General features: G+C 38.6%; 96 protein-coding genes and 1 pseudogene (2 of these 97 only partly in view). 59 read left to right on the top strand and 38 right to left on the bottom strand.

The features are described from left to right. From I6F50_RS01175 to I6F50_RS01210, 8 genes are all read left to right on the top strand, one after another. Positions 1-2,031: the 3' portion of an RND family transporter gene (locus I6F50_RS01175; RefSeq protein WP_197140577.1), read on the top strand. 291 nt of this gene lie to the left of the window's left edge; the window shows 2,031 of its 2,322 coding nt (coding positions 292-2,322); its start codon lies off the left edge, out of view; its stop codon occupies positions 2,029-2,031. Between the two features lie 208 nt (positions 2,032-2,239). Next, positions 2,240-7,081 carry an NAD-glutamate dehydrogenase gene (locus tag I6F50_RS01180; protein ID WP_033027177.1) on the top strand — a complete coding sequence of 1,614 codons (4,842 nt, stop codon included), beginning with the start codon at positions 2,240-2,242 and terminating at the stop codon, positions 7,079-7,081. Positions 7,082-7,201: 120 nt separating this feature from the next. After that, positions 7,202-8,212 (top strand): quinone-dependent dihydroorotate dehydrogenase, encoded by a 1,011-nt coding sequence (pyrD, locus tag I6F50_RS01185; RefSeq protein ID WP_010552659.1) that lies wholly within the window; start codon positions 7,202-7,204, stop codon positions 8,210-8,212. A gap of 117 nt (positions 8,213-8,329) precedes the next feature. After that, a complete protein-coding gene (locus I6F50_RS01190; protein ID WP_007586900.1) occupies positions 8,330-8,860 on the top strand; it encodes a cell division protein ZapC in 531 nt (176 codons plus the stop codon). Between the two features lie 91 nt (positions 8,861-8,951). Beyond that, positions 8,952-11,069: a bifunctional 23S rRNA (guanine(2069)-N(7))-methyltransferase RlmK/23S rRNA (guanine(2445)-N(2))-methyltransferase RlmL gene (gene rlmKL, locus I6F50_RS01195; protein ID WP_197140587.1), complete on the top strand. Its 2,118-nt coding sequence runs from the start codon at positions 8,952-8,954 to the stop codon at positions 11,067-11,069. Beyond that, on the top strand, positions 11,062-11,301 hold the full coding sequence (locus I6F50_RS01200) for a glutaredoxin family protein (RefSeq protein WP_007586898.1): 240 nt from the start codon (positions 11,062-11,064) through the stop codon (positions 11,299-11,301). Before rlmKL ends, I6F50_RS01200 begins: the two co-directional genes overlap by 8 nt. Positions 11,302-11,316: 15 nt before the next feature. Further along, positions 11,317-13,230, top strand: a complete 1,914-nt coding sequence (locus tag I6F50_RS01205) for an ABC transporter ATP-binding protein (RefSeq protein WP_010552661.1) — start codon at positions 11,317-11,319, stop codon at positions 13,228-13,230. 11 nt (positions 13,231-13,241) lie between these two features. Then, complete coding sequence (locus I6F50_RS01210) at positions 13,242-14,987, top strand: DUF3466 family protein (protein WP_024589193.1); 1,746 nt, start codon at positions 13,242-13,244, stop codon at positions 14,985-14,987. 121 nt (positions 14,988-15,108) lie between these two features. Here I6F50_RS01210 and I6F50_RS01215 read toward each other — a convergent pair whose 3' ends face one another. Continuing rightward, complete coding sequence (locus I6F50_RS01215; RefSeq protein ID WP_007586895.1) at positions 15,109-15,615, bottom strand: DUF2062 domain-containing protein; 507 nt, start codon at positions 15,613-15,615, stop codon at positions 15,109-15,111. On the opposite strand from I6F50_RS01215, the gene I6F50_RS01220 reads away from it, so the two are divergent. The 7 genes from I6F50_RS01220 to tcdA are packed head-to-tail and all read left to right on the top strand — an operon-like array spanning position 15,595 to position 23,056. Further along, the gene (locus I6F50_RS01220) at positions 15,595-17,862 is read left to right on the top strand and encodes a DNA internalization-related competence protein ComEC/Rec2 (protein ID WP_197140589.1); all 2,268 of its coding nucleotides are present in this window, start codon (positions 15,595-15,597) and stop codon (positions 17,860-17,862) included. The two genes, I6F50_RS01215 and I6F50_RS01220, sit on opposite strands and share 21 nt — an antisense overlap. Before the next feature lie 60 nt (positions 17,863-17,922). After that, positions 17,923-19,668, top strand: coding sequence for a lipid A export permease/ATP-binding protein MsbA (gene msbA / locus I6F50_RS01225; protein WP_165740983.1), 1,746 nt, complete (start codon positions 17,923-17,925; stop codon positions 19,666-19,668). Next, positions 19,665-20,645 carry a tetraacyldisaccharide 4'-kinase gene (gene lpxK / locus I6F50_RS01230; protein WP_165740984.1) on the top strand — a complete coding sequence of 327 codons (981 nt, stop codon included), beginning with the start codon at positions 19,665-19,667 and terminating at the stop codon, positions 20,643-20,645. Before msbA ends, lpxK begins: the two co-directional genes overlap by 4 nt. Then, positions 20,635-20,832 carry a Trm112 family protein gene (locus tag I6F50_RS01235; protein WP_002961789.1) on the top strand — a complete coding sequence of 66 codons (198 nt, stop codon included), beginning with the start codon at positions 20,635-20,637 and terminating at the stop codon, positions 20,830-20,832. Before lpxK ends, I6F50_RS01235 begins: the two co-directional genes overlap by 11 nt. Continuing rightward, positions 20,820-21,581, top strand: coding sequence for a 3-deoxy-manno-octulosonate cytidylyltransferase (kdsB, locus tag I6F50_RS01240; RefSeq protein ID WP_010552668.1), 762 nt, complete (start codon positions 20,820-20,822; stop codon positions 21,579-21,581). The genes I6F50_RS01235 and kdsB overlap by 13 nt, the downstream gene beginning before the upstream one ends. Then, entirely contained in the window at positions 21,578-22,258 is a 681-nt protein-coding gene (locus tag I6F50_RS01245) for a TIGR01621 family pseudouridine synthase (protein WP_197175128.1), read from the top strand. The genes kdsB and I6F50_RS01245 overlap by 4 nt, the downstream gene beginning before the upstream one ends. Next, positions 22,259-23,056: a tRNA cyclic N6-threonylcarbamoyladenosine(37) synthase TcdA gene (tcdA, locus tag I6F50_RS01250; protein ID WP_024603405.1), complete on the top strand. Its 798-nt coding sequence runs from the start codon at positions 22,259-22,261 to the stop codon at positions 23,054-23,056. It abuts the gene before it with no gap. Between the two features lie 6 nt (positions 23,057-23,062). Here the strand turns inward: tcdA and I6F50_RS01255 are convergent, their stop codons facing one another. The 3 genes from I6F50_RS01255 to I6F50_RS01265 all read right to left on the bottom strand — a co-directional run bounded on the left by I6F50_RS01255 (position 23,063) and on the right by I6F50_RS01265 (position 26,141). Continuing rightward, positions 23,063-23,479 carry a SufE family protein gene (locus tag I6F50_RS01255; protein WP_007586879.1) on the bottom strand — a complete coding sequence of 139 codons (417 nt, stop codon included), beginning with the start codon at positions 23,477-23,479 and terminating at the stop codon, positions 23,063-23,065. 33 nt (positions 23,480-23,512) lie between these two features. Further along, positions 23,513-24,739 (bottom strand): SufS family cysteine desulfurase, encoded by a 1,227-nt coding sequence (locus I6F50_RS01260; protein WP_165727882.1) that lies wholly within the window; start codon positions 24,737-24,739, stop codon positions 23,513-23,515. 115 nt (positions 24,740-24,854) lie between these two features. Next, entirely contained in the window at positions 24,855-26,141 is a 1,287-nt protein-coding gene (locus I6F50_RS01265) for a citrate synthase (RefSeq protein ID WP_007586875.1), read from the bottom strand. A 420-nt stretch (positions 26,142-26,561) separates the two neighbouring features. Here I6F50_RS01265 and sdhC point away from each other — a divergent pair, with 420 nt between their 5' ends. From sdhC to sucD, 8 genes are all read left to right on the top strand, one after another. Further along, positions 26,562-26,939, top strand: a complete 378-nt coding sequence (gene sdhC / locus I6F50_RS01270) for a succinate dehydrogenase, cytochrome b556 subunit (RefSeq protein WP_076914908.1) — start codon at positions 26,562-26,564, stop codon at positions 26,937-26,939. Next, positions 26,930-27,277, top strand: coding sequence for a succinate dehydrogenase, hydrophobic membrane anchor protein (sdhD, locus tag I6F50_RS01275; RefSeq protein WP_007586873.1), 348 nt, complete (start codon positions 26,930-26,932; stop codon positions 27,275-27,277). Before sdhC ends, sdhD begins: the two co-directional genes overlap by 10 nt. Further along, a complete protein-coding gene (sdhA, locus tag I6F50_RS01280) occupies positions 27,278-29,050 on the top strand; it encodes a succinate dehydrogenase flavoprotein subunit (protein WP_197175130.1) in 1,773 nt (590 codons plus the stop codon). It abuts the gene before it with no gap. Positions 29,051-29,060: 10 nt separating this feature from the next. After that, positions 29,061-29,777, top strand: coding sequence for a succinate dehydrogenase iron-sulfur subunit (locus I6F50_RS01285; RefSeq protein ID WP_007375751.1), 717 nt, complete (start codon positions 29,061-29,063; stop codon positions 29,775-29,777). 94 nt (positions 29,778-29,871) lie between these two features. Continuing rightward, a complete protein-coding gene (gene sucA, locus I6F50_RS01290) occupies positions 29,872-32,691 on the top strand; it encodes a 2-oxoglutarate dehydrogenase E1 component (protein WP_165727883.1) in 2,820 nt (939 codons plus the stop codon). 3 nt (positions 32,692-32,694) lie between these two features. After that, entirely contained in the window at positions 32,695-34,203 is a 1,509-nt protein-coding gene (odhB, locus tag I6F50_RS01295; protein ID WP_165741166.1) for a 2-oxoglutarate dehydrogenase complex dihydrolipoyllysine-residue succinyltransferase, read from the top strand. A 177-nt stretch (positions 34,204-34,380) separates the two neighbouring features. Then, positions 34,381-35,547, top strand: a complete 1,167-nt coding sequence (sucC, locus tag I6F50_RS01300; RefSeq protein ID WP_007586870.1) for an ADP-forming succinate--CoA ligase subunit beta — start codon at positions 34,381-34,383, stop codon at positions 35,545-35,547. Beyond that, a complete protein-coding gene (gene sucD / locus I6F50_RS01305) occupies positions 35,547-36,419 on the top strand; it encodes a succinate--CoA ligase subunit alpha (RefSeq protein WP_010552674.1) in 873 nt (290 codons plus the stop codon). Before sucC ends, sucD begins: the two co-directional genes overlap by 1 nt. A 59-nt stretch (positions 36,420-36,478) precedes the next feature. On the opposite strand, the gene I6F50_RS01310 is transcribed toward sucD, so the two are convergent. Beyond that, the gene (locus tag I6F50_RS01310; protein WP_165741149.1) at positions 36,479-37,549 is read right to left on the bottom strand and encodes a DUF3083 family protein; all 1,071 of its coding nucleotides are present in this window, start codon (positions 37,547-37,549) and stop codon (positions 36,479-36,481) included. A gap of 218 nt (positions 37,550-37,767) precedes the next feature. Here I6F50_RS01310 and glnS point away from each other — a divergent pair, with 218 nt between their 5' ends. Beyond that, positions 37,768-39,426, top strand: a complete 1,659-nt coding sequence (gene glnS, locus I6F50_RS01315; protein WP_010552676.1) for a glutamine--tRNA ligase — start codon at positions 37,768-37,770, stop codon at positions 39,424-39,426. 109 nt (positions 39,427-39,535) lie between these two features. Here glnS and fur read toward each other — a convergent pair whose 3' ends face one another. The 5 genes from fur to I6F50_RS01340 form a co-directional block, all read right to left on the bottom strand. Next, complete coding sequence (gene fur / locus I6F50_RS01320; RefSeq protein ID WP_007586857.1) at positions 39,536-39,979, bottom strand: ferric iron uptake transcriptional regulator; 444 nt, start codon at positions 39,977-39,979, stop codon at positions 39,536-39,538. A 186-nt stretch (positions 39,980-40,165) separates the two neighbouring features. Beyond that, positions 40,166-40,693, bottom strand: coding sequence for a flavodoxin FldA (gene fldA, locus I6F50_RS01325; protein ID WP_007586856.1), 528 nt, complete (start codon positions 40,691-40,693; stop codon positions 40,166-40,168). A 14-nt stretch (positions 40,694-40,707) separates the two neighbouring features. Beyond that, positions 40,708-40,986 carry a LexA regulated protein gene (gene ybfE, locus I6F50_RS01330; protein ID WP_002962928.1) on the bottom strand — a complete coding sequence of 93 codons (279 nt, stop codon included), beginning with the start codon at positions 40,984-40,986 and terminating at the stop codon, positions 40,708-40,710. Between the two features lie 2 nt (positions 40,987-40,988). Further along, complete coding sequence (locus I6F50_RS01335) at positions 40,989-41,210, bottom strand: DUF2788 domain-containing protein (RefSeq protein WP_002962930.1); 222 nt, start codon at positions 41,208-41,210, stop codon at positions 40,989-40,991. 95 nt (positions 41,211-41,305) lie between these two features. After that, positions 41,306-42,073, bottom strand: coding sequence for an alpha/beta fold hydrolase (locus I6F50_RS01340; protein WP_197175132.1), 768 nt, complete (start codon positions 42,071-42,073; stop codon positions 41,306-41,308). A 220-nt stretch (positions 42,074-42,293) separates the two neighbouring features. On the opposite strand from I6F50_RS01340, the gene seqA reads away from it, so the two are divergent. The 7 genes from seqA to I6F50_RS01375 all read left to right on the top strand — a co-directional run bounded on the left by seqA (position 42,294) and on the right by I6F50_RS01375 (position 50,275). Then, entirely contained in the window at positions 42,294-42,890 is a 597-nt protein-coding gene (gene seqA / locus I6F50_RS01345) for a replication initiation negative regulator SeqA (RefSeq protein ID WP_024589204.1), read from the top strand. A gap of 9 nt (positions 42,891-42,899) precedes the next feature. Then, positions 42,900-44,537: a phosphoglucomutase (alpha-D-glucose-1,6-bisphosphate-dependent) gene (gene pgm / locus I6F50_RS01350; RefSeq protein WP_165741148.1), complete on the top strand. Its 1,638-nt coding sequence runs from the start codon at positions 42,900-42,902 to the stop codon at positions 44,535-44,537. Between the two features lie 121 nt (positions 44,538-44,658). Continuing rightward, positions 44,659-45,711 (top strand): succinylglutamate desuccinylase, encoded by a 1,053-nt coding sequence (gene astE, locus I6F50_RS01355; protein ID WP_165727887.1) that lies wholly within the window; start codon positions 44,659-44,661, stop codon positions 45,709-45,711. Positions 45,712-45,976: 265 nt separating this feature from the next. Continuing rightward, positions 45,977-47,191: a thiamine pyrophosphate-dependent dehydrogenase E1 component subunit alpha gene (locus tag I6F50_RS01360; RefSeq protein ID WP_024596866.1), complete on the top strand. Its 1,215-nt coding sequence runs from the start codon at positions 45,977-45,979 to the stop codon at positions 47,189-47,191. Beyond that, positions 47,191-48,168 (top strand): alpha-ketoacid dehydrogenase subunit beta, encoded by a 978-nt coding sequence (locus I6F50_RS01365; protein ID WP_008171214.1) that lies wholly within the window; start codon positions 47,191-47,193, stop codon positions 48,166-48,168. The genes I6F50_RS01360 and I6F50_RS01365 overlap by 1 nt, the downstream gene beginning before the upstream one ends. A gap of 8 nt (positions 48,169-48,176) precedes the next feature. After that, positions 48,177-49,760: a dihydrolipoyllysine-residue acetyltransferase gene (locus I6F50_RS01370; protein ID WP_197119331.1), complete on the top strand. Its 1,584-nt coding sequence runs from the start codon at positions 48,177-48,179 to the stop codon at positions 49,758-49,760. Positions 49,761-49,909: 149 nt separating this feature from the next. Beyond that, positions 49,910-50,275, top strand: coding sequence for a DUF805 domain-containing protein (locus I6F50_RS01375; protein WP_197119332.1), 366 nt, complete (start codon positions 49,910-49,912; stop codon positions 50,273-50,275). A 70-nt stretch (positions 50,276-50,345) separates the two neighbouring features. Here I6F50_RS01375 and I6F50_RS01380 read toward each other — a convergent pair whose 3' ends face one another. Together I6F50_RS01380 and I6F50_RS01385 are read right to left on the bottom strand one after the other, a co-directional pair. After that, positions 50,346-51,521: a putative manganese transporter gene (locus I6F50_RS01380; RefSeq protein ID WP_197119333.1), complete on the bottom strand. Its 1,176-nt coding sequence runs from the start codon at positions 51,519-51,521 to the stop codon at positions 50,346-50,348. A 126-nt stretch (positions 51,522-51,647) separates the two neighbouring features. Beyond that, positions 51,648-53,273, bottom strand: coding sequence for a M28 family metallopeptidase (locus I6F50_RS01385; protein ID WP_197119334.1), 1,626 nt, complete (start codon positions 53,271-53,273; stop codon positions 51,648-51,650). A gap of 113 nt (positions 53,274-53,386) precedes the next feature. On the opposite strand from I6F50_RS01385, the gene I6F50_RS01390 reads away from it, so the two are divergent. The 4 genes from I6F50_RS01390 (at position 53,387) to I6F50_RS01405 (ending at position 59,523) form a co-directional block, all read left to right on the top strand. Continuing rightward, complete coding sequence (locus I6F50_RS01390; RefSeq protein WP_165741322.1) at positions 53,387-54,199, top strand: DUF3025 domain-containing protein; 813 nt, start codon at positions 53,387-53,389, stop codon at positions 54,197-54,199. Further along, positions 54,196-54,984, top strand: coding sequence for an ABC transporter ATP-binding protein (locus I6F50_RS01395; protein ID WP_007586825.1), 789 nt, complete (start codon positions 54,196-54,198; stop codon positions 54,982-54,984). The genes I6F50_RS01390 and I6F50_RS01395 overlap by 4 nt, the downstream gene beginning before the upstream one ends. Continuing rightward, positions 54,977-56,185, top strand: a complete 1,209-nt coding sequence (locus I6F50_RS01400; protein WP_008171197.1) for an ABC transporter permease — start codon at positions 54,977-54,979, stop codon at positions 56,183-56,185. The genes I6F50_RS01395 and I6F50_RS01400 overlap by 8 nt, the downstream gene beginning before the upstream one ends. Positions 56,186-56,463: 278 nt before the next feature. Continuing rightward, positions 56,464-59,523 carry an ATP-binding protein gene (locus I6F50_RS01405; RefSeq protein WP_197119335.1) on the top strand — a complete coding sequence of 1,020 codons (3,060 nt, stop codon included), beginning with the start codon at positions 56,464-56,466 and terminating at the stop codon, positions 59,521-59,523. A gap of 25 nt (positions 59,524-59,548) precedes the next feature. On the opposite strand, the gene I6F50_RS01410 is transcribed toward I6F50_RS01405, so the two are convergent. From I6F50_RS01410 to I6F50_RS01435, 6 genes are all read right to left on the bottom strand, one after another. Beyond that, a complete protein-coding gene (locus tag I6F50_RS01410) occupies positions 59,549-60,382 on the bottom strand; it encodes a UDP-2,3-diacylglucosamine diphosphatase (RefSeq protein ID WP_165741799.1) in 834 nt (277 codons plus the stop codon). Between the two features lie 361 nt (positions 60,383-60,743). Next, on the bottom strand, positions 60,744-62,468 hold the full coding sequence (locus I6F50_RS01415; RefSeq protein WP_197175134.1) for a proline--tRNA ligase: 1,725 nt from the start codon (positions 62,466-62,468) through the stop codon (positions 60,744-60,746). Between the two features lie 89 nt (positions 62,469-62,557). Beyond that, a complete protein-coding gene (tsaA, locus tag I6F50_RS01420; protein WP_165741930.1) occupies positions 62,558-63,262 on the bottom strand; it encodes a tRNA (N6-threonylcarbamoyladenosine(37)-N6)-methyltransferase TrmO in 705 nt (234 codons plus the stop codon). Positions 63,263-63,673: 411 nt separating this feature from the next. After that, on the bottom strand, positions 63,674-64,243 hold the full coding sequence (locus I6F50_RS01425) for an outer membrane beta-barrel protein (protein WP_007586810.1): 570 nt from the start codon (positions 64,241-64,243) through the stop codon (positions 63,674-63,676). 259 nt (positions 64,244-64,502) lie between these two features. Continuing rightward, on the bottom strand, positions 64,503-64,967 hold the full coding sequence (locus I6F50_RS01430; protein ID WP_007586808.1) for an acyl-CoA thioesterase: 465 nt from the start codon (positions 64,965-64,967) through the stop codon (positions 64,503-64,505). Between the two features lie 132 nt (positions 64,968-65,099). Then, positions 65,100-66,746, bottom strand: coding sequence for an electron transfer flavoprotein-ubiquinone oxidoreductase (locus I6F50_RS01435; protein ID WP_165741278.1), 1,647 nt, complete (start codon positions 66,744-66,746; stop codon positions 65,100-65,102). Between the two features lie 221 nt (positions 66,747-66,967). Here I6F50_RS01435 and I6F50_RS01440 point away from each other — a divergent pair, with 221 nt between their 5' ends. Both I6F50_RS01440 and I6F50_RS01445 read left to right on the top strand, forming a co-directional pair. After that, positions 66,968-67,717: an electron transfer flavoprotein subunit beta/FixA family protein gene (locus I6F50_RS01440; RefSeq protein ID WP_165728683.1), complete on the top strand. Its 750-nt coding sequence runs from the start codon at positions 66,968-66,970 to the stop codon at positions 67,715-67,717. Beyond that, positions 67,718-68,644 (top strand): electron transfer flavoprotein subunit alpha/FixB family protein, encoded by a 927-nt coding sequence (locus tag I6F50_RS01445; RefSeq protein WP_024589219.1) that lies wholly within the window; start codon positions 67,718-67,720, stop codon positions 68,642-68,644. Between the two features lie 140 nt (positions 68,645-68,784). Here I6F50_RS01445 and asnS read toward each other — a convergent pair whose 3' ends face one another. Continuing rightward, positions 68,785-70,182, bottom strand: coding sequence for an asparagine--tRNA ligase (gene asnS, locus I6F50_RS01450; protein WP_024612616.1), 1,398 nt, complete (start codon positions 70,180-70,182; stop codon positions 68,785-68,787). A 297-nt stretch (positions 70,183-70,479) separates the two neighbouring features. On the opposite strand from asnS, the gene I6F50_RS01455 reads away from it, so the two are divergent. Next, complete coding sequence (locus I6F50_RS01455; protein WP_166419606.1) at positions 70,480-70,914, top strand: AAA family ATPase; 435 nt, start codon at positions 70,480-70,482, stop codon at positions 70,912-70,914. Between the two features lie 219 nt (positions 70,915-71,133). Here the strand turns inward: I6F50_RS01455 and I6F50_RS01460 are convergent, their stop codons facing one another. The 8 genes from I6F50_RS01460 to bioA all read right to left on the bottom strand — a co-directional run bounded on the left by I6F50_RS01460 (position 71,134) and on the right by bioA (position 80,074). After that, on the bottom strand, positions 71,134-72,198 hold the full coding sequence (locus tag I6F50_RS01460) for an HD domain-containing phosphohydrolase (RefSeq protein ID WP_197175135.1): 1,065 nt from the start codon (positions 72,196-72,198) through the stop codon (positions 71,134-71,136). Between the two features lie 40 nt (positions 72,199-72,238). After that, positions 72,239-72,604, bottom strand: a complete 366-nt coding sequence (locus I6F50_RS01465) for a response regulator (RefSeq protein ID WP_010552738.1) — start codon at positions 72,602-72,604, stop codon at positions 72,239-72,241. Beyond that, positions 72,579-73,769: a HAMP domain-containing sensor histidine kinase gene (locus I6F50_RS20470; RefSeq protein ID WP_010552739.1), complete on the bottom strand. Its 1,191-nt coding sequence runs from the start codon at positions 73,767-73,769 to the stop codon at positions 72,579-72,581. The genes I6F50_RS01465 and I6F50_RS20470 overlap by 26 nt, the downstream gene beginning before the upstream one ends. 441 nt (positions 73,770-74,210) lie before the next feature. Beyond that, the gene (locus I6F50_RS01475) at positions 74,211-75,227 is read right to left on the bottom strand and encodes an ABC transporter ATP-binding protein (protein WP_197119336.1); all 1,017 of its coding nucleotides are present in this window, start codon (positions 75,225-75,227) and stop codon (positions 74,211-74,213) included. A gap of 14 nt (positions 75,228-75,241) precedes the next feature. Continuing rightward, positions 75,242-76,741, bottom strand: coding sequence for an iron ABC transporter permease (locus I6F50_RS01480; RefSeq protein WP_024589223.1), 1,500 nt, complete (start codon positions 76,739-76,741; stop codon positions 75,242-75,244). Next, entirely contained in the window at positions 76,741-77,781 is a 1,041-nt protein-coding gene (locus I6F50_RS01485) for an extracellular solute-binding protein (protein ID WP_197175136.1), read from the bottom strand. The genes I6F50_RS01480 and I6F50_RS01485 overlap by 1 nt, the downstream gene beginning before the upstream one ends. Next, positions 77,782-78,594, bottom strand: coding sequence for a hypothetical protein (locus I6F50_RS01490; RefSeq protein ID WP_197175138.1), 813 nt, complete (start codon positions 78,592-78,594; stop codon positions 77,782-77,784). A 178-nt stretch (positions 78,595-78,772) separates the two neighbouring features. Continuing rightward, positions 78,773-80,074 carry an adenosylmethionine--8-amino-7-oxononanoate transaminase gene (bioA, locus tag I6F50_RS01495; protein ID WP_197175141.1) on the bottom strand — a complete coding sequence of 434 codons (1,302 nt, stop codon included), beginning with the start codon at positions 80,072-80,074 and terminating at the stop codon, positions 78,773-78,775. Between the two features lie 94 nt (positions 80,075-80,168). On the opposite strand from bioA, the gene bioB reads away from it, so the two are divergent. The 8 genes from bioB (at position 80,169) to I6F50_RS01535 (ending at position 88,914) form a co-directional block, all read left to right on the top strand. Then, entirely contained in the window at positions 80,169-81,209 is a 1,041-nt protein-coding gene (gene bioB, locus I6F50_RS01500) for a biotin synthase BioB (protein WP_166419596.1), read from the top strand. Between the two features lie 13 nt (positions 81,210-81,222). Further along, on the top strand, positions 81,223-82,380 hold the full coding sequence (locus I6F50_RS01505) for an 8-amino-7-oxononanoate synthase (protein ID WP_197175143.1): 1,158 nt from the start codon (positions 81,223-81,225) through the stop codon (positions 82,378-82,380). Continuing rightward, positions 82,377-83,264 (top strand): methyltransferase domain-containing protein, encoded by an 888-nt coding sequence (locus I6F50_RS01510; protein ID WP_197175144.1) that lies wholly within the window; start codon positions 82,377-82,379, stop codon positions 83,262-83,264. The genes I6F50_RS01505 and I6F50_RS01510 overlap by 4 nt, the downstream gene beginning before the upstream one ends. 294 nt (positions 83,265-83,558) lie before the next feature. Further along, a complete protein-coding gene (gene bioD, locus I6F50_RS01515; RefSeq protein ID WP_197175146.1) occupies positions 83,559-84,242 on the top strand; it encodes a dethiobiotin synthase in 684 nt (227 codons plus the stop codon). 163 nt (positions 84,243-84,405) lie between these two features. After that, entirely contained in the window at positions 84,406-85,959 is a 1,554-nt protein-coding gene (locus I6F50_RS01520) for an FAD-dependent oxidoreductase (RefSeq protein WP_197175148.1), read from the top strand. Between the two features lie 596 nt (positions 85,960-86,555). Continuing rightward, positions 86,556-87,419, top strand: a complete 864-nt coding sequence (htpX, locus tag I6F50_RS01525; RefSeq protein WP_197175151.1) for a protease HtpX — start codon at positions 86,556-86,558, stop codon at positions 87,417-87,419. Between the two features lie 233 nt (positions 87,420-87,652). Continuing rightward, positions 87,653-88,171 (top strand): hypothetical protein, encoded by a 519-nt coding sequence (locus I6F50_RS01530; RefSeq protein WP_197175153.1) that lies wholly within the window; start codon positions 87,653-87,655, stop codon positions 88,169-88,171. 200 nt (positions 88,172-88,371) lie between these two features. Continuing rightward, complete coding sequence (locus I6F50_RS01535; protein ID WP_197175155.1) at positions 88,372-88,914, top strand: hypothetical protein; 543 nt, start codon at positions 88,372-88,374, stop codon at positions 88,912-88,914. Here I6F50_RS01535 and I6F50_RS01540 read toward each other — a convergent pair. From I6F50_RS01540 to gloA, 3 genes are all read right to left on the bottom strand, one after another. After that, positions 88,911-90,509 carry an MASE1 domain-containing protein gene (locus I6F50_RS01540; RefSeq protein ID WP_197175157.1) on the bottom strand — a complete coding sequence of 533 codons (1,599 nt, stop codon included), beginning with the start codon at positions 90,507-90,509 and terminating at the stop codon, positions 88,911-88,913. The genes I6F50_RS01535 and I6F50_RS01540 overlap by 4 nt on opposite strands. Further along, entirely contained in the window at positions 90,496-91,125 is a 630-nt protein-coding gene (locus tag I6F50_RS01545) for a response regulator transcription factor (protein ID WP_197175159.1), read from the bottom strand. The genes I6F50_RS01540 and I6F50_RS01545 overlap by 14 nt, the downstream gene beginning before the upstream one ends. A 167-nt stretch (positions 91,126-91,292) precedes the next feature. Then, on the bottom strand, positions 91,293-91,820 hold the full coding sequence (gloA, locus tag I6F50_RS01550; protein ID WP_197175160.1) for a lactoylglutathione lyase: 528 nt from the start codon (positions 91,818-91,820) through the stop codon (positions 91,293-91,295). 210 nt (positions 91,821-92,030) lie between these two features. Between gloA and I6F50_RS01555 the strand changes: the two genes are divergently transcribed. After that, positions 92,031-92,390, top strand: a complete 360-nt coding sequence (locus I6F50_RS01555) for a hypothetical protein (RefSeq protein ID WP_101216649.1) — start codon at positions 92,031-92,033, stop codon at positions 92,388-92,390. Between the two features lie 26 nt (positions 92,391-92,416). Beyond that, positions 92,417-92,920, top strand: a complete 504-nt coding sequence (locus I6F50_RS01560; protein WP_197175161.1) for a DUF421 domain-containing protein — start codon at positions 92,417-92,419, stop codon at positions 92,918-92,920. Positions 92,921-93,021: 101 nt separating this feature from the next. Here I6F50_RS01560 and I6F50_RS01565 read toward each other — a convergent pair whose 3' ends face one another. Continuing rightward, entirely contained in the window at positions 93,022-93,639 is a 618-nt protein-coding gene (locus I6F50_RS01565) for a trimeric intracellular cation channel family protein (protein WP_165728663.1), read from the bottom strand. 417 nt (positions 93,640-94,056) lie between these two features. On the opposite strand from I6F50_RS01565, the gene I6F50_RS01570 reads away from it, so the two are divergent. From I6F50_RS01570 to I6F50_RS01595, 6 genes and pseudogenes are all read left to right on the top strand, one after another. Then, a complete protein-coding gene (locus tag I6F50_RS01570; RefSeq protein WP_197175162.1) occupies positions 94,057-94,929 on the top strand; it encodes a hypothetical protein in 873 nt (290 codons plus the stop codon). 281 nt (positions 94,930-95,210) lie between these two features. Next, positions 95,211-95,795 carry an excalibur calcium-binding domain-containing protein gene (locus I6F50_RS01575; RefSeq protein WP_197175163.1) on the top strand — a complete coding sequence of 195 codons (585 nt, stop codon included), beginning with the start codon at positions 95,211-95,213 and terminating at the stop codon, positions 95,793-95,795. Positions 95,796-96,472: 677 nt separating this feature from the next. Next, positions 96,473-97,696: a DUF4297 family anti-phage-associated protein gene (locus tag I6F50_RS01580; RefSeq protein ID WP_197175164.1), complete on the top strand. Its 1,224-nt coding sequence runs from the start codon at positions 96,473-96,475 to the stop codon at positions 97,694-97,696. Next, positions 97,693-99,456, top strand: coding sequence for an anti-phage-associated helicase HerA (herA, locus tag I6F50_RS01585; RefSeq protein WP_197175165.1), 1,764 nt, complete (start codon positions 97,693-97,695; stop codon positions 99,454-99,456). The genes I6F50_RS01580 and herA overlap by 4 nt, the downstream gene beginning before the upstream one ends. Before the next feature lie 107 nt (positions 99,457-99,563). Beyond that, positions 99,564-100,289, top strand: a pseudogene (locus I6F50_RS01590) (transposase); the annotation flags it as partial. Between the two features lie 90 nt (positions 100,290-100,379). Then, positions 100,380-101,354, top strand: a complete 975-nt coding sequence (locus tag I6F50_RS01595; protein WP_197175166.1) for a transposase — start codon at positions 100,380-100,382, stop codon at positions 101,352-101,354. 592 nt (positions 101,355-101,946) lie between these two features. Here I6F50_RS01595 and I6F50_RS01600 read toward each other — a convergent pair. Together I6F50_RS01600 and I6F50_RS01605 are read right to left on the bottom strand one after the other, a co-directional pair. Continuing rightward, entirely contained in the window at positions 101,947-102,549 is a 603-nt protein-coding gene (locus I6F50_RS01600) for a thiamine biosynthesis protein ThiC (RefSeq protein ID WP_197159419.1), read from the bottom strand. Positions 102,550-102,895: 346 nt separating this feature from the next. Further along, on the bottom strand, positions 102,896-103,597 hold the full coding sequence (locus I6F50_RS01605; RefSeq protein WP_165728657.1) for a metal-dependent hydrolase: 702 nt from the start codon (positions 103,595-103,597) through the stop codon (positions 102,896-102,898). Positions 103,598-103,823: 226 nt separating this feature from the next. Here I6F50_RS01605 and I6F50_RS01610 point away from each other — a divergent pair, with 226 nt between their 5' ends. Beyond that, positions 103,824-104,246 carry a hypothetical protein gene (locus I6F50_RS01610; RefSeq protein ID WP_165728656.1) on the top strand — a complete coding sequence of 141 codons (423 nt, stop codon included), beginning with the start codon at positions 103,824-103,826 and terminating at the stop codon, positions 104,244-104,246. 31 nt (positions 104,247-104,277) lie between these two features. On the opposite strand, the gene I6F50_RS01615 is transcribed toward I6F50_RS01610, so the two are convergent. The 3 genes from I6F50_RS01615 to I6F50_RS01625 are packed head-to-tail and all read right to left on the bottom strand — an operon-like array spanning position 104,278 to position 107,604. Further along, complete coding sequence (locus I6F50_RS01615) at positions 104,278-105,906, bottom strand: sensor domain-containing diguanylate cyclase (RefSeq protein WP_197140652.1); 1,629 nt, start codon at positions 105,904-105,906, stop codon at positions 104,278-104,280. Beyond that, positions 105,893-106,339 carry a hypothetical protein gene (locus I6F50_RS01620; protein ID WP_165728654.1) on the bottom strand — a complete coding sequence of 149 codons (447 nt, stop codon included), beginning with the start codon at positions 106,337-106,339 and terminating at the stop codon, positions 105,893-105,895. Before I6F50_RS01620 ends, I6F50_RS01615 begins: the two co-directional genes overlap by 14 nt. Before the next feature lie 2 nt (positions 106,340-106,341). After that, positions 106,342-107,604 (bottom strand): hypothetical protein, encoded by a 1,263-nt coding sequence (locus I6F50_RS01625; RefSeq protein WP_197175167.1) that lies wholly within the window; start codon positions 107,602-107,604, stop codon positions 106,342-106,344. Between the two features lie 361 nt (positions 107,605-107,965). On the opposite strand from I6F50_RS01625, the gene I6F50_RS01630 reads away from it, so the two are divergent. Genes I6F50_RS01630 through I6F50_RS01645 form a run of 4 tightly spaced genes read left to right on the top strand, consistent with a single transcriptional unit; the run spans position 107,966 to position 113,672 of the window. Then, complete coding sequence (locus I6F50_RS01630; protein WP_197119837.1) at positions 107,966-108,778, top strand: ABC transporter ATP-binding protein; 813 nt, start codon at positions 107,966-107,968, stop codon at positions 108,776-108,778. After that, positions 108,778-110,226, top strand: coding sequence for a DUF3526 domain-containing protein (locus tag I6F50_RS01635; protein ID WP_197175169.1), 1,449 nt, complete (start codon positions 108,778-108,780; stop codon positions 110,224-110,226). The genes I6F50_RS01630 and I6F50_RS01635 overlap by 1 nt, the downstream gene beginning before the upstream one ends. Next, positions 110,223-111,536, top strand: coding sequence for a DUF3526 domain-containing protein (locus I6F50_RS01640; RefSeq protein ID WP_165728651.1), 1,314 nt, complete (start codon positions 110,223-110,225; stop codon positions 111,534-111,536). The genes I6F50_RS01635 and I6F50_RS01640 overlap by 4 nt, the downstream gene beginning before the upstream one ends. 24 nt (positions 111,537-111,560) lie before the next feature. Then, positions 111,561-113,672 carry a TonB-dependent siderophore receptor gene (locus I6F50_RS01645; protein WP_197175171.1) on the top strand — a complete coding sequence of 704 codons (2,112 nt, stop codon included), beginning with the start codon at positions 111,561-111,563 and terminating at the stop codon, positions 113,670-113,672. Positions 113,673-113,756: 84 nt separating this feature from the next. Here I6F50_RS01645 and I6F50_RS01650 read toward each other — a convergent pair whose 3' ends face one another. Together I6F50_RS01650 and msrA are read right to left on the bottom strand one after the other, a co-directional pair. After that, on the bottom strand, positions 113,757-114,671 hold the full coding sequence (locus I6F50_RS01650; protein WP_197175173.1) for a 2OG-Fe(II) oxygenase family protein: 915 nt from the start codon (positions 114,669-114,671) through the stop codon (positions 113,757-113,759). Positions 114,672-114,897: 226 nt separating this feature from the next. Beyond that, a protein-coding gene (gene msrA, locus I6F50_RS01655) for a peptide-methionine (S)-S-oxide reductase MsrA (protein ID WP_166379321.1) crosses the window boundary here: on the bottom strand, positions 114,898-115,343 show its 3' portion. The gene runs 154 nt beyond the window's last position; 446 of the gene's 600 nt are visible here — the last part of the coding sequence; its start codon lies beyond the right edge, outside the window; it ends in the stop codon at positions 114,898-114,900.

The raw sequence follows: 115,343 nt of genomic DNA on the forward strand, positions 1-115,343 counted from the left end.
TATTTCATTCCTGGCGTAAATCGTCCATTAGTTAACTCAATATTTTCACCCAGTGCTCGTTTTGTTGAAGTAGTGGAGGATGGCTTTGCCGGTGGCCCAATTATTCCTGCTAACTTTAAAGCAGATAAGCGTGGTTTAGGTGTAGTAAAGGAAAACATTGAAAAAGCAAAAGTTGTAGGACGTATGATTGCCAGCGATTATTCGTGTGCAATGGTAACTGCTCAACTTTTAGAAACTGATCCTCAAACACAACAAAAATTAGACACATTAGCTTTTGCACAAAAGCTAGAAAGTGATTTAAGAGAGCCTTTAAGTACGGACAAAGTAAGTATTCATATTATTGGCTTTGCAAAAATGGCTGGTGATATAGCGGAAGGTGCAAAAGGGGTGGTTGTATTTTTTGCCATTGCTATCGCTTTTACCTTTATTATGGTCTGGCTATTTTGTGGCAGTTTAAAGCTGACTATTTTGCCTATCGCATGTTCCATTATTGCTGTTATTTGGCAATTAGGCCTGCTTTCAAGTTTAGGTTTTGGCCTTGATCCTATGTCTATTTTGGTACCGTTTTTAGTATTTGCTATTGGTGTAAGCCATGGTGTGCAGATGATAAATGCGATTGGTAAAAAAGTAGGTGAAGGTAAAACAACACGTATTTGTTGTCAGTCAAGTTTTAGGGCTTTATTAGTGCCAGGCGGTATTGCACTGCTTTCAGACACCGTAGGCTTCTTAACATTACTTACCATCGATATTGGTATTATCCGTGAACTTGCCATTACAGCGAGTTTAGGTGTAGCAGTAATTATATTTACTAATTTAATCTTATTGCCAGTTTGGGCTTCGTACATGAACTTTGAAAACAGTGTACATATTCAATCTGGTGATGCAGCAAAACCAAACATGCTTGATAAAATCCGCGACTTACTTGTTAAAGCGACTGATCCTAAAGTAGCTAAAATGATTATTGGTTTTACCCTTGTTCTATTTGCTTTAGGTTACTGGCAAGCAGATAAAATGCGTATAGGTGACTTACATGCAGGCGCGCCATCACTGCATCAAGATGCTCGTTATAATCAAGACACGTTTTTAATATCAGACAAGTACACTATCTCGTCTGATATCTTAAAGGTAATTGTAGAAGCGTATCCTGCAGCATGTACTGAGCATGATGTGATGGAGCGTATAAGCCGTTTTCAATACAAAGTAGAGAATGTAGCAGGTGTGCAGTCTGCTGTAAGTTTGAGCTCTGTAGCTCAATCGGTTAACGCAGGCTACAACGAAGGCAATTTGAAATGGCAAAGCTTGCCACGAAATTCAGCAAGTTTAGTGCAGTCAACGTCTCGAGTTGAAACTAGTACAGGTTTACTTAACGGTGATTGTTCAGTTATGCCAGTGATTATATTTTTAGATGATCATAAAGCACAAACTATAGATACTGTAATTAAGAGTGTTAAGCAATTTGCGCAAGAAGAGGGCACTGATAAATTAGCATTTAAATTAGCTTCAGGACCTGTTGGTGTAATGGCAGCGACTAATGAGTCAGTTGCAGAAGCGCAAATACCAATGATGCTTTATGTTTATGGTGCCGTTATCATTTTATGTTTAATGAGCTTTAGAAGCGTAAAAGCAACGATTGCTGTGGTATTGCCGCTTTATATCGTATCAACACTTGCACAAGCACTTATGGTGCAATTAGAAATAGGCTTAACCGTTTCTACTTTGCCAGTTATTGCTCTAGGAGTAGGTATTGGGGTCGATTACGGTATTTATATACTGTCGTCGATGATGGGGCAGCTTAAGCAAAATGTACCATTAAGTGTTGCTTATCGAAATGCGCTTGTTGAACGTGGCAGTGCGGTTCTATTTACCGGTATTACACTTGCGATTGGTGTGAGTACGTGGATATTCTCAGATCTTAAATTCCAAGTTGATATGGGTATACTGTTAACCTTCATGTTTTTAGTGAATATGTTAGGTGCAGTGTTGTTATTACCCGCTATTGGTAGCCTTCTCTGGACTGACCAGAAAAAATAATGTGAATAATTTTGCTCCTAAATGGCCTGTAAAGGCCATTTATATCTACAATTTGTGAATAGATGACCAAATAGCTGAAATGCTTAAAATGTTTTCATCGAAAGGGCTGTTTATTAACTGTAAAAGGGTTAGAATTTGATTGACTCCACGCTAATGAATAGCTGTACAAATTCCTGCTCCTGAGCAGTAATAGATTAAGGAACATACAATGACACGAAATGAAGGCCAAGCCTCGGTTATCCTAGATAATGTCTGTAAGCTGATCCAGAAAAAAGTTCGCGCTGATAATGTGTTACTCGTTGAGAAATTCGCCAAAGCCTTGTACAGCAATATGTCTAAAGAGGATTTGGCAAACCGCAACGATAGTGACCTATATGGCGCAGCATTAAGCCTTTGGAACTCGCTAGAAAAAAATACTACCGACGACGCAGTTATCCGCGTTTTCAACCCTGAAGTGGCAAAAGATGGCTGGCAGTCATCACATACAATCGTAGAGATTATTACTAAAGACATGCCGTTTTTAGTTGATTCTGTTCGTATGGCCATGACTCGTGAAAATATCGCCTCTCACTTATTACTTCACTGCCCATTAAAAATTAAGCGCGATGAAAACGCTAAAATTTCTGGATTATCAAATTTAAAAGCAGAGCAAGAATCCTCATCTACTAAAACAGTATTTTTTATTGAAATTGACCGTCAAACAGATTCTTCTGTGATTGAGTCTTTCAAGAAAGAGTTAGAGTCGGTTCTTGTTGATGTATCAGTTGCTGTTGATGATTGGCAGCCAATTCGTAAAAAATTGATTGCAGTAACCAAAGAGTTACCTAAACGTCATCATAATAAAACGACAGAAGAAGTTTCAGAAACAACTGAGTTTTTAGATTGGTTAGCGAAAGATAACTTTACCCTAATGGGTTACCGTGAATATGAGCTAAGCCCAGTTCAAGGTGATTACCAATTAAAAGGTAAAATGGAATCAAGCCTTGGCTTGATGAAAAACTCTACTGAAGAGCACACACGATTATTATCAGAATTACCAGAAGTTGCCCGCCAAGAAGCACGCAGCAGCAACCTACTGATCCTAACAAAAACTAACTCTGTTTCTCGCGTTCACCGTCCAGCTTACATCGATTACGTAGGTATTAAGCGTTTTGACGATGAAGGCAATGTAATTGGTGAAGACCGCTTTATTGGTTTGTTCTCATCAAGCTTTTACAATAACAGTGCTACTGATGTGCCTGTTTTAAAGAGTAAAATTAACCGCATTATGGAAATGTGTGATTTTGCTAAAGGTACACACGCTTACAAAGCTGTTTTAAATATTTTAGAAACCTACCCACGTGACGAGCTAGTTCAAGCGCGCGAAAGTGAGCTACTTGAAGTTGCTATGGGTGTTTTACAAGTACAAGAGCGCGATATGTGTCGCTTGTTTGTACGTAAAGATGCGTATGGTCGCTTTTTATCTTGCATGGTTTATGTTCCTCGCGAACGCTATAACACGGCTCTTCGTCGTGAAACGCAAGATATATTAGCTAATGCATTTAATTCTGACGATAAAGTCGAATTTACTACTTATTTCTCTGAGTCAACACTGGCGCGTACTCATTACACCGTTCGTGTGACCGACAACAAGATCGAATATAACGTGAAAGACATCGAAAACAATTTAGTAGAAGCTGCACGTACGTGGGAAGATAAACTTCAATCTGCACTTTTAGAGTCTGCGGGTGAAGCACGTGGTAACGATTTAAATCGTAAATACTGTAATGCATTTGCACGCTCATACAAAGACGAAGTGCTTCCAAGTGCTGCGGTTGTTGATATTGAAAAGTTAGAACTACTTAGCGATGAAAACAAGCTAGAAATGCTGTTTTACCGTCCTCAAGAAGAAGCAAACAGTAATATTGTACGATTAAGCTTATTCCATAAAGATGAGCCAATTCACTTATCTGATGTTATGCCAATGCTTGAAAACTTTGGTCTGCGCGTTGTTGGTGAAACACCATATTCAGTTAAAACTAGCGATGGTCGTATTAACTGGATCATGGACTTCTCGATGCTTATTGACAGCAAAGGGATGGCAGACTTTGATAAAATTTCAGCACGTTTTCGCGCTGCATTAACAAATGTGTGGGGCAACCGCCTTGAAAATGATGGTTTTAACCGTCTAGTATTAATGGGTGGCCTAACTGGCCGCGAAGCCTCTATTTTACGTGCTTACGCTAAGTACATGCGTCAAATTGGTGTAACGTTCTCACAAAGTTACATTGAAAGCACATTTGCAAATTATCCAAACATTGCAGCGCAAATTGTTAATTTATTTGCTAAAAAGTTCTCAGTTAAGAGCCCAGCAAGTGCTAAAACACTTGAAAAGTTAAGTACGCAAATTTACTTAGAACTTGAAAATGTAGCAAACCTTGATGATGACCGCATTATACGTTTATACGTAGATATGATTGTTGCGACACTACGTACCAACTATTTCCAAAAAGATGATGCAGGTCAGTTTAAATCTTATGTTTCGTTTAAAATACAGCCTAGCTTAATTCCTGATGTACCACTTCCACTTCCTGCGTTTGAGATCTTTGTTTATTCTCCGCGCGTTGAAGGTGTGCATTTACGTTACGGTAAAGTAGCGCGTGGTGGTCTGCGTTGGTCTGACCGTCGTGAAGACTTCCGTACTGAAGTACTTGGCTTAGTTAAAGCGCAACAAGTTAAAAATACAGTAATTGTACCTGTTGGCTCTAAAGGTGGTTTTGTATGTAAACAATTACCTAGTGAGCGCGAAGCGTTTATAAAAGAAGGCCAAGAGTGTTACAAAATCTTTATCCGTGGTCTTCTAGATATTACAGATAACATAGAGCGCGGTGAAGTAGTGCCAGCTCGTGATGTTGTTCGCCACGATGAAGATGATGCATACCTAGTGGTTGCAGCCGACAAAGGTACAGCTACTTTCTCTGATATCGCAAACGGCATAGCTAATGAATACAATTTCTGGCTAGGCGATGCATTCGCATCAGGTGGCTCGGTTGGTTACGATCATAAGAAAATGGGTATTACAGCTAAAGGCGCATGGGAGTCAGTTAAACGACATTTCCGTGAAATGGATATCGATTGTCAAACGACTGACTTTACAGTGGTAGCCATAGGCGATATGGCTGGTGATGTATTTGGTAATGGTATGTTGTTATCTAAGCATATTCGTTTACAAGTTGCCTTTAACCATATGCACATTTTTGTTGATCCGAACCCAGATGCTGCTACTTCTTACCCAGAGCGCGAACGTTTATTTAATATGCCGCGTTCATCGTGGGAAGATTACAATAAAGAGTTAATTTCTGCCGGTGGTGGTGTTTTCTCTCGTGCTGCTAAATCAATTACGCTTAGCCCAGAAATGAAAAAAATGTTGGGCACTAAAAAAGCAAGTATGACCCCAAATGAGTTAATGAAAGCTTCATTGATGATGGAGTTCGATTTACTGTGGAATGGCGGCATTGGTACATACATTAAAAACTCTAAAGAAACTGATGCAGATGTAGGGGATCGTGCAAACGATGCACTACGTATCAATGGTAGAGATTTAGGCGCTAAAATAATTGGTGAGGGTGGTAACTTAGGTGCAACTCAATTAGGTCGTGTTGAATTTGCAGCTAAGGGTGGTCGTGTTAATACTGACTTTATTGATAACGTAGGGGGCGTTGCCTGTTCAGATAACGAAGTTAACATTAAGATTTTACTTAATGGCTTGGTTGCTGAAGGCGACTTAACACGTAAACAACGTGATGAGCTACTTTATTCTATGACAGATGAAGTATCTGAATTAGTATTAAAAGACTGTTACCGTCAAACACATACTATTTCAATTACGCAGTCTAAAGGTACTTCAACGCTTAAAGAAAAGATTCGCTTTATTCATGCACTTGAAAAAGATGGTAAGTTAAACCGTGCTATTGAGTTCATTCCAAGTGATGAAGAATTGGCAGAACGTGCAGCCGCAGGTAAAGACTTAACTCGCCCTGAGCTTTCAGTGCTAGTGTCTTACGCAAAAATGGTATTAAAAGAGTCTTTAGTAAGTGATGAAATTACTGAAAACCCTTACTATCGCCAATTGCTTGTGAAGTCATTCCCACGTCCTCTACGTGAGAAGTTTAACGATGCGATGAACAACCATCCACTTCGTAAAGAAATTATTGCAACTAAACTTGCTAACAGTATCGTTAATGATATGGGTTTAAACTTCATGGTACGTATGCATGAAGAAACCGGTGCCAACGAAGCTGAAATTGCAATGTGTTACTCAATTGCTAGCGAAATATTTGAAATGCGTGATACATGGTCTTCTATCAGCGCACTGGATAATAAAATACCAGCAGCGGTACAAACTGAAATGCTTTACCAACTTCGTCGTACTGTTCGCCGTACTACGCGCTGGTTCTTACGTCATCGTAATAAGTCACAAACGATTGAACAAGGAATTGAATTCTTTGCGCCAACGTTTAAAGATTTAAGCGATAATTTAAATACATACATGATTGAAAAAGAAAATGACCGTATTGTAATTGAAGCTAATAAGTTAATTGATGCCGGCGTTCCTGCAGATATAGCTAAGCGTATTGTTTCGTTATCAAGCTTATTCTCTGTGATGGATTTAGCTGAGGTTGCTAATAATTCAGGTAAGAGTATTTCGATGGTATCGAATACTTACTTTAAACTAGGCGCGAGAATGGGTCTGCATTGGTTCTTAGAGCAAATAACTAAGCAACCAGTAGCAAATCATTGGCAAGCACTTGCTCGTTCATCTTACCGTGAAGAGCTTGATTGGCAGCAACGTACGTTATCTGAAGTGGTGCTAAATAGCTTTGAAGGTGACGAGAGCGATGTTGATAGTCAAATAGATGAGTGGATGGATAGCCAAGATTTATTACTTCAGCGTTGGAAACAAATGTTGGCTGAGTTTAAAACATCACAAAGCCACGACTTTGCTAAGTTCTCAGTTGCACTTCGTGAACTTATGTTATTAAGTCACAACTGTGATACATCAGGAAAATAATTTAGCTTTAATCAGTTATTTGTTTAGTAAATAAATAACTGATTGTTAAAATTGTTATACAATACCTCAGCCTTGTCTGAGGTATTTTTTTGTCTGAAATTTAAAAAGAGGATTATATTGATGTTTTATGATTTAGCTCGCCGTTTTATGTTTACCCGTGATGCGGAGTGGGCGCATGAGTTTGCACTTAATAATCTTCGTCGTTTTGCTAATACGCCTCTAAATATAGCTTGGTCACAAAGTGTTTCAGATAAACCCGTAAACTTTTTAGGTCTTGAATTTAAAAATCCAGTAGGGCTTGCCGCTGGCCTGGATAAAAATGCAGAATGTATAGATGCATTTAGCCAAATGGGATTTGGTTTTATTGAAGTTGGAACGGTTACACCGCGTCCTCAAGTTGGTAATGACAAGCCACGTATTTTTAGACTTCCAGAGTCAAACGCAATTATTAACCGTATGGGTTTTAATAATAAAGGTGTTGATAATTTAGTCGAAAATGTAAAAGCAGCAAAGTACAGTGGCATACTCGGTATCAATATTGGTAAAAATAAAGATACACCTAACGAGCAAGGTAAAGATGACTACATTCATTGTATGCGTAAAGTATTTGAGCATGCCTCATATATTACGGTAAATATTTCATCACCAAATACCCCAGGGCTTCGTGATTTACAATATGGTGCTGCACTTGATGATTTATTGCAAAGTCTTAAAAATGAACAGTTAGATTTAATTGCAAAGCATAATAAGCAAGTTCCTATGCTTGTAAAAATTGCACCGGATCTCGATCAAATACAAATAGAGCAAGTAAGTGAGTCACTTTTAAATAATAAAATTGATGGTGTAATTGCCACAAACACAACGCTTGAGCGAGCCGCAGTCATGGGGCAGCAATATGCACAAGAGGCGGGCGGTTTATCAGGTCACCCTGTTAGAATGCGCTCTACAGAGGTAGTAAGTGAGCTAAAACGCTTAACACAAGGTAAGCTACCAATCATCGGAGTCGGCGGTATTGATGATGCTACATCTGCAAAAGAAAAGTTAGATGCAGGCGCAAATTTAGTTCAGGTTTATACTGGGTTCATCTACAAAGGTCCACAATTGGTAAAGTCGATCGTTAACGGCTTATAAGGATCAGTTATCTAAGCTTTTGATCGTTAGCTAAATGTTCTAAGCAAACATTTTAAAAGTGGTCAAAAGCGGTTATACTCTGAGCAATAATTATTCAACATACCCAAGGAGGAGTAAATGTTACAAGCATCAAAGCAATGGCAGTGGATTACTTGTCCTGATAAAAATCGTTTGTTACTTGATTTAAATGACGACATGCAATTATGCACGCCTTATAAATTAAGACAGCTCACCGATTCTGTTTTTAAAAATCCACGTTTTAGTCTCGAAGATGCTGCATTTTACGAACAAGTTTATAATTATCTGGATGGATTTGAATTGTGGTCTGCGGCTCAAATTTGTCAAATATCATTAAATGCTACTGCTGTTAAGTATCACTTAAAACCCGTTTTAGCAAAAAGTTGGTTTTTTGAAGAATATACCGGGACAGAGCCAAGCGTAGAGGCAATAGTAAAATTAACATCTAAAGCGCAGTCAGGTGATTTTTTAATTGTAGAGCATTGTCCTGATGCATCTATTTGTTTGAATTTAAGTGAAACCTTTAAATTAGACGAAAACTTATCTTTAGCGCAATTTGAAGTAATCCGTATTTTGAATAATCGAGTACACCCCATCCTAAATCAGCAATATCAAAGTCAAACCGCCTAACCAAATTTAAGCCTTAAGCGTGTCTTTATGGCGTGTTTGTCGCCCAACCTATGTTATAATCCTGCGCAATTAGCTATTAAGGGTTATTACTTTGCAATTTATCGCACTTACTTCTATCGGAATCGAAAATTTATTGGTTGATGAACTAACAGAACTTGGCGCAACCGTATCTAAGCAAACTGTTGGTTCTGTTCGTTTTGAGGCTGACTCATTACTTGCGCAAAAGGTTTGTTTATCAACTCGTTTTGCAACGCGTGTGCTTATGCTTATTGAAGAAAAAGAAGGCGTAGATGACAAAAATAGCCTGTATAATTTTGCGCGCTCGCAACCTTGGCAAGAATGGTTTGGACCTACGCAAACATTCGCTGTCGACTTCAACGGTACCAATGACTCATTAAAAAACACGCAATTTTCGGGTCTTGTAATCAAAGATGCGATTGTTGACTATTTTAATGATTTATACGAGCAACGTCCTAACGTTGATAAGCAAGATGCTAACGTGCGCGTAGTTGCACGATTAAATCGTTACGGCGTATCGATGTATATTGACTATTCAGGTCCTCGTTTGTCAGAACGTGGTTACCGCCAAGGCCAAGGTAAAGCGCCAATTAAAGAGCACTTAGCTGCTGCATTAATTAAGCGAAGTGGCTGGCTTGAAAATGTAAAACAGCCTTTATTCGATCCATGTTGTGGTGCGGGTACTATTTTGATAGAAGCTGCCGGTATGGCGCGAAACGAAGCGCCAGGATTATTCCGTGAAGGTTTTGCTTTTGAGCGTTTACCCAGTTTTAGAGCCGCTAAGTTTAAAGAGCTTAAAGAAGAGTTACTCGCTAATATTACTGATCCTAAATTGTGGTTAATTGGCCACGATTACGATGAGCAAGTATTAAGTAAAGCAATTGATAATGCTAAACGAGCCGAGCTTGACGACGTGATTAAGTTTAAGCAAAGTGATGCAACTAAACTTACAGCTGTTGCAAAATTACCGGGTGTTGTAATTTCAAACTTACCTTATGGTGAGCGTATTGGCTCTATGGCTGAGCTTGTTGATTTACACCGTAATTTAGGCGTTGGCTTTAAAAAGCACTTCAATCACTGGAAACTTGCCTTATTGGGTATGGACGAGAGCTTATTTAAACTTTTAAAACTTGTGCGCCTTAAGCGTTATAAATTTAAAAATGGCCCGCTTGATGTAGAACTTAACTTATATCAATTAGATGATAAGCAAGTAAGTTTGACTACAGATGACAAAAAAGCACTCAATTTTGAAGGCTCAACGTCATTTGCAAATAGATTGAAAAAAAATAAGCAAGGCTTAAAAAACTGGCTTAAACAAAATCAAATAGATGCTTATCGCGTCTATGAAGCGGATATCCCTGAATACAATGTTGCTGTAGATATTTATGGTGACTCTGCTGTAATTTTTGAATATGCAGCGCCTAAAGAAATTGATGAAAAAACATCAGAAAAACGCCTGCAAGATGTAATAAGTTTAACGGCTCAACAGCTTGAGATTTCACCTGAAAACATTGCTGTAAAAGTACGTAAAAAGCAGAAGGGCGAAGATCAATACACCGCTATGTCTAAACAAAACCGTACTATGGTTGTTGAAGAGTTTGGTGCTAAGTTCAAAGTTAATTTATTTGACTACTTAGACACAGGCTTGTTTTTAGACCACCGTTTAATGCGCCGTTATATTCAAGAAAATGCTAAAGATAAACGTTTCTTAAACCTTTTTGCATACACAGGTACAGCTTCTGTACATGCTGCTCTTGGTGGTGCTAAAGCCATTACTACAGTCGATTTATCAAAGACCTACTTAAAATGGGGCCAAGATAACTTTGATTTAAATGGTATTAGTAATACACGATACCGCTTTGAACAAGCAGATTGTTTAAAATGGTTAGAGCACGCAACGGCGCAATATGATCTGATATTTTTAGATCCTCCAACGTTTTCAAACTCAAAACGTATGAAAGACGCGTTTGATGTGCAGAGCGATCACATTAAATTATTAACGTGGGTTAAAAAGATTTTGAGCCCATCGGGTACTTTGATTTTCTCTAATAACAAACGTGGCTTTGTAATAGATGAAGTTGGCCTGATTGGTCTAGGTTTAAAAGCCATTAATATTTCAGATAAAACGTTATCACCAGACTTTAAACGTAATAAAAAAATCCATAATAGCTGGTTAATCACACATGGCTAAATGGGTTTTATATCACACTGATGGTTGCCACTTGTGCGAGCAAGCTGAGCAACTTATCACTGAGGTACTTAGTAATACGAGTGAGTTATTACTAATCGATATTATGACTGATGAGCAGCTTATAGCTGAGTATCAAATTACTATTCCTGTATTAAAAAGTGAAAAAGGCGAGCAATTATTTTGGCCTTTTACTTTACACACTGTGCGCGAATTTTTAGCACAAGCAGAATAAGAGCAAATAAGAACTATGGATTTAATTAGAATTTTAAAAGCACAACTTGCTTTTGGTACGCATGCTTTGCTTAACAAAGCAGATGCCGTTATAGAAAGTGGCGAAAGAGTGTGTGTTGTTGGTCGAAATGGCGCGGGTAAGTCAACTCTATTAAAAGTGCTTGATGGCGAAGTTGTATTAGATGATGGTGAAATAAATCAGCTAGGCGGGATTAGAATTTCTCGTTTAGAACAAGATCCACCAAAAGGCGCAAATGGCACAGTATTTGATTATGTTGCGCAAGGTATGCCTGAGATTGCAAACTTACTAATTGATTTTCATCATGTAAGTAATGAGTTGCAAACAGTGTGTACTGATAAGTTATTAAACAAGCTTGAACGTTTATCAAATCAACTAGAAGCGGCTGATGGCTGGCGCTTTGATAGCCGAATTCAATTAGTGCTAACACAATTAGAATTAACGCCAGAAGCTAAACTTGAGTCTCTTTCTGGTGGTTGGTTACGTAAAGTAGCACTTGCACGTGCACTTGTCAGTGAGCCTGATTTATTATTACTTGATGAGCCAACAAACCATTTAGACATGGCAAGCGTCATGTGGCTTGAGCAATTTTTAAAAGAGTTTAAAGGCGGAATCGTATTTATATCGCATGACCGTGCGTTTATTCGCGCTGTTGCTACGCGTATTTTAGATTTAGACCGTGGTAAGCTTATTTCGTACCCTGGTGATTACGCTACGTACTTAGAGCAAAAAGCCCATGATTTAAAAGTTGAAGAAAGCCAAAATGCATTGTTCGATAAGCGTTTAGCCGAAGAAGAAACATGGATCCGCCAAGGTGTTAAAGCGCGTAGAACGCGTAACGAAGGACGTGTTAGAGAGTTAAAACAGCTTCGTACAGAGCGTAAGCAACGTGTTGACCAAGTTGGTAAAACTGATTTCAATATTGAAACAGCAGATCGCTCTGGTAAGTTAGTATTTGAAGCTCAACATCTTTGTCATGCATTTAAAGACAAAGTTATTGCTGATGATTTTTCTACACTGGTAATGCGCGGTGACAGAATCGGTCTAGTAGGCCCAAATGGTATTGGTAAAACAACACTATTAAAGCTAATGTTTGGTGATTTAGAACCAGATAGCGGCATAACTAAGCAAGGTGTTAATTTAGAATTTGCTTACTTTGACCAATATCGTGAAAAGCTTGATGAAGAAGCAACAGTTCAAGATAACGTTGCCGAAGGTAAACAAGAAGTGATGATGGGCGGACGCTCACGTCATGTTTTAGGTTACCTGCAAGACTTTTTATTCCCTCCAGCACGCGCTCGAACCCCTGTTAAAGCACTCTCTGGTGGTGAAAAAAATAGACTACTATTAGCTAAACTGTTTTTAAAACCGTCTAATATCCTTGTTCTCGATGAGCCAACGAATGACTTAGACATTGAAACGTTAGAGTTACTAGAGGACATCATTAATCAATACCAAGGTACAGTGCTGATTGTAAGCCATGACCGTGAATTTATTGATAATACATGTTCAAGTGTATGGGCGTTTGAAGGTAACGGTAAAGTTACAGATATTGTAGGTGGCTATAGCGACTATGAGGCTTACGTTAACTATTTAGCTGAACAAGAAAAAAAAACGCAGCAGCAACCAGTAAAAAAAGTTGAAAAAGTAGTCGCTCCAGTTGCTAAACCTGCAGCTAAAACAAATAAACTCTCTTACAAATTAAAACTTGAATTAGAGCAACTACCGAATAAAATGGAAAAACTAGAAGCTGAAATTGAAGCTCAACAAGCTGTAGTTAGTGACTCAGACTTTTTTAAACAAGAGAGTGATGTAACAACTAAAGCATTGAACCATTTGGCACAACTTGAGTCTGACCTTGAAGCTGCGCTTGAGCGCTGGGAAGAACTTGAAGAATTACAGAATCAGTAGTAAGGACTAAAATGAAATATAAATTACTCGCTGCCAGTATTTTAGCGACATTAAGCACTTCAGCAACAAGTGCTACGTACCAGTTAAGTGAATTAGGAACTCTTGAAGACGCTAAATATTCTTATGTAACAGATGTAAGCGAAAGCGGGCATATTATTGGTTTCGCAAATGGTTTATACAATTTACCTATTGATATCAGCTATATAGATTTTACTGAAAATATTATTGAAAATAGCTACGATAATACAGAGGCTGCATTTGATTTAAGTGATAAAGAGATTACCTTTACACTTGATGACATTGAAAATAATGATGCAGTACTTACTAATTCTGATGCACATACTTTCATGGTTAGTTTTTTATCTTCAATTTCTACAAATTTTGAATATCAAAAATTAAGCTCATTAGTTGGCATAAAGTACAATGACACACAAGTAACAGAGCAACCGTTATTTGATGTTGCATCTGTTGATTATGATGGCTTAACGCGTTCAACTATTAACCTTTTTAATGCTGTAAGTGAAGACGGCGTTACTGTTGGTTGGGGCGGTGCTCCTTACGATAAAGTGTCTTTTACACCTGATGGTGAAGATGATGCAGAAACGTGGTTCACACATGAGTTTATAGAACGTGGGATTGTAATAAGTGCTGATGGCAGTATAAGTGTTGAGTTAGAGCCTGAGTTTAATGAATACGGCGGCACAAGCCGCGCTAACGATATAGTCAAAACAAATAGTGGTTACACTGTTGTAGGTAATATCTCTACAAGTATTCCTGATGACAGACAAGATAATATTGATGATAACTGTGATAATGAAGACGAACCAACGTCAGTGTGTATCAACTTATTAAATTCTAATATTTCACGAGGCTTATTTAATAAGCGTGCTGTTAAATGGGAACTTGATGAATCGTTAAATATTATTTCTGTTGAAGAGCTTGGTATGGCACTTACACCTGATGAAGGTGAAACGGAAGATGACGCATTTACGAGTACTGCTTTAGCAGTGAACAACAACGGTACAATTGTAGGTTCATCAAATACGCGTTATTACAAAAATGATGATACGATTCTTACAATGCCAGTCTATTTTAAAGACGGTGCAGTCACTGACTTTATTAATCAAGAAGACGATTGGCAGGCTGGTAAATCAATCGCTATTAATGATAATGATGTAATTACAGGTTATGCGACAAAGCGTATTGAAGGCACTCTTCGTAATAAATTCTTCTATCATGACATCGAAACAGGTAATACAGTTTTTCCAACTGATTATTTTTCAAGTTCAAGTTCTTATGGCAACGATATAAATAATCAAGGATATATTGTAGGCGAAGGGGAAGTGGGTGTATCTGATAGTTCACGACTCAAAGAAGCCTTTATTTACAAAATTGGTGAAGATAAAATCACTAATTTGAATGATTTACTGCCTTGTTATGACACTGATGGCGAAACTGACTACGCTTACTCAATGGTTGAAGCAACAGCTATCAATGAAAATAATGAAATATTTGGTACTGCGACTAAGACAGTTGAAAAACTTGATTCTTTAGGCGGTGTTGTAACTGATATCAATGGTGAAATTGAATACGAAAGTATTGCAGTTGCAGTTAAGTTAACGCCAATTGCAAATGGTGAAGTAGAAAACTGTGCTCCAGTAGAAGCAGAAGTGTATGAGCGTAACTCTGCTAGCTTTCCTTGGTATACATTATTGCTATTACCATTAGTTGGCTTAAGACGTATATTTCGCTTTTAAAGTTTACTAATATTGATTATAAAAAAAACCAACTTAATAAAGTTGGTTTTTTTTCGTCTATAATATTTTATAAGATTAGGATTGCCATGAATCTTATAATTATTATTTAGCTTTAACGCTACTAATTATTTCGCGATAACCATGCCTTTTTAACAGAACGACGCCAAATAATATCAATACCAAAATAGCCGATAATTGATGCAATAGAAGCACATACTAACGAACCTAGTAAAAATGCAGGACCAATAGTTTCTATGCTCTCTAGAAACCAAGACCAACTAGCTTCAAATACAAAGTGTTGCTCAGGCTGATTAAGTATTAATGTACCCACTAAGTATGAGCCATAAAAAATAGGTGGCATAGTTAGAGGGTTTGTAAGCCATACTAGTGCTACTGAGATAGGTAAATTAACTCTAAATAATATAGCGCCGGCTGCTGCTAAAACCATTTGAAAAGGAACAGGGATGAAAGCAAAAAATAACCCGACTGCAAATGCACCTCGAGCAGAACGTCTATTTAAATGCCAAAGATTTGCATCTTGTAAAAGGCGTCCAAATATTCTTAGTGATTTATGATGTCTAATTTTATTTGGATCAGGTAAAAATCTTTGGATCGTTTTTTTAGCCATTTAAAGCAACCATTTACATCAGTGTGGATAAGTCTTGGGTTTGTAATTGGCTGTATAGCAACCGTATTTTATTATCAAACTCTCGAATTTACAGTATTCACAATTTTCATTGTAATAATGAGCGCTTATTTTAAGCCGTTTTCAAACGTATTGTTAGGCTTTATTTGCGCAATTTGCTTTGTCGGACTGCATTTTTACCTATTTTATAGTTTTGAAATACCAAAACCGGATGAAAAGTATGCACTTGATTCTACATTAATTGTTGAAGAGGTTATTTCTGACAAAAAACCTCAATATATTAAAGTTAAAATAGTGGCATTAGAAGGGAGTAATTTCTCGGATTTTAGAGCACCCAAAGCAATGCTCAGTGTTAATTCTGCACAGTCTTTAATAGTAGGTGATGAATTTTCTGCTTTAATTCATTTAAAACATTTTCGTAGTAATAAAAATTTTAATGTATTTGATAATGAACGTTATGCTTTTATAAGTAGAATATTATTTAAAGGTAAAGTACTTAATAAAAATCTTAATATTATAAATAGCGACAAACAAAGCATAATTTTAGATTATCAACACTTCCTTAAAAACACTTATACGGATACAAAACTACAGTGGCTCTATTATGCATTGCTTAGCGGTGAAAAATCTTTGATGAGCTACGCTGATAAACAATTAATGCAATCTCTTGGGCTAAGTCATTTACTTGCTATATCGGGGTTACATATTGGTTTGATTTTTAGCTTCGGTTATCTATTTACTCGATTCATTTTTGCAAAGATTAATTCTTCGATTGGGCAATCATCCAACCTGACTCTTTATTACAGTTCATGCGGATTTTTAGTAGCCTTGGTTTATGTATACTTAAGTGACTTTTTAGTATCTGCAACGCGAGCGCTTATCATGCTGGGTTGTTATTTATTATTGTATTTTCTTGCTAAGCAGCCGCTGCGTTGGCGGAGCATTTTATTTGCCTTGGTTATTGTTCTTATTGTTAACCCATTTAATTTACTCAATCCAGGTCTCTACTTTTCATTTTTAGCTGTTGCTATCATTTTTACAGTTATTAATAAATTACCAATATTAAACACTCGCATAAAAAATAAAGTTATTTCACTGTTTGTTATTCAAATAGCGTTATTTATTGGTTTATTGCCACTTTCACTCTATTTTTTTAATGGGGTAAGTATTGCGGGTTTGATAATAAACTTAATTGCTATACCGCTGCTTTCAATCATTATCTTACCTTTTTTAATTGTTTTTACATTACTGAGTATTTTCTTAGATATAAGTATTTTAATAAACCTGTTTGATACTGGCTTATATGCGCTATTTAAATTGCTTAATGAAATACCAGAATCGTTAAGGTGGATAACGACTGGCAGAATTGACTCAATATTTGTCGTTTTTACTTATATTATTATGTTGATGGTTTATTTTCTTCCTTATAAATGGCTCGCTTTTATTCCAGCAATAACGCTTTTATTAAATTATTGGCTAACAGAAAAGTCTAAGTGGCAACTACATGTATTTGATGTAGGGCATGGACTGATGGCATTAATTGAAAAAGATAAACAAGTGCTTATTTATGATTTTGGCCCCAGTTATTTCAATCGCTTTAGCCGTACGCGAAGTATTTTATTGCCTTATATTAAAGCAAATAATTTAACAGTGAAAACGGCGATTCTAAGTCATGAAGATAATGATCATGCTGGAGGATTACAACATTTCATAGATGCTGGCTTTGGTGAAACATTACAACAATTTCATCCTAAAAATACACATAATGTATGTGAAGTCATAAACATTGATTTTGCTGGATTAAAAGTACAAAGCTTTAGTACAAAAGGGTTTGGAAATGAAAATGATGATTCATGCATTGTTAGGGTATCAGATAATACTCATAGCGTTTTACTTACTGGTGATATATCAAAAGCGCGTGAAGCATCGTTATTAGCGGATAATACATCATTAAAAAGTACAGTAATGTTAAGCCCGCATCATGGCAGCGATACATCCTCAAGTGTTAATTTTATAAATAACGTTGCTCCCCAAGTAGTCATTCATTCAAGTGCCTATAAAGGGCAATGGGAATTCCCCAAGGCCATTGTCGTTGAACGGTATAACCAAATAAATGCCCAGCAATTTACGACAGGCGTTGAAGGGCAAATTAGTATTAAATTTTATGCAAAGAATTTGGCTATAGAAACAGCAAGAGGGCAGGAAAGTTACTGGTTTATCAAAGATTGACGTTTAGTTTTATCTCATCGGAGGATACAATACAGATTGTTTCTGTATTTAGAGAGTGTTATGGATCAAAGTACTACACAAATTTATAAACGTCTTGTCTCATATGTTGGCACCTACAAAAGCGTCGCATTTGTCGCAATTATTGGGATGATAGGCTATTCAGCAATGGATGCTTTATTTATTCAATTAATGAAGCCGTTTATTGATCAAGGTTTGAACCAGCGTAATACAGAAGTTTTAAAGTACGCTCCTTTTGTCGTTATCGCGTTAGTTCTAGGGCGTGGTGTTTTTAACTTTATGTCTTCTTACTGCTTAAGTTATGTAGGCTCCCAAGTTGTACGCTCTTTACGCCAAGAGTTATTTGAGCACATATTGCACTTACCCGTTTCTTTTCATGACAAAAACTCAACGGGAGATTTAATTTCAAAAATCACATTTGATACAGAACAAGTTCAACAAGCGATTACTAAAGCCTTGCTAATAGTTGTACGTGAAGGGGCATTTGTTGTATTTTTACTTGCGGTAATGTTCTATACCAGTTGGCAACTATCACTGATATTTTTAGTGATCATCCCACTTGTTGCTATTATTGTCGCCGTCGTCTCTAAACGTTTTCGCCACATTTCTAAAAACATTCAATCTGCCATGGGGCAAGTTACCCGTAGCTCAGAACAAATGCTGAGCGGACATAAAGTTATTCATGGTTTTGGTGGTCAAGATCAAGAGATTAATCACTTCTCGAAAATTAATAATCATAATCGTCAGCAACGTATCAAAATGGACGCAACTAAAGCGCTTAGTGTGTCTATAATTCAAATTTTAGCGGCAAGTGCCATGGCAGTTATTTTGTGGGCGGTGTCGTTGCCATCAATGATTGATACGATTACATCTGGTGACTTCATGGCATTAATTGCCTCAATGATGATGTTATTGCGTCCGCTAAAACAACTTGCCAATGTGAATAGTGATATGCAACGTGGTATCTCTGCAGCGCAAAGTATATTTTTAGTTTTAGACGAAGAAATGGAAAAAGATACAGGCACTGTTTCGGTTGATAAAGTTAAAGGTTTAATTGAAGTTAAGAACGTAACCTTTAAGTACCCAACGAAAGATGAAGCCGTATTAAACGATTTGTCGCTAAAGATTGAGGCGGGTGAAAGTATTGCTTTAGTTGGGCGCTCAGGCTCAGGTAAGTCCACAATTTCTAACTTGTTACCACGCTACTATGACTTAGAGTTACCGAGTGAAATATTACTTGATGGTATAGCCCTGCAGGATTATAAATTAACTGATCTGCGTCGCCAATTTGCTTTAGTGTCTCAGCAGGTCGTGTTATTTAACGATACGATTGCTAACAATATTTGTTATGGCATAAAGCACGATGTGTCTGTTGAAGAGTTAGAACAAGTTGCCAAACAAGCGCACGTGTGGGAATTTGTTAAAGACCTGCCAGAGCAATTAAACACCATGGTAGGCGAAAATGGGGTAATGCTCTCAGGTGGTCAACGCCAGCGAATAGCGATAGCGCGTGCAATATTAAAAGATGCACCTATTTTGATTTTAGATGAGGCAACGTCAGCACTTGATACCGAATCTGAAAAGCTTATTCAGCAAGCGTTAGAAACGCTAATGAAAGATAAAACCTCTATTGTTATAGCACATCGCTTATCTACTATTGAAAACAGTGACCGAATTTATGTTATTGATAACGGTCGTGTGATAGAAAGTGGCGATCATAGTAGCTTATTAGCAAATGACGGTACTTATTCAGCACTTTGCAAAATGCAGTTTGGTGATCAGGCGTGAGCAAAATAGAGCAAAGCTGGTATAAACCATTTGGTCTAATTACTTTATTGTTATTACCATTAAGTGCTTTGTTTTGGGTTGTATCGGCATTTCGAAAACTCTTGTACAGCGCTAAAATACTTAAACCTTTTGAGTGCAAAACGCCTGTTATTGTAGTCGGCAATATAAGCGTAGGCGGCAATGGTAAAACACCTTTTGTTTTGTGGTTGTATAGTCATTTAACACAGCAAGGTTTATCAGTGGGTATTATTAGTAGAGGTTATGGTGGGCAATCAGATAATTACCCGCTGTTAGTCACTTCAGTTGTAGATGCTCAGCAGGCTGGAGATGAGCCTGTGCTTTTATACCATCGTTTAAAATGCCCAATAGCAGTTGGCCCTAATAGACAACACAATATCGATTTATTAGAAAAAAATCATACGCTAGATGTCATTATTTCTGATGATGGGATGCAGCATTATAAAATGCCTCGTAGCATTGAGTGTTGTATTGTTGATAGTGAACGCCGCTTTGGTAATGGTTTTGTTATGCCCGCAGGGCCACTACGCGAAACAACTAAACGCTTACAAAGTGTTGATATAGTAATTGAAAATGGCGGTCAGGCTAATAATAGCTACGTGCTGCAAGTAAGTAACCTTCGCTTAGTTAATTCAGGTGATGATGCAAAACATACGGTAACTCACGCACATGCAATAAGTGCAATTGGGAACCCTAAACGGTTTGAAAACTCATTAGAAGCACAAAATATTAAGCTATTGTCGACTCATCACTTTAGAGATCATTATGCTTATACAGCAGATGATTTTATTCAGTTTGGTGATGATTGCATTATAATGACCGAAAAAGACGCGGTTAAATGTAAGTCCTTTGCAAAACCTAATTGGTATTATTTACCTATAGATGCAGAGCCTTCCGATAGCGTAATAAACACATTAAATTCATTATTAAAAGAAAAAGGAATACTCAATGGCCTTTGATACAAAATTACTCGAGATAATTGCCTGCCCAGTTTGTAAGGGTAAACTACGCTTTGATAGAGAAAACAACGAACTAATTAGTACTGCAGCTAAGCTTGCTTACCCCGTTCAAGATGATATTCCAGTATTGCTTGAAAACGAAGCACGTGAGTTATCTTTAGAAGAGGTTGAAAAGTGGAATTCGTAGTTGTAATTCCTGCACGTTTTGCATCAACCCGACTACCGGGTAAGCCGCTTGCTGATATTTGCGGTAAGCCAATGGTTCAACATGTTTACGAAAAAGCATGTTTATCAGGTGCAAGTAAAGTGGTTATAGCAACCGATCATCAAAAAGTGTTTGATGCAGTAAGTTTATTTACTAGTGATGTTGTAATGACTCGCGAAGATCACCAATCGGGTACTGAGCGTTTAGCCGAAGTAGTTGATTTACTTGATCTCGACAGCGATACAATTGTGGTTAATGTACAAGGCGATGAGCCCTTACTTGCGCCAGAAAATGTATCCCAAGTTGCTGCACTATTAAGTGATTCAACAGCACCAATGGCAACGTTAAGTGTTGCTATTGAAGAGCGTGATGAAGTATTTAATCCTAATGCCGTTAAAGTGGTTAGCGATATAAATAAAAATGCGCTGTATTTTTCTCGTGCAAGTATTCCGTTTGATAGAAGCACAATGATGAATGACAGCAGTGCTCTTAATTTAGCGCCATTTCAGCGCCACGTAGGTATTTATGCGTACAGAGCGGGTTTTATTAAACAATATATAGAATTGAGCGTATCGCCACTTGAGCTACTTGAATCGCTTGAGCAGTTACGTGTGTTGTATCATGGTTATAAAATCAAAATAGAGCAAGCTCAAATAGCACCCCATGCTGGAGTTGATACGCCCGATGACTTAGCTAAAGTGATAGCGCATATTAAAAGTAAAAACGTGTGAGTGAGCAAGTAAGTAAAATATTAAAAATCATTTTTACACATAACGATTTTTATATTTTAGAAAAGCCAGCGGGTCTTAATTTTCATTCAGAAGATGGCCCCGGCTTTGTTGTGTTAGCCGAACAACAATTATCGCAAAAGCTTTATGCCGTTCATCGTTTAGATAAAGTGACATCAGGGCTGATTATTTTAGCGCGAAACAAAGCCGCTGCGGCCAGCTTTACTGTTATGTTTACTGAGCATGCGATTGCTAAATTTTATTTAGCGGTTAGTGACGCTAAACCGAAAAAGAAGCAGGGGTGGATCAAAGGCGATATGGTTAAATCTCGCCGTGGCTCGTTTAAGTTACTAACGAGTAAGCTGAATCCTGCAATTACCCGATTTTATTCGCTAAGCTATAAACCTGGGTTTAGAGGGTATATTTTAAAACCTTACTCAGGAAAGACGCATCAATTAAGAGTGGCACTAAAAAGTGTTGGCTCACCTATTTTAGGCGATGCAATGTATTCAGGCACGCCATCAAATCGTACCTATTTACATGCATATGCGTTGAGCTTTTTATGGCAAGGTGAACAAATACAGCTAACTTTATTACCCGGTAATGGTGATGAGTATTTGGCGTTAATTAAACATCAAGATTTTCAAGCATGGCAGTCGCCATGGCAACTGGATTGGTAAATGAGCGAAAAAGTTACAGATATACGTTTTGGTGGTATTAAACGTTTATATGGTCATCAACAGTTTGATTGGCTTCAAGAAGCACATTTTTGTGTAGTAGGGATTGGTGGTGTAGGGAGCTGGACAGCAGAAGCACTTGCACGTACTGGTGTTGGTAAAATAACATTGATTGATTTGGATGATATTTGCGCGACTAACGTCAATAGACAAATTCATGCGTTAACGGGCACTATTGGTCAAGCTAAAGTAGATGCAATGAAAGCGCGCTGCGAGCTTATTAATCCAGAGTGCCAAATTAATGTAATAGATGACTTTATTACGCTTGATAATATTCAAGAGCATATTCAAGGTTTTGATTATGTGATTGATTGTATTGATGCAGTTAAAGAAAAAGCAGCATTAATTGCTCACTGTAAACGTAATAAACTACCTATAATTACAACTGGTGGTGCTGGCGGGCAAACAGATCCTAGCCAAATAACTTTTGGTGATGTAGCTAAAACTACGCAAGACCCATTACTTGCAAAAGTACGTTATATTTTGCGTAAGCAGTATAATTTTAGTAATAATCCTAAACGTAAGTTTAATATTGATTGTGTTTACTCAACAGAGCAATTGGTTTACCCAGGAAGCGATGGCAGCGTATGTCATGCTAAGCAAAGTGCTGATGGCTCGATGAATATGGATTGTAATAATGGTTTTGGATCTGTGACTATGATCACAGGAAGCTTCGGCTTTTTTGTTGCGGCAAAAGCGGTGCGTAAATATCTAGATAAAAAACAACGCTCGCAAGCTTAGTTTTTGCTAACTAAGCTTTTGTTGTGCCATGGTTTGTATTTTATCAACCATGGCTTTAATACCATTACCACGTGATGCGCTTAAGTGGCTTATAAGGCCGAGCTTTTCAAATTCTTCATACGCATTTTTATTCACTACTTGCTCTGGTGTGAGGCCATTGTAAAGCGCTAAAATAATGGCTAATAATCCTTTTACTATACGTGTATCTGAGTCACCAATTACAACAAGTGTATTTTCTGTTAAATCAAATTCAACAAACATCCATACTTTGCTTTCACAGCCCGGTACAAGTGCATCATCAGTCTTCAAAACATCAGCTAAAACAGGTAAAGTTTTTCCTAAAAGCATTATCTCACGATATTTTTGCTGCCAAGCGGGCGCATTTTTTATAGATTCTGTGACTTTGTTAAACGTATTTGTCATGAGTTATCCTAATTAATTCTATTAAAGTGACGTTTAGTCCAGTAAAGCGATACATTTTTTAAGTGAATCAATGAATATATCTACATCTTCATAGGTATTATAAAAACAAAAGCTCGCTCTTAGCGTTCCATTAAGCCCTAAATGTGTCATTAATGGCTGTGTACAATGGTGTCCACTCCTTACTGCAACCCCGTACCCGTCAAGTAAAGTTGCCAAATCATAAGGATGTTCATCATTTAAGTTGAAGCAGAGTGTACCAATATTGTCAGATAGGTTGCTATATATTGTAATACCATCAACCTTTACCAATTTTTGAGCGGCATAACTAAACAATTTTTGCTCATATTGCTGAATTTTTGCGTGATCTAATTCATTTAAATAGTCTAATGCGGCACCAAAGCCTAAAACTCCAGAGATATTTGGTGTTCCAGTTTCAAATTTTGCAGGCGCAGGACGATAAGTACTGTGAGTTAAGTACACTTTATCGATCATTTCCCCACCTGATTGGTAAATATCAAGGGTATTTAATTGCTCATATCGACCATAAAGTACACCTAATCCTGTTGGGCCGAGCATTTTATGGCTTGAGCAGACATAAAAGTCACAGTTTAATTCACGTAAATCGGGTTTTAAATGCAGTGCACCTTGTGCACCATCGACTAAAACAAGAGAATTGACGTCTTTTGCAGCTCTAATTAGTGGTTTTAAATCGGTGATATTACCCAGTGTGTTAGATGCTTGTGTAATAGCTAATAGGGCTGGTTTTGTTTCTTTTATAAATTCACAGCATTCTTTGGTGTTCAGCGTGCCATTTTTATTTAGTGGAAGCGCTATTAATTTAGCACCCGTTTGTTGACTCACTATTTGCCAAGGCACTATGTTTGCATGATGCTCAAGCGGAGATATCATTATGGTATGACTTTCATTTAAGCGCTTTTTTAATCCGTTAGCGACCAAGTTAATGGCTTCTGTAGCACCTTTAGTCCATACAATCTCTTTACTAAATACATTGAAATACTGTGCAGTTTTATCCCGTACTTGTTCATATGAATAAGTTGCTTGCTCGCTAAGTGTATGGCGTCCACGGTGTACATTAGCGTTTTGAAACGTATAGAATTCAGTAATTGTATCTATAACTGATTGAGGCTTTTGTGAGGTTGCTGCTGAGTCTAAATAAACAAGCGGGCAGCCGTTTATTGTTTGATTTAATGTTGGGAAGTCGTTTCTAATTTTATTTATATCAAACTTTAAAGCAAGCATGGCTCATCTACATAGTGTTTTTAAGGCAGGAATTGTAATCGGTTTATGATAATTCTCAAGTGTTGTTAATAAAAAAGGCCGCAAAATGCGGCCTTTTTAAACTAACCAACGTTAATTAACGCTTGTCAGTTGATACGTAGTCACGTTGAGTGTAACCAGTATAAAGTTGACGAGGACGGCTGATCTTATGACCAGGTTGAGATAGCATCTCATCCCAGTGAGTGATCCAACCAACAGTACGTGCCATTGCAAAGATTACAGTGAACATGCTTGTTGGAATACCAATCGCTTTTAAGATAATACCAGAGTAGAAATCTACATTAGGGTATAGTTTTTTCTCTACAAAGTATGGGTCTTCAAGCGCAATTTGCTCAAGCTTCATAGCAATATCAAGAAGTGGATCTTGGATATTCAGCTCAGCTAAAACTTCGTGACACGTTTGACGCATTACTGTAGCGCGTGGGTCAAAGTTTTTGTAAACACGGTGTCCAAAGCCCATAAGGCGGAACGGGTCAGCTTTATCTTTAGCTTTAGCTACGTATTCATCGATACGGTCAACAGAGCCAATCTCTTCTAACATGTTTAAACATGCTTCATTAGCGCCGCCGTGAGCAGGGCCCCACAAAGATGCAATACCAGCTGCAATACATGCATACGGGTTAGCACCAGATGAACCAGCAAGACGAACTGTTGAAGTTGATGCATTTTGTTCATGATCTGCATGAAGCATAAAGATTTTATCCATCGCTTTTGCAGTTACTGGATTAACTTTATATTCTTCAGCAGGTACAGAGAACATCATGTGTAAGAAGTTTTCTGCGTAGCTTAAATCGTTACGTGGGTATACAAACGGTTGGCCGATATTTGTTTTATAAGCCATTGCCGCGATTGTTGGTAACTTAGCAACAAGCTTAACTGCGCTTGTTTTACGTTGTTCAGCATCAGTAATATCAAGGTCTTCATGATAGAAAGATGATAATGCACCTACTACGCCACAAAGCATTGCCATTGGGTGAGCGTCAAAGCGGAAACCTTGGAAAAAGTTAGCAATTTTCTCGTCAAGCATAGTGCTTGTAGTGATTTCATTCTTAAAAACTTCATATTGTTCTTTAGAAGGTAACTCACCATTTAAAAGTAAGTAACAAAGTTCAATGTAGTTTGAGTCTTCAGCTAATTGCTCAATTGGGTAACCACGGTGAAGTAGTACACCTTTACCACCATCAATATAGGTGATTGCAGATTCACAAGAACCAGTCGACATGAAACCTGGGTCATAAGTAAAGTGACCGTGTGAACCTAACGTACGTACGTCGATTACATCTTGGCCAGCAGTGCCTTGATAAATTGGAAGTTCGATTGGATCTAGTCCATCAATTTGGACTGTGGCTTTTTTATCTGCCATCGTTATGTATCTCCTATTAAGATATCTATTCTGATTTTTAGATTTTAAAGTTCTGAAATCTGTTTTAAGCACATCTTCTCATTTTAACGTGAAAGAGGGGGTTAAAGTCAATTTTTATAAACATTATGCATATATGTATAATAAATATTCGGTATTAATTAAATATAATACTATTGGCTAATTCGCAAACATCTCTAAATAAACAAGAATTGTAAAAAGCCCTGTGGGTATATATACTAACGGTGGTTTTAAACCGTATTGTATTTGGGTAAACATATTCTTAACAGCTTAAAATTTACAGGTTTGTGAACTTTAATTGTTTTGGTACGTTTATTTTGATAGTTCCATCAGTAATATTTGGTGGGTTTTTAGAAAAACAAGTAGATGAGCTCCACTGTGAGCAAAGATGGGCAAGTAACTGTGAAAAAGCAAAGACCTGTAAATCTAGATCTAACAACTATATCTATGCCGGCAACGGCTAAAGCTTCAATTTTTCACCGCGTCACCGGTGTTGCATTATTTTTTGCTTTAACGTTTGTCATTTGGGCTTGGTCTGAGTCTCTCTCTTCAGCTGAAAGTTTTGAATTCGTCAAGGGTCTGTTTAACGGATTCATTGCCAAATTTATAGCTTGGGGCACTGTTTCTGTATTAGGTTATCACCTTATTGGTGGTATCCGTCATATGATTATGGATATGGGACATTGGGAAGAACTTGAATCAGGTAACCTCAGCGCTAAAGTTTCAATGGCTCTTGGTGTTGTGTTTGCCGTATTGGCAGGGGTGTGGATATGGTTTTAAATCAAGCAACTCTAAAACGTGATGGTGTACAAGATTTCGTATCTTTACGTACCACGGCATTAATAATCAGCGCTTACGCGATTTTTATTATCGGCTATTTTTTAGCGACGCCAGAAGTCACTTTCGAAGCCTGGACAGGCCTCTTCTCTAACCTAGCAATGAAAGGGTTTACGTTAATTACCCTTGTTTGCATTATGGTTCATACCCGCATTGGCCTTTGGCAAGTTCTTACAGACTATGTTAAGTGCGCAAAGCTTCGTGCAGTTTTAGGTTTTGTATTAAACCTAATGGCCGTTGCTTACGTAGCTATTGGTCTAATCGTATTATGGGGTGTTTAAGTGAAATATTCTGTTCGTGAATTTGACGCCGTAGTAATTGGTGCAGGTGGTGCAGGTATGCGCGCTGCTTTAGCAATTACAGAATCTGGCAAAACGTGTGCATTAATATCTAAAGTATTTCCAACGCGCTCACACACTGTATCTGCTCAAGGCGGTATTACGGTTGCGCTTGGTAATTCACACGAAGATAACTGGGAATGGCATATGTACGATACCGTTAAAGGTTCCGATTTTATCGGTGACCAAGACGCTATTGAATACATGTGTCAAACTGGCCCAGAAGCTATTACCGAATTAGAAAACATGGGTTTACCATTTTCTCGTTTTGAAAATGGCCGTGTTTACCAACGTCCTTTCGGTGGTCAATCGAAAAACTTTGGTGGTGAACAAGCCGCACGTACTGCAGCAGCTGCTGACCGTACTGGTCATGCTTTATTACACCTTCTATATCAACAAAACGTTAAAAACAAAACAAATGTATTCTCTGAATGGTATGCACTTGATTTAGTTAAAAACGATAATGGTGATGTAGTAGGGTGTACTGCAATTGAGATTGAGACAGGTGAAGTTACCTTCTTCAAATCTAAAGCTGTTGTATTAGCTACTGGTGGTGCAGGTCGTATATTTGCATCAACCACTAATGCTCACATTAACACTGGTGACGGTGTTGGTATGGCAACACGTGCTGGTATTTCTATGCAAGACATGGAAATGTGGCAGTTCCATCCAACGGGTATCGCAGGTGCTGGTACGCTAGTAACTGAAGGTTGTCGTGGTGAAGGCGGTTATCTTTTAAATAAAGATGGCGAACGCTTCATGGAACGTTACGCACCAAACGCAAAAGACTTAGCGTCTCGCGACGTTGTTGCACGTTCAATGATGACTGAAATCCGTGAAGGTCGTGGTTGTGATGGTCCTTGGGGTCCACATCTTAAGTTAAAACTTGACCATTTGGGTGAAGAAACACTTAATTTACGTCTTCCAGGCGTATGTGACCTTGCTAAAACATTTGCTCACGTTGACCCTGCAAAAGAGCCAATTCCAGTAATTCCAACTTGTCATTATATGATGGGTGGTGTTCCTACTAATGTAAATGGACAAGCGCTACAAATCGATGCTCAAGGCAACGAAACAGTAGTTCAAGGTTTATTTGCAGTAGGTGAGATTGCATGTGTATCTGTACACGGTGCAAACCGCTTAGGTGGTAACTCATTACTTGATTTAGTTGTGTTTGGTCGTGCTGCGGGTAACTTCTTAGGTAAGTACCTAAATGACGTTGAAATATCTAAAGCTGCTTCAGAATCAGATTTAGAAGCGTCTCTTGCACGTTACAATCGTTGGGAAAGTTCAACGGCTGGCCAAGGTGAAGATCCAGTTCAAATCAAAAAAGACCTACAACAATGTATGCAGCTTAACTTCTCGGTATTCCGTGAAGGTGACTCAATGGCTGCAGGTCTTCAAGAACTTAAAGAAATTCGCGAACGTCTGCAACATGCTCGTCTTGATGATAAATCATCAGACTTCAATACGCAGCGTATCGAATGTCTTGAACTAGATAACTTAATGGAAACAGCTTACTCGACTGCAGTAGCTGCAAACTTCCGTACAGAAAGCCGTGGTGCACATTCTCGCTTTGACTACCCAGATCGTGATGACGAAAACTGGTTATGTCACTCAGTATTCAATCCTGTAACGGATGAAATGAGTAAGCGTGATGTAAACTATGCGCCTAAAACGCGTGAAGCTTTCCCACCTAAAGCACGTGTTTACTAGGAGATAGACGATGGCACAAGTACAATTTTCAGTTTATCGTTATAATCCAGATGTTGACAACGCTCCTCGTATGCAAGAATACACCTTGCAAACAGAGGAAGGTCACGACATGATGGTGTTGGATGCACTTATTCTTCTAAAAGAACAAGATCCTACATTATCTTTCCGTCGTTCATGCCGTGAAGGTGTGTGTGGATCTGATGGTGTTAACATGAATGGTAAAAATGGTTTAGCATGTATTACTCCTTTATCTACGCTACAAAAAAATGGCAAAGGTAAAATCGTAGTACGTCCATTACCAGGTTTACCTGTGGTTCGTGACCTTGTTATTGACATGAGTCAGTTCTACACTCAGTACGAAAAAGTTAAACCTTATTTAATTAATGATCAGCCTGCAGCAGGCGAACGTCTTCAAACTATTGAAGAACGTGATAAATTAGATGGGCTTTATGAGTGTATTTTGTGTGCATGTTGTTCAACATCGTGTCCTTCGTTCTGGTGGAATCCAGACAAGTTCATTGGTCCAGCAGGCCTTCTTCATGCTTACCGTTTCTTGGCTGATAGCCGAGATACAGCAACTGAAGAACGTTTAGCGGATTTAGACGATGCGTTCAGTGTGTTCCGTTGTCACAGTATCATGAACTGTGTTAGCGTTTGTCCTAAGGGTCTTAATCCGACCAAAGCAATTGGACAAATCAAATCTATGTTACTAAACCGAGCGGTTTGATAGCTTAGTAAAGGTAAGATGGCTGATATTAAATTATATTAGCCATCTTGTTATAATAACTATTAATTTCTGCGCTAAAAAAAAGGGCTTATAAATGCACGAAGGTGTGATGAAGGCATGGCTAGAATCTTCACATTTAAACGGCGGCAACGTTGCTTATGTAGAAGAGCTTTATGAAGCGTATTTAGACGATGCGACTTCTGTGCCAGACGAATGGCGAGAAGTGTTTGAACAATTACCTAAAGTTGATGGTGTGGATGTTGAAGTAAAACATTCAGAGGTTCGAGCACAGTTTGCACAGCTTGCAAAAAACAAGCATAGAGAAGTAGTGGTAGCAGAGGGTAGTGGCGGTGACCTTAAACAGGTTAAAGTTCTACAACTTATTAATGCTTTCCGTTTTCGTGGACACCAAAATGCAAACCTAGATCCATTAGGTATTTGGCAACGAGAGCGTGTACGAGATTTAGAGCTAGAGTACCACGACCTATCTTCAAGTGATTTTGACCGCGAGTTTAACGTAGGGTCGTTTGCCGTAGGGCGCGATACTATGCCTTTAGGTGAACTATACCAAGCACTAAAAACTACATATTGTGGTTCAATTGGCGCTGAGTATATGCACATCACATCAACAGAGGAAAAGCGTTGGTTACAACAGCGTTTAGAATCTGTCCAGTCTAGGCCAAAATTCTCAAAAGATGAAAAGCTACGTATCCTAAAAGGTCTTACGGCTGCTGATGGTCTTGAAAAATATTTAGGGGCTAAGTTCCCAGGTGCTAAGCGTTTCTCACTCGAAGGTGGCGATGCGTTAGTTCCAATGCTAAAAGAGCTTATTCACCGCGCTGGTGAAAGCGGCCAACAAGAAGCTGTTATTGGTATGGCTCACCGTGGTCGTTTGAATGTTCTTGTGAATGTACTAGGTAAAAACCCATCAGAATTATTTGATGAGTTTGCCGGTAAACACAAAGAGACATTAAGTTCTGGCGATGTTAAATATCACATGGGTTACTCATCTGACTTTGCTACTAAAGGTGGCAACGTACATATGGCGCTTGCGTTTAACCCATCTCATCTTGAAATTGTAAATCCAGTAGTTATGGGCTCAGTTCGCGCTCGTCTTGATCGCTTAGGTGATAGCTCTGGTATTAAAGCTCTACCAATTACAATTCATGGTGACTCTGCAGTTACTGGTCAAGGTGTTGTACAAGAAACATTTAACTTGTCACAAACTAATGGCTTTAGCTGTGGTGGTAGTATACGCATTGTTGTAAATAACCAAGTAGGTTTTACAACGTCTAAACAAGATGATGTACGCTCAACTGTATATTGTACTGACATAGCTAAAATGGTTCAGTCACCAATATTTCATGTTAATTCTGATGATCCTGAAGCTGTTGCATTTGTTACACAGCTTGCACTTGATTTCAGAAACCAGTTTAAGCGCGACGTAGTTATCGATTTAGTGTGTTACCGTCGCCATGGTCACAATGAAGCTGATGAGCCTAATGCAACTCAGCCTGTCATGTACCAAAAAATTAAAAAACATCCAGTTCCACGTTTAATTTACGCTGATCAACTGATTGCAGAAGGCTCTTTCTCTGAACAAGAAGTTAAAGCTCTAGCAGATGATTACCGTAATGCATTAGATGAAGGCAACTGTGTTGTTTCAGAAATACAGCCAGAGACTTCGCATTCTTCAGATTGGGCTAAATATGTTGGCCACGAGTGGAATGTTGATTACGACGCGAGTGTTTCTGTTGAAAGACTAAAAGAACTGGGTGAAAAAATTGCAACTTACCCAGAGCAATATGTTGCTCAATCTCGTGTTAAAAAGATTTACGATGATCGTAAGTTAATGGCAAGTGGTGAAAAAGCGCTTGATTGGGGTATGGCAGAAACACTTGCTTATGCAACAATTGCGACAGAAGGCACTGACATTCGTTTAACTGGACAAGATTCTGGTCGTGGTACATTCTTCCATCGCCATGCTGTTGTTCATAGTCAAACTGATGGTGCTACGTACACTCCTTTAGAGCACCTAAGTAAAGACCAAGGTACTTTTCAAGTATTTGATTCGGTTTTATCTGAAGAAGCCGTTGTTGCTTTTGAGTATGGTTATGCAACAGCAGAGCCTACATCACTAATACTTTGGGAAGCGCAGTTCGGTGATTTCGCCAATGGTGCACAGGTTGTATTTGACCAATTCTTAAGTTCTGGTGAGCAAAAATGGGGCCGTTTATGTGGTCTTACAATTTTGTTACCGCATGGCTACGAAGGTCAAGGACCAGAGCATAGTTCAGCGCGTTTAGAGCGTTTCTTACAACTATGTGCTGATCACAACATGCAAGTGTGTGTTCCGTCTACTCCGGCACAAGTTTACGCTATGCTTCGTCGTCAATCAGTTCGACCACTTCGTCGTCCACTGATTGTAATGACACCTAAGTCGTTACTTCGTCACCCTCTTGCTACTTCATCACTTGAAGAGCTTTCACACGGTGTTTTCCATAATATGATCGATGAAATTGATGATATTAACCCGGAGAAAGTAGAACGTGTTGTATTTTGTAGTGGTAAAGTTTACTACGAACTATTACAAGAACGTCGTAAGCTTGAGCAAGATAATGTTGCAATTGTACGTGTTGAACAGCTATATCCGTTCCCGCACGATGAAATGAAAACAATTATAGAGCGCTACCAACACGTAACTGATTTTGTATGGTGTCAAGAAGAGCCACAAAACCAAGGTGCATGGTACTGTTCACAACATCACTTTATTGATGCAATCCCACAAGGTGCTAAATTAAAATATGCAGGACGTAAAGCATCTGCATCACCAGCGTGTGGTTACATGTCAGTACATACTAAAGAACAACAAGCGCTCGTTGCCGACGCGCTTACTATAGAAAATAAAGGATAAGCAATGAGCACAGAAATTAAAGTTCCTGTTCTTCCTGAGTCGGTTGCAGATGCTACCGTTGCTACATGGCATGTAAGTGTTGGCGACAAAGTAACTCGCGATCAAAACTTAGTAGACATTGAAACAGATAAAGTGGTTCTAGAAGTTGTTGCACAGCACGACGGTGTAATTACAGAGATATCACAAGAAGAAGGTGCAACCGTACTTGGCGATCAAGTTATGGGTTTACTTGGTGATGCTGATGCAGCGCCAGCAAGTGAAGGTTCAACTAAAGAAGAATCAGCACCAGCTAAATCAGAAGACGCGCCAGCGGCGCAATCAGCATCAGAAGGTAAAGAAGTGGATATTAAAGTACCTGTACTTCCAGAATCAGTTGCAGACGCAACAATTGCTACATGGCATGTACAACCAGGTGACGCTGTAACACGCGACCAAAACTTGGTAGATATTGAAACAGATAAAGTTGTTCTTGAAGTAGTAGCTCAAGAAGATGGCATCATGGGTGATATCATTCACGGAGAAGGTGATACTGTATTAGGCGAGCAAGTAATTGGTTCGGTTAAAGCAGGCGGTGCACCAGCGGCTCCAGCTGCAAAAGCAGACGCAGCGCCAGCAGATTCAAGCGAAAGCTCAGATGTGTTAACTCCATCAGTTCGTCGTTTAATCGCTGAAAAAGGCTTAGACGCTTCTAAAATTAAAGGCACGGGTAAAAATGGTCGTGTAACTAAAGAAGACGTTGATACTTTCTTAAAAGCACCAGCGCCAGCGGCTAAAAAAGCAGAAGCTTCTGCTCCAGCAGCACCGATGGGCGATCGTACACAAAAACGTGTACCTATGACTCGTTTACGTAAAACGATTGCGACACGTCTTCTTGAAGCTAAAAACTCAACTGCAATGTTAACAACATTCAACGAAGTGAACATGGGACCAATCATGAGCCTTCGTAAGCAGTATCAAGAAACGTTTGAAAAGCGTCATGGCATTCGTTTAGGTTTCATGTCTTTCTACGTGAAAGCGGTAACTGAAGCACTTAAACGTTTCCCTGATGTTAACGCATCAATTGATGGTGACGATATTGTTTACCATAACTATTTCGATATCAGCATTGCAGTATCTACTCCACGTGGTCTAGTTACTCCAGTACTTAAAGATTGTGACAAACTATCTGTTGCTGAAATCGAAAAAGGTATTCGTGAACTAGCACTTAAAGGTCGTGATGGTAAGCTAACGCTTGCTGATATGACGGGTGGTAATTTCACTATTACTAATGGTGGCGTATTTGGTTCATTGCTATCTACACCTATCATTAACTTGCCACAATCTTCGATTTTGGGTATGCATAAAATCCAAGATCGTCCTATGGCAGTAAATGGTAAAGTTGAAATACTTCCTATGATGTATTTAGCACTTTCTTATGACCACCGCATCATTGATGGTAAAGAATCTGTTGGTTTCTTAGTGACTATTAAAGAGTTACTTGAAGATCCAACTCGCTTATTGCTAGATGTTTAATCTAGTTGTATGAAATGTAAGCTGTGAATGAACATTCACAGCTTTTTTTTTGCGCCTTTGGTCGTACTGGGGTTTTCATGTTAAGCCTTGGGATCTATACTAGGTGCGCAATTTGGGATAGTTGTTTATTTGAAAAAATATTCAGCTCTTTTAGTATAAAAAATTGGATAAAGCATCATGAATTTGCATGAGTATCAGGCAAAACAACTTTTTGCCGAATATGGTTTACCCGTTTCTACAGGTTACGCTTGCGATACACCTGAAGAAGCTGCTGCAGCTGCTGAAAAAATTGGCGGCGATATGTGGGTTGTTAAAACTCAGGTTCACGCAGGTGGACGTGGTAAAGCTGGCGGTGTAAAGCTAGTTAAAACTATCGAAGAAGTAAAAGCGTTTGCAGCTAATTGGTTAGGTAAAAACCTAGTTACTTACCAAACAGACGAGAAAGGCCAGCCAGTAGCTAAAATTTTAGTAGAAAGCTGTACTGACATTGCTAACGAATTGTACCTAGGTGCAGTAGTTGACCGTGCATCTCGTAAAGTAGTTTTCATGGCGTCTACTGAAGGCGGCGTTGAAATTGAAACTGTTGCTGAAGAAACACCAGAGCTTATCCACAAAGCAGAGATCGACCCGTTAGTAGGTCCTCAAGCTTACCAAGCACGTGAACTAGGTTTCAAATTGGGTCTTAACCCAGTACAAATGAAACAGTTTGTTAAGATCTTTATGGGTCTTGGTAAAATGTTCACTGATTTTGATTTCGCACTACTTGAAATCAACCCGTTAGTAATTACAGATGAAGGCAACCTTCACTGTCTTGACGGCAAAATCGGTATTGATGGTAATGCACTTTACCGTCAACCTAAAATCCGTGAATTCCACGATCCATCTCAAGAAGATGCTCGTGAAGCACACGCAGCAAGCTTCGAGCTTAACTACGTTGCTCTAGACGGTAATGTTGGTTGTATGGTTAACGGTGCAGGCCTAGCAATGGGTACTATGGACATCGTAAACCTACACGGCGGCAAGCCGGCTAACTTCTTGGATGTTGGTGGCGGTGCTACTAAAGAACGTGTTTCTGAAGCATTCAAAATCATTCTTTCTGACGACAATGTTAAAGCTGTTTTAGTAAACATCTTTGGCGGCATCGTTCGTTGTGACATGATTGCTGAAGGCATCATTGGCGCAGTTAAAGAAGTTGGCGTAACCGTACCAGTAGTTGTACGTTTAGAAGGTACTAATGCTGAATTAGGTCGTGAAGTTCTTAAGAACTCTGGTCTAGATATCATTGCTGCTGAATCACTAACAGACGCTGCTGAAAAAGTTGTTGCTGCTGCGGAGGGCAAATAATGTCTGTATTAATCAATAAAGATACAAAAGTTATCTGTCAAGGTTTCACTGGTGGCCAAGGTACTTTCCACTCAGAGCAAGCGCTTGAGTACGGTACACAAATGGTTGGTGGTGTTAGCCCAGGTAAAGGCGGTCAAACGCACCTTGGTCTTCCTGTATTCAACACAGTTCGTGATGCTGTAAAAGAAACTGGCGCAACTGCTTCAGTTATCTACGTACCAGCTCCTTTCTGTAAAGATGCAATCTTAGAAGCTATCGATGCTGGCATCGAGCTAATAGTTTGTATTACTGAAGGTATCCCTACACTTGATATGGTTGATGTTAAAATTAAACTAGATCAAACAGGTACTCGTATGATCGGTCCTAACTGCCCAGGTGTTATTACTCCAGGTCAGACTAAGATTGGTATCATGCCTGGTCATATCCACAAACCTGGTAAAGTAGGTATTGTTTCTCGCTCTGGTACTTTAACGTACGAAGCAGTTAAGCAAACTACTGATGCTGGTTTTGGTCAGTCTACGTGTGTTGGTATTGGTGGTGATCCAATTCCAGGTACTAACTTTATCGACGTTCTAGAAATGTTCGAAAAAGATCCACAAACTGAAGCAATCGTAATGATTGGTGAAATTGGTGGTACTGCAGAAGAAGAAGCTGCAGAGTACATCAAAGCTCACGTAACTAAACCTGTAGTATCTTACATTGCTGGTGTTACTGCACCAGAAGGTAAGCGTATGGGTCACGCTGGCGCAATCATTGCCGGCGGTAAAGGTACTGCTGATGAGAAATTTGCTGCATTAGAAGCTGCGGGCGTAAAAACTGTACGTTCACTTGCTGATATCGGTAAAGCACTTAAAGAGAAAACAGGCTGGTAATCGCTTGTTTCCTTTGAAAAGGCCCGCACATGCGGGCCTTTTTGTTATTAGATGAAAATTTAGAACGGGTAACTAATATGCTGGAAAAAACGTACAGATAAGTCTTGGCGTTGTTTATTTATAGCCAGCTCATTACACAGAGTATAGATTGTTTTTTCTACTTGGTTCATAAATCGACCGTAGCCCATTTCATGTTTATCCTGCTGCGTTGCTACTACTACAAAATGCAGCGTTTCTACTAATTTACTTGCTTCAGAAAAGTGCTTAATTTGATTTTCATTAGATTCAATATCAAAACTTAACTTTTGAAGTTCATCATTGCCTTCACTCTTATCTATTTTACTATTGCGTATAATAGGCGTTGCGCCGTTAGCAACCATAGCGCCATGGTTTAAGTTGTTATTTTGACACGCACGTATAAATGCATATGCAAAGTAGTCATAAAATTTAGCATAGTCGTTTGTGTTCATTAGTGTTTGAAACTGCGTTTTAATTGCGCGCGAAACCGGTATAGTAAAAGTGGCGTAAGTCATCTCTGCATAATCATTGGGTATGCTGCATTGTCTTGATTGGTAGCGAGGGTAGAGACTTCTTAATTTGTAACCATAGCTTTCCTTGTTGCCTTTTTCTTTAGCAAATAGGTCATACGTTAAGTGTTGATGGTCGCGTAGTTTAAACTGGGGCTGATTTATTAAGAGTTGTCCTTGTAAAGTGTCTAACACTTTTTGAACTTTATTATGAAATTCTGCAGAGTTGGCTCGCAAATCATCGCCTGTTGCTAAAAATAGAATGCGTATTTTTTTACTCGGTGTACCTTCAGTGTAATAAATCTTATGCGCTTCGTGATAACGGGGATTATAAAAAAAGAGCATTTGTTTATCTGTTTCTAATTGATAAGACTCATCATTAAATCTTACAACGGGTAGTTTATCATTCGCTAATAAGTGCACATTATAAAGCTCGTACTCATCACAAGAAGCAAACAGCTGGCGTGCAATACGTTCATAGCAGCAATTTATATCACTAAAGCTTTTATAAAAATCCTGATTAGGGGTTATTTCAGCTAAAAGGTAGTGGTTAGCGCGTGCATTAGTTGGAATATATACACGATGTTGATTAAGTGTCGCCATCTTTAAATCCTTATAATGTAGGTTATTTACCTACTATAAACTGTTTAGATGACTTAAATATTGCGTTAAAACAAATTTTATTCATAAACAATGGTTCAGCTGAATTAAAGTTAAGCAATATCAAAAATAAACCTTAATCTAGTGCTGTATGTTAGTGTATGTTTTTGTAATAATGCATTAGTTTTGTTATTACGTAATATTTAGAGGACTACACTCCTATGGCGGAAATTGAGAATCGCCCAAGTAACTTTATTAGAACCCGAATTGATGAAGACTTAGCAAGTAAAAAGCATGCAACAACGCATACACGTTTTCCACCTGAACCAAATGGCTTTTTGCATATTGGTCATGCCAAATCAATTTGTTTAAATTTTGGCATCGCAAAAGATTATAACGGTTTATGTAACTTACGTTTTGACGATACAAACCCAGAAAAAGAAGACATTAACTACGTTAATTCTATAAAAGAAGACGTACAGTGGTTAGGTTTTAACTGGGATGGCGATATAAAGTATTCTTCTAACTATTTTGATACTTTATATGGTTACGCTGTTGAGCTTATAAATAAAGGCTTAGCGTACGTTTGCTTTTTAACAGCGGATGAAGCACGCCAATACCGTGGTACATTGAAAGAGCCAGGTAAAAATAGCCCGTACAGAGATACATCCGTTGAAGAAAACCTAGCGTTATTTGAAAAAATGCGTGCTGGCGAATTCAAAGAAGGCGAATGTGTCCTGCGTGCTAAAATTGATATGGCAAGCTCATTTATGGTGCTTCGCGATCCAATTATTTATCGCGTACGTTTTGCTCATCATCATCAAACAGCAGACAAGTGGTGCATTTACCCAATGTATGACTTCACGCACTGTATTTCTGATGCACTCGAAGGTATTACACATTCATTATGTACACTCGAATTTCAAGATAACCGTCGTTTGTACGACTGGGTACTTGATAACATTAGTTTAGAGTGTCACCCACAGCAAATTGAGTTTTCACGTTTAAATCTTGAATACACAATTATGTCTAAGCGTAAGCTAAGCGATTTAGTGGTAAATAACCATGTAGAAGGGTGGGATGACCCACGTATGCCTACAATTGCAGGCCTGCGTCGCCGTGGTTATACACCAGGTTCAATCCGTGAGTTTTGTTTGCGTATTGGTGTAACAAAACAAGAGAATATGGTTGAAATGGGTATGCTTGAAGCATGTATCCGTGAAGATCTAAACGAAAATGCACCACGTGCAATGGCCGTACTCGATCCTGTTAAAGTTGTTATTGAAAACTACGATGCAGACAAGGTTGAGGTTTTATCTGTGGCTAACCACCCAAATAAAGAAGAAATGGGTCGTCGTGATGTACCGTTTACTCGTGAAATCTATATAGAACGAGAAGACTTTAAAGAAGAAGCGAATAACAAGTTTAAACGTTTAGTGCTTGATAAAGAAGTACGCTTACGTGGTGCTTATGTTATTAAAGCACAGCGTGTTGAAAAAGACGAAAATGGTGAAATCACAACTATCTTCTGTACTTACGATACTGAAACACTTGGTAAAAATCCAAGTGATGGACGTAAAGTAAAAGGTGTTATTCACTGGGTTTCAGCACCAGAGTCTATTACGGCAGAAGTTCGTTTATACGATCGTTTGTTTAGTGTTCCAAACCCAGCAGCCGCTGATGAGTTTGAAACAACATTAAATCCAGAGTCACTGGTTGTTTTATCAAACGCTAAATTAGAGCCATCGCTTGCTAATTCACAAGCAGAGCAGGGCTTTCAGTTTGAGCGTACGGGTTATTTCTCTCGTGATTCTAAATCAGAGAATGTTGTATTTAATCAAACAGTGGGTCTTCGCGATTCATGGTCTAAAACTCAATAAATAATATCTAAATATCTCCAGTATTTACTGGGGATATTCATTACAAGCGTATTTTAGACACAAAAAAACCTGCACTTAGCAGGTTTTTTATTGCTTTTTAAAAGCGGTATTAGCTGTTAGCGTCGCTAAATTCTTTACACGCTGCTTTATCATTACACTCACCGTATAAATATAAAGAATGGTTTGTAAGTGTAATACCATTTTCTTCAGAAATTTCAAGTTGACGACGTTCAATCATCTCATCTTCAAACTCTACAACTTTGCCACACTTCAAACATACTAAATGATCGTGGTGTGTGCTTCCTGAAAGTTCAAATACTGATTTGCCACCTTCAAAGTGATGACGGCTTACAATACCCGCATCATCAAATTGGTTAAGTACGCGGTATACAGTTGCAAGACCAATTTCTTCACCTAGATCCAAAAGAATTTTGTAAACATCTTCAGCACTGATGTGTTGGTTATCTGGAGATTGTAAAATCTCTAATATTTTAATACGCGGTAAAGTTACTTTTAAACCGGCTTTTTTAAGTTCCAAGTTATGATCAGTCATTAAATCTGTCTCAATTTTATTTGGTTATACTAGACATCTTGCAAAGATGTACACGACACATTAGCAACAAACAGGATAACGTGCCTAAGCGTTAAGTGCAAAGAACAATTGATTTATATTGCCACTAAAGCTTAAAACGCTAACTGTTTGATAATTATTTAAACAGCTAGCGATATATGCAGTAAATTAGTCAGCTAATTCACTTAAACACATCTCTTCATATACTTGAGCAGACCATGCTTTAACACGTTGTTCTGTAAGCTCTGGTTGACGGTCTTCGTCGATACCCAAACCTACAAAATGCTTATCATCAGCCATGCCTTTAGATGCTTCAAAGTCATAGCTTTCGCTCGGCCAATGACCAACAACAATAGCGCCACGCTCAGTAACGATATCGTTGATCATGCCCATCGCATCTAAAAAGTACTCAGCGTAATCTTCTTGGTCTCCACAACCAAAAATAGCAACAAGTTTACCTTCAAAGTCTACTTCTTCAAGTTCTGGAAAAAAGTCATCCCAGTCACATTGTGCTTCACCGTAGTACCAAGTAGGGATACCGAATAAGATTAAATCAAATTCAGCAATCTCTTCTTTAGAGCTTTTTGCAATATCATGAACAGCCACTAGCTTCTTACCCAATTCTTTTTGGATCATTTTTGCTACGTGTTCTGTGTTACCTGTGTCACTTCCGAAAAAAATGCCTACACTTGCCATGGATTTAAAACCTTTTATGTATCAATAGCCAATCTTTCTTGTAAAATCGTTTCAATCAGCGCACTGCGGCTAATATTTTGTGCATCTGCCATATCACTCAATGCTTGATATAACTGCGATGAAACTTTAAATTCAACACGCTTTAAGCCACGTGCTTTATCTCTTTTTATTTGATTACGTTTATTTACCTTTAACTGCATATCCCGTGAAAGGGGATTGGTTTTAGGTCTGCCTGGGCGTTTTTCGTATTCAAATAAATCGAGTGTAGTTCTATCTGTTTCTGACTTCGCCATGCTTAACCTACACCTGCGCCTTGCCAAAATACTTGAATAAGACCTTTAGCAATAAAGCCTGAACAACCTAAAAAGAGCACACCCCAGACAATGTATTGTCCGAACTTAGGCACATTGCCACTTTTTAGTACGTCTTTAATTGCCATGCCGATGAATATGAAAATACCGGCTAAGCCAAAATACAACCCTAGGGTATCAAATTCGTTAATTAACTGACTGACCATCAACGTATAACCTTTAAATTAAACGGCGCGTACTATAGCATATAATTATTCATATATTTAGTGCGCAAAATCAAAAACACGCGATTAAAATTGCTTTAAACCGCAGTTAAAAAGTCGTTTATCGCTTTATTTACGGCAAGTGGCTTTTGAGCATGAAGCCAATGGCTTGCGCCATGAATTATTTTAGCCTTGGTATTTTTAAAGCGAGCTTTAATTGCAGTACGATGCTCGGGCAAAATATAGTCAGAATCATTACCTTTAATGAAAAGAGTATCGCATAAACAAGAATTGTTTTCATTAACATTGGATGTAATTGTAGAATATTTTTCGTCAAGCACATTTAAATTAAATCGCCATGCAAAATGACCTTCCTCATTTTTAGCGAGGCTTTTAAGTAGAAACTGTCGAACTCCCAGCTCTTCTATGTAAGGCTGCATTAGAGCATCAGCTTGTTTTCTATCGTCAATTGATTGTGCTGAAACCGCTTTTAATGCCTGTAATATTTTTGTGTGCCGAGCAGGGTAACTAACAGGTGCTATATCAAGTACAACAAGCTTATTTACAAGTTCAGGATGTGTAAGCGCTAATTCCATTGCCACTTTACCACCCATAGAGTGCCCAACTAAATGTGCTTTATCTATGTTCAAATGTGCTAATAACTCAACAATATCTTGTGCCATTGCTGGGTAGTTCATTTCATCACTATGAGGAGAAAGCCCGTGGTTACGTAAATCAACGTTAATAACAGTAAAGTGTTCACTTAATGGTTTTGCTATTACATTTAGGTTTTCTAATGATCCAAAAAGCCCATGTATCAAAATAACATTAGGACCTTGCCCTTGTTGCTTGTAATTTAACTGCATACCCGCCTCCTGAAAATTTCGCCATAGTTTGCCGAGCATTGCTCTAAAAAGCAAAAAATACAGCGACTATTTATTAAATTGGGCTTTTGTTTGTTAAATCAACAACAATGAGGTAAATATTAATATGTTTACGGGAGTGCTTGTTGTAACTCGCATTTCTGATTGGTTTGGGTATAATCACACGGGAGAAAAAAATGTGACCCGTAATGACAGGAAGAACATGAAACAAATCGACATAGACGACGAGTTATATCAATATATTGCTAGCAATACGCAAAGTATTGGTGAAAGTGCATCCACTATTTTACGTCGTTTATTAAATCTGAGCGGCGAAAAAATTCAAACCGCAAACGTAGAACTAACTCAAAATAATCAAACTGCGACTACGTCTACCGCCACATTAAAAAGCTCAGAGCCATCTGCTGCTGAGACTTCAAAAAAACAAACGCCTGTAGCTCACGCACCCGTGAAGCAAAAAAGCGATAATGTTTTTAATGTATTAAATAAAGAAGAGCTGGCAATGCAAAAAGGTGTTGTTGGACGCTTTTTGTTTATTTTAAGTGCATTTTACCGCACACATAAAACTGATTTTTCTGCGGTATTAGACATAAAAGGGCGTGACCGTGTTTACTTTGCTACTAGTAAAGAAGCTTTAGTAAATAGCGGTAGTAGTATGAATCCTAAAAACATAACCGATAGTGAATATTGGGTTATGACTAATTCTAATACAACGCGTAAAAAAATGATGCTTCATGAAGTTGCTCTTTGCCTTGGATATAGTGCAGAGCAAGCTGAAAAAATTCGCGATTACCTGTAAGGAAATATAATGGCTATTCACTCAGGCGCAGGCAAAACTGCTCCACAATCGGCACTGGTTAACGTACCTAAATTAGTATCTGCGTATTACTTAAATGAACCTGATCTTGAACAAAATCCAGAGCATTGTGTTGCCTTTGGTACCTCAGGCCACCGTGGTTGTTCTTACGATGTTAAATTTAACGAGTCACACATTCTAGCGATTACTCAGGCTATTTGTGATTACAGAAAACAAAATGACATATTTGGTCCGTTATTTTTAGGCAAAGACACACACGCATTGAGTGAAGCCGCATTTAACTCTGCAATAGAAGTACTTGTTGCGAATGAAGTGCAAGTGATCACACAAGAAGATGGTGATTTTACGCCAACACCAGTGATTAGCCATGCAATCGTTAGCCACAATAAGCTACACCCAAATGAATTAGCAGACGGGATTGTTGTTACGCCTTCGCATAACCCTCCTGAAGATGGTGGCTTTAAATACAACCCACCTAATGGCGGACCAGCAGATACCGACGTCACTAAATGGATTGAAGACAGAGCTAATCAACTTTTACTAGAAGATTTAGTTGAAGTTGAGTTATTCCCATTCGCTAAGGCATCGCGTTCTGGCTTTATCCGCTACGAAGATTTAATGACTCCTTATATTGATGACTTAGCAAATATCGTTAATTTAAAAGCAATTAGCGATGCAGGTATTAAAATTGGTATCGATCCACTAGGTGGTTCAGGTATTAATTTTTGGCCAGTCATTGCAAAAAAATATAATTTAGATTTAACCGTAGTTAATGATGTTGTTGATCCACGTTTTGCTTTTATGCCACTTGATAAAGACGGCAAAATTCGTATGGATTGTTCATCACCTTATTCAATGGCAAATCTTATTGCACTAAAAGATGATTTTGATGTGTCTATTGGTAACGACCCTGACTACGATCGTCACGGTATTGTAACGCCAGACGGCTTAATGAATCCAAACCACTTTTTAGCAGTGGCAATCGATTACTTACTTAAACACCGTGATTGGAATGAAACCGTAGAAATTGGTAAAACATTGGTTTCTAGCTCTATGATCGACAAAGTAGCTGCTCGTAACAACCGTAAGGTTAAAGAAGTACCAGTAGGCTTTAAATGGTTTGTTGAAGGCTTAAGCAAAGGCAAGCTTGCCTTTGGTGGCGAAGAAAGCGCAGGTGCTGCATTCTTACGTTTTGATGGCTCTGTATGGTGTACAGATAAAGACGGCTTTATTATGGGTCTACTCGCTGCAGAAATATTAGCAGTAACAGGTAAAACGCCATCAGTCCTTTATAAAGAATTAGAACAAGAGTTTGGTTCTCCAATTTATAAACGCCTAGATGCACCAGCCACAAGCGGTCAAAAATCACGTTTACAAGCATTGAGTGCTTCTGATGTAAAAGCAGATACACTTGCTGGCGAGCCTATTTTGCAAAAATTGACTCATGCACCAGGTAACGATGCTGCCATTGGTGGTTTAAAAGTGGTTACTGAAAATGGCTGGTTTGCAGCGCGTCCATCAGGTACTGAAGATATTTATAAAATATACCTTGAATCATTTAAAGGTGAAGAGCATTTAGCGTTACTTGAAAAAGAAGCTAAAAAGCTTGTAGATTCAGTTATAAGCTAACTTAATCTAATAATTTTAAAACGGCTGATTTATTCAGCCGTTTTCGTTTCTATACCTTGTGTATTTATAAAAATATATGCATAAGAGTCTACTCTCACATTATTTTTAAAGGGCTTATTATATGTCAGCCAATCCATCTTACTTAAATGAATTAAAACAAACAGGCGATTTTTTAACGCTTAGTCGTGACAACGAATGGCATTTAGATGCAGGTGAGTTTGTTTTAGATAATGGGACTCGTGTAAATATACACGATACCGGAGTCATTGAGTTTCAACCTGCTGTTATAACGTCAAAAGATGTAGTTTATTCAAGCGCTGTACACGGTAACGAAACTGCGCCAATTGAAATTTGTGATGCACTTATTAAACAAATTATAAAAGGCGAGCTGATACTTAAGCAGCGTGTTTTGTTTATTTACGGTAATCCACAATCAATTAATATTGGCCTGCGTTTTGTAGAAGAAAACTTAAATAGATTATTTAATGGTCACCATACAATTGAAGGTGTACCAATGAATAATGAGCGAAACCGCGCTGCAAAGCTTGAGCAGTACGTAAGCGATTTTTATACACGTGGCGAGCAAGGCAGTACGCGATGTCATTACGACTTACACACTGCAATTAGAGGCTCTAAAAACGAAAAATTTGCTGTGTATCCATTTTTACATGGTAAGCCATGGAAAAAGTCGCAGCTACAATTTTTATTGAGTTGTGGTGTAAATACCGTGCTTATGATGAAATCTCCTGCAACAACATTTAGCTATTATTCGTCATTTATACACGGTGCTGATTCTTTTACGGTAGAGCTGGGTCAAGTTAAGCCATTTGGTCAAAACGATATGGCTCGCTTTGAAAAAACAAAGCAAACCTTAACTGCATTAATTAGTCAAAATGAAGTTAAATATCCTGAATTTAATGCAAACGATTTTGAATTGTTTGCTGTCCATCGCACAATAAATAGAACGCAGAACGATTTTAGCTTTCCTTTTTCTGACGATGCCGAGAACTTTACTGGCTTTGCGAAAGGTGCACTACTTGCAACCGACGGTGATACAGCGATTTACGCTGACGTTGAAGGAGAGGCTATTATTTTTCCAAATGCGAGCGTAGCATTAGGGCAAAGAGCACTCCTTACTGTTATTCCAATGGATATTGATAGCAATTTCGTCTAATTTAACTCATCAGACCACTAGTAACTTAAAGTTAACTATATGATTACTATTAATTAAAGTAACCGTATCGTTAACTTGCCACTTATTTAACCAGTATTTGCTTTTGTTTCGTCCCAGATCTGTTGAATAACACTTTACGTTAACGTAAAGTGTTGGCAGCTTTAATTAAAGATAGTGCAGATGTTGCAAAGTTTAACCAGCAACAATCACCCACAATAATAATTTAAAGGGGCACTGTTTTACCGACAACAAAAGAAGGTAGGTTATGAGTAATCCAAATAACGTATCGCTGAATATTAACCACGAGCTTGAATTTATTGATGGTCAAGCGCTTAATATTCCAACCCTTAGTATTTTAACTGAGGACGGCGACATTCATCCTAGTGCAACCGCACCTGACATTTCAAAACATACCGCTATTAAGTTATATGAAACAATGCGTTTTATACGTTTGTTAGATGAACGTATGCAAGGCGCGCAGCGCCAAGGCCGTGTTAGTTTTTATATGCAATGCCTAGGCGAAGAAGCCGCAGTTACAGCCTCTGCTGCTGCACTGGATCAAGACGATATGATCATGGCTCAATATCGTGAACAGGCAGCCCTGCATTATCGTGGCTTTACTCTTGATCAATTTATGAACCAAATGTTTTCAAATGAATTGGATTTAGGCAAAGGCCGTCAAATGCCAATTCATTATGGGTCTAAAGCGCTAAACTACATGACGATTTCATCGCCATTGGGTACGCAAATACCACAGGCAACGGGTTATGCATATGGCCAAAAAATAAAGCACATCGACGCTAAAACAGGCGAGCTTGCCAGCACAATTGATAATGTGACTATTTGTTACTTTGGTGAAGGTGCTGCATCTGAAGGTGACTTTCATGCCGGTTTAAATATGGCCGCTGTTCACAAAGCGCCGGTTATATTTTTTGCACGTAATAACGGCTATGCCATATCTACCCCTGCTGATGAGCAGTTTAAAGGCGACGGTATTGCGTCGCGTGGTGTGGGTTATGGCATTAAAACAATTCGTGTTGATGGCACAGATGCACTTGCTGTTTATGCGGCAACTAAAAAAGCACGCGAAATAGCCTCAACACAAGGTGAACCTGTACTTATTGAATCGATTGCTTATCGTTTGGGTGCGCACTCTACGTCAGACGATCCAAGTGGTTATCGCTCTAAAGATGAAGAAGCGAATCATCAAACGTGTCCTATTGATAAATTTAGAAAATGGCTGGTCAAGCAAGACTGGTTAAACGAAGAAGACGATATAAAAGCAAAAGAGTCGATTCGTGAAGAAATTTTAGCAGCGCTTAAACGTGCTGAAGTTGTTGCAAAGCCCGCTTTAGAAGAACTGGTATCTGACGTTTACGATACACCAATTCCATTACTGCAACGCCAGTACGAGCAACTAAAAGAACATATAAAACAGCATCCAGATGCTTACCCAGTAACCGCAGGGAGAATTAAGTAATGGCTAAAATGAACATGCTCCACGCAATTAACTCTGCTCTCGATATTACGATGAATGAACACCCTCAAGCCTGTATTTTTGGTGAAGATGTTGGTTACTTCGGTGGTGTATTTAGAGCAACATCGGGCTTGCAAGAGAAGTACGGTAAACATCGTGTTTTTAATACGCCTTTAACCGAGCAAGGTATTTTAGGTTTTGCTAATGGTTTAGCTGCTTTTGGTGCGCCTGCATTGGCAGAAATTCAATTTGCTGATTATATTTTCCCAGCGTTTGATCAAATAGTAAATGAAGCCGCTAAATTTCGTTATCGCAGTGGTAATGAATTTAATGTCGGTAACTTAACTATTCGTACACCTTATGGTGGCGGTATTGCCGGTGGTTTATACCATTCACAATCACCCGAGGCGTATTTTGCGCACACACCTGGTTTGAAAGTAGTTGTACCGCGTAACCCTTATCAAGCTAAAGGTTTATTACGTGCATCAATTAAAGATGATAACCCGGTCATATTTTTTGAGCCTAAGCGTTTATATCGTGCATCAATTGGCGAAGTGCCAGAAGAAGATTATAGTATTGAATTAGGCACGGCTGAAGTAGTACAAGAGGGGGCCGATATTACGCTTTTAGCGTGGGGTGCTCAAATGGAGATTATTGAAGATGCAGCAAAGCAAGCAAGTGAGCAAGGTATAAGCTGTGAAGTTATTGATCTTCGTAGTATTTTACCATGGGATGTTGAAACGATTGCTAAATCGGTTATTAAAACCGGCCGTTTAATCGTGAGTCATGAAGCGCCTATAACCAATGGCTTTGGTGCAGAGATAGCCGCGACAATACAACAAGAGTGTTTCTTGCATTTAGAGTCGCCAATTTTACGTGTATGTGGTCTAGATACGCCATACCCGCTGGCACTTGAAAAAGAATACGTACCGGATGCACTAAAAGTGTTGGCTGCAATTAAACAATCAATGGATTTTTAGGGGTTACCATGGCTAAAGATTTTATATTACCCGATATTGGTGAAGGCATTGTTGAATGCGAAGTAGTTGAATGGCTAATACAAGAAGGCGATACCGTATCTGAAGATCAGCCAATTTGCGATGTTATGACAGACAAAGCATTAGTACAAATTCCGGCAGTGCATGATGGCGTTATTTCAAAGCTATATTATCTAAAAGGTGAGATTGCTAAAGTACATGCCCCTTTATTCGCTATGGATGTAGCAGGTGAAAGCATTAGCAATGAAGTAGTACAAGAGCCAGTACAAGCTGAAAATAAAACTAATGATGCAGCTGATGTGGTTGAGGACTTTATATTACCGGATATTGGTGAAGGTATTGTTGAGTGTGAGATTGTTGATTGGTTAGTTGCTGAAGGCGACGAAATAGAAGAAGACCAAGCGGTTTGTGACGTAATGACCGACAAAGCATTAGTACAAATTCCGGCAAAATATACAGGCACAGTAAAAAAACTATATTACCAGAAAGGTGAAATAGCAAAAGTACATAGCCCGTTGTTTCAAATGACAATTGCAGGCAGTGCAGCAAAACCAAATGTTGATATAAACCAAGCGGTCGTAAAGGCTCAAACTAATGCCGTCGCTGAAAAAGTTGCCCCTGTTAAAACACAGCAAACTGCTAAAGTTATCAATCAAAAAGCGGTTGCATCACCTGCGGTTCGTCGTAAAGCACGTGAGCTAGATGTTGATTTAACCTGTGTACCAGGTAGTGGTAAAAATGGACGTATTTACAAGCAAGATATTGAAGAGTTTGTAAAAGGCGAAGTGCCAAATACTATTGATACTTCACCGCTTAATAGCGATGCTTCTCAAAGTGCAGTACAAAACCAAACACAGAATCAAAGCGGTGGCGTACGAGTAGAGCAAATTAAAGGTATTAAAGCGGCCATGGCCAAGCAAATGGTAGCTTCGGTTTCAACTATTCCGCACTTTACGTTTAGTGATGAAATAGACTTAACACAGCTTATAGCTTTGCGTAGCGCTTTAAAAGAGCAGTATAAAGCACAAGGCGTTAAGCTCACCATGATGCCATTTTTTGTAAAAGCACTCTCGCTAGCAATGAAAGAGTACCCTGTACTTAATTCAAAAGTGAACGATGAATGCTCAGAGCTTACCTATTATAACGATCATAATATCGGTATAGCGGTTGATTCTAAAATTGGCTTGTTAGTGCCTAATATTAAATCGTGCCAGAGTAAAAGCATTGTTGATGTGGCAAATGATTTAACCCGTTTAACTCATTCTGCGCGAGAAGGCCGTGTTGCACCCGATGATTTAAAAGGTGGGACAATTAGCATCTCTAACATTGGTGCTATTGGCGGCACTATCGCGTCCCCTATAATTAATAAACCAGAAGTGGCTATTGTTGCGCTAGGTAAACTGCAGCATCTACCGCGTTTTGATGAAAGTGGGCAGGTTGTGAGTAAAGCTATTATGCAAGTGAGCTGGTCTGGCGATCATCGCGTTATTGATGGCGGCACTATTGCTCGCTTTAATAACCTATGGAAATCGTACTTAGAAAACCCATCGGCAATGATGATGGCTATGAGTTAATAGCTAAATTGTTAATATGTAATAAAAACCAGCTTTTAGCTGGTTTTTTGTTTTAATGTCAGCTGTTTTTAATTAAGATACAAATGTTACTAAAAAGTAATAAAGTTAACCCCGTTAGGGAATATAAAAAATAACACTAAGGAAATTTCATGGAACATTATATGAACGCGTTGCGTAGCTACGCAGATTTTTCAGGCCGTAATCGTCGTAAAGCATTTTGGATGTTTATGCTAATTAATATTATTTTTTCGCTTTTAACAAGTGTTATAGATGGTATTACAAACACAATGTTCGTAAGCTCAATATATAGCTTAGCTTTATTGATCCCTCAATTGAGTGCGGGTGCACGTCGTTTACACGATACAGGCCGTTCAGGATGGTGGCAGCTACTTTGGTTAGTGCCAGTAATCGGCTGGATTGTTTTAATTGTTTTCCTTGCTCAAGATTCACACGAAGGCGAAAATGATTTTGGTCCAAATCCAAAAGAATTAGCAGTAGAACCTGCAACTTTATAAGTAAGAATAACTTAACATGTTAAAAGCTCAGCAATTGCTGAGCTTTTTTGTGTTTTTTAAATCTCATTTTTTAAATTTCAGCAAAAAAATACAACCCATAACCAACTATTAATGCGGGAATAGATGTATAAAGTGTAGCTATAACTGCAGCTTTGGGCGCCATTGCTATTGCTGGAAATAACGCATCACCATCGTTAGAAATTGCGTTTCCTGCTAAAGCACTAAAGGGAATAATGCCTTGAATATAAAGCGTTGTAACAATTATTTGCGGGCCACAGCCGGGTAAAAATCCAATAAGCACTGCAATTAATGGGGCTAAATAGGCGTAATGTACAAACCACGTTTTTAAATCAAGTCCTGCAATATTAACCAAAATCTCAAATAGCATAAAAGAGGCTACAACCCATGCCGTTACAAAATGGGTATCTTGTAATACTTTTATTATTTTAGAAGGGGGGTTACATGCATCGTCTTCTGACGTTACTTCTTGATAGCTTTCACCTCTTGACGAAAGTGCCCAAATACTAACAATAAATAAAGCCATTAATGCACCAAATAGCGTAATTACAGTACTTGTGCTTGAACCAAACTGTGAAAAATCAACATTAAACGCAATCAAAAAGGCAATTATAAGGCTTGGGATAATTGCTGCCATCCAAACCGGTTTGCTGATTTTAATAATGTTAGTTGAGAGTATTTTAATTTGGTGGTTTTGTTCTTGCGCTGTTGGGCGTAAAAAGTCTTTTTTGTGTATTGTATTAACCAGTAAACCACTGAATGTACCCACAACTAACCCTATTCCCATAATTAACAAGCCTTCAGTAGGGCGGGTAGCAAGTAATAAAAATGCTGCATCTCCCATTGTAGCTGTTAGCACAGCAACAATAGCACCAAAGCTTGCTTGGCCTTTTGTAAATTGAGTAACCACAATAATAGCGCCACCACAGCCAGGTAATGCACCTAAAACAGCTGCAAAGCTAATTTCTAAAATAGGGGACTTGGCACTTAAATAACTAAGCTCTAATTGAGGTAAGTGTTCTATAGCGTAGTAATAAATTAAAAGGGTAGCAGCAACAAACACACTCACTTGAAAAAATGCATCACTCAGTGCGGTCATTGTTATTTCGCGTAATTGCGGTATTGCAAGGCAAGTTAAAATAAATAAAGGCAGCAGTAAGCGTTTATTTTGGCTCAAAAATCGTTTTGAGGCAGGAGTAATAAAACCAATGTGAGGGAGTGAAATCATACAATGCGACCTAATAAATTAACTAGGTCACACTGTATATTTTAATTAAATGATAATCAATATCATTTACATCTATTTAAATCGATTACTCACTTTGAATTTTTCGATAAGTAAACTCAAATAAGGCTACTTACGCTGAAATTCAGAGTTTGTATTCCATGTTGGCCACTGTTCTGTTTCAGAAATATCAAAACCTACTTTATAAAATAATTGTAAGTCTTGAACAGCACCCGATAAATCCCATTCATCACGGTAGCGGTCGCACGGTTGATGGTAACAACCGCGAAGTACTAAGCTCATGCGTTTACGATAATTAGCTGTTTCTTCATCAGCAGCCACAGTTCCACCGCCTGCATACATTGCCGGAATACCCATATTTGCAAATGCAAAGTGATCAGAGCGGTAGTAACCACCCGATGATGGTTTAGGATCGCCAGATATTGTTCTGCCTTGCTCTTTAGCTGCATTAGTTAAAAACTCATCCATTTGAGATTTACCAATACCAACCACGTTCATATCTTTTACTTTGCCTAATAAATTTAAGCTATCCATGTTTATGTTAGCGACTGTTTTATTCGCTGCAATCACAGGATTTGCCGCATAGTATTTAGACCCTAATAAGCCTTGCTCTTCAGCAGTTACCGCTAAAAAGGTCATCGAGCGGCTAGGATGCTTAGGTAATTTAGTAAAAGCTTCAGCTACTTCAATAAGACCCGCTGTACCCGTTGCATTATCGTGAGCACCGTTATAAATTTGATCGCCTTTACGTGTTTTATCTGTGCCTAAGTGATCCCAATGAGCTGAGTAAATAACATGCTCATCTGGTTTTTCACTACCAGGTAAAGTGGCGATAAAGTTATATGACACCGATTTTTTAATCGTGTTTTTAATAGTAACAGAAGCAGTTAAATCGCCCATATCAACATGGTAAGCACCTTTGGCAGCATTCGTTTTAACGGTATCAAAATCTAAACCTGCTTTAGTAAAGAGCTCTTTTGCTACGTCAGTTGTAACCCAGCCTTCAACAGCTACACGGTCCATGTTGTTGTTTTCTTTTTGAAAACCAAACTGCTCGCCGCTCCACGAGTTTTCAACAACCGACCACGGATAAGATGCAGGTGCTGTTTCATGAATGATAATTGCACCTGCGGCACCACGGCGACTCGCTTCTTCGTATTTATATGTCCAACGCCCATAATAGGTCATCGCGTCGCCAGTAAATAAAGCAGGGTCTTTTGTTGCAAAACCCGGATCGTTAACCAGCATTACAACCGTTTTGCCCTTAACGTTTAAACCTTCGTAATCATTCCAATTGTATTCAGGTGCATTAACGCCGTAGCCCACAAATACAAGTTCAGAGTTTTCTATGCTTTCTTGAGCACTTATCCGACTGCTACCCATAACCATGTCTTTTTTGTATTGGTAGTCTTTACCGCCAATACTAAGCACCATGTTCGAATCAGCTTCTAAAGAAACTAATGGCACTTCTTGTAAGTAACTGTCGCCATTACCTGGTTTTAAACCTAAAGCTTTAAACTGCGCAGTTAAATAATCAAGCGTTAGCTTTTCGCCTGGTGATGAAGGAGCACGACCACCAAATTCGTCCGATGCAAGTACTTTTACATGTTTAGCCAGTTCATCAGCTTGGATACTGTTATAACCATTTGTTACATCAGTAGGTGTAATACTTGTTGTTGCGCAACCTGCTAAAACAGCGGTAGCGAGGAGTGTGAGAGAGAAATAATGTTTCATGTCAGCTCTTTTTTTGTTTTAAGTTGTGATTAGTATATTAACTTCTATTAAGTAGAACCAGTTTTTGCGGTAAACTTCTCGTAAATTATAGGCATAAATTGTTAAAGGTTTAAATGAAGCGTTTTACTCCCCCCGAGCAGTGGCAAATCAGTAGTTTAGAAACAGGTGCATTTGCGCATTTACGTGAGCTGTTTAAAGTTAACGAACTAACAGATTGGCCGGCGCCGCAGTGGTTTTCTCCATTTTTAACCGCTATTAATGCGAATAATATTCCTATTACTTTTGAAGATGATGCAAAGGTAGATTTTGGCGATCGTTATTACGAACAAGTTATTTTTGAAACGGGTGTTGTACCTACACGCAGTGAGAACTGGCATGACTTATTTGGTGGCTTTATTTGGTGTTTATTTCCTAAAACTAAAGCACTTATAAACCAGCGGCATGTACAAGATATAGCTGAACATGGATTACAACAGCGTACCAAACATCGTAATGCATTAACGCTCTTTGATGAATGTGGTGTTGTATTAGCTATAAGTGAGAGTAAATGGCAGCAGTGGCTTTGCGATCATCAATGGAAAACAGCATTTGTTGAACACAAACATGAGTGGGGTAAAACAATAAAACCTTTTATGTTTGGCCATGCTAATTATGAAATGCTCACCAAACCTTATATAGGTTTAACGGGTAAAGCATTGTTTGTTTGTGTACCGGATGAAATATTTTGTAAAGATTTAGTTACTCAATATCAGTACCTAGACCAAGCCCTTTATGAGATGATTAATACAGATAACTGCTTAGCCGATAACAAACAGCTTTCACCACTGCCTTTATTAGGTGTGCCAGGCTGGCATGACGAAAACAAAGACGACTCTTTTTACAACAATACAGATTATTTTAGAGCGAAACGAAGGATACGAACATGATAGAAGTTGCTGGGCTTAAAAAGAAATTTAAGCTAACTAAAGATCACAAAAAAAATAAAATAGACGACATCGACCCTCGTGAAGATAAAGATTATTTTCACTCAGTACGAGATGTGAGTTTTAGCTGCGCAAAGGGTGAAGTACTTGGATTGCTAGGCCCAAATGGTGCGGGTAAAACAACTACACTTAGAATGATTTCAACCGCGTTAAAGCCCGATGAAGGCTCAATAACAATTGCCGGAAACGACATTGTAAAAAAACCGCTACTGGGGCGTAAGTCTATCGGTTTTTTATCGGGCTCTACCGGTTTGTATGGCCGCTTAACTGTAAAAGAAAACATAGAGTATTTTGCAAAGCTCCACGGTATGAGCAAAAGCGATATTGCATCGCGTTGTGATGAGCTATTTACATTGCTTGATATGCATAAGTTTGTAGATAAACGCGCAGAAAACCTATCAACAGGTATGAAGCAAAAAGCAAATATAGCGCGTGCTGTTGTGCATCGCCCAGCAGTTGTTGTGCTTGATGAGCCAACAACGGGTCTCGATATAATGACCACGCAAACCGTTATTCAATTTATTAAGGGTTTAAAGGCGCAAGGTACTCCTGTTATTTTTTCTACCCATCATTTAGATGAAGTTGCACTTTTATGTGACCGAGTAGCTGTAATTAACGAAGGTATTAGCTGCTTTGACGGAACAGTAGATGAATTTAAACAAGCAGGTAATAGTGATGAGCTTAATCAAGCGTTTATGAACATATTAACGGAGAAACATGATGTTTGAGGTATTTAAAAAGGAATTAAGAGAGTTATTACGCGACAAAAAAACGCTATTATTTGTTGTTGCGCTTCCTGTCGCTATATTTCCGTTATTGTTTGCCGTAATGGCATTTATAAGCTCACAAGCAGCAATGGACGCAGAACAAAAAGTAAATACGTATGCCATTATTAATGGTGAATATGCACAAGAATTTACTGATAAAGTGTTTTATCACAAAAGTTTTGAGCTTTATAAAGGGGCTAAAACCTTTAATAACATTGAAGAGCTTAAAGCTGGTGTTATAGCTGGCGATATTGATATGGGTATTTATTTACCAAGCCATGCTGAGCAAACACTAGATAATGGTGAACAAAGTCAGTGGCAGGTTGTTTTTAACGATTCAAAATCTATTAACTTTTTATTCGAACGCGTCAAAGAGCTAGCAAAAGAATACAGTGACGTACTGCAAACTCAAAAGCTAATCAGTTTTGGTATTGAAGAGTCTGTTCAAAAATCTATTCTTAACCCAATTGAAGTAATTAAGGTGGATACAGCCGATAAACGTGAAAACCTTGGCGAAAAAATTGGCGGTTTTTTACCTTACTTACTTATACCATTAGTACTAATGGGGGCTACTTATCCCGCTATTGATTTAGGCGCTGGCGAAAAAGAACGCGGCACGCTAGAAACACTCCTACTTACACCTATTACGCGTACAGAGCTGGTGCTTGGTAAATTTATAACTTTGTTAACTACATCCATTGCCTCCACAACCATAACGGTCTTAAGTATGGGCTGCTGGATAGCACTGGCGTTAGCATTTGCCGATCTAGATTTTATTAAAGCGGCATTTAGTACATTAGCGGTAACCGATTTACTGATGATATTTGTATTGCTACTGCCTGTGGCTGCTATATTTTCGGCTTTGGCACTGGCTATATCTATTTATGCACGTACGTTTAAAGAAGCACAAAACTATATGGCCCCCTTAAGTATGGGCGTGTTTTTCCCTATTATTATTTCAATAATGCCAAATATGGAGCTTACTGCTAAAACAGCATTCATTCCTGTTACAAACGTGGCTTTAGCAATTAAAGAAATAGTAAAAGGGACTGTTGATTACACATTTGTAGGCTTAATATTTTTAGCAACTGCAATCATTGCAGCCGGACTACTGGCATTTTGCGTTAAATGGTTTAACAGAGAAGATGTGCTGTTTAGATAATAATATAGATTTAGCACTCTAAAAATATATAAAAGGTAGCATTGGCTACCTTTTATATTTTAAAGGAATGATTGCTTGAAAAAACTATTTTATAAGCTGCGTGAGTCGATATGGGTACTCTCATTCATTTATAATTCATATAGAGAGAGTGCTCTAAATAAAACTAATGATTTAGTCTTTTTATTATAAAAATTATAACGATAACCGATTAGTTAGGTGGTCCAATTCTTTCGTTAATGCTCTATACTAATAACAATAAAAATTTATGGTGAAGGTAAATGTTGAAAAAGAATAATTTTTTGAATGTGACAAAAAATAATAGACTAATGCTCGTTGCAACAATAATATTTGTTCTTATAGCTTTACCATCTCTGTATTTGTTTGACCAAAAAGTAAGAAGTGATGTTTATAATTCAGCCCAAATAGAATTAAAACGTGAGCTTGAAACAAAAAGCCTTTCACTAAAAAACCATCTTAAAGATAGTGTTACCGCTATTCGCTTTTTAGACGCAACGCCCCCGATTAAAGGCATTACTCGCGCCACTGAAAACAAGAAAATAGATCCCTTGTTAGGCACGCACATCGACGTTTGGGAAGAGCGCTTAGCGAGTATTTTTAGTGGTTTTATGCGCACAGACGACAGCATACTTCAGGCTCGCTATATTATTCTCGCAGATGGTGGGCAAGAAGTTGTCAGGGTTGATAGAAACCAACTCGGAGAAATTAATCGACTGCAAGGTCTGCAATTACAAAAGAAAGGCCAACGCGATTACATGATAAAAGCGAGTATGCTCGATAATAAAAGTGTTTATATTTCTCCAATTAACTACAACCGTGAAAATGGGCAGATACAAGAACCTTATATAAGTACTTTTCGTGTAGCTAAGCCTGTTTTTGATGAAAAAAATAAAATTTTTGCAATATTAGTCACTAACTACTTTGCTGATAAATTAATAAAAAGTTTAACGGTTGAATCTCCACAAGGAACACAAATTTACCTAATGAATAATGAAGGTGAATTTTTATATCATCCAAACTCTCAATTACGCTTCGGTTTTGAATTTAATAAAGCAAAAACATGGACTGAAGAATTTTCCACTGCAAGCACAATGGCAGAGCAAGGCACTTTACCGCTAAGTAATTACCCAATTGCTTACACGTTAAAAAAACGTATTTCGTTTGATGGTGATATTGCGATGTTACCTTTAGAGCTTGGTGTAAGTGTTGATACTAAAACGTTGTTTGCAAAGGTGAACGAAAGGCGTCAAAACTTTATTGCAATGCTAGTGGTATTCTTTAGCGTATTTTTAGTTATTGCCTTTTTATACCAACGTTTTATAAACCGTAAGTTGTTAATTAATTCTCTAAAAGAGCAAAACAATAAAGTAATAGAAAATTCTTTGGATGCTATTTTTACAATTGAGCAAAACGGCGAAATTGTTCACTTTAATAATACAGCTAAAGAGGTTTTCGGTAATTCAATCTCAGGCACTAGCCCTGACTTTGTTTCTTTATTTAACTTAAATGAAGCCGATAATAACTGTATAGAAGAGACTATTTCAAACGGATCAAAAATGCCGTTTGAAGCTATCTACACAGATGGTTATGGCAACAAACAATACTTTTCAATTACACTCAGTAGTATTTTTGATGTCTACAATAACCGTTATCAGGTAGCGGCTATTTTAAGAAATATTAGCTCATTAAAAAATACTCAATCAGAGCTTGAAGGCTTAAACAGTACTTTAGAGCTAAAAGTATCACAAAGGACTGTTGAGCTAGAGCGAGCAATTGATCAAGCATTAGCAGCGAGCCAAGCAAAAAGTGACTTTGTAGCAAATATATCTCACGAAATACGCACACCGATGAATGGCGTTTTGGGTATGCTTGAAATGCTCAAAGAAGATGGCTTAAGTGAACAACAATACCATTACTTAAAATTAGCTAATAGTAGTGCTAACTCTCTGATGAATTTGATTAACGATATTCTCGATTTTTCTAAAATAGAAGCGGGTAAGCTTGATATTGATAATCATACATTTGATGTTGTTACAGTATGTAGCGATATGATTAGCTCTTTAGCGTTACAGGGCCAGCGCAAAGGTCTTGAAGTGTTTTTAGATACAAAAGATGTAGTAGATAGAATGGTTATTGGCGACAGCCATCGACTTAAACAAATTTTAATTAACTTAGTTAATAATGCATTTAAATTTACTCACCGAGGTGAAGTAAGTTTAACTGTCGGCTCTAAGTACATTACCGACTCAAAGTTATTAATGAGCTTTACAATAAAAGACACGGGAATTGGTATAGCGCCAGAGAACATAGACAAACTATTTGAAGTGTTTACACAAGAAGATTCAAGTACAACCCGCCATTTTGGTGGTACAGGCTTAGGCTTATCTATATGTAAAAAACTTGCTCAGTTAATGGGTGGTAATATTACGGTTATAAGTGAAAAGGGTGCTGGTAGTACCTTTACCGCAACAGTTGAGCTACATGTAGCACAAGAGAAAAAATTAAACACAGGTATTGAGCTTGCTACAAGTATTAACGTAGCGGCATTAATAGCGCGCGATAACGTTTATAAAAACGTGTGCGATTTATTGCTACTAACCTGTAAAGTAAATGCAGAAAACATTGTAAGACTCGACTACTTTAGTGAGCATAAAGAGTTTGAAGCTGACTTATTATTGATTGACGATGAGCATCCTCAAATTGATGCGTTAATTGATTACTGTAAGCAGTTTAATAAAAAGTACGTCTTAATTTTACGCGACATGGTGACCGATAAACCGACTAAAATGATATTACCTGAGGGTAGCCACATTCTAAATAAACCGCTTACCCAAGATCAATTTAGCTATAAGTTAGCCAGCTTATTTGGTGCCAGTAATGATTGTATTATAGCGCCACCAAAAGGCTTAACAGAAGAACAAGTAGAGCCTGATTTGTCTGCTTATCATATATTATTAGTAGACGATAATATGATTAATATTGAAGTTGCTAAGGCGATTTTAAAACGCACTAAAGTAAAAATCACCTGTGCATCAGACGGTGTAGAAGCATTAGAAGCATTGAGAGAAAACACAGAGCAAGCTTTTGATGTTATTTTAATGGATTGCCAAATGCCTAATTTAAATGGCTACGATACAACAAGTGAAATCAGAAATAGTAAGGCCGGGGTAGACTACACTTACATACCTATTATTGCTATGACAGCAAGCGCAATGGAAGGTGATAGAGAACGTTGTTTAACTGCAGGCATGAACGACTATATTACTAAACCAATCAAACCAAGAACGCTGAAAGATAAGTTAATCACCTGGCTAAGTTAATCGTTATTAGATGAGAATCAGCTGCTTATGCAGCTGATTTTTTTGGTTTAGCATCCGTTGATATATTTAACCTTGTTATGTCGGCGCTATCGAGTACGGTTTGTGTGTCTGACCAATGTAGTAATTCAATTTTTCCATCTTGCTGCTCTACCAGCGCCGTACAACTCTCAATCCAGTCTCCATCGTTACAATACATAATTCCGTCATCTACTTTTATTTTGGGATGATGAATGTGTCCACAAATAATACCGTCTACGTTTTGCTTTTTAGCTTCATGAATTGCGGCATCTTCGAAGGCTTTAATTGCTTCACGTGCTTTGTGTACGCGAGCTTTTATCCATGATGCAAGCGAGTAGTAATTACCACCAAATAGCTTTCGAATACGATTGGTCCAGCGGTTTAAAAATAATAAAAAGTCGTACCCTGCATCACCTGCGATACTAATAAGTTTGTTATAGCGTGTCGCGGAATCAAAGTCATCACCGTGTACGAGTAAAAAACGTTTATTAGCTTTAGTGGTGTGAATAAATTGCTGGTGGATTTCAATACCAAATAACGTTTGATTTATATAGTTTCTAAACGTTTCGTCATGATTACCGGGAATATAAATGACGCGTGTACCGCTAGCTGCTTTTTTTTGTATAGAGTTTAATACTTGATAATGCGAAGGGTGCCAATAAAACTGACGTTTCATTGACCATAAATCAATAATATCACCCACTAAATAAAGTGTGTCGGATTCTACCGAGTTTAAAAAATCGAGTAAGTAATCTGCTTTACAGTCTTTGTAACCTAAATGAACATCAGATATCCAAATAGCAGGGTAGTGTTGCTTCTTAGTGTTTGCGCCATTACTCATTTTCATTCCCTAAAGTATCGAGTGTAATAGTTAAATAACCTGAACTCTGGTTAAGAGATTTACTAAGGTATTGAATCATGGTGATATTTAAATTTATTTTCTCTAGCCAGAGATTTTCAGTGAAAACAAGGCGAATTTACGCGTCAATAGCGAGCCTATTGCAAGTAAATTCAACGCAGTTAGCGCTGAAAATAGCTGCTCGAGATAGATTTATTATCCAGAGTTCAGGTTAAATACTTTAGGGAATAAAAATGACAATTATACGACAGTAATACTAAAGCTAAATGACACATGTAAAATTTAGATATAAAAAAACCGCTTTTAAAAAGCGGTTTTAAAATTACTTATAAGTATTTTTAGCTTAACCTTTAACGGCTGCTTTAATTGCATCAATTGCTGTATCGATATCAATCATTAGCTTTTCACCTGTACGGCGGTTTTTAAGCTCAATTTTGTTTTCGTCAAGGTTACGCTCACCAATTACTAGCGTAAATGGCACACCAATGAGTTCCATATCGTTAAACATAACACCAGGGCGCTCTTTACGGTCATCAAATAACACATCAAGACCTGCATCTTTTAAACCTTGGTAAAGGTTATTTGCAATATCAGGAATACGATGCGATTTGTGCATGTTCATTGGAACAATTGCTAAATCGAATGGCGCGATTGATTTTGGCCAAATGATCCCGTATTGATCGTTGTTCTGCTCAATAGCAGCAGCAACAATACGTGAAACACCAATACCGTAACAACCCATAGTCATGGTTTGGTTTTTACCACCTTCGTTTAATACACCCGCTTTCATCGCTTCTGAGTATTTAGTGCCAAGTTGAAAAATATGACCTACTTCAATACCACGTTTAATTTGTAAAACGCCTTGGCCACATGGGCTCACATCGCCTTCAACAATATTACGAATATCAGCAACTTCGTAATCAGTTACGTCACGATCCCAGTTAATACCGCTGTAATGCTCGTCGTCTTTATTTGCACCGGCAACAAAATCAGCAAGTATGTTAGCTGCTCTATCAACAATAATAGGCATTGATAAGCCGACAGGACCTAATGAGCCAGGTTTTGCGCCAATAGCAGCAACAATATCTGCCTCTGTTGCCATTTCAAGCGGAGAGTCTACTAATGGGTGCTTTTCAGCTTTTAGTTCATTTAATTCGTGATCGCCACGCAGTACTAAAGCTACTAAACCGCGTACTTCGTTTTCATCAGGCGTACCATAAACAATTAACGTTTTAACACCGCGATGTGGCTTAACACCGTAGTGTTTTTTAAGCTCGTTAATCGTTTTAGCGTCAGGAGTTGGAAACGCTTTAAGCTCTTTTGATGCTTCAGGGCGAGGCTCGCTTGGTGCCAGTGCTTCTGCTTTTTCAATATTAGCGGCGTAATCACTGCCATCACTAAACGCGATTGCATCTTCGCCCGACTCAGCAAGTACATGAAACTCGTGCGATACGCTACCACCAATAGAGCCTGTATCGGCTATAACAGGGCGGTAATCAAGGCCTAAACGCTCAAAAATATTACAATATGCTTTGTGCATCGCTTGATAAGTCGCATCTAAACACTCTTCACTTAAGTGAAAAGAGTAGGCATCTTTCATTGTAAACTCACGAGCACGCATTACACCAAAGCGAGGACGACGTTCGTCGCGTACTTTAGTTTGTACTTGGTATAAAGTAACTGGTAATTGCTTGTAGCTGCTTATTTCTTTACGTACGAAATCAGTTATTACTTCTTCGTGTGTTGGGCCAAGTGCAAACGTACGGTTATGACGGTCTGTAAAGCGCATAAGCTCAGGACCAAATTCATTCCAACGGCCAGACTCTTCCCACAAATCAGCAGGTTGAATAACAGGCATTAGCATTTCAATTGCACCCGCTTTGTCCATCTCTTCACGTACAATGTTTTCTACTTTACGTAGCACGCGTAAACCAGAGGGTAACCAAGTGTATAAACCCGAAGCGACGCGACGGATCATACCGGCTCTAAGCATTAACTGATGCGATACGATTTCAGCATCTGATGGCGTTTCTTTAAGTGTTGCGAGTATATATTGGCTTGTACGCATGTTTTTTCCGAAATAGAGTAATTATATTCTTTTAATAGAGCTTAAGTTTACCAGCGGATGCTTTTACACTAAAGCGCTAAGTGAGTTATTTAGTTTTTTTCTATGCTTGTTACTAAGTTATGTGCATCATTAACCTGCCAGCGAATATTAAAGTCATAGAGAGTCATCCCGTAGCTTTGCATTTCTTCTTTTTGTTTTTTATAAGCAGGGCGAGGATCTTGTTTTAAAACATTGGCTATAAAATCATGTAAGTCTGGGTATTGTGTTTGGGCATTAACAAACTCAATTGCCTGAGGGCTAAATTCAACCGTCATTTGTGTTTCAGGGCGCGTGTCAGCAAAGCCAGCACTTGCATCAGGCATAGAGTCTGAATACGGCAAATACGGTTTTATGTCAATAATCGGTGTGCCATCAAGTAAATCAATGCCAGCGAGTAATAAGCTAAGTTGTCCGTTTTTATATTCAATACCTTCAAGTTTTACGGCGCTCATTCCAATTGCGTTTGGTCTGAATGTAGCACGGGTCGCAAATACACCTTTTCGCTCATTGCCACCCAAACGAGGCGGGCGCACCATAGCAGAATAACCTTTATCAGCTGTTCCATGAAAACGAAATAACAACCAAATATGAGTAAATTCATCTAAACCACGTACAAACTCTTCGCGATTAAAATCGGGGGCAAATATAAGCTTTGCTTTAGCTTGTGGCACTAAACGTGGTTGCCTAGGTATAGCAAACTTTTGTTTATAAGGAGATTGAATGTGGCCAATAGCCGAAATGGTGTAATCGCTCATAGTACTCGGGTACAAATAAAATAGAGCGCTATTCTACCCGCATTTAGCATTTATGGCATTAATGTAAGCAAGTTTATTGCGTATACCAATTTTATTAAAAATATGATTATTCTACTGCATTAAATAGCGCACTTACTTTGTTAGGAATTATTCATAGTTGACTGCATGGATGCAGGAGGTAGAACAATGCAGGGAGCGATTAGTGATAACAACTATATATTATAATTTTGCCTTGTTATTGCGCTATTTTCTTAGTGCTACAATAGAACAATTATTTAATGCACTTGGCATTATAGACCAAACGGTTTAAAGTTTTTTATTGAACTGATTGGTTTATATTAATATTTAAAAAGAGCCTAAAACAAAAAAGGTAAGCCCTTGGGCTTACCTTTTATACATGCTAAAGACTAATTAAAACATGTATTGAACTGATACAGACGCTACATCCATATCTGGGTCAATGTCGTCATCAAGTTTATAACGCTCATACTCTAAACGAAATTGTACATTTGTTGTAAGCGCGTATTCAATACCAGCGCCGTAAAATGCATCACCACCATCTGTAGACGCTGATACGCCACCTACTGGTAAATCTTGTGTGTAATCTGCATCCCATTCAAGCCAACCGCCTTTTGCATACACAGAAAAGCTTTCTGTTATAGGGTAGCCCAAACGTGCGGCAAGCGATACGCCATCAATTTCAGCTTTGCTGTCTATATCACTTACTTCATCAAAGTTTTGATAAGCAAGCTCTAAGCTTAAGTACTCGTTAAATTGTGCACCAACGTAACCCTTAAGCATTTGTGCATCGTCGTCAAAGTCAGTGTCGTTGTCACTGTCTTCAAATTCAAAAGAATATTGACCGTAACCGATACCAGTATAAATACGTGGAGAATCGAAATCAGAAATGTCAGCGTGTGCTGCAGAGTTAAAACCCAGTGTTGCTAGTGCAATAGCTGAAAGAGAAAGTGTTTTAATCATTGAATAGCTCCTTTACAAAAAATAATCAAATGCTTGATTTCATTAATCAAACTTCAATTATCTACTTGCAGCGAGCGTGCCAATATTAAAATGAATTAAAAACACGCCTTAATTAATTCTTTTGTATTGGTTTTTACGGTATTTAGCGTGTTTTATAATCAAAGTGAACTTTTGTGTAATTGAGTACTCTAAAATAAGTTGTATCTTTTACAAAGTATAATGAGTTTTTTACATAGCCTGACTTTATTTAAACTAGTAATTACACTGTATGAAGCAAGTTTTCTGTTTCAATTGCTATTTCTTTCATTTTTATAGCGTAATTTTCTAATTTAATATCTTCTTCTGTTACAGCTTTAAACGAAGGCACTTCTATTGGGTAGCCCGTTTCATCCATTGCAATAAAGCTGATAACACAATGATTTGTTTCAACCATATTTTGTGTTTTTGGATCGCCACAACGCACTTGTATAAATATTTGCATGCTACTTCTACCCGTATGGGCAATTTTAGCTTCTACTTCGACTATTTGACCTACTAGAATAGGGCGTCTAAATTTAACACCCGCAACCGAAACCGTTACGCAGTAGTGACCACTCCAACCCGCAGCACATGCATAGCCTGCTTGGTCAATCCATTTCATGACGGCCCCACCATGAACTTTACCACCAAAATTAACATCGGTAGGCTCTGCTAAAAAACGAAAAACAACTTTTGACGACGGCATAGATAACACTCTTATTATTAAAACTACTATTAGCATAACGTAAAAAAGGGGCCGAAGCCCCTGCAATTTAGGATATGTTTATAATTTATATGTAAAAAAAGTGATTATATGTGTATATAACGCATAATTTAGTTACATATTAGGGTAGTTTGGCCCACCAGCACCTTCTGGGGTTACCCAAGTAATGTTTTGGCTTGGGTCTTTAATATCGCAGGTTTTACAGTGCACACAGTTTTGGGCGTTAATAACAAACTCTTTATTGCCTCCTATTTCTTGTACTTCGTAAACGCCTGCTGGGCAATAACGTTGTGCGGGTTCATCAAATTTAACTAGGTTTACGTTAATAGGAATTGACGCATCTTTGAGCTTTAAATGACAAGGCTGTGATTCTTCGTGGTTAGTATTTGATAAAAACACACTTGAGAGTTTATCAAAGCTAAGGTGTCCATCTGGCTTTGGGTACGCTATTTTGTCAGCGGCGTTAGCATCAACAAGGGTTGAATGATCGGGCGTATTATCTTTAAACGTAAAGGGTAAACCACCATTAAAAATGTTTTGATCAAGCGTGTTATACGCACCCCCTATAAACTTACCGAGTTTGTGCATTGCAGGGCCAAAGTTACGAGATTGATATAACTCTTTATATGCCCACGATTTCTCAAACGCAGTTTGATAATGAGTTAAATCGGTATTTGCCAACTCATTTTGCAATGCTTCAAAAATAACCTCAGCGGCAATCATTCCCGATTTCATTGCAGTGTGATTACCTTTGATTTTTGCAAAGTTAAGTGTGCCTGCATCACAACCAACAATTAAGCCACCCGCAAAATGCATTTTTGGTAATGAATGCAAGCCACCTTTAGCAATAGCACGTGCGCCGTAAGCAATACGTTCGCCACCTTCTAGTACGTCTTTAAATACTGGATGGTGCTTCATTCGCTGAAACTCATCGAACGGGCTTAAATGTGGGTTCGAGTAATTTAAATCAATAATCAATCCAACAACAACTTGGTTGTTTTCACTGTGATACATAAATGCACCACCATTAGTATCGCCGCTAAGTGGCCAACCTGTACCATGAACAACTTTGCCAAGCTCATGCTTACTTTCATCAATTTGCCAAATTTCTTTAAAGCCTAAACCGTAATGCTGCGGCGATGAATCTGCATCAAGTGCAAACTCATTAATTAGCTGCTTACCTAAATGACCTCGGCAGCCTTCTGCAAATATGGTGTATTTTGCACGAAGCTCCATACCTGGCATGTAACCGTCTTTTTCATTACCGTCTTTGTCGACACCCATATCGCCAGTAATAATCCCTTTTACTGCTTTATCTTCAATTATTAAAGAGTGAGCACTAAATCCTGGAAAAATCTCTACGCCTAAGCTTTCAGCTTGCTCTGCTAGCCATCGACATACATTACCCATAGATACAATGTAGTTACCATCATTATGAAATGTTTTTGGCGTAGCAAAGTGGGGGATTGATGTCGCTTTTTGCTCGTTATTAAACCAATAAATTTCATCGTTGGTTACTTTGGTTGTAACCGGTGCGCCAAGCTCCTGCCAATTTGGTAGCAGTTCATCCAAAGCTTTGGTTTCAAAAACAGCACCAGAGAGTACATGTGCACCCACTTCAGAACCTTTTTCGACTACGCAAATCATGCACTCTTGTTGTTTTTCTTGTGCTAGTTGCGCGAGTTTAATTGCACTTGAAAGCCCCGCAGGGCCAGCGCCAACAATTACTACATCAAATTCCATGGTTTCACGTTCGACCATAATAACCTCTTTATCTATGACGGACTTATTCGAATGTTTACTACGCATTTAAATAAGGTGTACAGCCTATTTTTAACCTTGCAAATTAAACGTTACAGACTGTGAATAGTTAAAGGTTATTTTAGGTTGACGTTTACGTCAACAGGAAGTAGTCTAATTTCATAAAATAAATAAGTTGACGTGCACGTTACCTTGTAGGTTTAAATAATTATGGAGTTCCTATGAAAGTTCTCGTACCAATAAAAAGAGTGATTGATTACAACGTAAAAGCACGCGTTAAAAGTGATAACAGCGACGTTGATTTAACTAACGTAAAAATGGCAATGAATCCGTTTTGTGAAATTGCCATAGAAGAAGCCATTCGCCTTAAAGAAGCTGGTACAGCCAGTGAAGTTATTGCTGTTACTATTGGTCCTAAAGCATCGCAAGAGCAATTACGCACAGCATTAGCACTGGGTGCCGACAAAGCCATTCACATCGAAACCGATGAAAAGCTCGAGTCACTCCATATTGCAAAGCTCTTGGCTAAAATTGTTGAGCAAGAGTCTCCTGAACTTATAATTTTAGGTAAACAGTCAATCGATTCAGATAATAATCAAACAGGTCAAATGCTTGCTGCGCTTACTAATCGTGGGCAGGGTACATTTGCATCCAAGGTTGTTATTGAAAATGGCAAAGTAAACGTGACCCGCGAAGTTGATGGGGGCCTGCAAACGGTAGCACTTAATTTACCGGCGGTTGTTACAACTGATTTGCGCTTAAACGAGCCTCGTTACGCATCACTGCCAAATATTATGAAAGCCAAACGTAAGCCGCTTGAAGTAATAGCAGCTGATTCGCTTGGTGTTGATTTAACACCGCGTATTCAATTAATAAGTGTAGAAGAGCCAGCTAAACGTACCGCAGGAATTATTGTTGAAGACGTTGCACAGCTTGTAGAAAAATTAAAAACAGAGGCAAAGGTGATTTAAATGAAAACACTCGTAATTGCAGAGCACGACAACGGTGCCTTAAAACCAGAAACCTCAAAAACGATTAACGCTGCAGTAAAAATAGGTTTTCCTGTTGATGTGCTTATTGCAGGGAACAGCCTAAGCGCAATGAGCTCACAAGTGGCCAGCATTGATGGCGTAGCTAATGTTTTAGTTGCCGATAATAGCGTTTATGAACATCAGTTAGCTGAGAGCATGACCGATTTAGTTTTATCGCTTAGCGACACCTACAGCCACATTGTTGCAAGTGCAACGACAACAGGCAAAAACTTTATGCCACGTGTTGCTGCGTTATTAGATGTTGCGCAAATTTCTGAAATTATCGCAGTAGTGGACGCCGATACATTTAAACGTCCAATTTATGCAGGTAATGCAATCGCCACGGTTAAATCACTCGACAGTAAAAAAGTAATTACCGTACGTGCCAGTAGCTTTGATTTACAAGGTGAGCAATCAGCTGCTGCTATAACAAGCATTGATACAGTGTCTGATTCGCAATTAAGTAGCTTTGTAAGTGTTGAACAAACAGAGTCTGAACGACCTGAACTTACGGCTGCCACTGTGGTTATATCGGGTGGTCGCGGTATGCAAAACGGTGAAAACTTTGCACTACTTAATGGTATTGCCGACAAATTGGGAGCAGCCATTGGTGCGTCGCGCGCAGCAGTTGACGCAGGCTTTGTACCTAACGATATGCAAGTAGGGCAAACCGGTAAAATTGTAGCGCCTAATTTATACATTGCAGTAGGGATTAGCGGTGCTATTCAGCATTTAGCCGGTATGAAAGACTCAAAAGTAATTGTCGCGATTAATAAAGACCCTGACGCACCTATTTTTCAAGTTGCAGATTACGGGTTAGTGGCTGACTTATTTGAAGTACTGCCACAGCTCGAAAGTGCTTTATAGCGCTTAATTAAGCAAAATTTATTCTGGTTGAAAGCCGTGGTGCTCTTTGAGTGCTGCGGCTTTTTTATTCGGTAAATCAAAGACACAAAAAAACCAGCCAATTGGCTGGTTTTTAGTATTTATAAACGGCTAACTTAGTATTAGTAAGTTGCGCTGCCTTTAGTACGAGGGAAGGCAATAACGTCACGTACGTTGCCCATACCTGTTACATAAGCAACTAAGCGTTCAAAGCCTAAACCAAAGCCTGAGTGCGGCACGCTACCGTATTTACGTAGATCGCGGTACCAGCTGTAATCTTCTTTGTTTAAGCCCATTTCTTCTAAGCGTGCATCAAGTACATCAAGGCGTTCTTCACGTTGTGAACCACCAATGATCTCACCAATACCTGGTGCTACAATGTCCATTGCGGCAACGGTCTTACCGTCTTCGTTTTGGCGCATGTAGAATGCTTTAATATCACGTGGGTAGTTTTTAATAACTACCGGTGCTTTAAAGTGCTCTTCAGCTAAGTAACGCTCGTGCTCAGACTGTAAATCTACACCCCATTCAACAGCGTACTCAAACTTTTTACCACAGTTTTTAAGGATCTCTACTGCTTCAGTGTAATTTACCTGCGCGAAGTCTTTTTCTACAAATTCTTCTAAACGCGTAATTGCGGTTTTTTCTACACGTTGTGCAAAAAATTCCATGTCATCACGGCGCTCTTCAAGTACGGCTTTAAACACATACTTAAGCATATTTTCAGCAAGTTTTGCGATGTCTTCTAAATCAGCAAACGCAACTTCAGGCTCTACCATCCAAAATTCTGCAAGGTGGCGTGATGTATTTGAATTCTCTGCACGGAATGTTGGGCCAAACGTGTAAATTTTTGACATTGCAGACGCGTAAGTTTCGCCATTTAACTGGCCAGATACAGTAAGGAATGCTTCTTTACCGAAGAAATCTTCGCTGTAATCAACTTCGCCTTTGTCTGTAAGCGGTAAGTTTTGCATATCAAGCGTAGATACACGGAACATTTCGCCAGCACCTTCACAGTCACTTGCCGTAATGATTGGCGTGCTGATCCAGTAAAAGCCTTGCTCGTGATAAAAACGGTGAATAGCTTGTGCTAAACAGTTACGTACACGTGTTACCGCGCCAATCATATTTGTACGAGGGCGAAGGTGAGCGTGCTCACGTAAGTACTCAATGCTATGGCGCTTTGCCGACATTGGGTAAGAATCTGGGTTTTCTACCCAACCTAATACAGTCACAGTATTAGCTTGAATTTCGAAAGACTGACCTTGGCCAGCAGATTGCACTAAAACACCAGTAACCGACACAGAACAACCGGCTGTTAAGCTAGTAACTTCATCATAATTATTCAGTGAATTAGGAACTACCGCTTGAATAGGATCAAAACACGAACCGTCATGAACGGCTAAAAATGAAATTCCTGCTTTTGAATCGCGGCGAGTACGGATCCAGCCCTTAATTGTTACTTGGCTGTCTACCGCAACATTGCCTTTTAATAGCTCTGAAATCGCTAAATGGCTCATCTTCACTCCAATGATATAAGTTGCCTAACTATTTTATTTTAACTGTGCGCAGCACTGTGGCATAAATTGCACATAAACGGCGCTGCACTTGAACCCTGTATCTTACCTAGTAAAGTTGAATAAAAAAACTATTGTGGGCAACTCTTTAAAAGTTTTTATGCATGCGGTTTATTTTTAAACAGTTTTTAGCGTTTAATTGCCACTATTGTTATTTGTTACTCTTAAATTTAATGATTTTGTGGCATTATTAACACACAAATTAAATTAATATTTATTCACACTTAAAAAATCGATGCTATGAAACAAGTTTTTATTTTACGAGGACTACCAGGAAGTGGTAAGTCTTATTATGCGCAAAGCCTTGCTGACGAATTAGGTGGAGTTGACGAAAGCCAATACCTAATCTGCTCAACTGATGATTACTTTATTAACGAGCAGGGCGAATATCATTTCGATAAATTTAAATTGTCGCAATTTCATAATTTAAACTTAGCGCGTTTTATAAATGCACTTGCTCAAAATATGCCATTGGTAATTGTAGATAATACCAATATTAAAAAGTGGGAATTTATAGCGTACTCGCAAGCCGCTATTGCTTTAGGCTATCAAGTAAAAGAAGTGATAGTGGGTGAAGTGAAAGACAAGTCAATGCAGCACTTATATGCTAAACGTAACTCGCATAATGTCCCGCTTAAAACAATAAGCAAAATGGCCTACATGTTTGAGTGGTAGTGCTAAATTTTAGACTGCACGTCTAAATTATTTTGAGTTATAGTATTTAAATGAGCAGTGATTTTTTCATTGCTCCAATCCCACCAAGCTATATCTAGCAGCGTATTTATTGTTCTATAGTCAAATATAAAAAGCCTACTTGAGGAAAACCTTCCATTGGTGAAGGATTATTGGGGTTTGGTCCGTTCATTGGGTTTTCTCTAATTAATTATGGACGTGTTACTTTTCAGCATACTTTTGTTTAATTGCTAAAATCTCTTCTTGAACTGCAAAAAAAGCATCTACTACTGCGGGATCAAAGTGATTTCCACTTCCTTCTTTAATAATGGCAAATGTTTTCTCTTGTGAAAATGATTTTTTATAAGGTCGCTTTGACGAAAGAGCATCAAACACATCAGCAATTGCAACCACACGTGCTGCAATAGGGATGTCATTACCTTTTAAACCATCAGGATAACCAGAGCCGTCCCATTTTTCGTGATGTGAGCGGGCAATAATTTCGCCTAGCTTAATAACTTCTGAGTCAGAGCCTGAAAGTATATTAGCGCCTACAACAGTATGCTGCTTCATTATTTCCCATTCTGCTGCATCTAATTGACCAGCTTTTAGCAAAATATGGTCAGGCGTTGAGATTTTACCAAGGTCGTGCATAGATGCCGAAAATAAGATATTTTCAACGGTTGTTTCATCTAACCCAATACTACGCGCGACGGCTTCAGAATATAAGCTCATTCGTTGAATATGCGCACCTGTTTCTTCATCTTTATATTCAGCGGCTTTGGTTAATCTATTTATTGTTTCAAGCGATGCGTTTTTTAGGCTTTGCATTGCTTGTTTTAAAGATTGCGTTCTTTGCTCGACTTCAGCTTCTAATTGTCTCTGATAATTTGTTCTTAAATCGTTATAGTCTTTAATCTTAAGAAGGGACTTAACGCGCGATAATAGCTCGTTTTTATCTACAGGCTTTGTAATAAAATCATCGCAACCAGCATCAATCCCTTTAACTCGCTCTTTTGTCTCTCTTAAAGCAGTAATAAGGACGATAGGTAATAGCTTTAATAGGGCGTCTTCTCTAACACGGCGTGTTACTTCAAAACCGTTCATACCGGGCATCATTATATCAAGTAAAATAAGGTCTACAGGTTGTTGTGCTAAGATATCTAATGCTTGTTGCCCGCCAGTCGCTGTTACTGTTTTATATCCCTTGGGTTCAAGATAAGCTTGCATGAGTTCTATATTTTGAAGGTTGTCATCTACAACCAAAATTAAAGGGCTATCTTTCATTAACTGTTCCTGTGTATCAAGGTTTAAATAATTGTAGTCATTACTTTATATATAAACTTATTTGTTGAGCAAACGTGCGTGTATCTATAGGCTTAGAAATATACGCACTGTTAGGTATACACAGTAATTGGTCTATATCTGCGGGTAAAACAGAAGCGGTAACAAAAACAATAGGAATATCTGCAGTTTCTTTTTCATCACGCAAAATTTTCGCAACCTCTGTTCCAGACATATCTGGGAGTTGGACATCTAATATAATAATTTTTGGAGTCTCACGCTTTATTGTTAAAAGCGCATCTCTTGCATTCATAGCAGTGAATACTTCAAAATTTGCCATGAGTAAAAGATCTTCCTCTAGCAATAGGTTATTCGCATTATCATCAACTATAACTATTTTGGTTTTCATTATGCTTTACCACAGACTTTTGTTTAATTGGCAAAGTTATACGAACCGATGTGCCTTTATTAACACCTTCAGATTCAATAACAAACTCGCCTCCATGCAACTTTACTAGACTTTTTGCGATTGGCAGCCCAAGTCCTGTACCTTCTGTTAATCTAGAATAGGGGGTTTCTATACGGAAAAAACCTTCAAATATTTTTTCCATATTTTCAGCAGCAATACCTATACCCGTATCCCAAATTATTATTTCTATTTCTGTATCAGTATGTCGTGTTTTAACGCCAATTTGACCCTCATCGGGTGTAAACTTCACTGCATTTGAAAGCAAATTATAAAGTATCTGTTTAACCTTAAGGGAGTCAGCTTCAATTGGTGGCAAGTCATCAGCAATATCAAGACACATATTCAATTTTTTCTGGTTAGCTGTATCTGCTGTAAGCCCTGTAATTTCGTGCAATACTTGGCGTATCGGCAAATGAGAGATGGTGAGACTCATTTTGCCTGCTTCAATCTTTGCCATATCCAGTATTTCATTAATAAGTAACAGTAAATGTTTGCCGCTCACCAATACATTTTTAACATACTGTTTTTGTTTGTCATTTAAAGTGCCAAATGTTTCATCGTAGAGCACCTCAGAAAAACCATTTATAGAATTAAGTGGGGTTCTCAGTTCATGCGACATATTTGCTAAAAACTCTGATTTAACTCGAGCAGCACTTTCCAAGTCACTCGTTAGCACTTCTAGCTCTTTATTCGCTTTTACGAGTCCTTCTTGAATCGCGTTACGTTCAGTAATGTCCTCGATAGACAATAAAATAATACGATCTTTTGACTGAGTACGTTTAATTTGCCTTGCGTTGAGCAGCATTGTACGCCAACCAATTGTTTTAAAATTGTGCTCAACTTTATAATCATCAAAACTCGTTTTTTGAGGCAATATGGTTTCTAATAATTCACGAAGCTTAGGAATGTTCCATTGATTATTACCAAGGTTGTATATTAGTTTCCCGACAGTGTCTTTATGGTTAGCGCGAAAAAATTCATAAAATGAGCGGCTTGCTGTAACTACTCTTAAATGTTGGTCTAAAACAATCAGTGGTTCTCGAACCGTGTTTACAATACTTTCGGAGTATTCTAAGAGTTCTTTCTTGGTACTTATTTTATTCACTATCTAGATCCTTTGTACCATTAAGGGCTGAACAATTTTATAAACGTTTAAAGGATAATTAAGGTTCAGCAATACTTGAATATAGCTTTATTTTTATAATTCGTTAGCTAAAAGCAATGCTTAATAATGTGTTTCAATGTTTGTGTGTGGTTTTAACTAATATAAAAGGCGTAACCTGATAAGTGATATCTGAGAGGAACTGTTTAACATTAATCTTTGTTCAGTAAACAGCAACAGCTGATTAATAGCAAGAGGTTCATAATTTAACCTGCATATTATTGTTGTTTATTGACTATAGTGAGTTTTTTAAAGGTAAAAAGTATTAGTTTTAAGCGAGATAGGGTTTTAACGGGGAACGTATTTAAACTGAATTTTGGGTCTAAATAGTAAGTATTGATGTAGGTATTAATGTTTAAATTAATGCCTACATCAATATTTTAATCAGTCTATAGATTTATAAACCGCTAATGGGTGCGAGGTACTTAGTGATACATGCACTTCGTCGCCAGGGTTTACCACAACTTCATGGCTTACTCGGCTAGTTACAACCGTAGAGCACGCAAGTTTTACAGCGCACAAGCGGCTGCCACCTTCAAAACGTACCCAAATTACTTCGCCGTTATTGCCAACACTGCTTTGTACAAGTAACACATCATCTGGTCGAAGTAGTACATCAACGTCGCCACTTTCACAGTCAACGCCATGAGCGGGAGCATTACCAATTGAGGTAGTGGCTTGTCCTTGGCTAAATTGGCCGCTAATAAAGCTGGCTTCACCTAAAAAGCGTGCCACAAAGCGATTATTTGGGGTACTAAAGCAGCGCTCGGGTGTATCGATTTGCTGAATTTTGCCGCCTTTAAGTATACCAACACGATCGCCAACTGAGAGTGCTTCTTCTTGGTCGTGTGTTACCCAAATCGCCGGTACGCCAGCGGCTTTAAGTGCGTTTCTAATGTCCCAACGAAGCATGTCTTTAAGGGCGGCATCTAAGTTTGAAAGCGGCTCATCAAGCAATACAAAATCAGGTTGGTGGGCAAGGGTGCGCGCAAGTGCAACACGTTGCTTTTGTCCGCCAGAAAGCGTTGCTGGTTTTTTATCTCTAAAATCGCTCAGTCCAAGTAGGTTTATCCAATACTCAGCAGGGGCTGTATCTTTTAATCTAAAGCAAATGTTTTGCTGTACGGTTAAGTGCGGAAATAACGCAAAATCTTGAAACACCATACCTACACTGCGTTTTTCAGGAGGTAGTGTTAATTTGGGTGTAGCGCGCCATTTACCCGTGTTTATTTCGCCTTCGCTAATAGGTATAAGGCCAGCAAGGGCTTGTAAAATTGTACTTTTACCACAACCTGTTGGCCCTACAAGCATAAGGATTTCGTTTTCACCCAGCGATAAGTTTAAATCGCTTACTACGCGGTTACTGCCATAATCTATAGACAACTGACTTACAGATAGCATTGTTTCTTAAATCCTTAATGTTCAAACTGGTTGCGTTTTTCGCCAGACATCATAATAGCTAACCCGCAGGCAGATATCACTACTAACAATAATCCAGGAATAGCAGCGCGACCAAAATAGCCCGCTTCGTATACACGCCATAAATATGTAGAGAGGGTTTCAAACCCTGTTGGGCCAAGTAATAGCGTGGCTTCGAGTTCGCGCATTGACTCTAAAAACACCAGTGCTGCACCGGCAATAATACCGCGCATTGTTAAAGGCAGTGTTATACGAGTAAATACTTCACGTGGGCTTGCCCCTAATACGCGCGCAGACTTTACTAAGCTTGGGTCTAAGTGTTCGGTGCTTGTTCTAACAGAGCCCACAGCAAGTGGTAAAAATCGCAGCATATAAGCAATAATAAGCAATCCCAGTGTTTGATATAAAAACGGTAACTGCAAACCACCGTAAACAAGCGCTGTGCCCATTACTATACCCGGAATACCAAAACCAAAGTAAGTAACACGCTCCATTATACGACCCGCTTTTCCACTCAGTGCGGCATGTGCAACGGGGATCGCAACGATAACGGCTACAATTGCCGCAATACCCGATGCATACGTAGAGTTCCACGCAATATTAAAATCAAATGAGCTAAAACCATCACGAGCTAACCAAAGCGAAAATATAGCCAAAGGCAAGCCAATAGCGAGCAGTAAAACAGGTGCAAACGTAATAAATATTGCACTTAACTGTAGTTTGCTTGGGAATAAAATTAACGGGCGACCTTGGCGCTCAGGGGCTGTTTTTATTTGTGATTCAACTAAAAGTAAAAAGCCAACAATAACCATCAGTTGAAGCGAAAGCATGGCTGCGCGCCCTAACGCAAAAGCGTTGTATTCAACGTAAATTACGCGGGTAAACGTATCTAAGCGCATCATTGCGGGCGTGCCAAAGTCTGATAATGTATAAAGGGCGACTAACAAAGAGCCTGCTGCAATACCGTTAACTACGCGCGGTAATATAACTTTAAATATACTTTGCGTCATCGACATACCCAGCGTTCGTGCAGCATTAACCATGCTTGCATCAAGGCTTAGTAGGGATGAGCGAGTTGTCATCATTACAAACGGGAAAGTATAAAGCGTCATCACAATTGCAGCGCCTGTTAGGCCATACATTGATGGTGTTTCTATTCCTGTTAAGGTGTTTATTTCGCCACCGGGGCCAAAAGCAGCATAAAGTGTAAACGCGCCAATATAACTGGGGATTGCCAGCGGCGCCGCAAATACAACTAGCCAGAGTTTTTTAAATGGCAAATGCACATACGCGCTAATAAACGCCAGTGGCACACCAATTAAAATAGATCCGAGTACCGTCAAACCCATTAACGATAACGTGTTGCCTAAAATTTGCAGATTGTGGGTGTCAAATACTGAGCTTGCATCGCTTGCAAGCACTATTAATACATAAACAGGGGTAAGCGCAACAAGCGCTGCAAGCAGCGCCATTGGATAAGAGGCAGGTATTCTCATTACAATACGCCGCTGCTACGCATCAAATCTATAGTAGGGCGTAAATCAGCAAGCTGTGTTAAATCTACTTTAGGTGGAGAAATATTAGCAAGTGATGGTAGACCCTCAGGTTGGGTAATACCATTTACTAACGGAATTTCGTACGCTTCACTGGCTAAGTAACCTTGTACTTCTTTACTAAGTAAGTAACGCATAAAGTTAGTAGCAAGCGGATCGTCGTTAAGGGCTAATACACCCGATGCATTAACTAAACAGCCCGCATCATTTTGTGTAAATGCTAAATCAAGCTTGGCATCAGGCTTGCCTGATTTTAAACGCAATGTGTAATAGTGATTAGCAAAACCAATATCAACTTCACCGCGCTCAACGCCCATAACAACACCTAATTCGCCAGCGTATGTTTTAGCACGTTTTTTAATCTTTTTAAGCCACTTAGCGGTTTTGTCGTCGCCTTCTAAAATTCGCATTGCGGTTACAAATGATTGAAAAGAAGCGTAGGCGGGTGCCCAGCCAATACTTAAATCGCTGTCGGCAATTTCCATAATACTTGTTGGAATTTGATCTTTGGTCAAACGCGACGTGTTATATGGCAATGTACGAATACGGCCAGTTACTGGAGCCCACTCTTTATATCTAAATTGTGGTTGTAACTGAGCAGATAAATCACTTGGGATAGGTTGTGCAAGGCCTGCATCGGTTACTAAACCAATCGCGCCTGAATCAACCGCCCAAAATAAATCAGCGCGGCGAACGCCGGCTTTAGCTTCTGCAACAATCGTATTTGCTAAAGCAGCAGTAGGACCTCGGCGTATACCGAGTTTAAAGTCTGGATTTTTTTTCTGGATTGCTTGCAATACGTTTTCATACAAACCACCTTCGCCTCGGCCTAAATAAAGAGTTAACTCGCCTTTAAGCTTTGGTAAATCATCAACAGAAACTGGGTTTGCTATATCAGCGGCTAGCGCACGAGAAAGAGGCAGTGGCAATGAGCCAACCACCCCTAACGCAGCTATGCCTTGAATAAAGGTCCTACGCTTCACTTAAAATACATCCTTACGGGCTTTTTCGGCTTTTTCTATTAAAACCTTAGCGCGCTCTAATTTTGTTTGCATATCACTGATCACATCGCGTACTTCATCGACGCTTTTGCTGTTTTTAATTGCTAGTGGCAGTGTTACGTTAAAGTCTTTTTCCAGCACTTCAACTAGGTTAGCGTCTTGCTCAATAAGTGTACCTTCAACGCCTTCAAACAGGTGTAGATAAGTATCGTGAACAATTTCAGTTGCTTCGTCTTGTAAACGCTCAGCAAATTTAGCTACTACACGGTCTAATTTGTGCTTAATTTCATCAATTGTGGCACTTTGTGTCATTTCTTTTGTAGCGGTAGCTTTTACAGTGTCTAACAAGCCTTTTTGCTGGAATTTTGCAGCAAGCTTAACAGCCCCAAGGCCTTGCCACAAGGCTATGTTCATCGCTTCTTGCTCTTTACGTACTTCAGCCGCTGGTTTGCCATTTTCAATGGCCATTTTTACGCCATAAATACCTTGCCAAATAGAAGCGTATACCGGTACAAAGTTAGTTTCTATTGCGCTATGAAACTTAACTGATTCCCAATATTCAATTAAATCATCTGTTTTAACCGCTTTAGCGCCTTTGGTATCGTAGTCGTTTACCATGGTGTCAACTTTGCCAATCATCCATTCAACTTCTTCATTGTAACTTTTAATGTTTTCTTGAAGATGATTTACATGCTCGCCAATTGGGCCATTGGCCAATACTGGTTGCGCCATAAAAGCTGAAGCAAGTAAAAGGCTTACACCTAACGTTTTAGCCGGTTTAAATAATAAATTCATTGCAAAAGAGTCCATAAAGGTAATTGTAAATGATAGACATTATCATATAGTTAAAGATTAAGGAGATCAATAACCACAAACTGTCAAAATAGATAAAAACACTAAATGTAGCGGCTAGTTACACATTGTTGGCACTAATCAACAAATTAACGGGTATTGATACGCTTAATATGAGTATTTAAACGTAGTGTTTGCCTTCAATAGCGTTATAAATGGCATCACACAGTGTTTTTATACTCGTATCATCACTTATATACGGTGGCATAAGGTAAATTAGTTTACCAAAAGGGCGGATCCACACACCTTGCTCTACAAAATAAGCCTGAATTTTAGCAACATTCACATTGCCTGCTTTATCGGTAAGCTCTACAACACCAATTGCGCCTAAAGTACGTACATCAGCAACGTCATCCAATTCACTGCATTTATTAAGTTGTTGAAGTTGAGTATTTAGCTGCTTTATTCGTTGTTGCCAGTTTTGCTCGAGTAATAAATCGATACTTGCACACGCCGCAGCACAAGCAAGCGGGTTACCCATAAAAGTTGGGCCGTGCATTAAAACGCCAGCTTCACCTTCGCTTATGCCAATGGCTATTTTATCGCTAGTTATAGTGGCCGATAGCGTCATTGAACCGCCTGTGAGGGCTTTGCCAATACACATTATATCGGGTTCAATATTGGCATGTTCTACGGCAAATAATTTACCTGTTCTGCCAAAGCCTGTGGCAATTTCGTCGCAAATGAGCAGCACATTATATTGCGTACAAAGCTTGCGTGCGCAGGCAAGGTAATCGGGGTGATAAAAGTTCATTCCACCCGCGTTTTGCACAATAGGTTCAATTATAAATGCAGCTACTTGGCTATGGTGGGCTTGAAAGTATTCTTCAAGCGCTAGGGCTTCTGCTTGGTTAAACTCGCTACCAAACTTACTCACCGGTGCAGGTACAAATACATGCTCAGGTAAAAAGCCGCTATACAAACTATGCATTGAGTTAACAGGATCGCATACGCTCATGGCTGCAAACGTGTCGCCATGGTAACCCTTGTAGGGCGTCATTAATTTTTGTTTGGTGGTAATACCTTGGCTTAACCAATATTGCAGCGCCATTTTTATCGCCACTTCAACGCTTACCGAGCCGCTGTCGGCTAAAAACACTTTAGTTAAACTAGGCGGCGTTATATTGACTATTTTTTTGCACAGTTCAACTGCGCTGTTATGCGTAATACCACCAAACATAATGTGGCTCATACTGTTAATTTGCTTAATCATCGCGTTATTTATAACAGGGTGGTTATAGCCATGTATTGCGCTCCACCACGAGGCCATGCCATCGATTAATTGCTCGCCAGTTTCAAGGTGAATAATGTTGTGATTTGCGTGGGTAACGGGGTAAACCGGAATTGGCTGTGTCATAGAGGTATATGGGTGCCAAATGTGCTGTCGATCAAAATCAAGGTCAATCGTATTCTTTTTGCTCATATGTAAACTTTAACTTGGTGGGCTTCGTTGACAATAGTACTTCAACTCGTAGACTAAGCCAATATCACCGTTATGAAAAAAATAAGAGAGTATTATGGAACTTGCACCTGTTCGTCACGATTGGACCCACGCTGAAGTTAAAGCATTATTTGAAATGCCGTTTAACGATTTACTTTTTAAAGCTGCATCGGTTCACCGTGCTAATTTTAATCCCAATGAAGTGCAAATTTCTACGTTGTTATCAATTAAAACAGGCGCTTGCCCAGAAGATTGTAAGTATTGCCCGCAATCGGGGCACTACCGTACTGATTTAGAACGCGAACGCTTAATAGAAGTAGAAAAAGTAGTAGAGCAAGCACGCCTGGCAAAACAAAAAGGCGCAACGCGTTTTTGTATGGGCGCTGCATGGTCAGATCCAAAAGACAGAGACATGCCGTACATTTCGCAAATGGTTAAAGAAGTAAAAGAGCTAGGTCTAGAGACCTGTATGACGCTGGGTAAACTCACTAACGAAAAAGCGCATGAACTTAGAGACGCAGGGCTTGATTACTACAATCACAACCTCGACACATCACCTGAGTATTACGAGCAAATTATATCAACACGTACATTTCAAGATAGATTAAATACCATTGACCACGTGCGCGACGCTGGTATGAAAGTATGCTCGGGCGGAATTGTCGGTATGGGCGAGCAAGCAAGCGACCGCTACGGGCTACTTATGCAGCTAGCTAATTTGCCACAACAGCCAGAAAGCGTGCCTATTAATATGCTTGTAAAAGTTAAAGGCACACCGCTTGAAAACATAGACGATTTAGATCACTTTGAATTTGTACGTACCATTGCAACAGCGCGTATTATGATGCCACATAGCTATGTGCGTTTATCGGCAGGGCGTAACGCCATGAACGAGCAAATGCAATCAATGTGCTTTTTTGCAGGCGCTAATTCAATATTTTATGGCGATAAACTACTTACCACCGAAAACCCAGACGCTGATGCAGATATGAATCTAATTAAAAAATTAGGCATGAACCCAGAAAAGCGTCACGACTATTCAGACGAAGCAGTAGAAGCCTCGCTTTCATCGCAAGTGGCCGACAAAGCAACCTCTGAATTATTTTACGAAGCGTAGGCTTTTTATAACTATGCCTTTTGATTTTATAAACACGCATCTGCAGGCTCGCCTGCAAGATGCGCTGCTTCGTAAACGCCAAGTAGTAGAGCATGCAACCGCGCGTACTATTACAGTTAATAATAAAACCTATCTTAACTTTGCCAGTAACGACTACTTAGGTTTTGGTGATGTGGCTATTAACCTTAATGACTCCCATGTGTTAGGCAGCCACAGCTCAGCATTGGTTACAGGTTATCAGGCGCAGCAAAAAGCGCTCGAACAATACTTATGTAAGCAATTGGGTTATAGCGCAGGCATGTTATTTAACTCAGGGTTTAGTGCTAATAGCAGCGTAATTAAAGCGTTGTTTCAAGACAAAACGGCTGCACAAAACAGCGCTATTTTTCAAGATAAGTTAAATCATGCAAGCTTGATTGACGGGGCAATGCACTCTAACGCCGCATTAGTGCGCTTTAATCATAACGATTTAAACCACTTACGCTCACGGCTCGAAAAATCAAAAGCGCTAGATAAGCTAATTATAAGCGAAGGTGTTTTTTCGATGGATGGCGATACTGCGCCATTAAAAGAATTACTCGCCTTGGCAAAGCAACATAATGCCTGGTTAATGATTGACGATGCCCACGGTTTTGGTGCTTTGGGTAAAACAGGGCTTGGTAGTTGCGAAGTACTTTTAGAAGAGGGTATTACACTTCCCGATATATTAGTAATTACCTTTGGTAAAGCCGTTGCTAGTAGTGGCGCGTGTGTACTAGGCAGCCAGCAGTATATTGATTACATGCTGCAATTTAACCGCGATTACACTTACTCAACCGCTATGTCGCCACTTATGGCAAGCCACACACTTGCGCGTATTAAAAGCATAAAAGAAGCTGATGATAAACGCGATAAGCTAAATGCCAATATTGCATTATTTAAGCAACTCGCTAAAAGCCGTAATATTGCCGTAATGGAATCAAACACAGCCATTCAGCCCATTGTTTTAGGCTGTGCTGAACATACTTTAAAAGCAGCTGAAAAGTTAAAGCAAAATGGTATTTGGCTTACTGCAATTAGGCCGCCCACGGTTGCACATAATACCTCGCGTTTGCGCATTACACTTACTGCTGCTCATACAAAGCAAGATATAACCACGCTTATTGAGCACTTAAAAGGTGCAATAGCATGATTGCTCAAAAATTTAGCAATACAAGCACCGCTCATAAGCAGGAATATATAAACACGCCTGCAACGCTTACAGCTATAAATAATGATTCTAATGGCGTTAATACTCATAAAAATGTGAGTAGCAATACATTAAAAAAATCTACACAAAGTAAGTTTTCAAAAGCTGCCGATGGCTACAGCAAGCATGCTAATGTACAAAAACAGGCTGCAAGTGACTTATTTAAACTAATAAACACGCAGCAACATAATAAAAACAAGGTATGTGTAGATTTAGGTGCAGGCCCGCTTGTTAATACGCACTCATTACAAAATATATTCGGCAGTGTTATAGCAATGGATTTAAGCATAAGCATGCTAAAAAGCAGCGCATTAAAAGCGCCACGTATTTGCGCCGATATGGATAACTTACCGCTACAAGCAAACAGTGTTGATGTTATTTACAGTAACTTTGCAGTGCAGTGGTCAGCTAATTTTGAAAAGCTGATGCAATCGCTTTATCGTGCTTTAAAACCCGGTGGTAAAGCGTATATCAGTACAGTAGTATCAGGGTCACTTAATGAAATTAAATCAGCCTTTGCAGCGCTTGATTCGAACAGCCATATAAATACATTTAATAGCGAATTTTATATAAACCAATCAGTCCAAAAGGCAGGTTTTATTATAAACAGCGCACAAAAAGTGGTTTATACCGATACTTACTCAACGCCTTTACAAGCCATTAAATCGATTAAAGCCATTGGCGCTACAACGCAAAATCATAGTAATACACGCCGTGGATTACTTACAAAGTCGGCACTGCAACATGTATTTAATGCATACCCACTAGTAAACAACAAAGCATGTGTGTCCTACCATGTGGTATTGTTATCATTAGAAAAAGACTAGGGTCTGTTGATCTTTCAAGGTTAAATTTGCAGCAGTCTGTTTGGTATTTAGGCAAGGCAGAGCCTATACAGTGTGGTTATTCCCCATAAATAGGCGATAACGTAGCATTAATGCCAAACAGGCGCTGCCCAAAGGGTTCTGCCTAGGGGCTATTTACTCTTTGTTGCTCGGTTTTGACTTAGCCCACTAGGTTACAAATCTCGCGCCGCGATTAAATAGCCCCTAGTTTGAACAAATTTTAATCCGCAAAGTTCAACAGACCCTAAATAAGCCCAAAGACATTAAAGGCAACGCATGAAAGAATTTTTTATAACAGGCACCGACACCGATGCCGGAAAAACTCACGTTACCAGCTTGCTACTAAAGCTACTTGCCCAACATAAAAAACACGCTATTGGCTATAAGCCCCTTGCTGCAGGCTGCGAAATGGCGTTCGATCAGCTTGTAAACGCCGATGCGCTCATACTAATGGAAAGCGCAACCGTTAGTGCTAAGTACGATATAATTAATCCGTTTGCCTTTGCGCCACCTATAGCGCCGCATATAGCGGCTAAGCAAGTAGGTGTTACCATTACTGTTGATAAGCTTACTGAAGCGTATCAAAACGTAAAACAACAAGGCGCTGATTACCTACTTACCGAAGGCGCGGGTGGTTGGGCACTACCAATTAATAATACCGACTATTTATACGATTGGGTAAAGGCTGAGCAGCTACCAGTCATACTCGTTGTTGGTATGAAGCTAGGCTGCTTAAACCATGCCTTACTTACAGCCGCCCATATGCAAAGCCTAGGCGTAAATTGTGTTGGTTGGATTGCCAATCAAGTAGATCCCAATATGGAAGAATACCAAGCAAACCTTGATACGCTTAAAGCACGTTTGCCATTTCCTATTTTGGCTATAAGCCCATACAGCGAACAAACACCTAAACTACAAATATACAAAAGCTTACTCAATACCCTCGATCTAAATTCTTAAAAGTTAAAACACTGCTTTGTTAAATACAAAGCAGTTTTTGTATTAAATACATGCGCATATTTATAGTATTTAAGCCTTGAAATAGCCTACCTTAGTACACATATCAACTTTAATAACCGCAGCCTACATTTACACTAATGTCACCAAGGACATCCCTCACACCATGACGCACCCATTTATTAAAAACTACACCCAAAATGTGCACCAAAAATCTGAAGTGGACGCATTAGGTAGTCGTTTACCAAAAACGCGTGTAGGCATATTAGGTGGGGGCACAGCGGGGGCAACAATTGCGATTCGTTTAGCTGCTTTAGGATTACAAACAACCATTTTTGAGAAAAAAAAGTCGTTAATTGATGGCCCACCAATGTGCCATTTGCATGCTGGTGGTAATTTATACCGAGAAATACCCGACGAAGACTGCATAGATTTACTTAAGCAATGTATAGATATTTTGCGCCTTTATCCTTACACCATCGATGTAAGGCCAACTGTATTTGCAGTACCTACGCGTGATGACGACTCGCCAGAAGATTTACTACCAAGGCTAGATAAGTTAACTCAAGCCTACAAAGAGCTTATTAAGCAAGACGCCAAAAACAAAGTATTAGGTGAGCCAAATAACTATTACCAGCTATATAGTCGTGAGCAAATGCTTGAGCTTAAAAAGCAACAACAAGTAACAGAGCCCAAAACGCTTGATGAATGGATGATACCGGTAGCTAAGCATTTAAATTTAAGCAAAATAAAATACCCACTCATAGTGGCGCAAGAATATGGCTGGAATATATTTAGGCTATCGGCCAGTGCGCAATTAGCGCTGGCACAATACGACCATGCTGATGTTTTAACAAACACACTTGTTAAACACGTATCGCCAGTAAAAACTAACGGTACCAATACGCGCGAGCAAATATCAAAGTGGAATATTGAATACCAATCATCGCAATCCGCAACTACCCAAACACTTGAAGTAGATTACCTTATTAATGCGTGTGGCTTTCAAACCGGCATTATTGACGACATGGTGGGGGTAAATGTTAAGCGCATGGTTGAATTTAAAGCATCCTACATTACACATTGGCAGGGCGCGGGTGGGCAAATACCCGAAATTATTATTTATGGAAAGCGAGGTACGCCAGAAGGTATGGCGCAGTTAACGCCTTATCCTAATGGGTATTTTCAAATACACGGGATGACCAACGCCATTACGCTATTTAACGATGGCTTAGCAGATACAACAGCAATAAGTGCACAACCTAAGCTACCTAATAAGTACCTGCATTATATTGAAGATGGCTGGGACAAAGCAGCGCTGCAAACACGCATTCAAAAAGCCATTGATTATGTAGCCGAATTTGTACCTGCATTTAAAAATGCCAATACACAAAATAATGCGCTGTTTGGCGGCCAACAAATACCAGGGGATGACGACACTTTGCGCGTAGCCGATGTAAGCTTATATTCGCATATTAGTTATGCGCGTGCTGAAAATGTAAAAGCGTCATCAACCCTCACAGCAGCCGATGAAATTGTTACAGAGTTTATAAAATTAGGTTTAGTGAGCAATCAGCCCGATATTAATAAGCATCGTGAAAACCACCAATGGACATACCTAAATAAAACGAGCCATGCAGATATAACCGCAGTGGCTCAAGTATTAGCCAAAGAGCGTGATTTTCCTGTTGAAATGGCATTAGTAAACAACAGTATTTAAAAAGTGGACTAACAGGCTGCGTTTCAATGCACTGATTTAAAATAATATTTATAGGCTTTCTGTAATAAATATAAAACAATAAGCCTTGCTGCTTAGCTAGGGTCTGTTGAACTTTCAAGGTTAAATTTGCAGCAGTCTGTTTGGTATTTAGGCAAGGCAGAGCCTATGCAGTGTGGCTATTCCCCATAAATAGGCGATAACGTAGCATTAATGCCAAACAGGCGCTGCCCAAAGGGTTCTTCCTAGGGACTATTTACTTTTTTTTGCTCGGTTTTTACTTATTCTTACATGGATGTAAGCCAGTAGAATAACGCAGGAGCAGTTATCGAGCCCACTAGGTTACAAATCTCGTGCCGCGATTAAATAGACCCTAGTTTGAACAAATTTTAATCCGCAAAGATCAACAGACCCTGTATTATTACCCCATAAAATTATATTTATAAACACATAAATAACCCTTGCGTTATGACATAGTTTGTCACAGAATGGCGCTAACGGTATGACATAGTGTGTCATGTCGCAGTGATTGCTTTTAGCTGATTTAATTCCAAATGCATTAATCGCTTAGTGATCAAACCTATTTTTGTGAGGACAATATGAAACGTATATTTTTGTTTTTATTAACTAACCTAGCGGTTATGTTGGTATTAGGTGTAGTGCTTTCAATTATAATGAGCGCGCTGGGCTTGAGCCATCGTAGCCTTGGCGGAATTTTACTGATAGCCACTGTGTTTGGTTTTGGTGGATCGTTTATTTCGTTATTTATGTCTAAGTGGATCGCTAAAAAATCAACAGGCGCTCAAGTAATTACGCAGCCACGTAATGAAACAGAACGCTGGCTTGTACAAACAGTATCTGCTCAAGCACAAAAAGCAGGTATTAAAATGCCAGAAGTGGCAATTTACGACAGCCCAGAAATGAACGCATTTGCAACTGGCCCGAGTAAAAACAACTCATTAGTGGCAGTAAGCACAGGCTTAATGCACAACATGACCCAAGATCAGGCCGAAGCTGTACTTGCTCACGAAGTATCGCACATTGCCAACGGCGACATGGTAACGCTTACCCTAATACAAGGCGTGGTAAATACCTTTGTAATATTTGCTGCAAAAGTACTGGCAGGCATAGTAGATAACTTTATAAATAGCGATGAAGAAGAGGGCGGCAGTAGCTGGACTTATTTCTTATTCGATATGTTATTCCAAGTATTATTTGGCGTACTTGCCAGCATAGTCGTTGCAAGCTACAGCCGTAAACGTGAGTTTGCAGCCGACAGTGGCGCAGCTAAATTGGTAGGTGCATACAAAATGCGCTCAGCGCTTGAGCGATTAAAGCAAAACCACCCATCGCAATTAGAAGGTTCAATGATGGCCTTTGGTATTGCAAGTGGAAAAGGTATGGCTGAGCTGTTTTCATCGCACCCACCGCTTGATGCGCGAATAGACGCACTACGTAAGTAGCTATGTAAGTAGTAAATATACTAAGCCAGCTTAACCGCTGGCTTTTTTGTGTTTTCGTTAAAATACTAAAAACACGCGCACTGTGTTTATATACAGTTATCTTTAATGGGTGCTAAAATCGTTACTTATTTAAGCTATTTGTGTTTACGGATATTCTTTGCATGCGTACACTTAAACTCCTTAAAAGTCAGCACTGCTGGTGGTTTTAATACTTAACAAGGATGCTTATTGTAATGGTACATATTCAGCAAACTAAAGAATGCATTATGTGTTTTAGCTCAATTGATTCTCGCGCTAAAAAATGCCCTCAATGCACCTCTCTTCAAGCTAAGTACTCTAACTTAGAAAATAATCCCATAATTATTGGTGCATTGGCCTTAAGTATTGTTGGTATTTTTGGGTTTGTTTTTTATCAAAATATTTATGTAGCAGGGCTTGAAGACCAAGCACAAAAAAACTTAACTGCTAATGTAAGCCAAATAAGCACTAAAAATGAAACCGATAGCTTGTATGTTGCGTGTATAGGGAAAATAAAAAATGAATCAGACTTTTCGTTTAAAAATATAAAGTTTAAAGTCGACTTTTTATCAGAGCAAAACGCACTAGTCGATACGCTATCAATAACCGACGAAGACCTAATTATACTTCCTAATGACTCAACAAACTTTAGAGTAAGAGGTATTGCGCAAAAACAAGCGGCCAGTTATAACAATTGCCAAGTAACAATAACCGATGCCTGGGCTTATAAATAAGCTATAAATCACTTACAAATTAATTATTAGCAGTTAGCTAAACCACTCGCTTTTTTGTATGTAATATTAGTTATTAACTTAAAGCCACTAATTCCAAAATTTATATAAGCCATTTTCCTAGAGCGATTAAGAATATGGATGATTTATTACTTAAGCAATCGTTTATACACTCCTTGTAACTTGCAAGTGAGGGATCGAAAATGAGCTTGATTGATGAAAGTACAAAGGATTTTGGAATCATGAGCGTGTTGCTTCACAGCTTAGGAACTGATTGCTACCGCATTGAGTGGAATAGCAGAATGACCGGAGCTTCAATAAGCTTAATTCGTGTTAAAAAAAACGAATATATAGTTGTGCGCAAATGGGCAACCGCCCGCAATATAGATGACGTATCAGCAGAGTTTGATCGGGCTAACCAAGCACTAATTCATTTTTTAAATAATGTTGATGTAATTAAAAGTAAAAACGAAAGCATTATTGCCGCTAAAGAGCATTGCATAAACTTATTTACCTCAGCTGAGGGCTTAAAACCAATTAGCCATCCGAGCCTACCTACGCCACGCTTACAAGAAGCCATAGGTAAAGAAGTCATTGTAAAATCAAGTTTAGGCAACTATCTAATATCAAAAGGCATGCTATTACAGCTATTAGGTAATCAAGCCGAGATTCAAGTTAATCCCGACCATCTTGACGAAGGCCAATTAAGGCAAAAATTTTATACCAAACAAGTTCATGTTTGCTAGTTAATTGCGCCATCAAAACTCAAAGGCAGCTTTACTTTAATGGTAAAGCCATTTTGTTTAAACACCTTAAAAGTCCCGCCTAACGCCGTAGTTCGCTCCTCTATAAACGCCAAACCGTAGTGACCTGAGTTATCTGTTGGGGTTACTAAAGTCCCGTTATCGCTAATTGTTAACTCAATAAATTCGTCGCTGTTTATTATATTTATAACCAGTTTGCTGGCATTGCTGTGCTTCATACAATTAGTTACTGCTTCTTGGCAAATTCGGTAAATAGCTATTTCGTGATCTTTTGAAAGGCTATTATCTAACTTAAATTGTGGCTGATACTTAATATTTGCCTTGTGCAGTAAGCTTTTTAGTCGCCCTTGTATTATTGCCTTTTCTAAACCGAGTTCATCTAGCTCACGCGGGCGAAGGTAATGCATTAATTGATAAACAGAGTCATACATCGAATTAGCATTATTTTTTAATGTAGTCACAAACGATTGGGTATCTTCGTTACTAAGGTGCGACAAAATAGCTAAATCTGTTTTTAATGCCGTTAGGTTTTGCCCTAATTCGTCATGCAACTCTTGCGAAAGGTGCTTTCGCTCGTTTTCTTGCACCGACACCATTTTGGCAGCCAGCGCCGTGTTTTGAGTTAGCTGTTTTTTAAGCTCTTTATTGGTTTGCTTTAACTCATTATTTTTACGTTTAAGCTCAGTAATTGCAGCGCCTAAAACCATACTGGTAATTGCGTTTGCTAAAATAAATAACTGGCTAATGTAGGTATTGCTAGGCTCGTGCGTAATGCTTGCTTCAACAATTATTAACGCGTTAATTAGCGCTGCACTGCTTACAGCGCCTAACGAGCCATACTTATACGAAAACCAAATTATAGGTAATAACGATGCAAGCCGTAATAGCGGGTAGGTATCTGGGCGAACCGCATAGACAAAAAGTACAATTAATATAAAACACACTAAAGTGGCTACTAGGCCAAATAACTTAGTGAGCCTGACTGTGTTAAAGCTGTATTTAGAATCGTAAATTAACATAATAAAAGGGGCAATTAACAGCGAGCCAGTAATATCACCTAAGCACATGTTTAACTGATATTGCAGTAGCTCTTTAGCAACCAATACATTTGTAAATTCAAATGCACTGGCAAACAAAAACCACTTTATAGATGTACTCGCAACACAAAGCAGTATTAAAGAAAGTATACCTAGGCTGTCGTTAATGCTTGGCGGCCAGCGGCTATTTTTAAACATATAAACAAGCGCTATAAAGCAAAGCTCCTGCCAAAAGCCATGAAATAAATCAAACTCCCAAACCCCACTGTATGTTAAACCAAGCTGCGCAGCTAAAGCGCGTGACACAACCCATAAGGTGAGCCAATAGCGTGTTGGAGTGAGTAAGTAAAACGCAATTTTTACGCCTGCTGGAATAAATATAGCGCTGCTCTCGGGTACGGTTTCAAGGTTTTGGCTAACCCAAAAAGCGGCGAGTGAAGCAATAAAGTAAATTAGCCCCACCAATAACTGTTTAGCTACCTCTTTGTATGCGGTAGTAAAACTAACATTAGATAAAGATGAAACGTTAGGTAAGTTCATCTAACTGTATTACTCCCGCATCAATTGCAATTTTTAGCAGTTCAAACGAGGTAGTAACATTAAGTTTGCTGTATATGTTTGCTTTGTGTACATGTGCTGTTTTAGGCATTATTTCGAGTATTTGCGCCACTTTTTTAGCGTTTAATCCCTTAGAAAATAACGGAAGGGCTTCAAGCTCTCTGTTAGTAAGCACCGTTAATGCTAAATTTTCGCTACTCATCGAAAAATTTACGTCTTCACTAATGTACCTTTTACCTAAAGCGACCGCTTTAACTGCATCTATTAGCTCATCAGAGGCAGAACGCTTAGACACATAACCCAAAGCACCTAATCGCAAAGCATTGCTTACATAAGGTTCGTGGTCGTGCATGGAAGCCACAATACTTTTAATATGCGGGAAAGACTCTTCAAGGTACGATAAAAAAGAAAGGCCGGTTTCAGTGCCGTTAAGCGATATATCAACAATAAATATATCAGGTTGTTCAAGCTCTACAGCCAGCTTGGCTTCTGTCACGCTGCAGGCTTCAATAATTACTTTCCAATCTAGTTGTAACTCTAAAAGCTTTTTAAAGCTGTCTCTTACTAATTGATGATCTTCTATGATGCCAATGAGCATTTAAATCTCCTTTTATGCTTAAAATACAGCGGGCGGGTAACTAATTACCTAAAACGTTTTAAATGGGTTACCTCACTTAAAAGCAAGGTAACAAAACCAGTGGTTCTAAATTGGTAATTAGTTGCTGGTGGAGATTACAACTAAGCTCTTTTTATAGCAGCTTATTATTACTGAGAAAGAATAATCTCAGTAATACCTTCAGCAGATAGTATTTCAATCCAGTAGCCGTCAGGGTCTTTAATAAATGCTAAGCCTTTCATTGAGCCATCATCTGGTTTTTTTACAAACTCTACATCGTATTTTGAAAAGCGCTCACAGGCTTCGTAAACATCCGGTACGCTAATACCAATATGTCCAAATCCTTTAGGTTCTTGGTTACCACTGTGGTAGCCCTCAAAGCTATCGTCGTTTTCAGTGCCCCAGTTATGGGTTAACTCAATTAGCGCAGGGCGACGAAACACCCATTCAGCTTTAGTTTTATCATCACCTTGTGGCAATTCTTGCTCGTAGCCTAAAAAGTAAAGCGTAAACTCCATACCAGGAAAATCATACTTACCTAACAGCTTCATACCTAATACATTTTGGTAAAATTCAAGCGACGGCTTTGGATCTTTAATACGTAACATAGTTTGTTGCATAACAAAGCCTTGAGTGGCCTGTTCAACTTGTTCTGGAGATTCGTTATAGTTAGACATGGTGATCCTTACTGAAAATTATAAAAAGGGTGTAAGTATTACGTGTTCTATCATAATCAACCGCCACTTAAATTAAAACCATTCTAGGTAATTCAACGCGTTATAATTGCCTTTAAATTACTAGCACAGTATTTGCAAAGCGTATAATTAAAACTAATGGGCTGTTAAACATCTCTTGTGCATATTATTAACACAAACTAGGGCGTTTTTTTGAAAACACTTTTACCTTTACTAAGTCTAATATTACAGGCTTTTTTATTACTCGCACTCACGAGTTTTTTTAGTGGGTTTTATAATGCGTATACAGTATTTGCTGGTGGCGATCCTAAGTTAATCGCGGGACATATTTCATCAGCCATTGTTGTATCACTTATACAAATTATCCCTGCTTTAATTGGGCTTTTTATAAATACGTACGTGCTAAATAGTAGGTTAAATAAAAACATAAACAGCTCAGCCATGTTTATAAATATTTCAAAATTTTATGCCTACCTGTGGATTTTATTTATTCCACTTGGTACGTTTTTAGGTATTAAGCAATTAATTAGATTAAAAAGTGTAAGTAAATAACGAGCACTTACAAAAAAGGAGCCATTATGTTTTACGATGATATTCAGGGGTTATTACGTGTACTTACAATAGGCGTACTGGGTTATATTGCACTGGTGTTTTGGCTGCGTGTATCGGGTAAACGTACGCTTTCAAAGTGGAACGTGTTCGACTTTATAGTCACCATTGCGCTGGGCTCTATATTAGCGTCTGTTATTATTTCAAAAAGTGTTCCGTTAGCTGAGGGCATACTTGCCTTTGTAGTATTAATAGGGCTGCAATACGCTATTACCTGGTTTAGTGTGCGCTCGTCAAAATTTGCAGCGCTTGTAAAAGCAAACCCCACGTTATTGTTAAGTAATGGCGAGTATTGTGATTCAGCCCTTAAATCACAACGGGTAACAAAATCAGAAATTCGCGCCGCTGTGCGAGGTGCAGGTATTATTGCAATAGAAGAGGTCGCCGCAGTTGTGCTCGAAACAGACGGCAGCTTTAGCGTAATGGCGCACAATAACAGCGGCTCTAAAACCGCGTTAAGCGATGTAGTGTGAGTACTAAATAGTAAGATCATTAAAGAGTAATAAAGATCATTAAAGAGAAGACAGGCTTTATTGCCTAGCAGATTCAAGCCTGTCTTATATAACTATTTTAACTATTTAGCCGGTTCTAATAAACTAAACGTAGGTAAGCGCCATTTAAAGCGTATTGATGCCATACGTATTAAGTATCCCGCAACTAGGCTTACAATTATGCTTATGTTGTCGTCAATATTGTAATGGTGCAGCGCTAAATATAAGCACGCTACAATTAACGCCACGCTAGCATACAGCTCGTTGTGCAATACCAACGGTGCTTGACGACATATTAAATCACGCAATAAGCCACCAAATACGCCAGTAACAATGGCTGCCACAACACAAATACCATAGTGCAAGCCCATATTAAGCCCCACTTGGCAGCCAATAATACTAAATGCAGCTAAACCCAGGGCGTCTAAGCGCATAAATATGCCTTTAAATTTAACCACCCATTTAGCAAGCCAGGTAGTAACAATACCGGCAATACAGGTAATTAATAAATACTCAGGGTGCTGAACCCACGTAAGCGGGTAATTGCCAAGTAATATATCTCGTACGCTGCCACCGCCAATTGCGGTCGCACTGGCTACCAGCACTACGCCAAACCAATCCATTTTCATTCGTCCTGCGCTAAGTGCGCCGGTCATGGCTTCTGCTGTAATACCAATAATATAAACAATCGTTAATAGCATGAGATAATCACTTGAAATACGTGCGTAAAAATAAGGTGTGGATTGTATAGATAAATTAAGTAAATAACGAATGAAAAATCGTACTAAAAAAGCTTCATTCAGATAGAAATAACTAATGACAAAACCTAGTGTAAACAAGCTGTTAAGCTGGTGGGTGAGTGCGTAATGGTTGATGTAAATTAAAGGACATTTGGCCGCAAATTATAAATTTCAATGCATAACATGCTTAAGTTAATTCATAAGGTGAAAAGACTTGTGTAAAAGTTGACGTTCTTAATAATTGTTACATCTAAATAGATTATAGCTAATACTTTTAGAAATATTTTGTTACAAGGTTCTTGTTAATTATTTGTTTCGTATGTTCCCATTTCGTGTATTTTATAAGTCTCTTTGTATTAATTATAAACGGAATTACTCATGTTAAGTAAGAAAAAATTACTACCCTCTATATTTATACTTTCATCATTATATAGCGTATCTTCTAATGCAGGGGTCTTTGATTTACCCGACAATTGTACCTATGGTAGAGCTGAAAGCTTCGAATTAACATCTGATGATATTGGTAATGGCGTGGAAGCCGGTTATGATATTTATAATGATAACGATAGAAATTATGATCAAGCAGAATTAAATTCTTGGAAACAATTAGTTGAAAGCTTAAAAGAGATTATTGATTCTTACGATTATGTGAGAATTGAAAGCCCTAAGTTTGTACTTCAAAACCAAAGTTTCAGAGTTAAAGCTAATTTGTTTGATACATTCGCTAATATCAGGTTCAACAATTCAGAATTTGGATATGTAGGAACTGACAAATCTAGTATTGAAGCAAATGCATACAGAAATATGAGCTTTAGTAAATCATACGGAGCTGGTTTAGTGTGGGTTAATAGAGCAAACGGGATGTGTTCAGCTGAAAGTGTGTGGGTTCAAAAGCCCCCTCAAATAATTTCAGGAGATACATCATACAATGCTAGTAATGGCCAAATAGTAGTTAATACAAACTATAAAGTGGATAAATACTCAGAAGCAGCAAAAAATCAAAACAAATTAGTAAGAGTTCAAGTCAATATAACTAGCGATAACTTCAATACAACTACCAGCAAATCCATAAATGTAAGTGAATTATCTTCAATAAAGCAGATATCTATTTTACCTCATGCAGGTGCTGGCCTCTACTCTGTTCAAGCTACAGTATACGATGGTAATTACGTAGCAAGTCTAAACCTAGGTAGTACATTTGTAAGAGACGGTACCGTTATTCCTCCTTGTCCAAGATGTAACAAAAATTAATCTATATCCAGTCTTAACCTAAAAGAAGCCAAAAGCTCTAGCTCTTGGCTTCTTTTTAAACTCTAGTAATCCATAAAATTATATAATTTTTTCTATAGCAAAATAGTTAGACATTTAACATACGAGTTTAAGTATTAAGCAGCTTTTTTGAGTGCCTAAATTAACCTAACATGAATATTTAGTTGCATGGTTTTAATTTAGGGACGTATAATAACAAATTTTAACTAAATGAAACTAGCGTAAAACGCAGTTTAAGCATTACAGGTTATTAAGGCACACATATGCACAAAGGATTGTTAAAGTCGTGGAAAACAGACAAAGGTTTTGGTTTTATTAAATCAGACATCCTAGAACACGACACGTTTATACACATATCAGCGCTCAAACACATGAGCCGCAAGCCAAAAGTTGGCGACACTATTTATTTTGAAGTAGCAACCCAGCCCGACGGTAAAACCAAAGCAGTTAACTGTCGTATAGAAGGCGTTGCAGAGCTTAAAGCACCTTACCAAAAACACAATCAACAGCCGCATCGCATTGCCAAATCTAATTTTGCCAGTAGCTTTTTAGGCAAAGTTGCTTCAATTGGTCTTACTGTGCTTTGTTTATATGCGTTTACTAAATACAACGCTCACTCAAGCAGCCAAACCCCCGTCATCACCAATGCCGATTTAGCCACCTTTGATAAACAATACCCAAAAATCGTTATTCCAAAAAGCACGCAAAATTTTACGTGTGATGGTAGGCAATATTGTACTGAAATGCGCTCACGTGAAGAGGCTGTGTTTTTTATTAATAATTGCCCGAATACAAAAATGGATGGTGACGGCGATGGAAAACCTTGCGAGAACGATTCACGGTTTTAAAGGCTAGGGCTATAAAGCTTTAAATAAAAATAGAATTAACTAATAGCTGTGTATAAATACAGCTATTTACAATTTGTCCCATAACATTATTAAAAGTCGTTTTGGGGTTAAATAACAAAGGTTACTGAATAGCAATTATAATTGCCTGTTTATAAAAGAGTTGTTTGGTGTAATTATCGAACAACGTAATATACGCCGTTTTGGGGTGTTATAACCACCGAAAGTGGTTCTCTCAATTAGCTGTTAGCTTTAGGGCTTCCCCAGAAATCATTAACAGTGGAAAAAAATATGACCTGTCAAAATCAACATAGATATAATCCTGACTTTGAGCGCTTTCCTCATGATCAAAGTAAATTCAACGGACGACATAAGTGTGCCGGTTGTGCATATGACCTAGGATATTTACAAGGTCAATCAAGATCTCATTCTGTAAATATCGATTATTCGACATTACCAGATAGTCAAGCGGGCAGTGTCAGGCATAGGAGTGTGCAGGCTGCATTTGCTCAAGGATACTTAGACGGTGTCCTTGGGTCGTACCAGTAAAGCTACAAGTTGCTGAAAAGGACGTAAAACGCTTGGCTTGTGCTCCTTCGTCGTTAATTTTAGCTAATTTTAGTCAGGTATTTAGCGCCCATTAGTATGGCGTTAAAAGCCTTTTGCAAGGATAAGCATTCATGTCTACTAGAGAAGCAATTGATACAATTACCGGGTATTTTTATCAATTCGATAAAACTATTCTCGAGCTTTTACAGCAGGAGCAATCTGATGCATTAGTTTGTATTGAAGGAATCGAAGACATTGACATTGTTACTGCAGATGAAACTAGTGCAATTCAATGTAAGTATTACGCAAAAACTGAATATAATCATTCTGTTATAAAAAAACCGATAACACTCATGCTTCGTCATTTTGCAGACAACCGCGATAGCGATGTTAAGTATCATTTATATGGTCATTATGAATCAGGACATGAAAAATTACACTCGTTGTCATGTGCAAGCCTCAAGAGTAATTTCTTAACTTATAGTAAAACTGAAAAAGGTGATTGTGGTAAAAAACAAAAGGTTATTCATTGTATTCATGAAGAGCTTAATCTTACGGATAATGATCTAGAAGAGTTTTTAGATATATTAACGTTAGATATTCACGCGCCATCTATAGAAAATCAGTATAAGTTAATAATCGAGAAAATAGCTAAAACATTAAATGTTTCAGAATCTGAAGCGGAGTTTTATCATTATAATTCTGCACTGAAAGTTATACAAAAATTATCGATGGAACAAAACAGGGATAAGAGGTATTTGTCAAAAAGAGGATTTCTAAAACTCATAGCTGTTAAAGATGAAATTTTTGACGCATGGTTTATTAAAAGAAAAGGGCGTACTACATATATAAAGTCAGTAAAAAAAGAATATTTGTTAAGCGGCCTTAATATGGAAGCATTTAGCCGATTTTTTTTAATCGATTGTAGCCCTTATGAAAACCTAGTGGATCTCAAAGAAGCTATCCTTCTTTTGGCAAATAAATGGGCAAAAATTTCAAAAAGGCAAAACCCATGTTTTTGTCCATCAATTTACCTCAATGGCTTAGCCCCAGAAAAACGTGTTGAACTTAAAAGTCAAATATACTCTTCTGGGATTATTTTTAAAGATGCGTACCCGTTTAAAGATTCAAAATTATCTTCAAAGCATTTTAATTCAGCTCCTTCTCTTGAAAACAAAGTGAAGTTCAAATTCGTTGACACGATTGAAGATTTAAAAGTATTGATTAAAGAGGCAGATTCTATAGTTGAGATATACCAGTTCTATAAGGAAGGGGTATATTTTTCTAACGATCAGAATAAACACATAAAGATTAAAATTGAAGATATCAGTTACGTAAAGGATTTAACTAAATGACCGAATCAATAAATGCCGAAGTAATTTCGGTTTACCCAGACAGAGTAAAAGTCTCCATTGATGATCTAGATTCATTTCGCTTGGCAGAAGAACATCTCAAAGTTGGCTCATACCTCAGAATTGCAGATTGTGATGATGTTGTATTAATAGCTGTCATTGATAGTTTTTCTATTGAAGTAAAAGAAACCGGAGATAGAAAATATATCATCGAAGCTAGTCCTCTAGGAGTAATCAAAGATGAAGTCTTTTCTCGTGGTGGAGATTCTATTGCAATTCCTCCTAAAAAAGTTGAACCTGCAAAAATAAGTGAAATTGAAAAAATATATGCTTATGGTTTAGCGGATAAAGAAAAGTTTGATTTTTCTCAACTATCACATAACGGTGGTGTTCGTGTTCCCGTTGATGGAGATAAATTTTTTAACAAGCATATTGGAATTGTCGGTTCTACTGGTTCAGGAAAGTCTCATACTATTGCCACAATTCTTCAAAAAGCTGTTTCACAAAAAAGTAATCAATATGAGGGGTTAAACAATTCTCATGTAATAATATTTGATATACATGATGAATATCCATCAGCGTTCCCATCATCTAATAAATTGAGTGTAGATGATATAGTTTTACCTTATTGGCTTCTAAATAGTGAAGAGTTGGAAGAACTATTTCTTGATTCTGGTGATAATAATAATTACAACCAATCTTCAGTATTGAGGAGTGTTATCACTCAAAATAAAAAGAAACATAACCCAGATGTTGAGAGAATATTTTACGATAGTCCACTAAAGTTTGATATCGAAGAAGTTTTAAATTGCCTCATTAACCTTAAAAGTGAAACAAAGAATTCAAAAGCTGTAGATCGCTATATGATTGCGGGTGAGGAAGGAGATGCAGATAATAGTTCAACTACAGCAGAATCTGGTATTTACTTGTCCAACGAAGACAAGCTTGATATGTACTTTTCAAAATTATACGAATTTAGGCCAACTAAAAACTCTAATGTAACGAAAGGTGATTATGCTGATGGTACCCTAGATAAATTTGTATCGAGGTTTACCTCAAAGTATAAGCAAGATCGTCTAAAGTTTCTCTTTGGAACAGAGTCTAAAAATATTTCATTCGAAGAGACAATAAGGCAATTTCTTGGCTATAAAAAAGAGGTGGAATCCAACGTAACAATTATCGACTTAAGCGGAATTCCATTTGAGGTACTAAGTATTACAGTGTCTCTGATTTCAAGAATACTATTTGACTTTGGTTATAACTATAAAAGGTATGCTAGTACTAAAGAAAAGAAAGAACATGATATTCCAATCTTGCTTGTTCTTGAAGAGGCACATAAGTATGTACCTAAAAGTGATTTAGCAAGATTCAAAGCTTCAAAAAACTCAATAGAAAGAATTGCAAAAGAGGGGCGTAAATATGGAGTAACCCTTCTATTAGCAAGTCAAAGGCCGTCCGAAATATCAGAAACCATTTTCTCTCAATGCAGTAACTTCGTTGCAATGCGTTTAACTAACCCTGATGACCAGAATTATGTTCGAAGAATTTTACCCGATACTTTTGGGAATTTAACCTCTAACTTGTCATCACTTCAAACAGGTGAGGCGTTACTTATGGGGGATGCTGCAATTTTACCTTCTCTTGTTAAGATTGATAAGACTGAGCTGCCGCCTTCATCTTCTGATATTCCTTACTTGAAACTTTGGAAAAGTGAGTGGATTGATCTAGATTTTGAAAAGTTTACAGAACAGTGGAAGTCTTAACGGGTTAATAGGGGAAGGGGAATTAACAAGACACCCATTCTAAATTTTGCACTTTTCGAAGTTAGAGGCTAGCCTTTATTTAGTGCAAAAAACGAGCAGGGTGTCTTATGGCAATTGCAAGAAAGCGTCAAGTAAGTTTGGTTGATACAAAATACTACCATTGTATTTCACGGTGTGTTCGTCGTGCATTTTTATGTGGGGAAGACCGTTTTACTGGTCAATCTTATGAGCATCGACGAGGGTGGGTTGAAGATAAGCTGCTTGAATTAGCGAAGGTATTTTGTATTGATGTATGTGCTTATGCCGTAATGAGTAATCACACCCATTTAGTACTGTATGTAGATGATAAGAAAGCAAACAGGCTGAATGATAAAGCGATTGTTATTCGCTGGCATAAACTCTGTAAAGGCACATCGTTAACGCAAAAATATGTACAAGGTGAAAAGCTAAGTAAAGTTGAACTCATCTTTTTCAATCAAACGGTTAAACAATACCGCGAACGCTTAGCAAGTATCAGCTGGTTTATGCGGTTACTAAATGAAGATATTGCGCGCAGAGCAAATAAAGAAGATAACTGCACGGGTAGATTCTGGGAAGGCAGATTCACATCGCAAGCATTACTAGATGAAGCAGCACTTGCCGCCTGTATGGCCTATGTCGATTTAAACCCCATTAGAGCCAAGATGGCTAAAACGCCAGAAGAGTCAGACCATACCAGCGTACAAAAGCGCTTAACATGTGCGGCAGAAGGTAAACAGCCTAAACAGTTACTCCGTTTTGCAGGCATACCACGTCAGATTATGCCTAAAGGGCTGCCGTTTGAGCTTAAATCGCAGATTAACAATGACACCCATTCTAAATTTTGCTCTTTTAAAAATTAAGGACTACGTTTTAATTAGTTTAAAAAAAGAGCAGGGTGTCTTATGGCAATTGCAAGAAAGCGTCAAATAAGTTTGGTTGATACAAAATACTATCACTGTATTTCACGCTGTGTTCGTCGTGCATTTTTGTGTGGTGAAGACCGTTTTACTGGTCAATCTTACGAGCATCGTAGAGGCTGGGTTGAAGACAAACTACTTGTGTTAACAAAAGTGTTTTGTATTGACGTAGCTGCTTATGCCGTAATGAGTAATCACACCCATTTAGTACTGTATGTAGATGATAAGAAAGCAAACAGGCTGAATGATAAAGCGATTGTTATTCGCTGGCATAAACTCTGTAAAGGCACCGTACTTACGCAAAAATATGCACAAGGTGAAAAGCTAAGTAAAGTTGAACTCATCTTTTTCAATCAAACGGTTAAACAATACCGCGAACGCCTAGCAAGTATCAGCTGGTTTATGCGGTTATTAAATGAAGATATTGCGCGTAGAGCAAACAAAGAAGATAACTGCACAGGACGATTCTGGGAAGGCAGATTTAAATCGCAAGCATTACTAGATGAAGCAGCACTTGCAGCCTGTATGGCCTATGTCGATTTAAATCCCATTAGAGCTAAAATGGCTAACACACCAGAAGAATCAGACCATACCAGTGTACAAAGTCGCTTAACATGCGCGGCAGAAGGTAAACAACCAAAACAGTTACTACGTTTTGCTGGTATGCCTCGTCAGATTATGCCTAAAGGGCTGCCGTTTGAGCTTAAATCGTACCTTGAACTTGTTGAGTTAACAGGGCGAATAATACGAGAGGATAAACGCGGGCACATTGATAATATGAACCTTCCTTTGCTAGAAAGACTTAATATATCCCCCGAAAACTGGTTAAAACTCACCACACAATTTACGCGCGTATTCCATGGTGCAGTAGGTAGGCCCACTTCACAAGCAAGTTACTGTGAAAATTTAAAGCGGAAACGGCGATCAAATATTAGCAACTGCGAAAAGCTACTCGCATAAAACTTAAGCTAATCAGTAAAACTATTCAGTAATAAATCACAACTGCATTATGCAGTTATTTTCATGCGTGTAATTTACGTTTAATAGGGCTAATTACTCATTTAACGGATGAAATAAAGTGACCAAGTTATAAAAGATAAATTCTTAATCTGAATAGCGAATTTTTTGGCATAGTTTTGTTTGTTCAATTAAAGTGGCTGTCTAGTTTTGTCTTGGGCTAATTACTTATTTAACGGATGAAATAAAGTGACCCAGTCATAAAAGATAAATTTTGAACTTGAAGAGCGAATTTTTTGGTATAGTTTTGTTTGTTCAATTAAAGTGGCTGTCTAGTTTAGTCGTATGAACTTGAAGAGCGAATTTTTTGGTATAGTTTTGTTTGTTCAATTAAAGTGGCTGTCTAGTTTAGTCGTATATGTGAATTAGCCTTTAGATTAAGAAGAGGGCATTAACTTGGGATGCGGTAGTCGAACGTTTTAAGTTGAAAGTGGGCGTCACTTTAAACGTAAAACATCGGCGAATTAGCATCTCTAATACACGCCGATGTTTATAACTTATTTAAGTAACTACCTTATTAATATGGTATTTAGCCTTAGTCTTGTTTACGGTTAAGGCTTATTAAACATATTGCTAAAAGTAACGTTGCAATCATGCCCGAAGCACCAGCAACACCTGATGGCATAAATCCATCACGGCCAAAGATGATTAATATAGCATTGGCAAACATAGCAACCACACCAGCTAAGGCAGTAAGCCCTCCAATTGCTTTGCCACCTTTAGCTATAAAAGACAGGCCAAAAACAACTGCTGCTAATCCCAATAATAATTTAGCTGCGTAGTAAATCATGAATGACAACGAAACCACGCCACTAATTAAAGGTTGTGCGCCTTCTACGGTACCCGCTACTTTTCCAAATGTTGAAAACAAAGTAAGGCCAATGCTTACCTGCACTATGTTAAGAATCGCGCTAAATGTTATAGCCGACCATCCTAGCTGAGCGTTTTTTGCTTGCACCATAGCAGAACCCGCAAAGGCAACAAGTAGAGTGAAAACCACGGCTTCTAGTCCCCATGCATACTGCCTTGAAAAACTAATTTCTGCACTGTAAAGGGCAGTAAAAACAGCCTGTGTTATCGCTAACACCAACAATAAAGATGCCGTAATTAGCATGGTGCGTTTATTCGTAAATTCCATTATGTACCTCTTATAATTTTATGCTTTTAAAAGCTGTAATAGCTCTCATACTTGGGTAGAAGACAGGTAAAGCTATTTAATTATTTCACTCAAACCTACAAAAGTAATAATTAATAACAAATAGGCTCAAGCTACGGATTTTAATTAAAACTTAAATCGGCAAAGTCGTTGTGATTCAAGCCATTTATGCCTCTAAAAACGCTGGGTCTCACACCCTCTTAGTGAATCAACTTTTAGATTACTAAGAGGGCATTTTACACGTATTCTAGCAATGGACATAAGTGACTTTGTAAAAGCCACTTATTGTAGTCGGGCAATGCTGTAAAATAGCTTAAAACCTACTTTGTTAAGATAGAAATATAAAGTGAGACCAATCACTTAACGCTGTGATAGTTTGTTCTGTAGGGGGCGCAACATAGATTAAACCTGCAATGGCAATAATTGAAGCTAGCGTAATTAACTTATTATCAAAGTCAGCTATTTTTAAAGCGGTGCCAAAAGAGCGTTTAATTCTGACATTACTTAAATCTACACTGTAAATTTCATCCAGCAATAAATGAATTAATCCGCCTAATAAAATAAACCCACCCGTTAACCAGGCAAAAACAGCAGCTTGTGTGGTTGATTGGTCATTCAGTTTCCATGTTACTTGAGTCGTTAATAGCGCGCATAACAGTATAAATAGTAAAGAGTGGCAACTACCTCTATGTACTGTGATCCATTCAAAAATGGGTCTAATAATATATTTCATAAATCCGTAAACCAATAATGGCACTACGATTAACTCGATAAAGCTAATTTCAATAATGAGCTCGGTGGTTATGTAATGCAGTACCAGTAATACAGCGCTCAGTGCAAATAAGTTAAAAATAGTATCGAGTGATGTTGAGTTATCTGAATCTATGTCGGGTAATAAGCCGCCAATTGAGCCTAAAAACCATAGCCAGAGTGCGCCGTTTAAATCAATATGGCCTGCAGATAATAAAGTGGCTGAACTTAAGCCGGTGATGATTACGGCAGTATTAAGATGAGTATTGAAGTTTGCCATTGTATCTCTTGATAGAAAAATAGGTTGGCATTCTATCAATTGAAAACTTAATTGTTCAATTTACTTTAAAGGTTTGGATGTAAATCTATGTTTTAGGGGTCTGGTTTATCACTTTTTACTAGTGTGGTTTTTTGTGGTCAATGAGGTAAGTTGTAATTGTTATTATAAAAATCAATAATAAGCGTAGTTATTTTAGCTTAGCATACTAAATGAAAGGTCACTTCTTATGAATCAAAATAGATATAAAGCATCGTTTCCTGCGCCTGACATTGGTAGTAACTATTTTGTCTCATCAACTTGGAGCAGTTATGGTTTCTGGGCTTTATTAGCACTGACTCCGCTCGCTCATTACATGATGTACTATACCGAAGATGGTTTAGCGTATGGGGAAGATTTAAACACTTTAGTGTATGTAATACTTGGTGCTATTACCTTGTTTGTTTTAAATATTGCAGCCCAATCTATATGTTGTTTAGGCAGGCTTTTGGCAGTGGTTTGCTTTAGCATTAGTCTGTTTTTTATATTATTGCTTATTTACCTCAGCGTATATTCACACTTCCCAATTGCTTATTTAGGTGTTATTTCGTATTTTGGGTTAGCGGCTTATTTTTATAATAAAGATTATTTGAAAGCCATAAATACGTTATAGCATTTACTATGTAGTTACTCATTCACGCCATCTAATTTTTTATATCGTCATAAAAGGCGACTTTTCCTCGGCCTGTTTCTTTTACGTGATAAAGGGTTTTATCACCGTTATGCATTAATTGGTGTAGTTCATTGCCATCATATGGGGCTACTGCAATACCTATGCTTGCACCTACTGCGCATGTTTTAGTGTTTGAAATACTAACCTGTTGTTGTAGCTCTTTAAGCAAAACAATAGATTGTTCACGCGTTGCTGCTTTGTGGTAGGTATTTACCTGTTGCGCAATTATAAATTCGTCACCGCCTAGGCGGATACAAATGTCGTTTTTTTCGTGGAAAAGTGTTTTAAATCTGTGCGCTGTTTCAATAAGTACTTTGTCACCGGCTTCGTGGCCGTAGGTGTCGTTAATGGGTTTAAACTTATCTAAATCAATCATCATTAGTACTAGGTGCTGATTGTGTTTAATACACTCGCGCAGCGCTTTTTTAAGTCGTTTTTCGCCGGCACGACGATTAAGTAAATCGGTAAGTGGGTCGTGATCGGCTTCAAAGCGGGTTTGAAATTCGCGTTCGGCGCGCTCAGTTACATCATGTAAAATTACTTCAACTAAGTGTTCTTGTTGAACGCTTCGCTTTGTTTCACGTTGCTCTGTTAATCTAACAAATAAACAGTGCAGCCAAATGGTTTTATGGCCCACTTTACACTCTATATCTAGGGTTGCTTGTGGTGGGTTTTTATCACAACGTATATCTGCAAGTAGGTTTTGTAATTCATCAACGTTATTTAACAGAGCAGGAAAGTGCAAGGTTGATAACTCTTCTTCGCCGGGTACGGTAAAGTAATGTTTAAACGCGGGATTAAAGGTGGTGATAATATTTTTGTCATCTAATAAACAAATACCGGCGCTGGCTTGTTCAAAAATAAGTCTAAATTTAGCTTCTAGTTCTTGAGTTTTTTTACGAAGGGATTGCTCATTACTAATGGTTAGCTTTAACTCATGCATTAAGGCATTTATACCTTGCGTCAGTCTGCTTATTTCGTCTCGCTTACCTTGCTTAAACTCTAGCATTGTCATGGTTTCGGGATTGGTAGGATCAATTGTCGCAAAGCTGTCTGTTAGGTTTTGAATAGGCTGAGTGAGCCATTTGCGTACAACCAGTGACACAAAAAAAGCGATGACGATTGATTGAATCAGCATTAAAATAAATTCTTTTATAAGTGATGACTGTGCTTGTTGTTCAATAAAGTTATCGTCGGGGTATATGGCCAGTACACCTATAAAAGTGTCTTCTATAAAGGGGTGAACTAATTTAATTAAAACAGCTTCTTTTTTCTTGTTAGTAGAGCCACTTGCAATAAATAAATCCATTTCTCCTTTTGGGTTTACCTCTCCTTCTAAGCTTGCGCCTTGCACTAAGTCGTTACTTAGCAAGCCATTAATAATTTCTTGGCTTAATTCACGATCGTTTAGGTAGGCTGCTATAGCGGCTGTTTTTCCCATTGTTTGTGCTAACTGCTGCACGAGTAGGTAATTGGTGTTTTTCTTTTCTTTAAGACCCGAGTAATAAGAAAGTGTTGACGACACTAACGTTACTACAATGGCGACAATAGCGATTGATAGAGCAACGCGTACGTAGAGTGCTTGGCTAATTTTTATCAAATGTGTATACCACTTTTACTGCGTCTGTAACCTGCGATTGAGGAATATAACCAATTGCAAATTGTGATGCAGCTATTTTGTTTAACGCGTCTTCAACGGATGTTGACGGTGATGGGGGCTTTGCGCGCCCTGAAAATAATAACCTTGCCCAATAAGCATTAATTTTTTGCTCATTTTTGTTGACCAGTTGCAGGTAAAAATCATTTTTTAATGCAGATTGCGCCGGTAAATCAAGTGGCTTAGAGGTTTCACCATCAGGAAACGTTAAATAGCGACCCATATAAATATCGATGACTTCGCGTTTGGATAAAGCGTTAATTGTATTGTTTTTATTTACCACCACTACAAACTCTGTAGATTTGGCATTAACACTAACAAGAAGCAGGCAAAGCGGCAGCAACACATAAAGGAGTGAGTTACGATAGCTCATCATTGTTAAAACACCATACTAGCGTTCAAACTTAGCATATGTACTTTGTGGCCTTTGTCTACATCTGCAGGATTACTAAGACTCCATAAACCCGCACCTTCGGGCTTTATATCAAAGCGGTCTAGTTGAGCTTTTAGCGCTAATCGCTCCGATAGTTGCCATTTTACACCTATGTTAATTGAATGCTGATGAACATAAGGCACCTTAATAGCAGCTTGTGTTGCAAATGCTAGCTGTTGTATTGGCTCTGAAATTTGATCGGGTATGCCTGGTGAAAAAACAGGTTCGTTTACTTGTATAACATCGTGACGATTTTTGGCTGCAGAAAAGCTCGTGTAAAATATTGCATTATTTACCCTATAACCAGCGCTAATATAAGTATTGAGTACTGATGGAGCTATTATCCAATCGGATTCCGAAATACCTACTTCAGATTGAATAAGCCAATTATTATGATCGTAGGTTAGTCCAAATGCCGCGTATTCTATACTGTGGCCTTTGGTATTAAATTTGTTAGATATCGTTTGTGCTTGTGGCCATATACTTTGTGGTACTGCGTCTAGTAAGGCTAAAAACTCATCTAATGAGGTTAACTTATAGCCACCAAAATCAGATTTAGATAAAGAGAAACGTGCGGTCCATGCGTCAAGTGAATAGGTTACACTAAAGGTGGTTAAATTATCAAAATCAATAAAAAAGTCGTCATTATCGGCTTTTAACTTTGCTGTAGAGCTTCCATATGCGAGCTTTAAACGTAAAAAACCTTCATCAATGGCTTTACTGTATTCAATATCCACACCGTCGTAATTTCCTGCAATGTTTGCAAAAGAGTAGTATTCATGAGGAGGGCGGATCCACAAATAGGCGTATCCTACATAAGGATATTCAGAGAGTAAGTAAAGATCGCTGTTTAGCCTGCCAGCACGAATAGCCCAATGGCGCGAGGGGCGATAACGAATAAAAGCGAGTTCTAAAAAGTTATCAAGACTTTTGAAGCTATGATCTTGTACTACTACTTGAACCACAGAGTCCCAGTTTTTTGAGATCGAGATATTAGCTTGCCCACCTAAAATTGAATCACGCGTTACTGAAAAACCGGTATCGTTTTCGTTTAAATAATTTGATGCAAAGCCGATATCTGAATCGTCAGTGTAACTGAGTGTTAAAGATGCAAAACCACTAAATTGCACGTCTACTTCATTTGCATCGCTTTTATTAGCAGCAGAAATTACCAATATGGCTATGGCAATTGTACCTCGGAACAACATGTTAGCGCTTATTTTTATGATATGGATAATAAAAAGATAGCACATTTTTTAAAATTACCAACTTACTCGACATAAGGTTTTACCAAAGGCGTTAGCATGGCAAAGCTAAAAAAATTACACTCTTTATGCTTGGTTTATAATTTACGTTAAATTGTAAATAAGCACACATAACACCATCCTAAATTCCATATAAAAGGGGTAATTAAAGTTGCTTTAATTTTTACCTCCTAAAGTAATAATTTATTAACTAAGTAACCGTAATTATCTTATTTGTTAATCATTGCGATGTTATATTGTTGCAATTGGCATTTGATATAGTATAACATACACGCCATCTAATTTTCCTAAATAGAGTTTGAGTGTGACAACACCTACCGCGATTAATAAAACACCAACAATTGCCCCTAAAACTTTTGATAAACAACTTAGCAATGCAGACGCCGTCCTAAGTGATGCGATGATTGAAGTGAGTTCTTTAAATTTTAGTATTAAAAATAACGCTATTTTAAAAAACTTAAGCTTTAGTGTGGCTGCAGGTGAGGTTTATGCGCTACTTGGTGGTAATGGTGCGGGTAAATCAACCACGTTAAAAACGCTACTTGGGTTTAATAAACCAACCGAAGGCTCTGTAAAAGTAGCGGGTAAAGAGGTGAGTAAAGCGCTTGATTTTGTGCGAGGTAAAACAGCGTATTTGCCAGAGTCGGCTACGTTATATCCGCATTTAACTGCTCGTGAAAATGTTGAATATTTTTTATCACTCGCTGATATTAAAAAATCAGATGAGCAAATTAACGCGGCTTTTAATCGAGTTGCATTGCAACACGATGCATGGGATCGCCACATGCAAACTTATTCAAAAGGCATGAGGCAAAAAACAGCAATTGCACTTGCGATACTGCGTGAAGCACCCATTTTTTTACTTGATGAGCCAACCTCTGGCCTTGATCCTGTTGCTATTGATGAATTTAATCAACTTGTACGTGAGCTTGCATTAACTGGTGCGACTATTTTAATGGTTACCCACGATGTATACGGTGCCTGCCAAGTCGCTAATCGAATTGGTTTACTTAAAAACGGTGAGCTGGTGGGAGAGTTTGATGCGCCCCAAAGTGGGCGTATTGATACCGAGCAAGTACACGCTGCGTTTGGGCATCACGCTAAAAGAGGTGCTTAATGAGTATAAATAACTTTTCAAAGGTGGTGATTGTTGCCAAAGATGAGTGGCGTTATTGGCTTCGCTCAAAATTAGCAATGACCGTGCTTGCTATAGGTTTGGTGCTCACGCTTGCTTCGGTAATTGTAACGGCTATTACCATGATGGAGCTAAGCCATGCTCGTCATGAGTTACAAACAACAAGCGATAAGAGCTTTGTTGATCAACCCGACCGCCATCCACACAGAATGGTGCATTACGGGCATTATGCATTTAGAACGCCTTCGCCACTTAGTACGCTAGACCCTGGTATTGACGCTTACACAGGCAACTCTATATTTTTAGAAGGGCACAGACAAAACAGCGCAATGTTTGCAGATAGTCGCCAAGGGACTGCATTAACTAAATTAGGCAGTTTAACGCCTGCATTTATTGTGCAAACACTCGCACCGTTATTATTAATATTAATTGGCTACAGCGGTATTAGCCGAGAGCGCGAATCGCAAACGCTTTCTTATTTGTTATCGCAAGGTACATCGGGTGTAACGCTAATTGCAGGTAAAGGATTGGCGCTACTTTCTGTTGTGGGCTTAATTTTAACTCCGCTTACGGTATCGGCTTTATTTACGGTTGCTGCGGGCGAAAGCTTACTGGCAGTTGTAAGTTTTGTTGTTGGCTACGCTTTATATTTAACTGTGTGGGTATTACTGATTTTACTGGCATCGAGCGTGTTTAGTAAAAACAGTGGCAGCTTTACCGCACTTGCCTTTGTGTGGATTTTACTGTGTATTGTTATGCCACGCGTAGCAAGTACCAGTGCTTCAACGGCTGTGCCATCTGCCGGTAAAATAGAAACAGACTTTGCTGTAAAAGCACAACTTAGAAAATTAGGCGACGGCCATAACGCAAACGACCCTGCCTTTATGCAATTTAAACAATCACTTCTTAAAAAGTACAACGTTAAAAGTATAGATGAGCTACCCGTTAATTTTAGAGGATTAGTAGCCAGCGAATCTGAAGCAAAATTGACTAACGTACTAAACAAATTTGCCGAGCAACGTATGCAAGCTGAGCTTAAACAAACGAAGGTATCTCGTTATTTTGGTTGGGTTTCACCTATGGTGGCTATTCGGTCGTTATCGATGATAGTGGTAGGAACGAGTATTGAAACTCATCACCGCTTTTTGCGTGAAACCGAGCAGTTGCGTTTTGACTTTGTGCAAGGGCTTAACAAAGTTCATGTAGAAAAGCTTAGCTACCAAGACGATATGAACCGCAATGCCAGTACCGAAGCGACTAAGCAGGCTCGTGTCAGTGCACAAAATTGGCAAGTACTGCAAAACTTTACTTTTAATGTAGATAACGCACAAGTGAGAGCGCAGCGAAGTATCCCTGCATTTTTACAGTTATTTATTTGGATTGCAGTGCTGTTAGGCGGTATTAAATTTGTAGGGAAGCGTTTGTTATGAGTTATGTATTTTCACAGCTAATTCGTGAATGGCGTTTTTTACTTCGTCAAAAATATTTAGTGATATTACTAGCATGTACATTTGCTATATCGGGGTTTGCAGTTTTCAGCGGCCTTAGTGAAGTAAGCCAGCAACAACATACTATTGAGCGTTTAAAAACGGCTGATTTAACTGAATTAGCTAACGTACAAAATAAATACAGTGATGCTGGTTCGCTTGCCTATTACAGCTTTCATTTAACGTATTCAGCACCTTCAAATTTAGCGTTTGCTGCTTTAGGCGAGCGCGATATTTATCCATGGAAACACCGCTTAAATTTACTTGCCCTAGAGGGGCAAATTTACGAGAGCGATTCACAAAACGCAGAGCTAGCGGAGGCAGGTAAAATTGATTTTGTATTTGTAATTAGTGCATTAGCACCGCTGATAGTTATTTTACTATTTCATGATTTATTTGCTAATGAGCGAACAAGCGCCAGGCATGACTTATTAGTGACTACGGCTAAGTCGTACTTTGCATTATGGGGGGCGCGTATAGCTGTAAGGTTAATAGCAGTAATAGTGTGTTTAATGTTGCCATTTTATGTAGGTACATTGCTTAGTCATTCGGCCCTTGCTGATGTGGGGTTTGTTACTTTTATATGTGTAATTTACATTGCGTTTTGGACTTTGCTCAGTGTGTGGTGGGGCAAAAATGCCAACAGTGCGCCGCGTGTTGCTTCAACATTAATCGGTTTTTGGGTGTTAGTTGCCTTTATTATTCCTATTTTAGGCGATTTAGTTATAAACAAAACGGTTCACTCACCAAAGGGCGGCGACATTGTGCTTACTCAGCGTGAGGCGGTTAACGATGCATGGGACTTACCAAAGAAAACCACAATGGATGCTTTTGTAGCGTCAAATCCACAGTGGAAAGATCATGTTGATATGCAAAGCGAGTTTGAGTGGAAATGGTATTACGCATTTCAGCAAGTTGGAGACGAAAAAGCAGGGGAACTTTCGCATGCTTATCGTGATGCAGCGCACACAAAGTATCAACTAGCAGGGATTGTATCGTGGTTTTCACCACCACTATTGCTACAACGCAGTTTTACCCGATTGGCGAGCACTGATGCTTTAGCTGCATTTAGATATGAATACCGTATGCGAGGATTTCATAAAAGTTTAAGGGAGTTTTACTACCCTTGGCTGTTTATAAAAGGCAACCCACCTAAAGCTGCGCTTAAGAGTATACCTAGCTTTAAAAAAACAATGCTTAATGAAACGGATGAGCCTGACGTTACAGGCGTTAAGCTAAAAGAAAATTTATGAGTCAACTAATTAACAAGGTTTATAATGAATACCAATAAAAATGGGCTAAAGCTCAGCTATTTAAGCGCATGCTTAGTCAGTTTGTTTAGCAGCCACGCTATGGCTGCTGAACAAACCCCAAAGGATGACAGCGTAAATAATAGCCCTATAGAAAGATTGGCAGTGATTGGCTCGCGCCAAGCTTATCAAGGCAATTTTAGCCCTTTAGAAACACCGCAATCAGAATTAAAAATAGATTTAGAAGCGCTTGAAAACGCAGGTGCTATAAATTTAAATCAAGCGCTTGATTTATCGGCATCGGTAGCGCGTCAAAATAACTTTGGCGGACTTTGGAATAGCTTTGCGCTACGCGGCTTTGTAGGCGATGAAAACTTGCCAAGTAATTACCTTGTTAATGGGTTTAATGCCGGGCGTGGTTTTGGTGGCTCACGTGATTTGTCGGGTATTGAATCGGTTGAGGTGTTAAAAGGTCCACGTGCTGCTTTATTTGGCCGTGGTGAACCTGGCGGTACAGTAAATCTCGTTACTAAGCGCCCAACGTTTGATACAAGCGGCGAGCTAAAGCTAAGCGTAGGCAGCTTTGACACCTACCGCGCTGATGTAGATTACACCACACCCCTTAGCGACGACGTAGCAATTAGACTGGTTGGTTTTTATGAAGACGCAAAAAGCTTTCGCGATACAATAGAGACAACTAAACAAGGCTTTAGCCCATCAATAACATGGAATATTAATGATAATAGCCAACTAATATATGAGCTTGAATACAGCGACCAAGAGGTCTCTTTTGATAGGGGCGTATTAGCCATAGATGGCGAACTTGGTTTAATACCAGAGAGCCGCTTTTTAGGTGAGCCAGGTGATGGCCCAATAGAGGCTGACGTACTTGGCCATCAATTAGAGTTTATTCATGACTTTAATGATAATTGGAGCGTATTGCTGGGCGCTAACTACCGTGATACTTCGCTTGAAGGGTTTGCTACCGAAACTGGTTTTGCAGGTGTTGTTGATGGTGAAGTAAATCGCTTTAGGCGCTACCGTGATTACAATGCAAAATATCAGGTATTTAGAGCCGAAGTGACAGGTAATTTAGAGGTTGCAGGGTTGGATCACCGTTTAATAATTGGTGTTGATTCTGATAAGTTCGAAAATGATCAATTTGTTCTTCGTGTACGTGGCGATCAGTATATAAATGTTTTTAATCCTGTATATGGAGCATATGAGTTACCTACGCCAACGGCCAATACCGATAAGTTAGAAGTCCAAGAGTCGTTAGGTGTATTTATACAAGACCAAATAAGCCTAACCGATAAGTTTGATGTACGTATTGGTATACGTTTTGATGACTACGAACAAACACTTAATAACCGCTTAGCTAATACTCAATCAAAGCAAAACGAATCGCGTGTTAGCCCCCAACTAGGTGTTGTGTATGAGGCGAGCGAGTTTGTATCTGTTTATGCCGCTTATGGCGAAAACTTTAGGCCTTTATCTGGCACTGATACAAATGGCGATGGGTTTGAACCAAATCAATCTACTTCAACAGAGTTGGGAGTTAAATTTACTTTAAACGATGGCGCTTTATTTGGCACTATCGCGATGTTTAAAGTAGAGCAAGACAACATGCTGGTGGTTGACGATCCCACTGCATTTACTTTTGCTGCAATAGGCGAAGCACAAAGCAAAGGCATAGAGATTGATATAAACGGTGAGCTAACGGATGATGTAAGCCTATGGTTATCGTATGCGTATGTTGATGCAACTATTGAAAACTCATTTTTTGATGCTAACTTTGGCTATACCGTTGAAGCGGGCAGTTCTTTATTAAATATTCCTAAACATCAACTTAGTTTACAGCTTGTTAAATCAGCCGAGTTATATGGCAAAGCAATTAAGTTTGGCGCAGGTTTAGTTTATGTAGATTCTCGAAACGGCTTTTTTGGTACCGACTTTGAGCTACCAAGCTATACAACAGCGCGTACTTTTATAGATATTGATGTAACTAAGGCAATTGGCTTGCGTGCAGAAGTAGATAACCTGTTTGATGAAACCTATTACACTAACTCATTTGCTGATGCCTGGGTTCAACCGGGCACACCCAGAAGTGTAAGGCTATCTGCAACGTATAAGTTTTAAACGTAAACTAAAACGATACTAACAAAAAGGCTGCTTAAATTAAGCAGCCTTTTTGCTTAGTTAAAAGCTTAGTTAAAAACTCGATTAAAACGGTGCATAGCCGTCGTTCGTCTTTTTAGGGTTAATCCAGCGCTGTTTAGCATCAATAGGAATGCGTGGTGCACCTTGTGCTGGTAATCGCCCGCGTTCTCCATACAACCACAAAACAAAGTTAGTTCGCTCACCACTGGTAATAGGCTTTGCTGCGTGTGCAATATTGCCACGATGTAACATGGCAGTGCCGGGCTTAAACGTAAGTGATTTAATGTCGCCTGTGTACGGGTGATAAAAGTCAACTTCTGACCCTGTAAACTCTTCGCCTGGTAAGTTTAAGTTAATATTAAGCGTTACGGCCGATGCATCGGTATGTGGGCGAATTGACGAATCTGTGTTTGGCTCATAATAAATAGAAAAACCAAACGTTTGTGTATCAAACCCCGTAACCTCCGGGAACAACATTCGCGAAATAGGGCGCATGTAAGTGTTTAGTATTTCGTTATAAAACGCTTGAAAGCTTGGCGCTGCTAAATAACCTTCTGATCGTCTATCAAGCATTGCACCACGGCGATTTAACACTATGCCATATGGTGGGCGCATAGGAATTTGCGAATTCCATACTTGTTCTAAATACCCGCGTAATACGGCAAGGCGCTCTGGATCAAAAAATTGAAATTGAAATACATCAGGCGCTACTTTGTGTAATAACGCTTTTACGGCCAGCTCTTTTGATGGATCTTCCCATGCTTGCTTTACTGCTTCGCGTAGGTTTTTATCAAGTAGTGTATCGTCAAGCGTAAACGTTGAGCCATCTATTGATGTTGTTTCCCATTCGCTCCACGCGTTTGTAATTAGGTCGGTGTTACTATTCCAAAAGTGTTGTACTGCTGGTTCACGGTAAAGCATGGCTTGGCGTGTTGGTAACTCTAGAGCACGCGCTAGCTGTAATTGATTGGCAAACATTTTGTGTAACTCCAGTTGTTGAATTTGGTTTATATCAATCTAGGAGTGCAATTTATTGCATTTGATTTAGTAGATAAACAGCCTGCTTTAGGAAACAGAATATACTATTTATTGATAATGAAGGTTTGTATACTTTTTGAAGCAGAGAAAGCTAGCTTTGTAGATAAGCAAAAGGCTGCACAATACGCAGCCTTTTGTTGGTGTAATTTAAGTTGCTTAATAAATACTAGTGGGTTGCTCTGTCGCCCCAAATATCTTCTAGGCGGCTATCGCGACCACAACGCCAACGATAAGTGTTGTATCGGATTGGGTTGTTTTTATAATAATCTTGGTGAAAGCTTTCCCTCCCTTTTATAGGGTAAAAGGTGCTTGCGTTTAGTATAGGTGTAACCACAGTTTGATTAGGAAACTCGGCTACAACAGCTGCTTTTGTTTTTTCAGCTAATTTACGTTGTTCGTCGTTTTGTGCAAATATAGCGCTTAAGTAACTAGGGCCTTTATCGCAAAACTGGCCTTTTGCATCAAAAGGATCAATATTTACCCAGTAATGATCAAGTATACCTTGATAGCTTACTATGGCTGGGTCGTAAGTGATTTCTACGGCCTCGTAATGGCCTTTATGATTACCATTGTATGTCGGGTTTTTAAGTTTGCCGCCAGTAAAGCCCGATA

This window comes from Pseudoalteromonas sp. NZS127_1 (assembly GCF_015864295.1).
Taxonomy (GTDB): domain Bacteria; phylum Pseudomonadota; class Gammaproteobacteria; order Enterobacterales; family Alteromonadaceae; genus Pseudoalteromonas; species Pseudoalteromonas arctica.

What these genes read in the sequence shown, in the direction of transcription:
- I6F50_RS01180 (WP_033027177.1), top strand. Translation starts at nt 2,240, where the DNA reads ATGACACGAAATGAAGGCCAAGCCTCGGTTATCCTAGATAATGTCTGT.
- pyrD (WP_010552659.1), top strand. Translation starts at nt 7,202, where the DNA reads ATGTTTTATGATTTAGCTCGCCGTTTTATGTTTACCCGTGATGCGGAG.
- I6F50_RS01190 (WP_007586900.1), top strand. Translation starts at nt 8,330, where the DNA reads ATGTTACAAGCATCAAAGCAATGGCAGTGGATTACTTGTCCTGATAAA.
- I6F50_RS01200 (WP_007586898.1), top strand. Translation starts at nt 11,062, where the DNA reads ATGGCTAAATGGGTTTTATATCACACTGATGGTTGCCACTTGTGCGAG.
- I6F50_RS01205 (WP_010552661.1), top strand. Translation starts at nt 11,317, where the DNA reads ATGGATTTAATTAGAATTTTAAAAGCACAACTTGCTTTTGGTACGCAT.
- I6F50_RS01210 (WP_024589193.1), top strand. Translation starts at nt 13,242, where the DNA reads ATGAAATATAAATTACTCGCTGCCAGTATTTTAGCGACATTAAGCACT.
- I6F50_RS01215 (WP_007586895.1), bottom strand. Translation starts at nt 15,615, where the DNA reads ATGGCTAAAAAAACGATCCAAAGATTTTTACCTGATCCAAATAAAATT.
- msbA (WP_165740983.1), top strand. Translation starts at nt 17,923, where the DNA reads ATGGATCAAAGTACTACACAAATTTATAAACGTCTTGTCTCATATGTT.
- I6F50_RS01235 (WP_002961789.1), top strand. Translation starts at nt 20,635, where the DNA reads ATGGCCTTTGATACAAAATTACTCGAGATAATTGCCTGCCCAGTTTGT.
- tcdA (WP_024603405.1), top strand. Translation starts at nt 22,259, where the DNA reads ATGAGCGAAAAAGTTACAGATATACGTTTTGGTGGTATTAAACGTTTA.
- I6F50_RS01255 (WP_007586879.1), bottom strand. Translation starts at nt 23,479, where the DNA reads ATGACAAATACGTTTAACAAAGTCACAGAATCTATAAAAAATGCGCCC.
- I6F50_RS01260 (WP_165727882.1), bottom strand. Translation starts at nt 24,739, where the DNA reads ATGCTTGCTTTAAAGTTTGATATAAATAAAATTAGAAACGACTTCCCA.
- I6F50_RS01265 (WP_007586875.1), bottom strand. Translation starts at nt 26,141, where the DNA reads ATGGCAGATAAAAAAGCCACAGTCCAAATTGATGGACTAGATCCAATC.
- sdhD (WP_007586873.1), top strand. Translation starts at nt 26,930, where the DNA reads ATGGTTTTAAATCAAGCAACTCTAAAACGTGATGGTGTACAAGATTTC.
- I6F50_RS01285 (WP_007375751.1), top strand. Translation starts at nt 29,061, where the DNA reads ATGGCACAAGTACAATTTTCAGTTTATCGTTATAATCCAGATGTTGAC.
- sucA (WP_165727883.1), top strand. Translation starts at nt 29,872, where the DNA reads ATGCACGAAGGTGTGATGAAGGCATGGCTAGAATCTTCACATTTAAAC.
- odhB (WP_165741166.1), top strand. Translation starts at nt 32,695, where the DNA reads ATGAGCACAGAAATTAAAGTTCCTGTTCTTCCTGAGTCGGTTGCAGAT.
- sucC (WP_007586870.1), top strand. Translation starts at nt 34,381, where the DNA reads ATGAATTTGCATGAGTATCAGGCAAAACAACTTTTTGCCGAATATGGT.
- sucD (WP_010552674.1), top strand. Translation starts at nt 35,547, where the DNA reads ATGTCTGTATTAATCAATAAAGATACAAAAGTTATCTGTCAAGGTTTC.
- I6F50_RS01310 (WP_165741149.1), bottom strand. Translation starts at nt 37,549, where the DNA reads ATGGCGACACTTAATCAACATCGTGTATATATTCCAACTAATGCACGC.
- glnS (WP_010552676.1), top strand. Translation starts at nt 37,768, where the DNA reads ATGGCGGAAATTGAGAATCGCCCAAGTAACTTTATTAGAACCCGAATT.
- fur (WP_007586857.1), bottom strand. Translation starts at nt 39,979, where the DNA reads ATGACTGATCATAACTTGGAACTTAAAAAAGCCGGTTTAAAAGTAACT.
- fldA (WP_007586856.1), bottom strand. Translation starts at nt 40,693, where the DNA reads ATGGCAAGTGTAGGCATTTTTTTCGGAAGTGACACAGGTAACACAGAA.
- ybfE (WP_002962928.1), bottom strand. Translation starts at nt 40,986, where the DNA reads ATGGCGAAGTCAGAAACAGATAGAACTACACTCGATTTATTTGAATAC.
- I6F50_RS01335 (WP_002962930.1), bottom strand. Translation starts at nt 41,210, where the DNA reads ATGGTCAGTCAGTTAATTAACGAATTTGATACCCTAGGGTTGTATTTT.
- I6F50_RS01340 (WP_197175132.1), bottom strand. Translation starts at nt 42,073, where the DNA reads ATGCAGTTAAATTACAAGCAACAAGGGCAAGGTCCTAATGTTATTTTG.
- seqA (WP_024589204.1), top strand. Translation starts at nt 42,294, where the DNA reads ATGAAACAAATCGACATAGACGACGAGTTATATCAATATATTGCTAGC.
- pgm (WP_165741148.1), top strand. Translation starts at nt 42,900, where the DNA reads ATGGCTATTCACTCAGGCGCAGGCAAAACTGCTCCACAATCGGCACTG.
- astE (WP_165727887.1), top strand. Translation starts at nt 44,659, where the DNA reads ATGTCAGCCAATCCATCTTACTTAAATGAATTAAAACAAACAGGCGAT.
- I6F50_RS01360 (WP_024596866.1), top strand. Translation starts at nt 45,977, where the DNA reads ATGAGTAATCCAAATAACGTATCGCTGAATATTAACCACGAGCTTGAA.
- I6F50_RS01365 (WP_008171214.1), top strand. Translation starts at nt 47,191, where the DNA reads ATGGCTAAAATGAACATGCTCCACGCAATTAACTCTGCTCTCGATATT.
- I6F50_RS01370 (WP_197119331.1), top strand. Translation starts at nt 48,177, where the DNA reads ATGGCTAAAGATTTTATATTACCCGATATTGGTGAAGGCATTGTTGAA.
- I6F50_RS01375 (WP_197119332.1), top strand. Translation starts at nt 49,910, where the DNA reads ATGGAACATTATATGAACGCGTTGCGTAGCTACGCAGATTTTTCAGGC.
- I6F50_RS01380 (WP_197119333.1), bottom strand. Translation starts at nt 51,521, where the DNA reads ATGATTTCACTCCCTCACATTGGTTTTATTACTCCTGCCTCAAAACGA.
- I6F50_RS01385 (WP_197119334.1), bottom strand. Translation starts at nt 53,273, where the DNA reads ATGAAACATTATTTCTCTCTCACACTCCTCGCTACCGCTGTTTTAGCA.
- I6F50_RS01390 (WP_165741322.1), top strand. Translation starts at nt 53,387, where the DNA reads ATGAAGCGTTTTACTCCCCCCGAGCAGTGGCAAATCAGTAGTTTAGAA.
- I6F50_RS01395 (WP_007586825.1), top strand. Translation starts at nt 54,196, where the DNA reads ATGATAGAAGTTGCTGGGCTTAAAAAGAAATTTAAGCTAACTAAAGAT.
- I6F50_RS01400 (WP_008171197.1), top strand. Translation starts at nt 54,977, where the DNA reads ATGTTTGAGGTATTTAAAAAGGAATTAAGAGAGTTATTACGCGACAAA.
- I6F50_RS01405 (WP_197119335.1), top strand. Translation starts at nt 56,464, where the DNA reads ATGTTGAAAAAGAATAATTTTTTGAATGTGACAAAAAATAATAGACTA.
- I6F50_RS01410 (WP_165741799.1), bottom strand. Translation starts at nt 60,382, where the DNA reads ATGAGTAATGGCGCAAACACTAAGAAGCAACACTACCCTGCTATTTGG.
- I6F50_RS01415 (WP_197175134.1), bottom strand. Translation starts at nt 62,468, where the DNA reads ATGCGTACAAGCCAATATATACTCGCAACACTTAAAGAAACGCCATCA.
- tsaA (WP_165741930.1), bottom strand. Translation starts at nt 63,262, where the DNA reads ATGAGCGATTACACCATTTCGGCTATTGGCCACATTCAATCTCCTTAT.
- I6F50_RS01425 (WP_007586810.1), bottom strand. Translation starts at nt 64,243, where the DNA reads ATGATTAAAACACTTTCTCTTTCAGCTATTGCACTAGCAACACTGGGT.
- I6F50_RS01430 (WP_007586808.1), bottom strand. Translation starts at nt 64,967, where the DNA reads ATGCCGTCGTCAAAAGTTGTTTTTCGTTTTTTAGCAGAGCCTACCGAT.
- I6F50_RS01435 (WP_165741278.1), bottom strand. Translation starts at nt 66,746, where the DNA reads ATGGTCGAACGTGAAACCATGGAATTTGATGTAGTAATTGTTGGCGCT.
- I6F50_RS01440 (WP_165728683.1), top strand. Translation starts at nt 66,968, where the DNA reads ATGAAAGTTCTCGTACCAATAAAAAGAGTGATTGATTACAACGTAAAA.
- I6F50_RS01445 (WP_024589219.1), top strand. Translation starts at nt 67,718, where the DNA reads ATGAAAACACTCGTAATTGCAGAGCACGACAACGGTGCCTTAAAACCA.
- asnS (WP_024612616.1), bottom strand. Translation starts at nt 70,182, where the DNA reads ATGAGCCATTTAGCGATTTCAGAGCTATTAAAAGGCAATGTTGCGGTA.
- I6F50_RS01455 (WP_166419606.1), top strand. Translation starts at nt 70,480, where the DNA reads ATGAAACAAGTTTTTATTTTACGAGGACTACCAGGAAGTGGTAAGTCT.
- I6F50_RS01460 (WP_197175135.1), bottom strand. Translation starts at nt 72,198, where the DNA reads ATGAAAGATAGCCCTTTAATTTTGGTTGTAGATGACAACCTTCAAAAT.
- I6F50_RS01465 (WP_010552738.1), bottom strand. Translation starts at nt 72,604, where the DNA reads ATGAAAACCAAAATAGTTATAGTTGATGATAATGCGAATAACCTATTG.
- I6F50_RS01475 (WP_197119336.1), bottom strand. Translation starts at nt 75,227, where the DNA reads ATGCTATCTGTAAGTCAGTTGTCTATAGATTATGGCAGTAACCGCGTA.
- I6F50_RS01480 (WP_024589223.1), bottom strand. Translation starts at nt 76,741, where the DNA reads ATGAGAATACCTGCCTCTTATCCAATGGCGCTGCTTGCAGCGCTTGTT.
- I6F50_RS01490 (WP_197175138.1), bottom strand. Translation starts at nt 78,594, where the DNA reads ATGAATTTATTATTTAAACCGGCTAAAACGTTAGGTGTAAGCCTTTTA.
- bioA (WP_197175141.1), bottom strand. Translation starts at nt 80,074, where the DNA reads ATGAGCAAAAAGAATACGATTGACCTTGATTTTGATCGACAGCACATT.
- bioB (WP_166419596.1), top strand. Translation starts at nt 80,169, where the DNA reads ATGGAACTTGCACCTGTTCGTCACGATTGGACCCACGCTGAAGTTAAA.
- I6F50_RS01505 (WP_197175143.1), top strand. Translation starts at nt 81,223, where the DNA reads ATGCCTTTTGATTTTATAAACACGCATCTGCAGGCTCGCCTGCAAGAT.
- I6F50_RS01510 (WP_197175144.1), top strand. Translation starts at nt 82,377, where the DNA reads ATGATTGCTCAAAAATTTAGCAATACAAGCACCGCTCATAAGCAGGAA.
- bioD (WP_197175146.1), top strand. Translation starts at nt 83,559, where the DNA reads ATGAAAGAATTTTTTATAACAGGCACCGACACCGATGCCGGAAAAACT.
- I6F50_RS01520 (WP_197175148.1), top strand. Translation starts at nt 84,406, where the DNA reads ATGACGCACCCATTTATTAAAAACTACACCCAAAATGTGCACCAAAAA.
- htpX (WP_197175151.1), top strand. Translation starts at nt 86,556, where the DNA reads ATGAAACGTATATTTTTGTTTTTATTAACTAACCTAGCGGTTATGTTG.
- I6F50_RS01530 (WP_197175153.1), top strand. Translation starts at nt 87,653, where the DNA reads ATGGTACATATTCAGCAAACTAAAGAATGCATTATGTGTTTTAGCTCA.
- I6F50_RS01535 (WP_197175155.1), top strand. Translation starts at nt 88,372, where the DNA reads ATGAGCTTGATTGATGAAAGTACAAAGGATTTTGGAATCATGAGCGTG.
- I6F50_RS01540 (WP_197175157.1), bottom strand. Translation starts at nt 90,509, where the DNA reads ATGAACTTACCTAACGTTTCATCTTTATCTAATGTTAGTTTTACTACC.
- I6F50_RS01545 (WP_197175159.1), bottom strand. Translation starts at nt 91,125, where the DNA reads ATGCTCATTGGCATCATAGAAGATCATCAATTAGTAAGAGACAGCTTT.
- gloA (WP_197175160.1), bottom strand. Translation starts at nt 91,820, where the DNA reads ATGTCTAACTATAACGAATCTCCAGAACAAGTTGAACAGGCCACTCAA.
- I6F50_RS01560 (WP_197175161.1), top strand. Translation starts at nt 92,417, where the DNA reads ATGTTTTACGATGATATTCAGGGGTTATTACGTGTACTTACAATAGGC.
- I6F50_RS01565 (WP_165728663.1), bottom strand. Translation starts at nt 93,639, where the DNA reads ATGCTATTAACGATTGTTTATATTATTGGTATTACAGCAGAAGCCATG.
- I6F50_RS01570 (WP_197175162.1), top strand. Translation starts at nt 94,057, where the DNA reads ATGTTAAGTAAGAAAAAATTACTACCCTCTATATTTATACTTTCATCA.
- I6F50_RS01575 (WP_197175163.1), top strand. Translation starts at nt 95,211, where the DNA reads ATGCACAAAGGATTGTTAAAGTCGTGGAAAACAGACAAAGGTTTTGGT.
- I6F50_RS01580 (WP_197175164.1), top strand. Translation starts at nt 96,473, where the DNA reads ATGTCTACTAGAGAAGCAATTGATACAATTACCGGGTATTTTTATCAA.
- herA (WP_197175165.1), top strand. Translation starts at nt 97,693, where the DNA reads ATGACCGAATCAATAAATGCCGAAGTAATTTCGGTTTACCCAGACAGA.
- I6F50_RS01595 (WP_197175166.1), top strand. Translation starts at nt 100,380, where the DNA reads ATGGCAATTGCAAGAAAGCGTCAAATAAGTTTGGTTGATACAAAATAC.
- I6F50_RS01600 (WP_197159419.1), bottom strand. Translation starts at nt 102,549, where the DNA reads ATGGAATTTACGAATAAACGCACCATGCTAATTACGGCATCTTTATTG.
- I6F50_RS01605 (WP_165728657.1), bottom strand. Translation starts at nt 103,597, where the DNA reads ATGGCAAACTTCAATACTCATCTTAATACTGCCGTAATCATCACCGGC.
- I6F50_RS01610 (WP_165728656.1), top strand. Translation starts at nt 103,824, where the DNA reads ATGAATCAAAATAGATATAAAGCATCGTTTCCTGCGCCTGACATTGGT.
- I6F50_RS01620 (WP_165728654.1), bottom strand. Translation starts at nt 106,339, where the DNA reads ATGATGAGCTATCGTAACTCACTCCTTTATGTGTTGCTGCCGCTTTGC.
- I6F50_RS01625 (WP_197175167.1), bottom strand. Translation starts at nt 107,604, where the DNA reads ATGTTGTTCCGAGGTACAATTGCCATAGCCATATTGGTAATTTCTGCT.
- I6F50_RS01635 (WP_197175169.1), top strand. Translation starts at nt 108,778, where the DNA reads ATGAGTATAAATAACTTTTCAAAGGTGGTGATTGTTGCCAAAGATGAG.
- I6F50_RS01640 (WP_165728651.1), top strand. Translation starts at nt 110,223, where the DNA reads ATGAGTTATGTATTTTCACAGCTAATTCGTGAATGGCGTTTTTTACTT.
- I6F50_RS01645 (WP_197175171.1), top strand. Translation starts at nt 111,561, where the DNA reads ATGAATACCAATAAAAATGGGCTAAAGCTCAGCTATTTAAGCGCATGC.
- I6F50_RS01650 (WP_197175173.1), bottom strand. Translation starts at nt 114,671, where the DNA reads ATGTTTGCCAATCAATTACAGCTAGCGCGTGCTCTAGAGTTACCAACA.